At 65.9% G+C, this 98,416-nt stretch carries 83 protein-coding genes, 1 tRNA gene, 1 pseudogene and 2 riboswitches (1 of these 87 running past the window's edge); of the genes and pseudogenes, 35 read left to right on the top strand and 50 right to left on the bottom strand.

Annotated features, from left to right (window positions below):
- The 4 genes from BLP88_RS04920 to BLP88_RS04905 all read right to left on the bottom strand — a co-directional run.
- On the bottom strand, positions 1 to 1,079 hold a 1,079-nt coding region (locus BLP88_RS04920), incomplete at its 3' end, for a YncE family protein (protein ID WP_175453494.1).
- A gap of 54 nt (positions 1,080 to 1,133) precedes the next feature.
- Positions 1,134 to 2,078, bottom strand: coding sequence for a GGDEF domain-containing response regulator (locus BLP88_RS04915; RefSeq protein WP_074587403.1), 945 nt, complete (start codon positions 2,076 to 2,078; stop codon positions 1,134 to 1,136).
- Positions 2,075 to 5,455: a hybrid sensor histidine kinase/response regulator gene (locus BLP88_RS04910; protein WP_175453493.1), complete on the bottom strand. Its 3,381-nt coding sequence runs from the start codon at positions 5,453 to 5,455 to the stop codon at positions 2,075 to 2,077. The genes BLP88_RS04915 and BLP88_RS04910 overlap by 4 nt, the downstream gene beginning before the upstream one ends.
- The gene (locus tag BLP88_RS04905; protein ID WP_074587400.1) at positions 5,452 to 7,443 is read right to left on the bottom strand and encodes a glycosyltransferase family 2 protein; all 1,992 of its coding nucleotides are present in this window, start codon (positions 7,441 to 7,443) and stop codon (positions 5,452 to 5,454) included. The genes BLP88_RS04910 and BLP88_RS04905 overlap by 4 nt, the downstream gene beginning before the upstream one ends.
- Positions 7,444 to 7,751: 308 nt before the next feature.
- A riboswitch (SAM riboswitch) is annotated at positions 7,752 to 7,866 on the top strand.
- A gap of 10 nt (positions 7,867 to 7,876) precedes the next feature.
- Here BLP88_RS04905 and BLP88_RS04900 point away from each other — a divergent pair.
- From BLP88_RS04900 to BLP88_RS04890, 3 genes are read left to right on the top strand one after another with little or no spacing between them, the layout of a single operon-like run.
- The gene (locus BLP88_RS04900) at positions 7,877 to 8,143 is read left to right on the top strand and encodes a DUF1737 domain-containing protein (RefSeq protein ID WP_074587398.1); all 267 of its coding nucleotides are present in this window, start codon (positions 7,877 to 7,879) and stop codon (positions 8,141 to 8,143) included.
- Positions 8,140 to 8,550, top strand: a complete 411-nt coding sequence (locus BLP88_RS04895) for a rhodanese-like domain-containing protein (RefSeq protein WP_074587396.1) — start codon at positions 8,140 to 8,142, stop codon at positions 8,548 to 8,550. Before BLP88_RS04900 ends, BLP88_RS04895 begins: the two co-directional genes overlap by 4 nt.
- Positions 8,551 to 9,759 (top strand): O-succinylhomoserine sulfhydrylase, encoded by a 1,209-nt coding sequence (locus BLP88_RS04890; RefSeq protein WP_074587394.1) that lies wholly within the window; start codon positions 8,551 to 8,553, stop codon positions 9,757 to 9,759.
- A gap of 9 nt (positions 9,760 to 9,768) precedes the next feature.
- Here BLP88_RS04890 and BLP88_RS04885 read toward each other — a convergent pair whose 3' ends face one another.
- Positions 9,769 to 11,028, bottom strand: a complete 1,260-nt coding sequence (locus tag BLP88_RS04885; RefSeq protein WP_074587392.1) for a glutamate--cysteine ligase 2 — start codon at positions 11,026 to 11,028, stop codon at positions 9,769 to 9,771.
- A gap of 379 nt (positions 11,029 to 11,407) precedes the next feature.
- Here BLP88_RS04885 and BLP88_RS04880 point away from each other — a divergent pair, with 379 nt between their 5' ends.
- Entirely contained in the window at positions 11,408 to 12,289 is an 882-nt protein-coding gene (locus BLP88_RS04880) for an endonuclease domain-containing protein (RefSeq protein WP_074587390.1), read from the top strand.
- An 80-nt stretch (positions 12,290 to 12,369) separates the two neighbouring features.
- Here BLP88_RS04880 and BLP88_RS04875 read toward each other — a convergent pair whose 3' ends face one another.
- Positions 12,370 to 13,893 (bottom strand): UDP-N-acetylglucosamine 1-carboxyvinyltransferase, encoded by a 1,524-nt coding sequence (locus BLP88_RS04875; RefSeq protein ID WP_074587388.1) that lies wholly within the window; start codon positions 13,891 to 13,893, stop codon positions 12,370 to 12,372.
- A gap of 207 nt (positions 13,894 to 14,100) precedes the next feature.
- Here BLP88_RS04875 and BLP88_RS18920 point away from each other — a divergent pair, with 207 nt between their 5' ends.
- From BLP88_RS18920 to BLP88_RS04855, 4 genes are all read left to right on the top strand, one after another.
- Positions 14,101 to 15,045 (top strand): WXG100 family type VII secretion target, encoded by a 945-nt coding sequence (locus BLP88_RS18920; RefSeq protein ID WP_074587386.1) that lies wholly within the window; start codon positions 14,101 to 14,103, stop codon positions 15,043 to 15,045.
- Positions 15,042 to 15,488 (top strand): hypothetical protein, encoded by a 447-nt coding sequence (locus tag BLP88_RS04865; RefSeq protein ID WP_074587385.1) that lies wholly within the window; start codon positions 15,042 to 15,044, stop codon positions 15,486 to 15,488. The genes BLP88_RS18920 and BLP88_RS04865 overlap by 4 nt, the downstream gene beginning before the upstream one ends.
- 111 nt (positions 15,489 to 15,599) lie before the next feature.
- Positions 15,600 to 17,825: a penicillin acylase family protein gene (locus tag BLP88_RS04860; protein ID WP_074587383.1), complete on the top strand. Its 2,226-nt coding sequence runs from the start codon at positions 15,600 to 15,602 to the stop codon at positions 17,823 to 17,825.
- Entirely contained in the window at positions 17,822 to 18,421 is a 600-nt protein-coding gene (locus BLP88_RS04855; RefSeq protein WP_074587381.1) for a GNAT family N-acetyltransferase, read from the top strand. The genes BLP88_RS04860 and BLP88_RS04855 overlap by 4 nt, the downstream gene beginning before the upstream one ends.
- 42 nt (positions 18,422 to 18,463) lie before the next feature.
- On the opposite strand, the gene BLP88_RS04850 is transcribed toward BLP88_RS04855, so the two are convergent.
- The 3 genes from BLP88_RS04850 to BLP88_RS04840 are packed head-to-tail and all read right to left on the bottom strand — an operon-like array spanning position 18,464 to position 21,407.
- On the bottom strand, positions 18,464 to 19,255 hold the full coding sequence (locus BLP88_RS04850; RefSeq protein WP_074587379.1) for an energy-coupling factor transporter transmembrane component T family protein: 792 nt from the start codon (positions 19,253 to 19,255) through the stop codon (positions 18,464 to 18,466).
- Positions 19,252 to 20,787, bottom strand: coding sequence for an ABC transporter ATP-binding protein (locus tag BLP88_RS04845; protein WP_074587378.1), 1,536 nt, complete (start codon positions 20,785 to 20,787; stop codon positions 19,252 to 19,254). Before BLP88_RS04845 ends, BLP88_RS04850 begins: the two co-directional genes overlap by 4 nt.
- Positions 20,787 to 21,407: an ECF transporter S component gene (locus tag BLP88_RS04840; protein WP_074587377.1), complete on the bottom strand. Its 621-nt coding sequence runs from the start codon at positions 21,405 to 21,407 to the stop codon at positions 20,787 to 20,789. Before BLP88_RS04840 ends, BLP88_RS04845 begins: the two co-directional genes overlap by 1 nt.
- 75 nt (positions 21,408 to 21,482) lie before the next feature.
- Positions 21,483 to 21,616: riboswitch (TPP riboswitch) on the bottom strand.
- 294 nt (positions 21,617 to 21,910) lie between these two features.
- Between BLP88_RS04840 and BLP88_RS04835 the strand changes: the two genes are divergently transcribed.
- Positions 21,911 to 22,627: an NUDIX hydrolase gene (locus BLP88_RS04835; RefSeq protein ID WP_074587376.1), complete on the top strand. Its 717-nt coding sequence runs from the start codon at positions 21,911 to 21,913 to the stop codon at positions 22,625 to 22,627.
- A 101-nt stretch (positions 22,628 to 22,728) separates the two neighbouring features.
- The gene (locus BLP88_RS04830; RefSeq protein ID WP_074587375.1) at positions 22,729 to 22,989 is read left to right on the top strand and encodes a DUF4235 domain-containing protein; all 261 of its coding nucleotides are present in this window, start codon (positions 22,729 to 22,731) and stop codon (positions 22,987 to 22,989) included.
- A gap of 51 nt (positions 22,990 to 23,040) precedes the next feature.
- Here the strand turns inward: BLP88_RS04830 and mnhG are convergent.
- The 6 genes and pseudogenes from mnhG to BLP88_RS04800 form a co-directional block, all read right to left on the bottom strand.
- Positions 23,041 to 23,415 (bottom strand): annotated as a pseudogene (gene mnhG / locus BLP88_RS04825) (monovalent cation/H(+) antiporter subunit G); the annotation flags it as partial.
- Positions 23,405 to 23,683: an MrpF/PhaF family protein gene (locus BLP88_RS04820; protein WP_074587374.1), complete on the bottom strand. Its 279-nt coding sequence runs from the start codon at positions 23,681 to 23,683 to the stop codon at positions 23,405 to 23,407. The gene BLP88_RS04820 and the pseudogene mnhG, both read right to left, overlap by 11 nt.
- A complete protein-coding gene (locus BLP88_RS04815) occupies positions 23,680 to 24,249 on the bottom strand; it encodes a Na+/H+ antiporter subunit E (RefSeq protein WP_074587373.1) in 570 nt (189 codons plus the stop codon). Before BLP88_RS04815 ends, BLP88_RS04820 begins: the two co-directional genes overlap by 4 nt.
- On the bottom strand, positions 24,246 to 25,841 hold the full coding sequence (locus BLP88_RS04810; protein WP_074587372.1) for a Na+/H+ antiporter subunit D: 1,596 nt from the start codon (positions 25,839 to 25,841) through the stop codon (positions 24,246 to 24,248). Before BLP88_RS04810 ends, BLP88_RS04815 begins: the two co-directional genes overlap by 4 nt.
- Positions 25,838 to 26,359, bottom strand: coding sequence for a Na(+)/H(+) antiporter subunit C (locus BLP88_RS04805; RefSeq protein WP_074587370.1), 522 nt, complete (start codon positions 26,357 to 26,359; stop codon positions 25,838 to 25,840). Before BLP88_RS04805 ends, BLP88_RS04810 begins: the two co-directional genes overlap by 4 nt.
- A complete protein-coding gene (locus BLP88_RS04800; RefSeq protein ID WP_074587369.1) occupies positions 26,356 to 29,421 on the bottom strand; it encodes a Na+/H+ antiporter subunit A in 3,066 nt (1,021 codons plus the stop codon). The genes BLP88_RS04805 and BLP88_RS04800 overlap by 4 nt, the downstream gene beginning before the upstream one ends.
- Before the next feature lie 137 nt (positions 29,422 to 29,558).
- On the opposite strand from BLP88_RS04800, the gene BLP88_RS04795 reads away from it, so the two are divergent.
- The 6 genes from BLP88_RS04795 to BLP88_RS04770 all read left to right on the top strand — a co-directional run bounded on the left by BLP88_RS04795 (position 29,559) and on the right by BLP88_RS04770 (position 36,563).
- Positions 29,559 to 30,962: an MFS transporter gene (locus BLP88_RS04795; RefSeq protein ID WP_074587367.1), complete on the top strand. Its 1,404-nt coding sequence runs from the start codon at positions 29,559 to 29,561 to the stop codon at positions 30,960 to 30,962.
- A gap of 264 nt (positions 30,963 to 31,226) precedes the next feature.
- Positions 31,227 to 32,405, top strand: coding sequence for an ROK family transcriptional regulator (locus BLP88_RS04790; RefSeq protein ID WP_074587365.1), 1,179 nt, complete (start codon positions 31,227 to 31,229; stop codon positions 32,403 to 32,405).
- Between the two features lie 74 nt (positions 32,406 to 32,479).
- Positions 32,480 to 33,988 (top strand): glycoside hydrolase family 3 protein, encoded by a 1,509-nt coding sequence (locus BLP88_RS04785; protein WP_074587363.1) that lies wholly within the window; start codon positions 32,480 to 32,482, stop codon positions 33,986 to 33,988.
- Positions 33,989 to 34,036: 48 nt separating this feature from the next.
- Complete coding sequence (locus BLP88_RS04780) at positions 34,037 to 34,825, top strand: glucosamine-6-phosphate deaminase (RefSeq protein ID WP_074587361.1); 789 nt, start codon at positions 34,037 to 34,039, stop codon at positions 34,823 to 34,825.
- 65 nt (positions 34,826 to 34,890) lie between these two features.
- A complete protein-coding gene (locus tag BLP88_RS04775) occupies positions 34,891 to 35,373 on the top strand; it encodes a cation:proton antiporter regulatory subunit (RefSeq protein ID WP_074587359.1) in 483 nt (160 codons plus the stop codon).
- Between the two features lie 5 nt (positions 35,374 to 35,378).
- Complete coding sequence (locus BLP88_RS04770; protein ID WP_074587357.1) at positions 35,379 to 36,563, top strand: cation:proton antiporter; 1,185 nt, start codon at positions 35,379 to 35,381, stop codon at positions 36,561 to 36,563.
- A 189-nt stretch (positions 36,564 to 36,752) separates the two neighbouring features.
- Here the strand turns inward: BLP88_RS04770 and BLP88_RS04765 are convergent, their stop codons facing one another.
- The 4 genes from BLP88_RS04765 to dcd all read right to left on the bottom strand — a co-directional run bounded on the left by BLP88_RS04765 (position 36,753) and on the right by dcd (position 39,760).
- Positions 36,753 to 37,613 carry a hypothetical protein gene (locus BLP88_RS04765; protein WP_074587356.1) on the bottom strand — a complete coding sequence of 287 codons (861 nt, stop codon included), beginning with the start codon at positions 37,611 to 37,613 and terminating at the stop codon, positions 36,753 to 36,755.
- Positions 37,614 to 37,625: 12 nt separating this feature from the next.
- Positions 37,626 to 38,195, bottom strand: coding sequence for an RNA polymerase sigma factor (locus tag BLP88_RS04760; RefSeq protein ID WP_084110814.1), 570 nt, complete (start codon positions 38,193 to 38,195; stop codon positions 37,626 to 37,628).
- Between the two features lie 90 nt (positions 38,196 to 38,285).
- Entirely contained in the window at positions 38,286 to 39,182 is an 897-nt protein-coding gene (locus tag BLP88_RS04755) for a homocysteine S-methyltransferase family protein (RefSeq protein WP_217635136.1), read from the bottom strand.
- Between the two features lie 2 nt (positions 39,183 to 39,184).
- A complete protein-coding gene (gene dcd, locus BLP88_RS04750) occupies positions 39,185 to 39,760 on the bottom strand; it encodes a dCTP deaminase (RefSeq protein ID WP_074587353.1) in 576 nt (191 codons plus the stop codon).
- A gap of 118 nt (positions 39,761 to 39,878) precedes the next feature.
- Here dcd and BLP88_RS04745 point away from each other — a divergent pair, with 118 nt between their 5' ends.
- On the top strand, positions 39,879 to 41,714 hold the full coding sequence (locus tag BLP88_RS04745) for a CAP domain-containing protein (RefSeq protein WP_245679769.1): 1,836 nt from the start codon (positions 39,879 to 39,881) through the stop codon (positions 41,712 to 41,714).
- 31 nt (positions 41,715 to 41,745) lie between these two features.
- On the opposite strand, the gene BLP88_RS04740 is transcribed toward BLP88_RS04745, so the two are convergent.
- Entirely contained in the window at positions 41,746 to 42,189 is a 444-nt protein-coding gene (locus tag BLP88_RS04740) for an SRPBCC family protein (protein ID WP_074587352.1), read from the bottom strand.
- Positions 42,190 to 42,372: 183 nt separating this feature from the next.
- On the opposite strand from BLP88_RS04740, the gene BLP88_RS04735 reads away from it, so the two are divergent.
- Both BLP88_RS04735 and BLP88_RS04730 read left to right on the top strand, forming a co-directional pair.
- Entirely contained in the window at positions 42,373 to 43,869 is a 1,497-nt protein-coding gene (locus BLP88_RS04735) for a D-alanyl-D-alanine carboxypeptidase family protein (RefSeq protein ID WP_084110812.1), read from the top strand.
- A gap of 93 nt (positions 43,870 to 43,962) precedes the next feature.
- A tRNA-Gly gene (locus BLP88_RS04730) sits at positions 43,963 to 44,033 on the top strand.
- Positions 44,034 to 44,131: 98 nt separating this feature from the next.
- Here the strand turns inward: BLP88_RS04730 and BLP88_RS04725 are convergent.
- On the bottom strand, positions 44,132 to 44,770 hold the full coding sequence (locus BLP88_RS04725) for a LysE family translocator (protein ID WP_074587351.1): 639 nt from the start codon (positions 44,768 to 44,770) through the stop codon (positions 44,132 to 44,134).
- 78 nt (positions 44,771 to 44,848) lie between these two features.
- Here BLP88_RS04725 and BLP88_RS04720 point away from each other — a divergent pair, with 78 nt between their 5' ends.
- Entirely contained in the window at positions 44,849 to 45,301 is a 453-nt protein-coding gene (locus BLP88_RS04720; protein ID WP_074587350.1) for a MarR family transcriptional regulator, read from the top strand.
- Positions 45,302 to 45,384: 83 nt separating this feature from the next.
- Here the strand turns inward: BLP88_RS04720 and BLP88_RS04715 are convergent, their stop codons facing one another.
- Positions 45,385 to 46,776 carry an MFS transporter gene (locus tag BLP88_RS04715; RefSeq protein WP_074587349.1) on the bottom strand — a complete coding sequence of 464 codons (1,392 nt, stop codon included), beginning with the start codon at positions 46,774 to 46,776 and terminating at the stop codon, positions 45,385 to 45,387.
- A gap of 181 nt (positions 46,777 to 46,957) precedes the next feature.
- Here BLP88_RS04715 and BLP88_RS04710 point away from each other — a divergent pair, with 181 nt between their 5' ends.
- The 4 genes from BLP88_RS04710 to BLP88_RS04695 all read left to right on the top strand — a co-directional run bounded on the left by BLP88_RS04710 (position 46,958) and on the right by BLP88_RS04695 (position 49,922).
- Entirely contained in the window at positions 46,958 to 47,812 is an 855-nt protein-coding gene (locus BLP88_RS04710; RefSeq protein WP_074587672.1) for a LysR substrate-binding domain-containing protein, read from the top strand.
- Between the two features lie 251 nt (positions 47,813 to 48,063).
- The gene (locus tag BLP88_RS04705; protein WP_074587347.1) at positions 48,064 to 48,360 is read left to right on the top strand and encodes a putative antibiotic biosynthesis monooxygenase; all 297 of its coding nucleotides are present in this window, start codon (positions 48,064 to 48,066) and stop codon (positions 48,358 to 48,360) included.
- A gap of 48 nt (positions 48,361 to 48,408) precedes the next feature.
- Positions 48,409 to 48,837 carry an aspartate 1-decarboxylase gene (gene panD / locus BLP88_RS04700; protein WP_175453492.1) on the top strand — a complete coding sequence of 143 codons (429 nt, stop codon included), beginning with the start codon at positions 48,409 to 48,411 and terminating at the stop codon, positions 48,835 to 48,837.
- 149 nt (positions 48,838 to 48,986) lie between these two features.
- Positions 48,987 to 49,922 carry an AEC family transporter gene (locus BLP88_RS04695; RefSeq protein WP_074587345.1) on the top strand — a complete coding sequence of 312 codons (936 nt, stop codon included), beginning with the start codon at positions 48,987 to 48,989 and terminating at the stop codon, positions 49,920 to 49,922.
- Positions 49,923 to 49,947: 25 nt separating this feature from the next.
- On the opposite strand, the gene BLP88_RS04690 is transcribed toward BLP88_RS04695, so the two are convergent.
- The gene (locus BLP88_RS04690; RefSeq protein ID WP_074587343.1) at positions 49,948 to 52,587 is read right to left on the bottom strand and encodes a trehalase-like domain-containing protein; all 2,640 of its coding nucleotides are present in this window, start codon (positions 52,585 to 52,587) and stop codon (positions 49,948 to 49,950) included.
- A gap of 147 nt (positions 52,588 to 52,734) precedes the next feature.
- Positions 52,735 to 54,738 carry an MSCRAMM family protein gene (locus tag BLP88_RS04685; protein ID WP_074587342.1) on the bottom strand — a complete coding sequence of 668 codons (2,004 nt, stop codon included), beginning with the start codon at positions 54,736 to 54,738 and terminating at the stop codon, positions 52,735 to 52,737.
- Positions 54,739 to 55,036: 298 nt separating this feature from the next.
- On the opposite strand from BLP88_RS04685, the gene BLP88_RS04680 reads away from it, so the two are divergent.
- The 4 genes from BLP88_RS04680 (at position 55,037) to BLP88_RS04665 (ending at position 60,742) form a co-directional block, all read left to right on the top strand.
- Complete coding sequence (locus BLP88_RS04680) at positions 55,037 to 56,377, top strand: purine-cytosine permease family protein (protein WP_074587341.1); 1,341 nt, start codon at positions 55,037 to 55,039, stop codon at positions 56,375 to 56,377.
- Positions 56,374 to 57,930 (top strand): hydantoinase/oxoprolinase N-terminal domain-containing protein, encoded by a 1,557-nt coding sequence (locus BLP88_RS04675; protein WP_245679768.1) that lies wholly within the window; start codon positions 56,374 to 56,376, stop codon positions 57,928 to 57,930. Before BLP88_RS04680 ends, BLP88_RS04675 begins: the two co-directional genes overlap by 4 nt.
- A gap of 1 nt (position 57,931) precedes the next feature.
- Positions 57,932 to 59,074, top strand: a complete 1,143-nt coding sequence (locus tag BLP88_RS04670; protein WP_074587340.1) for an S-methyl thiohydantoin desulfurase family protein — start codon at positions 57,932 to 57,934, stop codon at positions 59,072 to 59,074.
- A 144-nt stretch (positions 59,075 to 59,218) separates the two neighbouring features.
- The gene (locus tag BLP88_RS04665) at positions 59,219 to 60,742 is read left to right on the top strand and encodes a PucR family transcriptional regulator (RefSeq protein ID WP_139163310.1); all 1,524 of its coding nucleotides are present in this window, start codon (positions 59,219 to 59,221) and stop codon (positions 60,740 to 60,742) included.
- A 10-nt stretch (positions 60,743 to 60,752) separates the two neighbouring features.
- On the opposite strand, the gene BLP88_RS04660 is transcribed toward BLP88_RS04665, so the two are convergent.
- Positions 60,753 to 61,742 carry an LLM class flavin-dependent oxidoreductase gene (locus BLP88_RS04660; protein WP_074587669.1) on the bottom strand — a complete coding sequence of 330 codons (990 nt, stop codon included), beginning with the start codon at positions 61,740 to 61,742 and terminating at the stop codon, positions 60,753 to 60,755.
- 191 nt (positions 61,743 to 61,933) lie between these two features.
- On the opposite strand from BLP88_RS04660, the gene BLP88_RS04655 reads away from it, so the two are divergent.
- On the top strand, positions 61,934 to 62,353 hold the full coding sequence (locus BLP88_RS04655) for a hypothetical protein (protein WP_074587337.1): 420 nt from the start codon (positions 61,934 to 61,936) through the stop codon (positions 62,351 to 62,353).
- Positions 62,354 to 62,469: 116 nt separating this feature from the next.
- Here the strand turns inward: BLP88_RS04655 and BLP88_RS04650 are convergent, their stop codons facing one another.
- The 6 genes from BLP88_RS04650 to BLP88_RS04635 form a co-directional block, all read right to left on the bottom strand.
- Positions 62,470 to 62,709, bottom strand: coding sequence for a hypothetical protein (locus tag BLP88_RS04650; RefSeq protein ID WP_074587336.1), 240 nt, complete (start codon positions 62,707 to 62,709; stop codon positions 62,470 to 62,472).
- An 18-nt stretch (positions 62,710 to 62,727) separates the two neighbouring features.
- The gene (locus tag BLP88_RS18705) at positions 62,728 to 63,045 is read right to left on the bottom strand and encodes a hypothetical protein (protein ID WP_139163309.1); all 318 of its coding nucleotides are present in this window, start codon (positions 63,043 to 63,045) and stop codon (positions 62,728 to 62,730) included.
- Positions 63,032 to 63,670: a hypothetical protein gene (locus tag BLP88_RS18700; protein WP_139163308.1), complete on the bottom strand. Its 639-nt coding sequence runs from the start codon at positions 63,668 to 63,670 to the stop codon at positions 63,032 to 63,034. The genes BLP88_RS18705 and BLP88_RS18700 overlap by 14 nt, the downstream gene beginning before the upstream one ends.
- A gap of 519 nt (positions 63,671 to 64,189) precedes the next feature.
- A complete protein-coding gene (locus tag BLP88_RS04645) occupies positions 64,190 to 64,729 on the bottom strand; it encodes a hypothetical protein (RefSeq protein WP_074587334.1) in 540 nt (179 codons plus the stop codon).
- Positions 64,726 to 65,001, bottom strand: coding sequence for a hypothetical protein (locus tag BLP88_RS04640; RefSeq protein ID WP_074587333.1), 276 nt, complete (start codon positions 64,999 to 65,001; stop codon positions 64,726 to 64,728). The genes BLP88_RS04645 and BLP88_RS04640 overlap by 4 nt, the downstream gene beginning before the upstream one ends.
- A gap of 119 nt (positions 65,002 to 65,120) precedes the next feature.
- Positions 65,121 to 67,307 carry a PxKF domain-containing protein gene (locus BLP88_RS04635; RefSeq protein WP_074587332.1) on the bottom strand — a complete coding sequence of 729 codons (2,187 nt, stop codon included), beginning with the start codon at positions 67,305 to 67,307 and terminating at the stop codon, positions 65,121 to 65,123.
- 409 nt (positions 67,308 to 67,716) lie between these two features.
- On the opposite strand from BLP88_RS04635, the gene BLP88_RS04630 reads away from it, so the two are divergent.
- Positions 67,717 to 68,709: an ABC transporter substrate-binding protein gene (locus BLP88_RS04630; protein WP_074587331.1), complete on the top strand. Its 993-nt coding sequence runs from the start codon at positions 67,717 to 67,719 to the stop codon at positions 68,707 to 68,709.
- An 85-nt stretch (positions 68,710 to 68,794) separates the two neighbouring features.
- Here BLP88_RS04630 and BLP88_RS04625 read toward each other — a convergent pair whose 3' ends face one another.
- The 4 genes from BLP88_RS04625 to BLP88_RS04610 form a co-directional block, all read right to left on the bottom strand.
- Positions 68,795 to 69,538 (bottom strand): SDR family NAD(P)-dependent oxidoreductase, encoded by a 744-nt coding sequence (locus BLP88_RS04625; protein WP_074587330.1) that lies wholly within the window; start codon positions 69,536 to 69,538, stop codon positions 68,795 to 68,797.
- 24 nt (positions 69,539 to 69,562) lie between these two features.
- Positions 69,563 to 70,312, bottom strand: coding sequence for an SDR family NAD(P)-dependent oxidoreductase (locus tag BLP88_RS04620; protein ID WP_074587328.1), 750 nt, complete (start codon positions 70,310 to 70,312; stop codon positions 69,563 to 69,565).
- Between the two features lie 44 nt (positions 70,313 to 70,356).
- The gene (locus BLP88_RS04615) at positions 70,357 to 71,838 is read right to left on the bottom strand and encodes an APC family permease (RefSeq protein ID WP_084110808.1); all 1,482 of its coding nucleotides are present in this window, start codon (positions 71,836 to 71,838) and stop codon (positions 70,357 to 70,359) included.
- Between the two features lie 171 nt (positions 71,839 to 72,009).
- Positions 72,010 to 72,684, bottom strand: coding sequence for a TetR/AcrR family transcriptional regulator (locus BLP88_RS04610; RefSeq protein ID WP_245679767.1), 675 nt, complete (start codon positions 72,682 to 72,684; stop codon positions 72,010 to 72,012).
- 64 nt (positions 72,685 to 72,748) lie between these two features.
- On the opposite strand from BLP88_RS04610, the gene BLP88_RS18915 reads away from it, so the two are divergent.
- On the top strand, positions 72,749 to 72,904 hold the full coding sequence (locus tag BLP88_RS18915) for a hypothetical protein (RefSeq protein WP_175453491.1): 156 nt from the start codon (positions 72,749 to 72,751) through the stop codon (positions 72,902 to 72,904).
- A gap of 191 nt (positions 72,905 to 73,095) precedes the next feature.
- On the opposite strand, the gene BLP88_RS04600 is transcribed toward BLP88_RS18915, so the two are convergent.
- The 4 genes from BLP88_RS04600 to BLP88_RS04585 form a co-directional block, all read right to left on the bottom strand.
- On the bottom strand, positions 73,096 to 76,041 hold the full coding sequence (locus BLP88_RS04600; protein ID WP_074587324.1) for an FAD-binding and (Fe-S)-binding domain-containing protein: 2,946 nt from the start codon (positions 76,039 to 76,041) through the stop codon (positions 73,096 to 73,098).
- 107 nt (positions 76,042 to 76,148) lie between these two features.
- Positions 76,149 to 77,132, bottom strand: a complete 984-nt coding sequence (locus tag BLP88_RS04595; protein ID WP_074587323.1) for a sugar ABC transporter substrate-binding protein — start codon at positions 77,130 to 77,132, stop codon at positions 76,149 to 76,151.
- Positions 77,133 to 77,201: 69 nt separating this feature from the next.
- On the bottom strand, positions 77,202 to 78,200 hold the full coding sequence (locus BLP88_RS04590; RefSeq protein ID WP_084110806.1) for an ABC transporter permease: 999 nt from the start codon (positions 78,198 to 78,200) through the stop codon (positions 77,202 to 77,204).
- Positions 78,197 to 79,084 carry an ATP-binding cassette domain-containing protein gene (locus tag BLP88_RS04585; protein WP_074587320.1) on the bottom strand — a complete coding sequence of 296 codons (888 nt, stop codon included), beginning with the start codon at positions 79,082 to 79,084 and terminating at the stop codon, positions 78,197 to 78,199. Before BLP88_RS04585 ends, BLP88_RS04590 begins: the two co-directional genes overlap by 4 nt.
- Before the next feature lie 206 nt (positions 79,085 to 79,290).
- On the opposite strand from BLP88_RS04585, the gene BLP88_RS18910 reads away from it, so the two are divergent.
- Positions 79,291 to 79,431: a hypothetical protein gene (locus BLP88_RS18910; RefSeq protein ID WP_175453490.1), complete on the top strand. Its 141-nt coding sequence runs from the start codon at positions 79,291 to 79,293 to the stop codon at positions 79,429 to 79,431.
- Positions 79,432 to 79,559: 128 nt separating this feature from the next.
- Here BLP88_RS18910 and iolG read toward each other — a convergent pair whose 3' ends face one another.
- The 5 genes from iolG to BLP88_RS04560 form a co-directional block, all read right to left on the bottom strand.
- Entirely contained in the window at positions 79,560 to 80,570 is a 1,011-nt protein-coding gene (iolG, locus tag BLP88_RS04580) for an inositol 2-dehydrogenase (RefSeq protein ID WP_074587319.1), read from the bottom strand.
- 44 nt (positions 80,571 to 80,614) lie between these two features.
- Entirely contained in the window at positions 80,615 to 82,078 is a 1,464-nt protein-coding gene (locus BLP88_RS04575; protein WP_074587317.1) for an APC family permease, read from the bottom strand.
- A gap of 143 nt (positions 82,079 to 82,221) precedes the next feature.
- Positions 82,222 to 83,190: a D-2-hydroxyacid dehydrogenase gene (locus BLP88_RS04570; RefSeq protein ID WP_245679766.1), complete on the bottom strand. Its 969-nt coding sequence runs from the start codon at positions 83,188 to 83,190 to the stop codon at positions 82,222 to 82,224.
- 80 nt (positions 83,191 to 83,270) lie between these two features.
- Positions 83,271 to 85,082 carry an IlvD/Edd family dehydratase gene (locus BLP88_RS04565; RefSeq protein ID WP_245679765.1) on the bottom strand — a complete coding sequence of 604 codons (1,812 nt, stop codon included), beginning with the start codon at positions 85,080 to 85,082 and terminating at the stop codon, positions 83,271 to 83,273.
- Positions 85,083 to 85,850 (bottom strand): SDR family NAD(P)-dependent oxidoreductase, encoded by a 768-nt coding sequence (locus tag BLP88_RS04560; RefSeq protein WP_074587313.1) that lies wholly within the window; start codon positions 85,848 to 85,850, stop codon positions 85,083 to 85,085.
- A gap of 189 nt (positions 85,851 to 86,039) precedes the next feature.
- Here BLP88_RS04560 and BLP88_RS04555 point away from each other — a divergent pair, with 189 nt between their 5' ends.
- Positions 86,040 to 87,224: a Gfo/Idh/MocA family protein gene (locus BLP88_RS04555; RefSeq protein ID WP_074587312.1), complete on the top strand. Its 1,185-nt coding sequence runs from the start codon at positions 86,040 to 86,042 to the stop codon at positions 87,222 to 87,224.
- An 86-nt stretch (positions 87,225 to 87,310) separates the two neighbouring features.
- Here BLP88_RS04555 and BLP88_RS04550 read toward each other — a convergent pair whose 3' ends face one another.
- The 4 genes from BLP88_RS04550 to BLP88_RS04535 all read right to left on the bottom strand — a co-directional run bounded on the left by BLP88_RS04550 (position 87,311) and on the right by BLP88_RS04535 (position 93,204).
- Positions 87,311 to 88,825, bottom strand: coding sequence for an APC family permease (locus BLP88_RS04550; protein ID WP_139163306.1), 1,515 nt, complete (start codon positions 88,823 to 88,825; stop codon positions 87,311 to 87,313).
- Positions 88,826 to 88,972: 147 nt separating this feature from the next.
- Entirely contained in the window at positions 88,973 to 90,793 is a 1,821-nt protein-coding gene (locus BLP88_RS04545; RefSeq protein ID WP_074587310.1) for a sigma-54-dependent Fis family transcriptional regulator, read from the bottom strand.
- A gap of 33 nt (positions 90,794 to 90,826) precedes the next feature.
- Complete coding sequence (locus tag BLP88_RS04540; protein ID WP_074587308.1) at positions 90,827 to 92,356, bottom strand: aldehyde dehydrogenase family protein; 1,530 nt, start codon at positions 92,354 to 92,356, stop codon at positions 90,827 to 90,829.
- 107 nt (positions 92,357 to 92,463) lie between these two features.
- Positions 92,464 to 93,204 carry an SDR family NAD(P)-dependent oxidoreductase gene (locus BLP88_RS04535; protein WP_074587306.1) on the bottom strand — a complete coding sequence of 247 codons (741 nt, stop codon included), beginning with the start codon at positions 93,202 to 93,204 and terminating at the stop codon, positions 92,464 to 92,466.
- 137 nt (positions 93,205 to 93,341) lie between these two features.
- On the opposite strand from BLP88_RS04535, the gene BLP88_RS04530 reads away from it, so the two are divergent.
- A complete protein-coding gene (locus BLP88_RS04530; protein WP_217635135.1) occupies positions 93,342 to 94,136 on the top strand; it encodes an SDR family NAD(P)-dependent oxidoreductase in 795 nt (264 codons plus the stop codon).
- Between the two features lie 76 nt (positions 94,137 to 94,212).
- Entirely contained in the window at positions 94,213 to 96,012 is a 1,800-nt protein-coding gene (locus BLP88_RS04525; protein WP_175453489.1) for a flavin-containing monooxygenase, read from the top strand.
- A gap of 67 nt (positions 96,013 to 96,079) precedes the next feature.
- Here the strand turns inward: BLP88_RS04525 and BLP88_RS04520 are convergent, their stop codons facing one another.
- Both BLP88_RS04520 and iolD read right to left on the bottom strand, forming a co-directional pair.
- Positions 96,080 to 97,435 (bottom strand): aldehyde dehydrogenase family protein, encoded by a 1,356-nt coding sequence (locus BLP88_RS04520; RefSeq protein WP_074587297.1) that lies wholly within the window; start codon positions 97,433 to 97,435, stop codon positions 96,080 to 96,082.
- A gap of 100 nt (positions 97,436 to 97,535) precedes the next feature.
- On the bottom strand, positions 97,536 to 98,416 hold the 3' end of the coding sequence (gene iolD / locus BLP88_RS04515) for a 3D-(3,5/4)-trihydroxycyclohexane-1,2-dione acylhydrolase (decyclizing) (RefSeq protein ID WP_074587295.1). The gene runs 1,069 nt beyond the window's last position; 881 of the gene's 1,950 nt are visible here — the last part of the coding sequence; the start codon falls outside the window, past its right edge; its stop codon occupies positions 97,536 to 97,538.

The raw sequence follows: 98,416 nt of genomic DNA, 5'->3' as shown, positions 1-98,416 counted from the left end.
GCAAGCCACCCACCACGGCCATTCCCCGGATACAACCACAACGACCCCGACGAATCCCGCGCCAAGAGGTCTGCGCTGCCGTCACCGTTGAAGTCCTTGGCGCTGTCATCGCCACCCACGGAGGCGCCGCCGGCAGGTTCCTTGAGCATTGAAACCGTGTCGCTGCCGGCGTTGGCGACGTAGGCGGCATGCGTCGCGGGGTTGACGGTGACTCCGATGGGTTGGTACCCCACGGAAACCACTCCGGAGACTGTTGTCCCGCTAATTACGGACACCTGGTTGGCATAGAAGTGGGTGACGTAGATGGTCTGGGTTGTCGGATCGACCGCGAGCTGGTGGGGATTCCGTTCCCCGAACGGGTTTGTGCTGCTTACCTCGGCCCCGTTGATGACGTTCAATTTCAGTGCGGTTGGGTTGACGGCGTAGACGAAGTGGGTGGCGGAATCAACGGCCACACCGGTCACGCCTTCCTGGAGGCCGACCACCCTGGTCACGGCGTTGCCGTTGATGACGGAGAGCGTGCCGTCGTAGAGATTGGTGACGTAGGCCGTGTGGGTCCCGGGATCGACGGCCACGCCGTAGGGCCCGCGGCCGACGGGAACGGTGGTTGTCACCGTATCCCCGTTGATCACGGACACGGAGTTTCCCTGGGAGTTGGTCACGTAGACGGTGTGTGTCCCGGGGTCCACGGCGACCGCGTACGGTGCCTTGCCGACCGGGATGGTGGCGGTCACCGTGGTGCCCTGGATGACGGACACCGAGTTGCTCCAGTAGTTGGCAACGTAGACCTTGTGCGTGCCTGGGTCGACGGCCAGGCCCTCCGGGAGATTTCCGACGGCGATGGTGCTCTTCACCCCGGTCGCGCTCACCGCCGAGACAGTGTCTTCGCCCGCGTTGGTGACGTACAGCGTGCCGCTGGCGGGATCCACGGCGACGAATTCGGGGCCTATCCCCACCGGGATCGTGTCCGCCTCAACGGGCGTCGCGTTCGCGGCAGGAGTGTCCGGTGGAACAACCATGAGGGCCGCCACGAGGGCAAGCGCTCCGACGACCCCGGCAAAAGACCCACGACGCACCACGTTGTTCCCTTCACACCGCATACTGCCAGCCGGCGGAGTTGCCGCTGTGCCGTTCTACTTTCCGCTGTGCACCGCCAGGCCGGCCGTGTGTGGACGCGACACCATCACCCGGTTCCGCCCCGAAGCCTTGGCCCCGTACAGGGCGAGATCGGCTTCGTGCAGGAGCGTGTCGACGCTGACCCGGTGGCTGTTCGTGCAGGCCGCTATCCCGCCGCTCAGGGTGAGGACGCCCGGCGGATTTCCGGTGTGGGCGATGCCCAGCCCGCGCACTGCCTCAAAGGCACGGGTCATGAAGGCCCGGGCTCCGGAGGGCGACTGCCGGGGCAGCACGATCAGGAACTCCTCGCCGCCGAAGCGGTACACGCCGTCGCTCTGCCTCACCTGCGCCGCCAGCGTGTCGGCCACGGCCTGCAGCGCGGCATCCCCGGCCTGGTGGCCGTACAGGTCGTTGTACCGCTTGAAGTAGTCCACGTCGCACAGGACCACGCTGAATTGCTCGCCGGCGTGCTCCGCGGTTTCCCGGAGCTGTTCGAGGTCTTCGGCGAGGGTGAGCCGGTTGCGGAGTTTGGTCAGTGGATCCGTGCGCGCCTGCTCGGCCAGGGCCGCCCGGTAGCGGGCAAGATCGGCGTGCAGCGAGGTGACGCGCTCGGCCACCAGCAGCCGGGTGTGCAGCGTGAACGGGTCCAGGGGCTTGGTCATGTAATCGTCCGCGCCCGCATTCATGCCGGCCACCACGGCGTCCTGCGATCCGTGCGAGGTGACCAGCACCAGGTAGGTGTACGAATCCGTCTCCGCGGCGCGGATGGCACGGCAGAGGGCAAGCCCGTCCATCCCGGGCATCTCCAGATCACTCACCACCACCTGCGGGCGGTAGCGCTGGTACAGCTCCCAGGCGATGGCGCCGTCGGCCGCGGGAATGCATTCGTGGCCGGATTGCTCGACGGCGGCCTGCGCCACCAGCCGGGAGCCAAAGTCGTCGTCGGCAACCAGGACCCTCATGGCGCCGCGAACAAGGCTTCGTCCAGGGCCTCGGCCACGAGCGTCAGCTCCGCCTCCAGAAGCTCAATGGTTTCCAGGCCGGCGCCGGAGGATCCGGATCCCAGGCGTTCCAACTGGAGGCACAGCCCCGCGGCGCGGGTGGCGCCGATGTTGGCCGCCGCGCCCTTCAGCTTGTGCGCCGCCCGGCCAAGTGCCTCCCCGCCGTCGGCCGCGGCCGCCTTGATCTCCTCGAGGGACGGCAGAATCTCGCCCTTGAACGCCTGGGCCGCGGCGGGCAGGAGTCCGCGGCCATCGGCCGGACCGAGCGAGCGCAGGGTGGCCAGCCGTTCCGGATCAAGAACCGGCCCGGCGAGGTCCGGAAGGAAGAGCGCACCGGCGGCGACCGGAACGGCCTCCGGCCCGGAACCGGCTGCCCTAGGAGCGGGCGGCCGGCCGTCCTGCGCTTTGCGGGTGATCCACTGGGCCAGCACGGACCGCAGCTTCCCTTCATCCACCGGCTTGGAAAGGTAGTCGTCCATGCCGGCGGCGAGGCACCGTTCCCGGTCCTCGTCCATGGCTCCGGCCGTCATGGCAATGATCGGAAGCCTGGGCCCGTCGGTGGCCCTCGCCCGGATGATGCGGGTGGCTTCGAAGCCGTCCAGCACCGGCATGTGGCAGTCCATCAGGACGGCGTCGTACTGCTTCGAGGAGGTGGCGGCAACGGCTTCGGCGCCGTCGGACACCACTTCCACCCCGTAGCCGAGCTTCGCGACCATGCTCCGGGCCACGAGCTTGTTGATCTCGTTGTCCTCGACCACCAGCACCAGGCCTTCGCCGCCCCTGTCTTCTCCAGGCTCCGCGGCCGGCGCGGCGGCCGGCGCCGGCACCCTCGGGCCGGCAATGAGGCGGATGAGCCGGTCGTAGAACTCCGAGCTGCGAACGGGCTTGGTGAGCCATTCCCTGATCCCTGCCGCCTGCAGTTCCTGCCGGTCGACCTGCGTGGTGGAGGTGAGCAGGATGAGCTTCATGGCCTTCAGCTCCTCGTCGCCACTCAGCAGCCGGGCCAGCTCCACGCCGTCCATCTCCGGCATGCACATGTCGAGCACGGCGATGTCGTACGGACGGCCCGCCGCGGCTTCCTCGCGGGCCCGCTTCAGCGCATGGCGGCCACCCCCGACGGCGTCGGTTTGCATCTTCCAGCCGGCCAGTTGCGCCTCCAGGATCATCCGGTTGCTCGCGTTGTCGTCGACCACCAGTACGCGCAGCCCTTCGGTCTGGGCGTAGGGAGGCTGGACCGGCAGTGCCTCCGGATCGGCCACCGGCAAAGGAACCGCAATCCAGAACGTGCTGCCGCTGCCGGGAGCGCTTTCGAGACCGATCTTCCCGCCCATGGCTTCGGTGAGCCTGCGGCAGATCGCCAGGCCAAGGCCGGTGCCCCCGTACTTGCGCGTGGTGGATGCATCGGCCTGCAGGAACGGCTCGAACAGGCGCTCACGGTCTTCGGGATCGACGCCGATTCCGGTGTCCCGGACTTCAAAGCGGACCGTGGCTCGGTCAGGGCCCTGTTCCACGACGCCGACCCTGATGGCGACCTCTCCGGCTTCGGTGAACTTCACGGCGTTCGAGGCAAGATTCAGGAGGACCTGCCGGATGCGCCCGGCGTCGCCAAGCAGCGAGACCGGCACCTCCGGACGGCAGTAGGCCATGAGCTCCAGGTCCTTTTCCCGGGCGCCTTCGGCGAGCAGGCCGGCCACCTCTTCCACCAGGAGCCGGGGGTCGAACGGTTCCGGGTCGAGTTCCACCTTTCCGGCCTCGAGCTTGGAAAAGTCCAGGATGTCGTTGATCAGCGACAGCAGCGCGTCCGCCGCGACCCGCACGCCGTTGGCGTACTGGCGCTGCCGTTCGTCAAGCTCGGTGTCGAGCAGCACTCCTGTCAGTCCGATGACGCCGTTCATCGGAGTCCGGATCTCATGGCTCATCGTTGCCAGGAACTCCGACTTCAGGCGGCTGGACTCTTCCGCGGCTTCCCGCGCGGCGACCAGTTCGGCCTCGTTCCGCAGGCGTTCGGTGATGTCCCGGGCGATGGTGGCCACCCCGTGGATCCCGTCGGAACCGCTGATGGGGGAAACGGTCAGGGACACCGGAACCAGCAGGCCGTCGCTGCGTACCCGCTCGGTTTCATAGGTGTGCGTTGTCCCGGTGGCCGCGACATCGGCGAGGAAGGCATTTTCCTGCGCCCGGAGCCGCTGCGGGACGATGAAGTCCGCGTGCTGGCCCACCGCTTCGGCGGCGTGGTAGCCGTAGAGTCGCTCCGCCGCGGGGTTCCAGCTCGTGATGACGCCGTCGGGCGTCTTGCCCACAATCGCGTCAGCGGAGGAGTTCACAATGGCGCCCAAACCCTCAAGCTCCGCGGTGCGCGCGGCGACCTTGGCTTCGAGGTACCTGGTCAGGGTGACGTTCTGGTAGATGATGAAGAACTGCCGGGCCACCACCAGGACGAAAACAGACAGACCGGTAAACAGCAGGACGGGGTCCGCCTGGTCCCTGAGCCTGGTCGGCGCCACCACCACGGCGCCCACCGCGGGCACGTACGGCAGCATTTCGAGGGCCAGCGAGTTCCACAGCGGTTCCTTACGCCCGCTTGCCCAATGTGGAATCAACGGGGAAAGCCCGATCAGGAGGAAGGCACCCATCCAACCGGCCGCAAGCGGTGTCCCGGTGGAACCGGTGAGACCCTCAGCGGACAACCTCACGTAGGCGCTGTCGGTGACCGCCAACGCCACTACCCCGAGCCCGAGGCACGACCACCGCACGCGCTCCCGGCGGGCGCGGCGCATGGTGAGCACGAACACCAGGGAGGCCAGAGCGACGTCGACAATCGGGTATCCCATCAGCGTCAGCCAGGCGACCGGGTCCTGTCCTTCGGTCTTGTAAATCGGTCCCAGGACGGTCACCCAGCTGATGAAAAGCGTGGAGCTGGCGATGACCGCCGCGTCCAGCACGGTGCGCACCGGCGGAGCCGTGGACGTCGCGGGACGGGGAAAGGCGAAGAGCCCGATGGCCGCGGGCACGGCGTACAACAGGAAAAGCGCGTCGGCGGGCGACGGGAAAGGATAGGCATGGTCCAGCGCCAGGCCGTATCCGGTCCACAATGCCATTCCGGCAGACCAGACCAAGGCAGCCGCTGCCATGAGCCACCATGCCTTGGCGTTCTCCGGTTCCCGGCGGGCAGCCAAGGCACAGCTCGCCGCGGCGGCGAGGGCGCAGCACAGGATCACGACATCGCCAAGGGTCTGGGACGCCGAAGTCGCCGGGTTCCACCAGAACAACACCGTCAGGCCCGACACCACGACGGCGGAAATCAACGTCCACCACAGCCAGGGCCTGCGGGCTCTCATGGCGCACCGCGCAGCGCGGCGACGGGGACGCCGTCGGGAAGTCCGGGAACGGCGCCGGGCGGGGTGTGGAACAGCCACAACGCAATCGCGTTGTAGATGGCCCATTCGCCCCGGAGGTCACGGAGGGAAACCGTCCGTCCGCCGTCCGGCGTCGACCATGTCCGCACGATGTGCAGGGTCAGGGGCGCGGCGCCCGGCAAGGTAAGCCGGACCGGGCCGGACTCCGGCAGCTCGCCGGACAGGATGCGAACGGCCGCCCCGCCCATCGAGATATCGACCAGTTCGCCGCGGCACCCTGCCAGCGTCACCGGAACCTGGACGCTGAACCTGTAGGCGTCCCGTCTCGAGGTCGAATACTCGCTCGCCCGGATGCGCAGTGCACCCAGCAGCAGGACCATGCCGGCGACCGCGAGCCAGAGCCCGGAGGCAACGGTCGACCCCGGACCGGACGCCCACGGAACCCAGCCCCAGATACCGGCCGCCGCGTAGAGCAGCGCCAGGATGACCACAGCGATCATCACGTAGATCATGAGGGGCACATGCCCGCGGAGGCGTTCGTTGGACGCGCCCTTCGGGGTGACCTGGAATTCGAGGGTCCTGCGGGTAATCAGCCACCAGGAGCACGCCAGGCCGATCGGGATCCGGAAGATCCGCAGCGCGAAGGCGGTCGGCCAATGGATCTGGTGGCGCAGGAGCCTCTTGGTCCCCCACAGTCGGATCACGAACATGGCGACGAACGCAACGGTGAATTCGACCGGTCCAGCCGTGGTGGTCTGCGCCCCGGAGAAGAGGATGAACAAGGGCACGAAGAACGCCAGCAGGGTGGCCAGTCCCTCCAGCCACCACAGGGTTCCGTTGAGGTACTCGTGGAAGTTGCGCCAGGACAACCAGCTCTTGGCCTTCCAGAGCCTCTCGTAGGCCAGGATCTGCATGGCGCCCATGCCCCAGCGGCGGCGCTGCAGGAGGTATTGTTCCGCGGTGGCGGGAGCCAGGCCGACGGCGAGGGTCTGGTGATGGTAGACGGTTTTCCAGCCGCGGCGGATGAGCTTGAGGGTGGTGTGGAGATCCTCGGTGATGGTCTCCGTGGCCACGCCGCCGACTTCGCGGAGCGCCTTCACCCGGAGCAGCGACGTCGAGCCGCACCAGAAGGGGCCGGCTCCGGCGACGTTGCGGGCCGGCATCAGCACGTTGAAGAAGAGTCCCTGTTCCCCGGCGATGCCGTCGTCGTCGAAGGCGCCGGAGTTGTAGAAGGCCTGCGGCCCCTGGACGAGGGCGATCTCCTCGTCGTTGAACCATCCGAGCGTGGCGGTGAGGAAGTTGGGAAGCGGGACATGGTCGCAGTCCAGGACGGCGATGATGTCGATGGCTTCCCGCCCGGCCGCCTCTTCCCGGGCCATCAGCTCCAGGGCGTGGTTCATGTTGCCGGCTTTGGCATGCTCGTGGATCGGCCGGCGGACATACCTGGCCCCGAAGGAGCGGCACATTTCGGCCACCCAGGGGCGGTCGCCGTCATCAAGTACCCAGGTCTCGTGCGCGGGCTGCAGCGCGCAGGCCGCGGCAACCGTGGGAGAGAGCACCTCCACGGGCTCGTTGTAGGTGGGGATGAGGACCGCGGTCCGCAGCCCGGCACCCTTCTTCGGCGGCTCTGGTGCTGCGCTGTCGATGTTCCAGATGGTGATCGTCTTCAGGACGATCCCGAAGAGGGGCAGGGCTTCGAAGGCCACCAGCACCCAGGCAACGACGACGTTCGCTCCGCCCGTCGGCAGGGTGAAAATGATGCGCCAGGCCAAGTAGAGCACCAGCGCGGCAATCGCGCTGACACCGCCGAGGTGTGCCATGCGGCGGGAGCGCGGCGCCTCCGCCGCCGGCTTGCCGAGCTGCGCGGCCCAGGCCGCTATGCCGGCCTTGGTGTAGGCGGAAGTTTCCCGTGGTGTATCGCGACCTGTCGGGCGTTCGGTACCCGCGCGCAGGTTTTCGATAGCGTGCATGCGATCCCCCAGCTGGATTCGGCATTGCAGACCTGATCTGAAAATTATGACATTGCGCCAGCAAAGGGTACAGGGTCCGCGGGCAGCCCGTCCGGGGGTTAGTGACGGCGTCCCCGGCTCCCGGCCCACGGCGCCCTGCCGCCGCCGGAATCCGCGCCGGAAAGGGAATTTCCCGTGAACTGAAGACGACGCCGGCCGCTGCCCCGGACGGCTTGTATACCTAGCTTGAAGCGAACATTCCGCCCGGTTACGGAACATGACAGCGGCCGGACTGCGGGCCGTCGTCGCCGGTGTTATTTTTCTTAGTGAGTAATGAGCACCAGCGTGAAGCCCTGACTTGCTGGTCGGCAACCCTCTCTTCCGGCGGGGTGCCTCAGGTGACTACTCGGCGTATCGACACTTTTCGAACTGCAAGCGTGACTGAGGAGCACCAATGCCTGAACCAAGTGAAGACCAACTTTCCTACCGCCTCATTACCGGCCCGGATACCCGCGAGTTCTGCGAACGGATTTCCACCGCCCTCGCCGAAGGCTACGTGCTGCACGGCGGCCCGGCGGCGACCTTCAACGGCACCAACGTGATCGTGGCGCAGGCCGTGATCCTGCCTGCCGCGGTCGCGAGCGCGGACGCGGCAGTGGCCACCGCCGTCGACCAGCTCGAAGGCTACGACGACGAGGAAGCATACGAGGGGCACGCATGAGCTACGCCGGAGACCTGAGCCCCCAGGACGCCTGGGCGAAGCTCGAACAGGGCGCCATCCTGGTGGACGTGCGCACCGAAGCCGAATGGGCACACATCGGCATCCCGGACACCAAGGCCACGGAGAACGATCCGCTGTTCATCCAGTGGAACTTCGCCGGCGGAATCCCCAACGGCAACTTCGTCGAGGAACTCAAGCAGCAGGCCCCGGAGGACAACGCCGTCGAGCTCGTCTTCATCTGCCGCTCCGGCCAGCGCTCCATCTCGGCCGCCGTCGCCGCAACGCAGGCCGGCTTCACCGCGTACAACGTCCTGGAGGGCTTCGAAGGGGAGCCCGACCGTTACGGCGAACGCACCGTGAACGGCTGGAAGAACCGCGGTCTGCCTACGAACCTGGGGAACATCTAAGTGACTTTCAATCCCGACGCCGCCACCTGGAGCCCCGACACCCAGGCCGTCCGCGGTGGTCTTGACCGCACCAACTTCCAGGAAACATCCGAGGCCGTCTTCCTGAACTCCGGCTTCGTCTACGAGTCCGCGGCCGCCGCCGAACGCGCCTTCACCGGCGAGGACGAGCGCTTTGTCTACTCCCGCTACGGCAACCCCTCCGTGGCCACCTTCCAGGAACGCCTCCGCCTGCTCGAAGGCACCGAAGCGTGCTTCGCGACGGCGTCGGGCATGTCCGCCGTGTTCACCGCGCTCGGCGCCCTGCTGGCCGCCGGCGACCGCGTGGTTGCCGCCCGCTCGCTGTTCGGCTCCTGCTTCGTGATCCTCAACGAGATCCTGCCGCGCTGGGGCGTGGAGACGGTGTTCGTGGACGGACCGGACCTGGAGCAGTGGCGTGCCGCGCTCTCCGAGCCCACCACCGCCGTCTTCTTCGAATCGCCGTCGAACCCCATGCAGGAGATCGTGGATATCGCCGCGGTCAGCGAGCTGGCGCACGCGGCCGGCGCGACCGTCGTCGTCGACAACGTCTTCGCCACACCCCTGCTGCAGCGCTGCGGCGAACTCGGCGCGGACGTGATCGTCTACTCCGGCACCAAGCACATCGACGGCCAGGGCCGTGTGCTGGGCGGGGCGATCCTGGGCACCAAGGAATTCATCGACGGCCCGGTCAAACAGCTCATGCGGCACACGGGGCCCTCGCTCTCGGCGTTCAACGCCTGGGTGCTGACCAAGGGCCTGGAAACCATCGGGCTGCGCGTGAATCACTCCTCGTCCTCTGCCTTGAAGATCGCGGAGTGGCTCGAGGAGCAGCCTGCCATTAACTGGGTCAAGTACCCGCTGCTGAAATCGCATCCGCAGTACGAGCTCGCCGCGAAGCAGATGAAGGCCGGCGGCACCGTGCTGACCTTCGAGCTCCTGCCCTCCGGCGGGCGTTCGGCGAAGGACGCCGCGTTTGCGCTGCTGGACGGCCTCTCCGTGATTGACATTTCGAACAACCTGGGCGACTCCAAGTCCCTCATCACCCACCCGGCCACCACCACGCACCGCGCCATGGGACCGGAGGGCCGTGCGGCCATCGGCCTGAGCGACGGCGTGGTGCGGCTTTCCGTGGGCCTTGAGGACGTAGACGACCTCATCCGCGACCTGGAACAGGCACTCAAGCAGGTCTAGGTATCGGGCTTAGATATCGGCGCCGCGCCAGTCCTGCCGCACCCAGGTGAGCACCGGCATGGACTTGGTGTCGGACGGTGGTGCCGCTTCCGGCATCGTCTCCCGGACAGCATGGCGCACGACGGCGGCCAGCGCGGCAGGGTCCGGCTGGCCGCCGTCGTTTCCGCTGTATTCATGCGCGATCCCGCGCTGTTCGGTGGCACCGTTCCCGCGCTGCAGGATCTCGGCCACACCGGTTTGCGCGAGTTCAAGCTCGCCCTGCTCGGCAAGCACCGGTTCAAGGTACTCCACCAGGGACCAGACGACGTCCGCCGCCGGTGCGGGCCGGAACGTTGTGAAGTCCAGGAGATCGTTGCGCAGCGCAAAGTTGCTGGCCTGCCAGGACGCCAGGCGCAGCAGGGCCGTGGGCACTGACGACGGTTCGATACCCGCCGCGGACTCCCGGACCGCCGTCTCAACGAGGGCCCGCACCAGCACCGCGATCAGCGCGGCATCCTCGGAACGCAGGCAGACGTCAGCCACCCGGACTTCCACCGTGGGGTTGTTCCGCGACAGCCTGGCATCGAAGTAGATCATGCCTTCGTCCAGGAGGACCCCGGTCTCAATCAGGCGGCGCACCACCCGGCGGTAACTCGCCAAGGAACCGAACACCGCGGACGGGCCCGAGGACGGCCAGCGGTTCCAGGCCTGGGTGCGGTAGCTCTCGAAGCCGGTGGCCAGGCCCCGCCAGTACGGGGAGTTGGCGCTGATTGCGGTGAGCACTGCCACCTTGTCCCGGATGCGGTCCAGCACCAGCACGCCTTCCTCCGGGGATGCAATGGATGTGTGCACATGGAAGCCGCACGTCAGTTGCTCGTGGGCGGTGATGCCGAAGCGCTCCAGCATCATGGCATAGCGGGGGTCCGGGGTGGTGTGCGTGGCCGAATCGACCGGCGAGGTAGCCAGCGCGGCGATCCGGGCGCCGTGGCTGCGGGCGGCGTCGCTGGCCATGGTCCGGCCGCGGCGGATCTGGCGGAGGAGCTCGGCATGGCTGCGGCAGGGGCGGGTCTGGGTTTCGATCTGCTCGAGCTTGAGTTCGTGGCTGAGGCCGGTGCGGGGCCCAAGGACTGCCGACGCGTCGTCTGCATCAGTGTCCTCGGCATCGTCCGCATCCGCGGTTCCGGTGCCGGCCGCACCGATCCCGGCGAGGAGGGCATCGGCAAGGGCAAGCGGCTCGCCGCTCGCTGGATCGACGATCAGCAGTTCCTCTTCGACACCGAATGTGCGCACAGAACAATTGTGCGCTACGGCGCGGTAGGCGGGAACAGCAGGGTTTGCGCGGCGAGCCGCGGGGCCTGGGCGGCGGCGCGCCTGCGGCCTCGGGCGGCGGGGGCGCGCCTGCGGCCTCGGGCGGCGGGGCGCGCCTGCGGCCTCGGGCGGCGGGGCGCGCCTGCGGCCGGGGGCGGCGGGGCGCGCCTGCGGCCGGGGGCGGCGGGGCGCGCCTGCGGCACATTCTGCTGGATAACCCCGGCCGTGGGTGAGGCCAGGCCCCTGGATCCGGGCGTGGCCGCAGCGCGACCAAGGGTGATCCAGCAGAATCTCAACGGTTTCGTCCACATACGGCATTTTCCGGGTCCGGTCGGCAGTCAACCCATGGCTAGCTGGAGCCATGGATGCCTTCGAATACCTGGTTTCGCTCGGTGGAGTTGCCCGGGTCGGCCTGCTTCGTGCCAACGGACACTCCCCTGCAGCCATCCGCAAACTGGCTGCGGCAGGAGCCAGCCAACCAAGAAAAGGGGTTTGGGCGCTTCCGACAGCCGACCCCGAATATCTCAAAGCTGTCCTCACCAATGGCCAAATCACCTGTGCGAGTGCTGCCCTGCGCTACGGGCTGTGGATCAAGGACAAACCTGCGCGCCTCCATTTGGCCACACGTCATTGCCGCGGCAAGGGGTTCATCCGGCACGGCTACACGCGCTTCCCGCCACCGGAAGCCGTGCCCCTTGCAGCCGTCGAGGACACCGTTATCCACGCCCTCACATGCCTGCCCGAGGTGGACGCGATCGCCGTGGCGCAGTCAGCGATGCGAAACTTCGGCGTCCCGCGGAGACTCTTGGAGAGCGAGTTGTCCGCCGACTACTACGGAAGCGCCCGAAGACGCCTCGCCAAGGCCGACGGCATCTCCGAATCGGTGCCGGAGATCAGCGCACGCCTGTTGTTCGAATCGGCGGGCCTGGAGTTCCGGCGCCAGGTCGAAATCGAGGGCGTTGGCCGGGTGGACTTCCTGATCGACGGATGGCTCATTGTGGAGGTCAATGGCTATGCGTTCCACAGTTCCCGTGAGGACTGGCGGAAAGATATGGCCCGACTGAACGCAGCACAGGTCCTCGGTTACGGAACGCTGAGCTACGCCCCGGAGCAGATATGGAACACCCCGGGCCGCGTTGTGGCGGAAATTTGCAGGATGCTGCAGCGTGGCCGAGGCATGGACCAGGTCCGCGGACACATTCTGCTGGATCACACCCAGACCCGGCGGCGCATGGTCGCATGACTCCGGGGCGAAGACGAGGTAGTCCCTGGTGATCCAGCAGAATGTGCAGCACCCAACCCACCGCAGCGGGGTGCGCCCGACTAGTCCTGGAAATACTCGATCTTGGCGCCAATGGTGTTCAGCCGCTCGGCGAGGTCTTCGTAACCGCGCTCGATGACATAGATGTTGCGCAGTTCGGAAGTGCCGCGGGCGGCGAGCATGGCCAGCAGCAGGCAGGCCGCGGGGCGGAGGGCCGGCGGGCAGCCAATCTCGGCGGCGCGCCACTTAGTGGGGCCGTTGACGTAGATCCGGTGCGGGTCCAGCAACTGCACCTGGGCGCCGAGCCGGTTGAGCTCGGTCAGGTAGATTGCCCGGTTCTCGTAGACCCAGTCGTGGATCATCGTCTGGCCCTCGGCGTTGCCCGCGATCACCGCGAAGAAGGGCAGATTGTCGATGTTCAGGCCCGGGAACGGCATCGGGTGGATCTTGTCTTCGGGTGCCCGCAGCGTGGACGGCTTGGTGGTCACGTCAACCAGGCGGGTGCGGCCGTTGCGCGCAAAATATTCTCCGGAGACGTCCAGCTGCTGGCCCATCTGCTCCAGCGTGGCCAGTTCGATTTCCATGAACTCGATCGGCACCCGGCGGATGGTCACCTCGGAGTTGGTCACGATCCCGGCGGTGATGAGGCTCATCGCCTCGATGGGGTCTTCGGAGGGGAAGTATTCGATGTCCACGTCGATCCCCGGCCGGCCGGTGATCCGCAGGGTGGTGGTGCCGACGCCCTCGATCTCCACGCCCAGGCCCTGCAGGTAGAAGCAGAGGTCCTGGACCATGTAGTTGGGGCTGGCGTTGCGGATCACGGTGGTACCGCGGCGGTGCGCGGCGGCCATGATGGCGTTCTCGGTGACGGTGTCGCCGCGTTCGGTGAGGACGAAAGAGCGGTCGCGGTCGTCCTCGGGCGGTGCCTGGACCACGTAGAAGCCGGAGGTCGCCTCCACCGAGAGGCCGAACTGGCGCAACGCCTGCATGTGCGGTTCCACGGTGCGGGTACCCAGGTCGCAGCCGCCGGCGTAGGGCAGCTTGTATTCGGACGCCTCGTCCAGCAGCGGGCCAAGCAACATGATGACGCTGCGGGTGCGGCGGGCGGCGTCCACGTCCATGGATGCGAGGTCCAGTGCCTCGGGACGGCGGATCCGCAGATCGTTGCCGTTCAGCCAGGTGCATTCCACACCAATGGACGTCAGGACCTCGACGATCCGGTTAACTTCCTCGATTCGCGCGAGGCGGCGCAGCGTGGTGGTGCCGCGGTTGATGAGGCTGGCGCACAGGAGCGCGACGCCGGCGTTCTTGCTGCTGTTGACGTCGACGGCTCCGGCCAGGGTGCGTCCGCCCTCCACCCTCAGGTGGGTCATCTGCGGCTTGCCCACCTTGACGATGCTGCGGCCGAAGATCGCCTCGAGCCGTTCGATCATCTTCAGGCTGAGGTTCTGCTTGCCCTGTTCCATGCGGGCAACGGCGCTCTGGCTGGTGCCCAGCTCGGCTGCGAGCTGGCCTTGGGTCCACCCTTTTTCCGCGCGGGCGTCGCGGAGCAGGAGGCCAACATTTTCTGCGGTCGGCTGAGTCATACCCAGAAAATATCACAGATGATCTATCTCAGCGCGCATCCCACCAATACTGGCGGGTACTGCGTGTCGATAGTCACCTAGTGCGATATGCGACGACGGCGAACGCCCGCTTTGCGCCCCACCCTACCGCCGGGACGGGGAACTTCTCCCCATTGCCGCGCCGACCGGGCCACCACGAGGATGGGAGCAACGATACGGGGGAACACCATGGCCTTCTATGGCGCAGACATCGAACAGCTTAAGCACCTGTCCAAATCCCTTGCCGGCGGATCGGAGAAGCTCTCGGGCAACGCACGCGAGATCGACGCCCTGATCTCCAAGGGCTCGTTCTGGCACGGACAGGATGCCAAGCAGTTCTCCGCGGACTGGCACAGCCGCTTCCGTCCGCTGCTCGAGAAGGCCTCCCAGGGCCTGGCTGACGCATCGAAGTCGGCCCTGAGAAACGCCGATGAACAGGAAAAGGGTTCCGGAGCCTCCGGCGGCGGCATCGGCACGGCGGCAGCAGTCGGCGCCGCCGGTCCCGGGCTGCAGGGCCCCGGCGGTGGGCCAACACCCGAGGAAATCCTGGAAAAGTACCAGGTCAGCGATGCCGAAACCACGGAATGGCCCGGCGACTGGGATCCTCTACGGTTGGTGGTGGATCAGAGGACCGTCACCGAAAAGGAGGCCGAGTTGCTCAACGGCCTCGGCCCCATCGAGCTGAACGACTTCAAGGGGATCCACGACGACGCATTCAGCGAAGCCGACTCCCGTTTCCCGAGCTCGGACCGGAACGATGACCACAACGACGCCTTCCGGCACGCCTACTGGAATGCCCTGATGACCAGGGAATTCGGGGTGGACTGGGCCGAGGACTACGCCACCGCCCACGAGCAGCTCCCCGGCAACCCCGGACCGCGGGAGGCCATGGATCTGTACAACAACGAGGTGGGGCGCAACATCGCCGCCGCACACCCGGATGCCAGCCCGGAGGAACTGGCCGACCTGGTAGAGGAAGCGGTCCGCAACGGCGATACCGTCGTCGTCGGCGGGGACCTGCTGCCGCATCCTTCGAACGAAATCCGCCCGGAGCAAACCGGCGACGCCGGGAACGCGCCACCGGCGGACGGCCACGATCCGGAGTTCAACGACGAGTCGAGGACCACTTCATGACCATCCGCCCCGCCATGACCCGCCGGCTGGCCCTGCTCATGCTCGGAACCGCTTTGGCCTGCGCCCTGGGCGCCTGCTCACCAGGAGGAACCATGCCCGAATCCAACGACAAGCTGGACAGGAGCGTGCTCGACGCCGCCAGGAACGGCACCGAACTGCGCCTCTCTGATGCCACCGACTTCGAGTGGGACCAGGCCGGCTTCATCACCGAAGGCACCCCGGCCACCGAAATCGAGTCCGCCTTCGGCGAAGCGATCACCCGGGAAAAGCGCTACACCGCCTCCCCCGCGCTCTTCGTCTTCCTGAAGGACGGCAAAGTCGCCAAAGCCATCCGGATCACGCCGGACGCCTTCTCGGGAAGCGACGCGAAGAAGAAATACGGCCGGGATGTTGCGCTGGTGCCGGTCGAGGGCCGCAGCGGGTACCTCGCCTGGCGCGAGTAGCACGGAGCCTTCAGTCTGCCCCAAAACTTCACGAACCGGCCCGGTTTGGAAAAGGCGTCCGGCACCGCCTATCTTGAGTTTAGGTAAGGCTAAGCTAAGAAATCGGGTTCCATGACTTCTCCACGTCCTGCCGGCGGGCCCGCGGTTTTCCGCGATGCCTGGGGCATTCCGCACCTCTGGGCCGGCTCGGCTGGCGAGCTCGCGTTCCTGCAGGGCCGCAACGCCGCCATCGACCGTTCCTGGCAGATCGAGTTGGAGCGTCGGCGCTCCGAGGGGCGCACCGCCGAAATCCTCGGCCCTGATGGCCTGCACTGGGACCGCTTCGCACGGCAGGCCCAGTTGGATGACACGGCGCGGCGCTGCTTCGACGCGCTCGACGACGGCACCCGACTGTGGTGCCAAAGCTACGTGGACGGCATCAACAGTGCGCTGGACGACGGCCTGCGCGGCGGGCCGGAGTTCGACGCCGCCGCCGCAAGCCCCGAACCCTGGAACCCGTGGACCCCCATGGGCGTCTTCCTGGTCCAGCACATCTTGTTCTCGACCTTCCCGAACAAGCTGTTCCGCGCGCACGTAGCGGCCACGCTCGGCCCCGACGCCGTGGAGTTCTTCAGCATCGAAGCGCCCGTGTGGTCCGGCAGCAACGCCTGGGCCGTGCACGGTTCTCGGACGGTATCCGGCGCTCCCCTCATCGCGGGCGACCCGCACCGGCTCCTCGAACTGCCCGGCGTGTACCAGCAGGTGCGGCTCGCGTGCCCGGAGTTCGACGCCGTCGGCCTCGCCTTCCCGGGGGTGCCCGGCCTGCCGCACTTCGGCCAGAACAGCAAGGCGGCCTGGGCGATCACCAACGCCATGGCGGACTACCAGGACCTGTATGTCGAGGAGCTCCGACGGGACGCAGGCGTCGGCACAGTCGAGGCCCGCGGGCCGCTTGGCTGGGAGCCTGTGGCGGTGCGCCGCGAAACGATCGGGGTCCGCGGCGGTGTTGCCGAGGAGATCGAAGTCCTGGAAACCGCGCGCGGCCCGGTCATCGCGGGGGTGCCGGACACTGAAACCCAGCGTACTCCCGACGACGGCGGCTTCGAGCGGGTGCTCAGCCTGCGCATCCCGGCGCGTGCCGAAGCCCGGCTCGGCTTCGAAGCCCTCCTGCCCCTACTGCGAAGCCGGAGCGTCGACGACGTGGAGACTGCATTGGCAGCCTGGGTGGAACCGGTGAACAGCGTGATCGCCGCGGACTCGGCGGGTTCCGTGCGGCACTTCCTGGCCGGCGTCGTGCCCCGCCGGAACCCGGAGAACCGCAAACTGCCGGTTCCCGCTTGGTCCGCCGGGCACCAATGGGACGGCCGCGTAGACTTGCCCCGCCGCGAGGTCCCCGGCCTCGCCGTCAGCGCGAACGACCGCGCCGCGGCCGGCGGCGCGGCAGGCGACGGGAACGGCGTTGGCATGGAGTTCGCCCCGCCGCACCGGGCCCGCAGGATCACCGAACTGTTGGAGGTCGGGCGGGCGCTCGGCGTTGGCGACATGCTGGCAATCCACACGGACACCCTGCTGGGTTCGCTGCCGCCGTTCCGTGCGCTGCTGGACTCGCTGAACCCCGACGACGTCGGGCCGGGTTCCGCTGCGTTGTCCGCCGAAGCTGCCCGCTTGCGGGAGCGGCTCCTCGCCTGGGACGGCCGCATGGACGCGCGCAGCCGGGACGCCGGCCTCTTCGCCGCCTGGCGCGGCGCGTTCGTCCGCCGACTTGCCACGCATCCGGTCCTGGCACCGCTGGCTGCACCGCACGGCTACTCGCCGCTGTTCGGGCCGTGGCTGTCCGTCGTCTCCCGGGCGGGTTTCGCCGTCGAGACCCTGCTGGCGCGGGGCAGTGAACTCGGGATCGACTTGAAAACCGAGGCCGCCGCCGCGCTCGAGGACGCGTCGCGGCTTCCGGAGACTGACTGGGGAACGAAACACACCCTGCTGCCGATCCACGCACTGCCAGGGAACCTGGAGACGGAGCTGTCCGGCGCGGCCATGTCCGGGGTTGAGCTGTCCGGGATTGAATTGTCCGGGGACACGAACTGCGTGCTGTCCATGGAAAGCCTTCCCGGCGTCGAGGACCGCAGCTTCCGCGGCTCCGTGGCCCGCTACGTCTGGGACCTGGCGGATCGGCGGAACAGCCGCTGGATTGTGCCCTTCGGAGCCTCCGGACGGCCCGGCAGCCGGCATTTCGCCGACCAGCTCCCGCTGTGGGCCGCCGGGGAACTGGCGCAAATCGAGACCGACTGGGACACACTCGTCCCCGAAGAATTCACCACCGGACCCGTAACCACCGAAGCACCGGGAAGGACCTCATGAACACCACCACCGCGGCCACCGGCCCTGACTTCGGCCTCCGCGAAGCCGTCCACAGCGAGGTGCACGCCTGGGGTGCGGTGCGGATCGTCCCGCTGCGCCCCGAGGAGGACATCGAGCTGGTTCATGGCTGGGTCCGCGAGGAGCGTGCGCGTTTCTGGGGGATGCTGGACCACAGCCGCGAACAGGTCCTGGAGATCTACCAGTTCCTGGATTCCCTGGACACCCACCACGCGTTTCTGGCTCTGCTGGACGAACAGCCCGTGGCGTTGTTCCAGACCTATCAGCCGTTGCATGATCCGGTCAGCGAGGCCTACCCCGCCAGGGCCGAGGACGCCGGCATGCACCTGCTCCTCGCCCCGCCCACCCAGCCGGTTCCGCATTTCACGCCGCGGCTGGTGAGCGTCCTGCTGCGCTACATGTTCGCCGATCCCGCGATCGACCGGGTCATCGTGGAGCCCGATGCCCGCAACGACAAAGCCATTCGCAGGCTCCGGACCACCTGCTTCGAACTCGGGCCGAAGATCCAACTGGCCGAGAAAGAGGCGCAGCTGGCCTTCCTCACCCGGGATCGGTTCGAGAACGCGCCGACGGTGTAACGCGCTGGTGGTTTAAGGCACCGGCGCCGTGACGGCAAAAGCTTAGAACACGAAGTTCCAGGCCCCACCGGCAACGGCTGCAAGCACGGCCGCGGCTGCGATCAGCAGCCCGCCCAGCAGTACCCAGACGTCCAGCAGCGAGTACGTCGACTCCCGGGCCCACGTCCGTGCGGAGCCGCCGAAGCCCCGCGCCTCCATGGTCACCGCAAGCCTCGAGGCGCGGCGCACCGCCTGGACCAGCAGGCCGAAGCTCTGTCCCAGCGTGGCGCGCAGCCGCTGCACGGGGCTGCCGTGCGAGCCCACGCCGCGGGCGCGCCGTGCCATGCCGATGGTCTGCCATTCCTCGGCCATGAGGCCCACGAGCCGCATCGCCGCCAGCGTCCCCAGCACAAAGCGGTGCGGCAGTTTTGCCTTCTGCGCCAGGGCGTCGGCCAGGTCGGTGGGATCGGTGCAGCTCATCAGCAGGATCGCCGGCAGGGCGATCGCCAGGCCGCGCAGCATGAACCCCAGCCCCAGCTCGAGCGAGCCTTCGCTGATGGACCAGATGCCGACGTCGAGCAGTGTCCTTCCGCTGTCCGCCGACAGGATCGCCGTGCTCCAGCCGCCCAGCGCCGCCGCGATGATGAGCGGCCAGGCCCGCTGCCAGAGCAGCCGCAGGGTCAGCCCGGCCAGCGGGAACAGGGCGAAGTCGGCCAGCAGGGCGGTGGAGGCTGAGACCCAGTCGATGGACAACGCCAGCACCAGGGTGATCGCGAAGACCGCGGTGAACTTGGCCAGCGGGTTGGCGCGGGTGAGCAGGGCCCGGTTGCCGTGCAGGCTCAGGACTTCCCTCATGCCGCATCCGCCTCCGCATAGGCCCGGGACTCGAGCCGCATCTCGGTGCCGCCGAGGACCGCGCTGAATTCCTGGTCGTGGGTCACCGAGACCACGGCGGTTCCGGCGTCGAGCAGTTCGGAGAGGAAGGACGCGAGCTCGGCCCAGGTGTTGGCGTCCTGGCCGAAGGTCGGCTCATCCAGCACCAGCACCTGCGGGTGTGCCGCGAGCACCGTGGCCACGGACAGCCGGCGCTTCTCGCCGCCGGAGAGCGTGTACGGGTTGGCGTCCACCAGGTGGGTCAGGCGCAGGCGCTCAAGCAGCTCGTCCACGCGTTCCTCGCCGTGCCCCAGGTGCCGCGGCCCGAACATGAGCTCGTCCAGCACCCGGCCGGTGACGAACTGGTGCTCGGGTTCCTGGAACACCGTCCCGATCCGGGAAATCAGCTGCTGCGCCTTCCACGTGTAGGGATCGTTTCCGGCTCCATCCGCGAGCCCGACGCCGGCGCTCACCTTCCCGGACACCGGCGCCAGGAGCCCGGCGAGAGTCAGCGCGAAGGTGGACTTGCCTGCGCCGTTGGGGCCGGTGATGGTCAGGGCCCGCCCGGCGATGACCTCGGCACTAAGGCCTTCCTGTGCCGGGACGGGCAGGATGGTCTTGAAGCCGCGGCGTCGCGGCCGCTCCCGGGAGACGGCGAGGTCCTGCGCGGTCAGGAGGAGTTCGCTGTTGGGGGTTCCGGTCCGCTCGCGGGTGGCCGGCACATACCCGGGAACCCACACCCCGGCTGCGGCCAGCATGTCGCGGGCCTGCTCCAGCACGGCATCCGGCGGGCCATCCAGCAGCACCGCAGGCTCCGAGGAGTTGCCCGGCTGCAGCACCACGATCCGGTCCACCAGGTCCTTCCACACGGACACCCGGTGCTCGACCACCACCAGCGTGGCGCCGGTCTTGTCCAGGCAGCGTTCGACGGCGTCCCGCACCTCCAGCACGCCGGCCGGATCGAGGTTCGCGGTCGGTTCGTCCAGCAGGAGCAGGCCCGGACGCATGGCCAGGATGCCGGCAAGCGCGAGGCGCTGCTTCTGCCCGCCGGACAGGGCCGACGTCGGGTGGTCCAGCGGGAAGCCGGCCAGCCCGACGTCGTCGAGGGCCTCATGCACGCGGGACCAGATACGCTCGCGCGGCACGGCAAGGTTCTCGGCGCCGAAGGCGACATCGTCACCCAGGCGCGACAGAACCACCTGGGTCTCCGGGTCCTGCTGCATCAGCCCCGCCCGGCCACGGCTGTCCCGGGGCACGGCACCGTCGATCAGCAGCGAACCGGTCTCGTCGGCGTCGTCGTCCTCTTCGCCGAGCACCCCCGCCAGGGCGTGCAGCAGCGTGGACTTCCCGGCCCCGGACGGCCCGAGGAGCAGCACGCGCTCACCGGGCCGGATCTCCAGGTCGAGGCCGTGCACGGCCGCGGTGCTGCGGCCCGCATGCCGCCAGCCCCACCCGTGGGCGGAGACGGCGGCAGGGCGGACGGTTTCGGGGCGGACCGTTTCGGGGCCTGGCATCAGGAGAAGACAGGCTCGCTGGCGGCCTTGCGGGAGGCGAACGAGCTCAGGACACCGGTCTTGGCCAGGCCGCGGGTGGCGATCCAGGACAGGGCACCCGCGATCACGGCACCGGAGATGGCGCAGAAGATGATGTAGGCGAGCTTGTCACCGGCGGTGTAGGCAATGTTCCAGCCCCACGGAGCGAAGGAGTCGTTCAGGCCGCAGAACAGCCCCGAGCCGGCGCCGGCCAGCAGCGCGACGGGAAGGTTGAACTTCTTGTAGGCGAAGGCGGCGAACACAAGCTCGGCGCCGAGGCCCTGGAGCACGCCGGAGATGAGCACGGTGGTGCCGTACTGGGAACCCATGATGAGCTCGCCGGTGGCGGCCACGGTTTCGCAGAAAAGGGCAGCGCCGGGCTTGCGGATGATGAGCATGCCGAGCACGGCGGGGATCATCCAGCCGCCGGCGATCAGGCCGGTGAGGGGCGGGTAGGCCGCGTTCATCGGGGCCGAGACGAGCGCGGCGCCCTGGGACCAGGCCCAGAAGATCACGCCGCCGGCGATCGCGATCAGTGCGGCCACCACGATGTCCACCACGCGCCAGGTGTAGCCGGACTTCTTCAGGTTTGCTGTAGTCATTTGTGTCCTCCTGAGGAACAGGAGGGGAAAGTGTTGCCCGGCCCTAACAACCGCCGCTGCGGTCCGTTCACCGGTCACTCTGAGAACTCGACTCCCTTGCGCCGGTACTAACCGGATCAGGTTCGAGGGTCTGCGGTGTTCCGCACTCTCAGCGCCCTTCCTTCGGTCTGCTCCAACAGCCCGACGGCGGCGCTCCCCTGTCGTTATCAATTGCCCTTTTGGGCGTGCTCCAGTTTACACCTCGCTGCCCCGGCGGGCCCCTTCCGTGGCGGGGCGGGCGGTCACATTGGCGCGGGGTGGGTCGGGGCGGGTTGGTACCGAGTCCGACACTACGGTGCCCATACCGGGGACTTCCCGAATCCGATGGGCCCGATGCCATGCACATTCTGCTGGATCACCCCCGTACCCGCCAGACCATGGCCCGCCGTAGCGCGGGTACGGTGGAGTGACTGCGGGTGTGATCCAGCAGAATCGTCGCGCGGAGCACGAGCAAAGGAGCGTTCATGGCGGAAAGCAGCGGGCCCGGAGAGGTCCCCGGCAATGGGCCTGCCAACGTGCCAGACGCCCGGCTGGCTGCCAGCGTCATCCTGCTGCGGGACGGCGCGGACGGCCCGGAGGTCTTCGTCCAGCACCGGGTGTCCTCCATGGATTTCGCCGCCGGAATGGTGGTGTTCCCCGGCGGCCGGGTGGACGCGGTGGACGGCAGCGGCTGGAGTTTCCCGGACGACGTCGCGCGGCAGCATGCCCAGGCATGGCACCGCTGCACCATCGCGGCCGAGGACGCCGGCACCGCAGGCCACAATGCGGGACGGGTCCTCGCGGCGGCACTGCGCGAGGTCGAGGAAGAGGCAGGGCTGGTGCTCGACGCCGGCCAGCTGCGGCCGTGGGCCAACTGGGTCACCCCCGAGGACCAGCCCAAGCGTTTCGACACCTACTTCTACCTCGCGCTGCCCGGGGCCGAGGCTGAGGCCCGGCACCAGACCACCGAGGCCTGGCAGTCCTTGTGGATGCCGGTGCGCGGGATCCTGGAGGCCGAAGCATCCGGCGCACTGAAATTGATGCCGCCCACCCTGGTGCTGCTGGAGGAACTCCTTCGCCTCGGGGACGCCGGAACCGCCCTGGCCGTTGAGCGGGACATCGTTCCGGTCCGTCCGGAGCCCGGCGCCCTGAAAGCCTTCTTCGAGCGCCGCCGCCAAAAACCGCCGTCGACTGCTCCATAGCTGTCGTTTTGGGCGCCCAAAACGACACTTGCTAAGCAGTCGATGGAAGGAACCGGGTTAGGCTGGGGCTGGTCCTGTTTCCTCCCGCAAGGAGCTCCGGAATGAACATCTTTTTCAAACTGCTTGGCGCCGGCGTCGGCATGGGCGCAGGATTCGTGGCCACCAAACTGGTCAACGGCGTCTGGGAAAAGGCCACCGGGAACAAACCGCCCAAGGGCCACGACGACATGGAAACCAGCCTGCGCTCAGCCCTTGCCTTCGCCCTGGTCTCCTCGGCCGTCACCGCGATCATCCAGGTTCTGACCAGCCGCGCCACGCAGCGCGCCATCACCCGCTTCGCCAAGACCCAGGACATCGTCTAGTTCCGGATCCTCAGCCGGACCGGCCGCAGAAGCCGGGCCGGTTCCCGATCCTTCCTGTTCCGCGGCCGAGCGCCGCACCACGGCCTCAAGCTCATCCACGCTGAGCAGTTCCGGGTGCAGGTGCTTGGTGCGGTAGCCGGCGCGGCCCACCATGTGGGCGGACACGGGCACGGTGAGCAGCTGGAAGATCCAGGCCACCACCAGTACCGGCCACACCCACCACTGCCGCATCTGCAGGCCGATCGCCGCGAGCAGCAGGAACAGGCCCAGCACCTGGGGTTTGGTGGCGGCGTGCATGCGGCTCATCAGGTCCGGGAAGCGCAGCAGTCCGATGGTCGCGGTGAGCGACATCAGCGCCCCGAGCACCAGGAACACGGCCGTCACGGCATCGATCACGGCGTCTACGCCGCCAGCCTCAGGAGTCATTGGCCTGCCCCCTCCGGTCGGACACGAAGCGGGCCACCGTCACCGATCCGATGAAGCCGATCAGCGTCAGCGCCACCAGCAGAAACAGGTTGTTCAGGTGCCGGTTGACGGCCATGTCGATGGCGAGCGCGGCGCCCACGATCCCCAGCAGCACGTCCGAGGCCAGCACCCGGTCCAGCAGGGACGGCCCGACGGCGATCCGCACGATCGCCCCCGCGGCGGCCAGGGTGAGGACCACCGCCGTGATGATCAGCACTGCGTCCTTCATGGCGTTGCTCCTTTCCTGCTTGCAGTTGCCGTTTCGGCTTCCAGGGCTTCCAGTTCGGCCTTGGTGCCCATGATCCGGATCAGCCCGGCCTCGGTGTCCTGGACTTCCTTGCGAAGCCTGGCGGCGTCGGCCTCGTCCCGGATGTCCAGGCCGTGGATGTAGAGCGTGGATGTTGAGCGGTCCACCTCCACCACAAGCGAGCCCGGGATCAGGGACAGCACGTGCCCGGTGGCGGTCACCATGAGGTCCGAATGGCTCCTCAGCGGGACCTCGACGACGGCGTTGACCACCTTGGGTCCTTTGACCACCGCAAGGTAGATGACCTGGAAGCTCGCTGCCACCACTTTGGCGAGGAACACCAGGGCGAAGGGGACGGCGCGCAGCACGTTGAACCGGCCGCTCAGCTCCACCGGCGGCAGGTAGAAGATCCTGGCCACCACCAGCGCGATCAGGGCGCCGAACAGGAGGTTGCCGGGGCTGAAGTCCCGCCACAGGGCACCCCACACGATGACGAGCCAGATCAGCAGGGGCAGTTCGGTGCGCAGGGAAATCGGTTTGCGGCTCATTTCGCGCCTCCCTGCAGGCTCGGGCCAGTGCCGCCACCCGGCGCCGCGATCCCCGGAACCGTGGCGTCCGCCCCCAGCACGGAGTGGATGTAGGCGGTGCGGTCCAGCATCTGCTCCGCCGAGTTCCCGGCGAGCTGGAACAGCGGCCCGGCGAACACCGTGAGCGCCACGCCGAACACCACCAGGGCCGCCGTCGAGCCCACCATCGTCCGGGGAAGCAGCCCCACAGCGGCGGTGTCCTTCAGCACGGGATCCGGGTACTCGGCGTCGTCCGGTTTGCGCCAGAAGGCGCGGTTCCAGACGCGGGCGATCGCCAGCAGGGTGAGCAGGCTGGTCAGCACGCCGCCCGCCACGAGGGTGATGGCCAGCGGCGTGCCCAGTTCCATGCCGGCCTGCAGCAGCCCCACCTTGCCGAGGAAGCCGGAGAACGGCGGGATGCCGGCCAGGTTCATCGCCGGCACGAAGAAGAGCAGCGCGAGCATCGGGGACAGCTTGGCCAGGCCGCCCAGACGGTCCATGGAGGAACTGCCGCCGCGCCGTTCGATCAGGCCCGTGACCAGGAATAGGCTGGTCTGCACGGTGATGTGGTGGGCCACGTAGAACACGGCGGCGGCCAGCCCGGTCACGGACGACATGGCCAGGCCGAACACCATGTAGCCGATGTGGCTGACCAGTGTGAAGGACAGCAGACGTTTGATGTCGCTCTGGGCCAGGGCACCCAGGATCCCCACCACCATGGTCAGCAGCGCCACCACCATCAGCGGAGTGTTGAGGGTGTCGCCCGGGAACAGCAGCGTCTCGGTGCGGACCATGGCGTAGACGCCCACCTTCGTGAGCAGGCCGGCGAACACGGCCGTGACCGGCGCCGGCGCCGTCGGGTAGGAGTCCGGCAGCCAGAAGGACAGCGGGAACACGGCGGCCTTGATGCCGAAGGCCACCAGCAGCATCACGTGCAGCAGGTTCCGGGTGGCGGGGTCCAGTTCGGCCAGCTTCACGGCGAGGTCGGCCATGGTGATGGTCCCGGTGGCCCCGTAGATCATGGCGATCGCGATCAGGAACAGCACGGAGGACACCACGGACACCACCACGTAGGTGACGCCGGCCCGGATGCGCGGACCCGTGCCGCCGAGGGTCATCAACACGTAGCTTGCGGTCAGCAGAATCTCGAAGCCCACGTAGAGATTGAAGAGGTCCCCGGTCAGGAAGGCGTTGGACACCCCGGCCACCAGGATCAGGTACGTGGGGTGGAAGATCGAGACGGGCGCTTCCTGGTCGCCGTCGGCCATGCCCTGCCCGGTGGCGTAAACGAGCACGGCGAGGCTGACCACGGAGGACACCACCAGCATCAGCGAGGAGAACTGGTCCACCACCATCACCACGCCGAACGGCGGCAGCCAGCCGCCCAGCGTCACGGAGGAGGTGCCCGTGGTCCAGACGGCGGCCAGGAGCCAGCATTCCAGCAGCAGGGTCAGGGCCAGCAGGCCGATGCTGACCGTCCGCTGGGCCACCGGATTGCGGTTGAGCGCGAAGGTGAGGGCGGCACCGAGGATGGGAAGGACGACGGCGAGCGGCGCCAGGCTTGCTGCGTTCATCGCGGTCCTCCTCCTTCGTCGTCGTTCAGTGGTGTGCTTCCCGGTAGTCCGGGATGGTCAGCCGCCGCCGGATGGTCGGGCGTGTGGCCGGCGGCGACCGCCGCGAGCGGGAACTCCGAGGTTTCCTGGGGCACTTCGGCGTCGTCCTCGGCGTCGAAGCTCGGGGTCTTGGCCACGCGGCGGTCCTCGGCGTCGTCCTGGATGTCGTCCTGCCGGGCGAGCGCCCAGGTGCGGTAGATGATGCCGAGCATGAACGCGGTGACGGCGAAGGAGATCACGATCGACGTCAGGATCAGGGCCTGCGGCAGGGGGTCGTTGTAATCCCCGGCGTCGGTGCCCTTGCTGAAGAACGGCGCCAGGCCCGCGTAGCCGCCCGTGGCCAGGATCAGCAGGTTGGTGGCGTTGGCCAGCAGGACCAGCCCGAGCAGCACCCGGGTGAGGCTGCGTTCCAGGATCAGGTAGATCCCGCAGGCGTACAGCACGCCCATGACCAGCAAAAGGGTCAGATTGACGCTCATGCGTTGTCCCTTTCGCTTCCGGTGGCCAGGACGGTTTCTTCCTGCGGGGCTTCTTCTTGTGGTGCCCCTGCTTGTTCGGCTTCTCCTGGGGCGGCACCGGCCGGGCCGGACGCTTCGTCGAAGTATTCGTCGATCTCGGCGCCCAGGCTGCGCAGCACGTCCAGCGCCAGGCCGACCACCACGAGGTACACGCCGATGTCGAAGAGCGTGGAGGTGACGAACTTGATGTCCCCGAAGACCGGCAGCCAGAACTCGATGATGGCGCTTTGGAACACCTGGCCGCCGAGGAACAGCGGGACCAGGCCGGTGAGCGCCGCCAGGGCCAGGCCGGAGCCGAGCAGCATGCCGGCGCTGATCGGGGCGGCCTCGCGCAGTTCGAAGCGGCCCCCGGCAAGGTAGCGGACGGTCAGGGCGAGCCCGGCCATGAGTCCGCCCGCGAAGCCGCCGCCGGGGAGGTTGTGCCCGGCGAGCAGCAGGTACACGGAGAAGATGATCATCGAGTGGAAGATCAGCCGGGTGACCACTTCGAAGATGATGGATCGCCGCTCGGGTGCCAGGGTGCGGCCGGCCACCAGCCAGGGGTCCCCGGCCTTGCCGGCGAAGCGGCGTGCCACGTGCAGGGAGGCGTGCTCCTTGGAGTCGTTCCCGACGGCGGTGCGGCGCCCCACGGTGCCTTCCGGCATGACGGCGGCGCGGTTGATCCGTTCGCCGCGGCTGCGGATGAAGATCAGGCTGGCCACGCCGGTGGCGGCCACGGCCAGCACCGAGATCTCGCCGAAGGTGTCCCAGGCGCGGATGTCCACGAGGGTCACGTTGACCACGTTGAGCCCGCCGCCGCCTTCGTAGGCCAGCTGCGGGAAAGCCAGGGACACCGGTTCCGCCACCCGGGCTCCCATGGCGTAGATCGCCACGAAGATCATGGTCACCCCGAATGCGGCGCCGATGATGATGCGGACCACGCGGAGCCTGCCGCCCGTGCGGTCCCGCAGTTCGGCGGGCAGGCTGCGCATGGCCAGGACGAAGGCCACCAGGATGATGGTTTCCACGAGCATCTGGGTCAGGGCGAGGTCGGGGGCGCCCTGCAGCGCGAACATCAGGGCGATGCCGTACCCGGTCACCGAGACCATCAGGACCGCAAGGAAGCGCTTGTTGGCGCGCACCGCGGCCAGGGCCCCCGCGATGATGCCCGCGGCCGCGACCAGTTGCAGCGGCGAATTCGGGTCCACAATGTAGAGCCCGCCGGGCAGCGGCTTGTTGGAAACCAGCAGCACGCTCAGCGGCACCGCGAAGGCGACGGTGAGGATCACGGCCAGGTAGAAGTACAGTGAACCGCGCTGGGTGCGTCCCGTGACCCACACGGCCACGTCGTCCAGGGCTCCGATGGTGCGCTGGTAGGCGCGGTCGCCGTCCACCCAGTCCGGCACCCGGCTTTGGGCCCGGGAGACAGCGTTGCGCCAGTAGAACATGGCGAGGCCGGCCGCGAAGGTGACGGCGGTCAGGCCCAGCGCCGGCGTGAGGCCGTGCCACAGCGCAAGGTGCCCCGCACCGGCGTCGGGGGCACCGGCGTCGTGCCCTGGCTCGGCGAAGAGCGCAGCGTACGGCTGGATCCAGGCGTCGGCCGGGACCGGCCACAGGCCGTACGCCACGCTGAGCACGCTCAGGATGGCGGGCGCGGCCAGGAAGGACAGCCGGATCGCCTTGAACGGGGTCCGCTCCAGGCCCGGCTTGCTGGCGAAGGCACCCCACATGAAACGGGCGCTGTAGGCAAAGGTCAGCACGGACCCGAGCACCAGGCCGATGAGCAGCACCAGGCCCCAGCCCCCGGAGGCGGGATCGTCGCTGTAATGCACGAACGCCTCGAACACGGATTCCTTCGCCACGAATCCGGCCAGCGGGGGCACTCCCGCCATGGAGGCGGCGGCCAGGCCGGCGGTGACGGCGAGCGCCCGCGAGGATTTGTAGACGCCGGAGAGCTTGCGGATGTCGCGGGTGCCGGACTGGTGGTCGATGATGCCCACCACCAGGAACAACGCGGCCTTGAACAGGCCATGCGCGAGCAGCAGGGCGAGGCCGGCCAGGGCGGCGTCGGGACGGCCGAGGCCCACCACCATGGTGAGGAAGCCGAGCTGGCTGACCGTGCCGTAGGCCAGGATGAGCTTGATGTCGGTCTGCCGCAGCGCACGGTATCCGCCCAGCAGCATGGTGCCCAGGCCGAGGCCCAGCACCAGGGGCAGCCAGGCCGGGCTCTCGCTGAAGCCCGGCGCCATGCGGGCCACGATGTAGATGCCGGCCTTCACCATGGCGGCGGCGTGCAGGTAGGCGCTGACCGGCGTCGGGGCCGCCATGGCGCCGGGGAGCCAGAAATGGAAGGGCAGCAGCGCGGACTTCGTGACGGCGCCGGCCAGGATCAGGACGACGGCGGCGTTCACGGCGCCCTGGGCGGGCCCGGCAAAGAGTTCTTCCGTGCCTGCGAGGATCGCGGACATGCGGTAGGTCTCCGCGGACTGGCCGAGGATGATGAGGCCGATCAGCATGGCCAGGCCGCCGGCGGTGGTGACGACCAGGGCCTGCAGGGCGGAGCGCCGCGCGGAGAGGCGGGTGCGGGCGTAGCCGATCAGCAGGTAGGACAGGACAGTGGTGAGTTCCCAGAAGATGAACATCATCAGCAGGTCGTCCGCGGTGACCAGGCCGAACATGGCGCCGGCGAAGGCCAGAAGCTGGGCACCGAAGCCGCCGAGGTTGTCGTCCTTGTCCTTGAAGTACCGGGCGCAGTAGACCAGCACGAGGGTGCCGACGCCGAGGACCAGCAGGGACATCACCCAGGACAGCACGTCCATGCGGAAGGCGAATTCGAGCTTGAGCTCGGGAATCCACGGGAGGCTTTCCTCGATGAAGCCGCCGGTGCTTCCTTCCCCGTACACGGCGCCGTACTGCGCGATCAGCCACACAAGCGAAGCCGCGGGAACCGCCGCCAGCACATAGAAGGCACTCCGCCCGATTTTCCGGAAGATCCAGGGCGCCACAGCAGCCGCTGCAAAGGTCACGGCAAGGACTGTGATCACTGTTATCTCCGCTAAATCAGGATGAAAGTTGTCAAAGAGTTGGAGCCGGCGGTCATACTTTGGGTTCGGTCCCCACAGTTTATCAATCGGGTGTGACAACCACGTTTCCGTAGCGGCCTGCCGATAGCATTCACACCATGGACACCACAGCGGTTCCCGACACTCCCCATCCCGCTTCGGAGCTGGCGGCCGGCACCACCGCCTCCACCAAGGGCCGGATCCTCGCCTGGGCCTCCTGGGACTGGGGTTCGGCGGCGTTCAACGCCGTCATGACCACCTTCGTCTTCACCGTCTATCTCACGTCCAATGCCTTCGGCGGCGAGGATGCGGCGTCGGCGGCCCTGGGCGCAGCGCTGGCGATCGCGGGCGCGGCGATCGCGCTGCTCGCCCCGGTCACGGGCCAGCGTTCCGACGCCGGCGGGCGGCGCAAGCTGTGGCTGGGGGTCAACACGGCGCTGGTCGCGCTGCTGACCGGACTGTGCTTCTTCGTCTTCCCCCGGCCGGAGTTCCTGCTGCTGGGCGTCACCCTGATTGCGCTCGGCAACGTGTTCTTCGAGTTCGCCGGGGTCAACTACAACGCGATGCTCGCGCAGATCTCGACGCCGGCCAACATCGGCAAGGTGAGCGGCTTCGGCTGGGGCATGGGGTACCTCGGCGGAATCGTGGCCCTGCTGGCCGTACTGCAGCTGTTCGTACAGCCATCCTTCGACTGGTTCGGAGCACAGACCACCGACGGGCTGAACATCCGCCTGGTGGCCGTGTTCTCGGCCCTGTGGTTCTTCATCTTCGCGCTGCCCGTCCTGTTCGCCGTGCCCGAACTGCCCGTCCGGCAGGCACAGGCGCGGCTCGGCTTCCTGGCGTCCTACCGGCTGTTGTTCCGCAGGATCGGCGCCATCTACAAGACCAGCCCGCACACCATCTATTTCCTCCTCGCCAGCGCCATCTTCCGCGACGGGCTGGCCGCCGTCTTCACCTTCGGCGGAGTCATCGCGGCCGGCACGTTCGGCTTCGAACTCAGGGAAGTCATCTTCTTCGCGATCTTCGGCAACATCGTGGCAGCCGTGGGCGCCATCATCGGCGGGCTCCTCGATGACCGGATCGGACCCAAGGCCGTCATTGTCATAGCGCTGATCGGGCTGCTCGTTGCCGGCACCGCGATCCTCGCCCTCGGCAACGGCAGCTATTCCTTCTTCGGCGCTGCCTGGAGCGGCGGCAGCACCTTCTGGACGTTCGGCCTGCTGCTGTGCCTGTTCGTGGGCCCGGCCCAGGCCTCGTCCCGCGCCTACCTGGCCCGGCTGGCACCCGACGGCGAATCCGGCGAACTCTTCGGCCTCTACGCCACCACCGGCCGGGCGGTCAGCTTCCTCGCACCCACCCTGTTCACGCTCTGCATCACCATCGCCACCCCTCTCGTGGCGGCCGGGGAAGCGCAGCGCTGGGGAATCCTCGGGATCATGGTGGTGCTGCTGGCCGGGCTCCTCGTGATCCTCCCGGTGAAGGCGCCCGCGGACACGGCCATCGCCGTCGTACCTGAGCGGTAGCTGAGGCGGGGCTTTGGGGGCGGCAGGTGCGTGCCTGGTCGGTAGGAGCAACCCCGGCAGCGACTCCGGCCCTGAAGACTTTCGCCCGCCGAAATGAGGGATACCCGCTCAAATTTGGGCGGGCGTCCCACATTTGAAGGGGTAAAACCGCAGGTACATCCCGACGGCGGGCCGTACCCGCCGAGCACGCGCCCAGCGCCGACACAATCGCAACTCCTCACCGACCCCTTGACCTTTGATTGTTAGTAGAGTTAACTAACTCTCATGACGAGCGTACGAGACCGGGGTCACAGCAAACGGACCGGCGCCGCAACCCTCCCCTCGGACGGCCGCGCGAACAACCTTTCGCTGGTCCGCCGCACCCTCCACGCCGACGGCGCCATGAGCCGCGCCGACCTCTCCCGCACCTTGGGCCTCACCCGCGTCACCGTCTCGGACTTGGTCTCGGACCTCATGGACCGCGGCCATGTGGTCGAGCTCGGCCAGTCCGGCGAAGTCCGCCCCGGCAAGCCCGCCATCCTCGTGGACATCAACCGCCAGGGCCTGCAGGTGATCGGCGTGGACCTCTCCGGCGAAACCGCCCTCCGCGCCGCCGTCCTGGACCTGGACGGCAACATCCTCGAAAGCATCGAACGGCCGCTCGGCGCCGGAACCGGCACCGCCACCGGGCAAGCCGCCACCGGCCAGGCCGTCGTCGAACAGGTCCTGGAACTCGTTGCCGATACCGCCGCCAAGGCCACCGCACCGCTGCTGGGTATCGGCGTCGGCACCCCGGGCATCGTCAGCGCGGACGGGGTGGTCCTCACCGCACCCAACCTCGGCTGGAATAGCGTTCCCTTGCGCGAACTGTTGGAAGAGCACACCGGCCTGCCCACCCTGGTCTCCAACGACGCCGACGCAGCCGTCCACGCGGACCACACCTTCGGCGGCGGCTGCGACGACGAAATCCTCGTCAAAATCGGCCGCGGCGTCGGCTCCGGCGTGATTGTCGGCGGGCGGCGTGCCCGCGGCGCCCACTCGGCGGCCGGCGAAATCGGCCACGTCACGGTCGGAACGGACCCCGGGGCGCTCTGCGTCTGTGGCCGCACCGGCTGCCTCGAAACCTGGATGTCGGTCCCCAGCCTGGAACGCGCCCTGGCCGACGCTGCGGCGGGCGACAGCCCGGAGGCCGCCACCGCCGTCGTCTACCAGGAAGCGGGCGAACGGCTCGCCATCGCCCTCGCCCCCGTGGTGGGCGTCCTCGATCTGGCGGAAGTGGTCCTCGCCGGGCCCCGCCACCTGCTGGGAGGTCCGCTGCTCGACGCCGTGCAGCAGACCCTGCTTGCCCGGCTGCTGCACCAGGATCCGGCGCCGGTCACCGTCCGGCTGGCCGCGGACCCGCAGGACATCGTCCTCCGCGGGGCCGCCGTCATGGTCCTGTGGAACCAACTGGGAGTGGCGTGAACCCCGCCCCCGCACCCACGGGCTCCGGCCCGCACCAAACTGCCCCGCACACAGTCGTCCGAAGGAGCCAAGCCATGGGCACCTCGAAATCCGCCACCCTCGCCGCACCGGAACATAGCACCGAACACATCCGCCGGCTCGCCGCCGGCACCCTCATGCCCGGATTCTCCGGGATCGCCGTGCCCGTCTGGATCCTGGACGCGTACGACGCCGGACTGGCGGCGGTGTGCCTTTACGGCACCAACGTGGCGTCCCCCGTGCAGCTGCGCGACCTGTGCGCGGGGCTGCGCGCCCACTCCCCCCATACGCTGATCGCCGTCGACGAGGAAGGCGGGGACGTCACCCGGCTGCACTACCTCACCGGCTCCCCGCAGCCCGGCAACGCCGTGCTCGGCCGCCTGGACGACGTCACGCTGACCGCCACGAGCGCCGCGACCATCGGCCAGGAACTCGCGAGCCTTGGCATCAACCTGAACCTGGCCCCGGACGCGGACGTGAACTCGGAGGCGGACAACCCCGTGATCGGCGTCCGCAGCTTCGGCGCCGAACCGGACCTCGTCGCCCGGCACACGGCGGCGTGGATCCGCGGCCTGGAGGACTCCGGCGTGGCCTCCTGCGCCAAGCACTTCCCGGGCCACGGCAGCACCACCTCCGATTCCCACCACGAGCTTCCCCGCGTCTCCGCCGACGCCGCCACACTGGAAGCCCGCGAGCTGGTGCCATTCCGGGCCCTCGTGGAGGCCAAGGGCGCCACTGTAATGACCAGCCACATCCTGGTGGACGCCCTGGACCCGGAGAACCCGGCCACCTTCTCCTCCCGGATCCTGCAGGGGCTGCTGCGCGAGGAACTCGGCTTCGACGGCGTCATCCTCACCGACGCGCTCGACATGGCCGGCGCCTCCGCGGACACCGGTGTGCCGGAGGCCGCCGTGCGGGCGCTGCAGGCAGGCGCCGACCTGCTGTGCGTTGGCTCGGACACCGGCCCGGAGCTCTACGAACAGACGCTCGCGGCGATCACCGAAGCCGTGGCCGAAGGACGGCTCAGCCTCGAACGGCTGGCCGACGCCGCCGCACGCGTGGCCGGACTGTCCGCACGCTTCCCGGCCGCGGGCGCCGCCGAAATCCACCAGGCCACGCCCCGCGGGATCTCCAGCAAGCCCGGCCGCCCCGCCCTGGATTCCGCGGAGGCCGACGCGACACTCGACGCCGGCCGCATCCGCGAGGCCTTCGAAGTCTCCGCCGCCGCCGAAAACTGGCTGGCCCGCGAAGAACCCGTGGCGATAGTGCAGGTGGACACCGGCGCGAACTTCGCCGTCGGGCAGGTGCCGTGGGGTCCCGCGGCGGCCACGGACGCCGTCGTCGGCGAAGGCGAGGTTCCGGACGGCGCGAAGGTCGCCGTCGTCGGGCGCGGGCTCGACGGCGACCACCCGCTCTGGACGGTCTTCTCCCGCCTGCGGGCGGAAGGCCACGCCGTGATCGCCGTCGAATGCGGCTGGCCGCGCGGCGGCGCAGACATCGTCACCTACGGCGCATCCCTTGGGGTGTCGCAGGCGCTCTGCGGGCTCCTGCTCGGCAGCCACTAGCTTTCCCCGGACCACAGATCCCCAGAGACCACATCAAGGAACCACTCGATGGAAATCATTGTCGCCCCCACCCCCGAATCCGCGGCGTCCGTTGCCGCCCAGGCCGTCCTCGCCGGGCTGCCTGCCGGCAAGGATCCCGTCCTAGGGCTCGCCACGGGTTCCTCCCCGCTGGGCCTGTACGCCGAGCTCGCCGCAGCCGTTGCGGACGGCCGGGCGGACTTCTCGGCGGCCAAGGGCTTCGCGCTGGACGAGTATGTGGGCTTGCCCGCCACGCACCCCGAGTCCTACCGCCAGGTGCTGGTCCGCGAGGTCTGCGAGGTGATCGGCCTGCCCGTGGACGGGCTCAACGTGCCGGACGGCACCGGGGCCACCCTGGCCGAACTGGAGGCCGGCGCCGCCGCTTATGATGCCGCGATCGCCGCCGCCGGGGGCATCGACGTGCAGATCCTGGGCATCGGCGCCAACGGCCACGTGGGTTTCAACGAACCGGCGTCCTCGCTCTCCTCCCGCACCCGGGTCAAGCGCCTGGCCGCCCGCACACGGCGCGACAACGCCCGCTTCTTCGCCTCCGAGTCCGAGGTCCCCACCCACTGCATCACCCAGGGCCTCGGCACCGTCATGGACGCCCGGCGCCTGGTGCTGATCGCAACCGGCGAGGCCAAGGCCAATGCCGTGGGGGCCGCCGTCGAGGGTCCGCTCTCGGCCTCCTGCCCGGCGTCGATCCTGCAGTGGCACGCCAACGCGATCGTCGTGCTCGACGAGGCGGCCGCCGCCTCCCTGCAGAACCGCGAATACTACGACGACGCTGCCCGCGGACTGCCGCTGAACGCCGTGTAAGGGCGCGCTGCCGGCCGCCGCGCGGTACCGTTCCGCAGCCCCCGCAAGAGGACTAGGGTGGATCCATGAACGTGGATGAGACTGAACTCCCCGGCCTGGGCGTCCGCAAGGACTTCATCACGGCTTCCGGGCGCCGGATCGGCGTGGTGGAACTGCGCGAAGGCGAAACCGAGCTCTTCATTTCGACCTGGGACGATCCCGATACCTGCCAGGCCTCCATCCCGTTGACCGCTGACGAAGCAGCCGCCCTGGGCAATCTCCTGGGCGGCCAGCACATCGCCATGCGCCTAGCCGAAGCCCACAAGGAAATTCCCGGCATCGTCACGCGCCAGTTCTCCATTGCCGCCGACTCCCCCTTCCACGACCAGCCCATGGGCAAGGCCCAGATCCGTACCCGAAGTGGTGTCTCGATCGTGGCGATCATGCGCGAAGGCGAGGTCGTCCCCTCGCCGGCGCCCGACGTCGTGCTCCACACGGGTGATTTGCTGGTTGCTGTCGGCACGCAGGAAGGCCTGGACTCTGCGGCTGCCATTTTGCGCAACGGCTGACGGCCATGGACCCTTTGGCCCTGGCCCTGATCGAACTTGGCGCAGTCGTCTTCGCCCTCGGCCTGCTGGCACGTCTTGCCGAACGCATCGGAATGTCCCCCATTCCCCTGTATCTCCTGGGCGGGCTGGGCTTCGGCGCGGGCGGGATCGTCAAACTGGACGGCATGCACGAGTTCGCGCACCTGTCCGGCGAGATCGGCGTCATCCTGCTGCTGCTTATGCTCGGATTGGAATACACCGCCGCAGAACTCGTGACCGGGCTGCGGCGTTCCTGGCAGGCCGGCGTGATGGACCTCGTGCTGAACTTCGCGCCCGGTGCCGGGGTGGCGCTGCTGCTGGGCTGGGGCCTGGTGGGGGCCATCGTGATGGGCGGCGTCACGTACATTTCCTCCTCGGGGATCGCCGCGAAGGTCATCACGGACCTCGGCCGGATCGGTAACCGTGAAACGCCCGTGGTGCTGGCCATCCTGGTGTTCGAAGACCTCACCATGGCCGTCTACCTGCCGATCCTGACCGCCATCCTGGCCGGCGTCGGATTCCTGGGCGGGCTGCAGACCGTAGGCATCGCCCTTGCCGTCGTGACGGTCGTCCTGCTTGTGGCACTCAAGCACGGGCACCGTGTGTCCCAGGCCGTGCACAGCGAGAATTCCGAGGTCTTCCTGCTCAACGTGCTGGGGCTGGCCCTTCTGGTTGCCGGCCTGGCCTCGGCGTTGCAGGTCTCCGCCGCCGTCGGCGCGTTCATGCTGGGCATCGCGATCTCCGGCGCCACGGCCCACAACGCCACCCGGATCCTGGAACCGCTGCGGGACCTCTTTGCGGCGATCTTCTTCGTGGCGTTCGGCCTCAACACGGACCCCTCCACCATTCCGCCGGTGCTGCTCTTCGCCCTGCTGCTGGCACTCCTGACGGCGGCCACCAAGATGCTCACCGGCATCTGGGCCGCGAAACAGGCCGGGATCGCAATGCCCGGCCGTTTCCGTGCCGGGGCGGCGTTGATTGCCCGCGGCGAGTTCTCGATCGTCATCGCCGGGCTCGCGGTCACCTCGGGCGCCGTGCCGCGCGAACTGGCGGCCCTGGCCACGGCCTATGTGCTGCTGATGGCGGTCATCGGCCCGCTGGCTGCCCGGTTCGTGGAACCGGTGGTGAAGGTCATCCGGAAGCCGCGCCCAGCCTTGGCGGGAGCGCGCTGATTCGGGCTAGGCTCCGTATGCCCGCCGGTGCACGCCGATTTCGCCCGTGCACGCCGAAATCGCCCGTGCACGCCGAAATCGCCGCTGTACGCCGAAATCGCCGGAATGCTGCGGGGTCGCCGGAACGCTCCAGCGACCCCGCAGCATTCCCGCGACCCGGGCGTCGCGAGGGCTTAGCGAAGGATGCAGCTAAGGCAGCCTGACAACCTTGCCGAGGTTCTCCCATTTCTTGGTTTCGTTGTTCAGGGCCATGGTCCCGGCCCCGGTCCCCCTGACTTCCCTGAGCCCGAACTGAAGCCCATCAATGAGGTACTCGCGGTGTTTTCCGTCCTTGGAAGACTGCGGCTGAAGGAGCACGATGTACTCCTTGCCGGCTTCGATATCGATGTCGTCCATGAGCTTGTCCTGGACATACTTGCTGTGGGCCGGGATTTTGCCGCCATTGAGATGGAGCCTTTTATCCCGCTGGGCCTGATTCAAGCTTTTCCAGTAGTCATCGAAAGTCACGATTCCACCGAGCCGCGAATAGTTGATTTGAGTGCCCGGCGTGATGCCGCCCTTATAAACCTCGAGCACGGTCATCTTCCCCACCGTCTGCGGGAAAACGTACTGCTCGGAGATCGGGCTGAAAGTCCGCCCGCCGTCGATCGAGTCGATATGGACGCGAGCCACGACGGGCAGCTTGTCGTAGCCGTAGTACGGGTTCCGGGCATCCCACAGAATGTCGTCATTCACCCCGCCCGGAAGGCGCTCGATGTCGTGTTCCGGGATGCTCGCGTACGCGTCGTACAGCGGCGCCGTTCCTCGGGATCCGGGCTGCCGGCCCGGCTCCTGGGCAACAGGCTCAGGAAGCACTGCCGCTGGCGGCGCACCCAAAGCAAGAACACCCGCCGTCGCGCCGCCGAGAAGCACGGCTGCGGCAGCGATCCCCGCTGCGATCCGACGCCGACGCCGGACTGCGGCACGGTGCCCGAGCACACCCAGGAGGTGCGACCTGTTCCTGGCAAGGTCTGCGGCGGTCGGCACCGCGGGGTCCGGAAGGGTGTTCATGTCCCTGTCCTTTCAATTTCCGCCGAACAGGCGGCGGATACCGGCGCGCAGCCTGGAGAGGCGGTTGCGGAGTGCGGACGGAGTTATGCCGAGCTGCTGTGCCGCGGCGCTGTAGCTGAGGTCTTCGTGGATGCACAGCCGGTAGATCTGGCGGTCCAGTTCGCTGAGCCCCGCCACGTGCTTCTCGATGGCATCGAGCAGTTGGCGCTGCAGGGCCTCGTCCTCAACGTTTCCGCCGGCCTGCTCGGGCACCGTCGCCTCATGATGGTGCCGGCTCTCTTTTCGCAGGACCGCCTTGCAGTGCATCCGGCAGGTTCCCATGAGCCAAGGCAGCAACGAATCCCCGAGGTCGATGCGATCCGCTTTGTCCCAGAGCGTGAGGAACGTTGCCTGGAGGACATCGTCAACAAAGTGGGCAGGGACCAGGGAATGGGCCAGCCAGGCTACGGGCCGGCTTTGCCTGTCGTAGATTTCGCCAAGCGCCCCTTGGTTCCGGACGATGACCCGTTCCAGCAATGCTGCATCGGAAACAACACCGCGCAGAGACAAAGAGGCATCTGGACCCGTCCGCTGGATATCCATGGCGCCCCCGTCTGTGTGGTTACACCTGTATATGTTCCGCGGACGGCATTTCGTCTCAACCCGGGAAGGGAAATTAGCCGAGCTCCCTGCTCAGCCCAGTTCCCTGCTCAGCGCCGCGATGTGCTCCGGGCCGATGCCGCAGCAGCCGCCGATGATATCCGCGCCCTGCTCCCGCCAGGCCGCGGCCCACTGCAGGTAACCGGCGGGGTCCAGGTCTTCGCGCAGTTCGTCCAGGCCGTCGTTGGCGGTGGCATCCTCGGGCTGCGGCGGGAAGGCGTTGGCGTAGACCCCCAGCGTCAAGGCAGCGCCCAACCTTTCAACAACCGAACGGGCTGCTGCAAGCGCGGCACCCATCACTTCGGGGCGGCTGCAGTTGAACAGCAGCGCTTCCGCGCCCATCCCGACGGCGGCCTCCGCGGCGTCCGCCACCGTCTCGCCGGAGCGCAGCACGGCGGGGCCATCCACGGAATCGTCACGCAGGGTGAGGGAGAGCCAGAAGGGCTTGCCGTCGTCGGGCAGGCCGGCGCGGATGGCACGCGCTTCGGCGATGGAACTCTGGGTCTCGGCCAGCCACAGATCCACATGCGGGGCGAGCCCGGAAACCAGCGGAGCCAGCACCTCAGCCGCGCGGCCGGCGTCGAACAGGTCCGGGCGGTAGGAGCCGAACAGCGGCGGCAGCGAACCGGCCACGCGCACGCCGGACGCAGCAGAGGCCGCGGCACGGGCCAGGCGGCCGGCCCGGGAAGCCAGGCCGCGGGCGTCCGCGGCGAAGCGTTCCTCGCCGATGTGGAACGGTACCAGGGCGTAGCTGTTGCTGGTGATGACGCGGGCGCCGCCGGCGATGAAGTCCTCATGGACGGCCTGCACCTGCTCGGGGGCTTCCATGAGCGCGAGCGCGGACCATTCGGGCTGCCGGAACGGCGCCCCGCGGCGTGCGAGTTCGCGGCCCATGCCGCCGTCGAGCACGGTCAAAGGGATGGCGGACAAGTTCAGATGTCCGTCCGGTGGAAGTTCAGGAAGCTGCGGCTGGCAGTCGGCCCGCGCTGGCCCTGGTACCGGTTGCCATATTCGCCCGAACCGTAGGGGTGCTCGGCCGCGGAGCTGAGGCGGAAGAAGCACAGCTGGCCGATCTTCATGCCGGGCCAGAGCTTAATGGGCAGGGTGGCGACGTTGGACAGCTCAAGCGTCACGTGGCCGGAGAAGCCCGGGTCGATGAAACCCGCGGTGGAGTGGGTGAGCAGGCCCAGGCGGCCCAGGGAGGACTTGCCTTCGAGACGGGCCGCGATGTCGTCCGGCAGGCTCACGGTTTCGAAGGTGGAGCCGAGCACGAATTCGCCCGGGTGCAGGATGAACGGTTCCTCGCCGTCGACCTCCACCAGCCGGGTCAGTTCGGGCTGCTCCTCGGCGGGGTCGATGTGGGCGTACTTGTGGTTGTCGAACAGCCGGAAGAAACGGTCGATCCGCACGTCCACGGATGAGGGCTGGACCATGGCGGGGTCGTACGGTTCCAGGACGATGCGTTGGGAATCGATTTCGGCACGAATGTCACGGTCAGAGATCAGCACAGCATCAAAAATACAGTAGGTTCCGGGCAGGCATGGCGTCCGCGGAAGTCTGCGACTATAGTCCGAGGACCATAATCCGCCGCTGCCTGCTGGGTGGCACGACGCGAGCTGGTGAATTGTGAATCGAACTGCGGCAGCTGGGGCCGCCCTTCTGGCATGCCTGATCGCCACCACCGTGCTGGCAGGCTCGTCTCCGGCGGGGTTCCTGCAGGGCCCGACGACGGCGGCCACCGCGACCGCGTCCCCGGAACCTTCCGAAGTGGCGGACTCCGCCGCAACGCCTTCGGGTTCCCCCTCACCTTCGGCCTCAGCCGTGGCTCCTGCAGCTTCTGCCTCGCCATCCGCGTCAGCCGCCCCCTCGGCAACGACGGCCACCGCCACGCCCGGCCCGACCACCACCCAGGCCCCCACGCCCACCCCTGAAAGACCTGCCCCTGCAGCAACCACCCCCGCCGGGGTGCCGCCGGAAGTCCCGAGCATCCCGCCGCTCTGGGGACCGGACCCGCTCCCCGCCGCCAAGACGACCGCGCCCAAGGCGGCCGCCCCCAGGGACACCGCCAAGGACACCGCCGTCAGGACGGCATCCGCTAGGACGGCATCCGCAAGGACAGCCTCCGGCGAGGGACCGACGGAAGCCTTCACGGCAGTTCGTGCCGCGGAGGTCACCCAGCTCGCGCCGCAGGCCCTGGTGAAGGACGACAACTCCGCCGCGGTGCTGGCCGTCTTCAATGCGATCAACAGCTACCGGGCATCCCTCAAGCTGGCCCCGGTGAAGTACCACGCCACGGTGGCGTCGCTGGCGCAGGACTGGTCGGACAACATCGCCACCCGTGAGGTGATCGAGCACCGGGCCAACTTCTGGACCGACCCGCGCGCCCTCAATCCGGACCGCGGCGCGGGCGAGGTGATCGCCGTACGCTGGGACCGCGACGCCGCGAAACTGGTCGACTGGTGGAAGAGCTCACCCGCGCACGACGCCATGCTGCGGGACCCGCGCTTCAACGTGATCGGCGTCGGGATCACCTTCACGGACGGGAACTGGCAGACCACCCCGAACCGCTACACCATGTGGGGCGTGGTAAACCTCTTCGGTTACAGCACGCTGCCCGCCGGCACTGTGAACAGCCCGGGCGGCGCCGTGACACCGCCGCAGCCGCCGGCAACTGACGTGTGCACGCCGCTGGTCAAGCACCAGCCGCCCACCTGGGACCTCACGAACGCCGCGATCCGCGGCCCGGGCGACCTGGTGTCGGTGGACCCCTACGGCAACCTGCGGGACTACCCCGCGCTCGGCAACGGTACTTTCGGACCGGTGCGCGCCGTGGGCAAGGGCTTCACCGGCGCCAAGGAACTCTTCGTGACGGACTGGGACCGGGATGGCGTGTTCGATGTGCTCTCCCAGCAGCTTGACGGCCGGCTCCTGCTCTACCCGGGCCTGGTGGCCGGTGGCTTCGCGGCCCCGGTGCAGCTGGGCGGCAGCGGCTGGCAGACGATGACCGTGGCGGTGGGCACCTGGTGCGGCAACAACCGGATGCCGCAAATCCTGGCCACCAACTCCAAGGGCCAGCTCTACCTCTACCCGAACCGCGGACTGGCAGCCGTGGGCATCGCCAGCAGCCTGGGCGTGACCGTTCCGGGACAGCGGCTGGCCATGGTCGACTATGACGCCGACGGCCTACAGGATCTGCTCGCGGTGGAAAGCACCGGCAACCTGCGCCTCTACCGCGGCAGCGGCATGCCCGCGCCGAAGACCGAAACCCGGCCCGTGGTCGGCACCGGCTGGACCGACTACAGCGGGCTGCGTTCCCTGCGGAATGTCACCGGCCTGAACACCACGGGCATCGCGGGGCTGACCGCGGACGGCACGATCGAATACTGGGACCTCAGCAGCGGAAAGTTCGCCGGGGTCACCACGGTCGCCAGCGGCTGGGGCGGCTTCACGCTGGCGCAGTAAATCAAGCCGGCGCAGTGGCCGGAGTCTCGAACTACGCCGCGTTCTCCTCCTCAAGGACGCTCTTGAGCTTGTCCAGTTGGAGCACCTCGGCCTCCATGGTCTTCTGGATCATCCCGCCCATGAGCTTCTGCAGGCCCTTCGGGTGGAATTCGAGCGCGAAGCGCAGCCGGGTGTTGGGCCCTTCGGTGCTCAGGTAGTAGCCGCCCAGGGGCCGGGCCGGGCCGGCGACAACCTCGAAACGCACCTCGGCGCCGGGCCGTGCCTCGGTGATCTGGAAGTCGGCGGCGAGGGGCCGTCCGCCCGGGCCGAGCAGGGTCTGCTGGTACACGGCGCCCTTCGCGCCGGCCTTGCCGGAACGGAGGGAAATGCTGCGGATGCCGTCGCGCCACAACGGGTTGTTCAGCCCGTCCACGAGGAAAAGGTACACACTCATGGCGTCGCGGCCGATCAGTACTTCGTGCTCTGCGAATGCCATGGGGTCCCCTTCAAGGTGCGACAAAACGATGTAGCCCGGTTCCCCATGACGCACAGCTAACCGTTTCAGGATAGGCAGGGGCCGCCGCGCGGGACACCGTTGGGGCGTGCCTTAACCGAATCTTTATTACATCGGAACCCGTGTTGCGGTAGAGTTCCCGGGCCGCAACCGAAGGGACTGTTCATGGCTGCCTCCCATCACACGAGCCCGTTTCGCGTACGACGACGGCGGGCCGGCGCCCGCGTGCCGCTTGCGGTTTCGCTGTGCGCGGCTTTGCTGCTGGGCACCCCGGTGACGGCCCCCGCGGCAGGCGGCACCGCCGTCGCACACGCCGCTCGGACGGCCGGCCCGGCACCGGCGACCGTCAATCCGCTGCCCAGCCTGCCACCGGTATTCACCGCCGGCAGCACCGCGGTGCTGGTCAACAAATCCCATCCCCTCAATCCGCTGCGCTACGCCCCCGCCGACCTCGTCAACGCCCGCAGCAGCGGCTCCTACCTGCGCTCCGAAGCGGCGGGCGCCCTGAATTCGCTCTTCAATGCGGCGGCGAATGCCGGGCACGGACTGGCAGTGGTGAGCGGCTACCGCTCCTACGACACCCAGGCGGCCCTGTACGACTACTACGTGCGCACCTACGGGCAGGCCTACGCGGACACCATCTCAGCCAAGCCCGGGTACAGCGAACACCAGACCGGCCTGGCGGTGGACATCGGCAACGCGGGCGGCTCCTGCGGCCTGTCCACCTGCTTCGGCGAGACCCCGGCCGGCCGCTGGGTGGCGGCGAACGCGTACCGCTACGGCTTCATCGTCCGCTACCCCAACGGGTATTCGGGCACCACGGGCTACAGCTACGAGCCGTGGCACCTGCGCTACATCGGCCCGACCATCGCCGCGGACATGCGCGCCCGCAGCTACCCCACGCTCGAGCACTATTTCGCGGGCAACCCGGCGGCCGGAGCCACCATCAAGAGCGGTTCGGACCTGGTTGCCGTGAACTCGGCCGGGCAGTTGCTGCGCTATGCGGCAGGATCCGGAAAATACCTGCCGCCGACTGTGATCGGCGGCGGCTGGTCGAACCTCAAGCAGGGCTTCGTGGTGGATTGGAACGCGGACGGCGTGTACGACCTCCTCGCCCAATGGAAGGACGGGAAGCTCGGCTACTACCGCGGCCGGGCCGCCGGCGGATTTGAGGCGCAACGGGCAGTGGGCTGGGGATGGGGTGACATGACCATCACCGTGGGAAAGATGAACCGCAGCCACAAATATCCCGGAGTGCTCGGGTTTAAGCCCGACGGCGCGCTGCGGTACTACCCGAACACCAGCGGCGGAGCATTGAGCACCTTCGCCATTGTCGGCTGGGGCTGGGGCGGCCGGACCATCACGCTGGCCGACTGGAACAATGACGGCAACAACGACATCCTCTCCCAGGCGCCGGGTGGTGCGCTCCTGTACTACCGGGGCAACGGGACCGGAGGAGTGGCAGCATCCACGGCGATCGGCTGGGGCTGGCACACCATGAACGTGCTGGCACCCAGCTTCGGATTTTCCGGCATCGGAACACGTGGCCTGACGGCGCGGAAGAACGACGGGACGCTGTATTACTACGGCTTCGGCAACGGCAGTTGGGCTCCTGCCCGGGTTGTCGGCAACGGCTGGGGCCCGATGCAGGTCTTCAAGTAGGCAGCCTGCGGCGGGTCTGTCCGGGAACGCCTGTGATCTGCGCTAAGCTGGGACCTGCTCCGGCTGAGTTTTCGAGAACACAGGCCGGGCAATGCGGGCGTAGCTCAATGGTAGAGCGCTAGCTTCCCAAGCTCGATACGCGGGTTCGATTCCCGTCGCCCGCTCCGCACAGGACACCCCGGTCTTCGGACCGGGGTGTTTTCTGCATCCGGAGCTGCATGCAGTCGAACCGGCGCCAGGGGCTACCCGGGATCGGTCTGATTTACGTGGTCGCGGTCCCGACGAGTTCGGCCGCATATATCCCGGTCAGGACGAGCCCGAGGATGCCGAGCACGAGCGTCGCCGAGCGCATCGTCGCCGAGTACGCCCGCGGAGTGAAACGGTGGCGGAAGCGCGCGAGCAGAAGCGCAACGACCACCTTCGCCCCGATCAAGGCCAGGTAAAACGCGGCAACCAGGGAATACGCGCCAGCCGGACCCGAATGCCACTCACGCACGAACAGCGGTCCAAGCACGGCCGCCCAGGTGATCCAGGGGTGGGGGCTGAGCAAGTTCACCAGGGCTCCCTGCAGGAGCGCACGCCACCCTTCCGTCCGCGCCGAAGCGGCATCGGACACGACGTGGTCGACCGCCGCCCCTTTGCGCCACTGCAGGCCGGCGGAGACGGCCAGGTACACACCTCCGAGCAACCCGATCGCCGAGAGCGTCCAATGCGGCAGCCGGTCGAGGGCGAGGACTACCAACACGATGACCAGCGCGTCCGAAAGCATCGGCGCCACGGCCGTCGCGGTTCCGCCACGCCAGCCGTGGCGCAGCGTCTGCATCACGACGAGCACGAGCAGCGGCCCCGGACTGACACCCGCGGTGGCGCCAAGCGATAAACCGATCAGCACAGCATCCATCGTTCCTCCCTTGGACCAGAGCCACATACCGCGACTATGATGGCAGCATAATTATGTACGCACAACTAAGGGTAAACGATGAAGACAGAAGCGGTGGACGATCTCGGCATGCTGGCTGACTTGCTGCTCGACGTCGCGCGGCTCATCCGGATGGCCGAGCCACACGGTGACATGCCGGCGCTGACCGAAACCGAGCGGATGGTCATGCGCATTGTCGACCTCGCGCCAGGGTTGACGCCGAGCGAAATCGCCGACCGGTCCGTCCTGCAACGGCCGAATGTCAGCGTGGCGCTCCGCAGCCTTGAGGCGAAGGGACTCGTCGACCGCACCGAACGGGTCGGACGGAACGTCGTCGTCCGGCCCACAGAGGCTGCGGCGAGCTCGCTCGAGCGGCTTCGGACAGCACTGCGCAAGGTGATGGAAGAGGCAATGGAGGGAACCGACACCTCGACACTACTGGCGCTCAGCGCTCCGCTGCGCGAACTGGAGCAGAAGCTCTTCGCTCTGCGCCGCCCGACAGGGACTCCCTGACGGCCAGTTGGACATGTCCGGGCTGCGCGGCGGCTCAACGAGCCGTGTAGTTATCGCAGGACTTTCAAAACAGCGATCCCACCTCATGCCGCCCGCGGCACAATCCGCACCAGGCGGCGCCGGTTCTTCAGGTCCACCCTCAGCTGCAGCGCCGACTTCCGGGCCAGCACGACGGCGACCGTCACCGCCGCGAGCGCCGGCACCCCGCCTGCCACCAGGATCGCCAGGTGCGGATTGAAGTGTTCGGCCAGCCAGCCCATCATGGGGCCACCGATGGCCTGGCCGCCGATCAGCACCACGAGGTACAGGCTCATGACCCGGCCGCGGATGGCCATGTTCGCGCTGGTTTGCACCAGCTGGTTCGCGGCGGTGAGGAACATCAGGCACCAGAATCCCGAAAGCACCATGGCCGCACCGAACCACGCCATGGACGGCGCCGCCGCGGAAAGGCACAGCATCAGCCCGTACATTCCCGCGCACAGCACCACCGAACGCAGCCGCAGCTGCCGGCGTCGGGCGGAAGCGATGGCCCCGCACATCGCGCCGAGCGCAACCAGGGCGTTGAGCAGGCCGTAGCCGCCGGCACCGGCGTCGTACACGTGGTCCGCGAAGGCGGCCAGCAGCACCGGCAGGCTCATCGCGAACACCGCCACGAACCCGGCCATGAGCCACGGCCAATAGATAGTGGGCTTGCGGAGCGCGTACCGCAGGCCCTCCGCGAGCATGCCCTTGCGCCGGGGAGCGGGTTTGCTGACGTGCAGTTCGTTCTTGCGGAGCAGCAGCAGGGTGGTGATGGTGGAGCAGCAGGCCAGGGCGTTGCCGGCGAAGGCCCAGCCAGGCCCGACGGCGTTCAGCAGCACGCCCGCCAGCGCCGGCCCGATCAGCCCGCCCAACTGGAAGGTGGTGGAGTTGACGCTGATCGCGTTGCGCAGGTAGGTGGGCCCGACGAGTTCGTTGACGAAGACCTGGCGGGCGGGCTGGTCGAGCACGGTGACCAGGCCAAGGATGAATGCGATGACGTAGACGTGCCACACCTGGACCACGCCGGTCAGGGACAGGACGGCCAGGCTTGCGGCGAGGGCGGCGGCCACGCCTTGGCAGAGCATGAGGATGCGGCGTTTGGCGAAGCGGTCGGCGATCATCCCGCCCCACGGGCCGAGCACCAGGGAGGGCATGAACTGCAGGGCGACGGTGATGCCGACGGCGGTGACCGAGCCGGAGAGCTGCAGCACCATCCAGTCCTGGGCGATGCGCTGCATCCACAGCGCGATGACCGCCACGAAATGGCCGATCGCGAAGACACGGAAGTTGTGGACACGCAGGGAGATGAAGGTGTGCCGCCAGGGCAGGCGTTCGCTCACGACGGCGATCGGCTGGGTGACGGTGTCCGGGTCGCGGCCGGCGCGGGCCGCGGCGCTCACGGACTCGATGGCGGAATGGCTGACGGTTGCTTCGGAGGGTGGAGGGGGTGCCAAGGGAGTGTCCTCATCAAACGTTTGGTTCAGGCAGGATTCGGTTCAGGTGGTTTCACTGGAATGCCTTTAACGCTAGGGTTGGCCCCGATAATCATGGAAGCGTATTGGCCTTATAACTCTCATTGCATTCCGCAATGAGGCGGGCCGTGGTCCGTTGAGGAGTCCCTTGTCCGAGGCAACACTGTTCGATCCGGTGCAGCTGCGTTCCTTCCTTGCCGTGGCGGAGACCCTGAGCTTCACCAAGGCCGCCGAGAAGCTGGGCCTCGCGCAGCCGACCGTGAGCCAGCACGTGCGGAAACTGGAGGCCGCGGCCAAGCGTTCGCTCGTGGCGCGGGACACCCGGGACGTCCGGCTGACCGACAACGGGGACGCGATGGCCGGTTTCGCGCGGAGCATCCTGGCAGCCCACGACGACGCCGCGCGCTACTTTTCGGGGTCGGCGATGCGCGGCCGGCTGCGCTTCGGCACCGCGGACGACCTTGCCATCACGGGCCTGCCGCGGATCCTGCGCGAGTTCCGGCAGCTGTATCCGCAAGTGAACCTGGAGCTCACGGTCAGCCAGAGCGACCAGTTGTACCGGCGGCTCAATGCGGGCCAACTGGACCTCGTGTTCGTGAAGTGGGTGGGCGAGGCCAAGGACGGAACGGTGGTCCGGAAGGACAGCTTCGACTGGGTGGGCCTGGAGCAGACGGTGCTTGATCCGGGGAGCCCGGTCCCGCTCATCTGCTATCCCGCGCCGAGCATCAGCCGCAAGCTTGCCATCGACGCCCTCGAAGCGCGGGGCCGCACGTGGCGCGTGACGTGCTCCACCAAGCAGATCGCGGGAGTCCTCGCGGCGGTCCGGGCGGGCATCGGCGTTGCGGTCATGCCGTCGTCGCTGGTTCCGGAGGACCTGAAGGTCATCACGAACCGCTTCGACCTCCCGCCCGTCGGCGGCGTGGACTTCACCCTGATCCGCAACCCCCTGGCCAACGCCGAGGCGGTGGATGCCCTGACGCAGGCGATCATCGGCAGGACGCTGCGGAAGCAGGCGTAGGGGTTGGGTCGCGAGGGGGGCGGGGCGTGGGGCGTCACGCCCCGCAGGTTTCGCGCTTCTCCATTGGCCGCCCACCCTGGATTTCCGCGGCGCAGCGCCCCCGGTTAGCCTGAAAACGTGCATGGCGTGACGGCACCGGACGGAACCCACCGCCAGCGCGCACCGCGCCAACTGGCACCGGGAAGAAACCGCGGGCCGCGCATGTTGATTTGCTTGAGTTACCTGCGTATACCTGCCTATAAGGAGTACCCATGAGCCCTTCCCCAGCCCAGCAAGCAGCAGCCCAGAACGGCCCGGCGGCCGCCCCGCCCCTGCCTTCCATCCACGTCCGCGCCTTCATCACCTGGCTGGCGATCTTCCCTCTGGTGGCTGTCGGTTTGGTGGCTTTCGGCCCGTTGATGGAAAGCTGGCACCCCGTGCTCCGCGCGTTCTTCCTGACTGTGCTGATAGTTCCAGCCGCGGTGTACTTCGTGGTGCCCAAGCTCTTCGCCATGTACGGCATGTTCGCGAAGCGCCGGGCGCAGAGCACCGCCCGGAAACAGGCGTAACCCACATCACAGAGCGCCGGGCGCAGCCCACGCTAAACTTGTCCCGTTATGAACCGCACAATGTTTAAGTCCAAGATCCACCGCGCCACGGTCACCCATGCCGACCTGCACTACGTCGGCTCCGTCACCGTGGACCTCGATCTGCTGGACGCTGCGGACATCCTGCCCGGCGAGCTCGTGTCGATTGTCGATGTCACCAACGGCGCCCGGCTGGAAACCTACACCATCGCCGGCGAGCGCGGTTCCGGCGTCATCGGCATCAACGGGGCCGCCGCGCACCTGGTGCACGTGGGCGACGTCGTCATCCTCATCACTTACGCGGAGATGACCACTGAAGAAGCCCTGGCCTACGAGCCCAAGGTGGTCCACGTGGATGGAGACAACAAGATCCTCCAACTCGGCAACGATCCCGCCGAGTGCCACACGCCCGGGCTGATGCGCCCGCCGCACGCCCTCAGCAACGCCCGCCAGCACTAAGCGGCGCCGGCCGCCGGCACGTCCACACCGGCCACCCGCGTCCACATAACGGGAATCGGCCCCCGCCGCACCTCTCCGGCGAATAAATCTGATTACGCTGGGATCGTGAACCTCCCCGGCACTCCACCAAGCACGTCCGGAACCCTGCTGTGATCGAGGTACTGTCGGGCTTCTTCGTGGTGTGGGCGATCATCGGCGTGGGCTGGTTCGTCGGCAAGCGCGAGATCCTCGGCGCGAATGCCGGGCAGACGCTCAGCCGGCTCGCCTTCTTCGTGGCGAGCCCTGCGCTCCTCTTCGAAACGTTGTCCAAGGCCAGGCTCGAGGATGTCCTGGGCCCGCAGCTCGCCGCCGCGGCGATCAGCGGAACGGTGGTGGGCATCATCTATGTGCTGCTCAGCAAGTTCGCGCTGAAACGGAAGATGCCCGAGGCCCTCATCGGCGCCATGAGCGCCAGCCAGGCCAACAGCGCCAACCTCGGCATTCCGATCGCGGTCTATGTGCTGGGCGACGCGAGCTACGTGGCACCCCTGCTGATCTTCCAACTGGCCTTCTACAACCCGGTCTACCTGATGGCGCTGGATGCCACCCACGGCTCCCGCAGCGCGAAACAGAATCCGCTGCTGAAGTTCCTGCTGATCATCCTGCGGAATCCGGTGATCGTGGCCTCAGCGCTGGCGCTGCTGTTCTCCGCCCTCCACCTGCAACTGCCGGACCCCGCCCTCCAGCCGATCCACTTCATCGGCGGCGCCGCGGTGCCGGCCATGCTGATGTCCTTCGGCATGTCGCTCAACGGGAACCGGCCCTTCTCGGCAGCCAGCGGACGCCGGACGGACATCGTGATCGCGTCGGCCTTCAAGCTCATCCTGCACCCGGCCCTGGCGTTCCTGGTGGCCCACTTCGTCCTCGGGCTCAACGGCCACGCCCTGTTCGCGGCCACCATCGCCGGCGCCCTCCCCACGGCGCAGAACGTATTCGTGGCCGCCACCCGCTACCAGCAGGGCATCACCATCGCGAAAGACACGGTGCTGATCACCACCGTGATCGCGGTGCCCGCGATGCTCGTCATCGCCGCGTTCCTGCACTGAGCCTTCCCCCCGACCGCCGGAGCGCCTACTCCTCCTCCACTGTGGAAAGGTAACGGTCCAGCAGCTGCGCGCAGCGGATGAAGCCCAGGTGTGAGTACGCCTGCGGATGGTTGCCCAGGTGGGTTTCCGTGCCCGGGTCGTACTCCTCGGGCAGCAATCCCGTCGGCCCGAACAGCGCCACGAGCTGGTTGAACAGCTCCAGCGCATCGTCCATCCGGCCCACGGCGAGGTAGGCCTCGATCAGCCAGGTGGTGCAGATGTGGAACCCGCCCTCCAAACCCGGCAGGCCGTCGTCGTACCGGTACCGGAAGACGGTCGGCCCCACCCGCAGTTCGCGTTCGACGGCGGCGACGGTGTCCAGGAAACGCTGATCTCGGACATCCAGCAGGCCGGAAAGTCCGATGTGCAGCACCGCGGCGTCCAGGTCCGGGCTGTCGTACGCCACGGTGTAGGAGCACGCTGAATCGTCCCAGCCTTCGCGGAGCACCTCCTCCCGGATAGTGTTCGCAGTTTCTTCCCACCCGGGGCCGACGGGCCTGCGGAAACGGACGGCGGTGCGCATGGCCCGGTCCAGCGTCACCCAGCACATCACCTTGGTGTAGGTGTGGTGGCGCGGGGCACGGCGGGCTTCCCAGATGCCATGGTCCGGTTCATGCCAGCGCGCCAGCACGGCCGATGCCATCTGCTCCATGAGCCGCCAGTGCCCGTCAGGCAGGGTCCCCCGGCGGTTGCCGAGGCCGTGGATGAGCTCAGCAATCGGGCCGAACACGTCCAGCTGCACCTGGTGGTCTGCCGCGTTCCCGATCCGCACGGGCCGCGAGCCGGCGTACCCGGGGAGTGTCTCGATGATGGCCTCGGTGGAAAGCGGCGCACCGGTCACCGAGTACAGCGGGTGCAGCCATTCGGGCCCCGGAGCGTTCTCCAGGATGCGGTCCAGCCAACGCAGGAAACCGTCGGCCTCCGCCGTGGAACCGAGGTCCACCAGGGCGTTCACCGTCATGGATCCGTCCCGCAGCCAGCAGTAGCGGTAGTCCCAGTTTCGGGTTCCGCCGATTCCTTCCGGCAGCGAGGTGGTGGGCGCGGCGAGGACCGCCCCGGTGGGCTCGTGCACCAGGGATTTCAGCACCAGCGCGGAGCGCCGCACCAGCGAGGGTTTCATGCCGGGCAGCTCCAGCTCCCGGACCCACTGCCGGGATTCCTGCGCGACGGCGGCCCGCCGGTCGGGCTCTCCGGCGGGGTCCGCCGTCGCCGGCTCTGTGTCCCCGCACCTCAGGTTCAGGACGACGGGACCGTGGGCGAGGCTGACCTCCGCGGTGGCGGTGGCGTGTTTGCCGTCGCCGGTGACCGTGAAGGCGACGCCTGGCGCGACGAGGACGATGGGGTCCGAGGTTCCCACAACGTGCAGCTCATGGCCGCGGACCTCCATGCTGAACGAGGCGTTCGCGTAGTCCGGGCGCGGCGCGAACACGATGCGGGCGCTGCCCGTCCCGCTCAGCACGCGGACGAGGCTGGTGATGCCCTCGGGCGCGGGTTCGAGGTAGTCCGTGACCATGACGTCGGCCCAGCGGGTCTCCACGATCATGGTGTTGTCCACATAGCGCTGGCCCAGCACCTGCGAAGCCTTGACCGGCTCTACGCTGAAGTGACCGGCGGGATCGCCGCCCAGGATGTGCGCGAACAGGGAGCCGGAATCGGGAAGGGGGTGGCTCATCCAGCAGATCTTGCCTTCCGGAGTGAGCAGCGCCGTGGACGCTCCGTTGCCGATCATCGAATGCCGTTCCAGGCCCACGGCGTCCTCGCCGAACAGCCACGCGCGGCGCAGTTCGAACAGGATGGCCAGGACCTTGGCGAAGGCTTCGGGGTCCGGTAGCCGGTGGTCGGCTGCGGTATCGCCGGGTCCCACGCGCAGGCCGAGGTCAGGGCCGCGGAGAGTTGCCAGGGCAAGTTCGTCGCTGTCGGCGTCGCCGGCGAACAGGGCGGCACTGGCGCCGAGCTTTTGCCGCAACTGTTCCAGGGCTGCGTCCTTGGAAGGCTCCACCACCGAAAGGTCCAGCACCGAGCCGTCCACGATGAAGGACAGGCCCAATTCCTGCGCGATCTCCCGTGCGCGCTCTGTAACCCTGGCGACCACGTCCGGCGTCGCCATGCGGGTACGGACCCCGACGGCGGCCGGTTTGCGTTCGATGCTGATGCCCTTCTCGAAGCCGAGGGATTCGTGCAGGGCCGTGGCGGTTTGCTGCAGGAGGGCTTCGGTGGCCATGGACACCCCGTAGGCGTACGCCATGTCGAATTCGACGCCGTGCGAACCCACCAGGTGGACTTCCGCGGGGAGGCGCGAGACGGCGGCCAGGTCCCTCAGGGCCCGGCCGGACACGACGGCGGCGTGCGTGTTGGGCAGGGCGGCGAGCGCCCGGAGCGCGACGGCGGCGCTGCCCAGAGGAAGGGTTTCGGTGGACACGCCCTCGGCCACGCACAGGGTCCCGCCGTAATTGCAGGCCACGAGCAAACCCGGGGTGCGGGCAAGGACCCGCAGTTCGGCGAGCAGTTCCGGGGTGATGCCGTCGTCGGCCCCGTCAGACTGGACAAAAGTGCGCAGTAGTCCCAGTGGGAGCGACTTGGTCAGCAGGGCGGAATCGGCCACGGACTGGTTGAGCGGAGTAGGCATGGGCGGCATCCTTCCGGGTGGATCCGTCCAGTGTCCGCCCGCCCGGTTTCGCCTGCGTGGCCCCGCTGTTGCCGGGGCGTAACGGCTGCGGGGGGTAGTTCGAGGGCCCGGGAACCATTCGGTTCCGGGCCCTCGGACTGTTAGCGGTTAGCGGCGGGCCCGGAACCGGGCGGTCAGGAAGATCGCGACGCCGGCAGCGCCGAGCACTCCAAGGGCCAGGCCCAGCGGGGCGAGGTTCGCCGGCGCGCTGGCTTCGGCGAGGTCACCTGCGGCGGCCGGCGTGCCCGTTGTGGCCGGGCTACCGGTGTCCGCCGCCTCGCCCGTCGGGGCCAGGTCGCCAACCTTGGCCTCGTCACCAGCCTTAACCGGAGCAGCGCCGGTGGCGGAGGCCCGCTGCACGCCGGCGGTGTTCGCGGCGGCCTGCGGGGTGGTTGCCGTTCCTGCAGGCTCCACGGTGGTGGCCGCAGCGGCAACTTCGGCAGGTTCCTGCGACGGTTCCGCGTCCGCAGGTTTCTGCGCCGACGTGGCGGAACCCGCCGGCTTCTGCGGCGGCACGGTTTCAGTGGGCTTCCGCGGCGGGGCAGGCTTCTTCACGACGTCGCTGTCGATGCCGGTCACTGTCTGCCCTGCTGCCACGGTCACCGTTGCCGCGCTGGCGAGGGTCTTACCGCCGTACCAAGAGGTCATGCTGCCGTCGTCCGTGGACGCCTGGAATTCGACCGTGTAGGAACCGGCGGGCAGACCAAAGACCTCGTAACTGCCATCCTCGGCCGGGAGGGCATCGCCCGCCTCGTTGCCGGCTTCGTTCAGGACCCTGACAGTCGTCCGGTCAGGAGGGAACGGGGACTTGACCTGCCCCGCAATCACGGCTTCCGGAACCGCCGTGAAATTGATCCCCGAGGTTGTCTGTCCTTCGGTCACGTTCAGGACAGTGGTGGTGCGGATGTCGCCGCCGTACCATTCATTGGCGTAGCCGCCGATCTCCCCGAAAAGCCGTACCTTCACCTGACCGGTGGGTAGGCCGCTCACGGTGTAGCTGCCGTCCGGGTTAACCATGGTGTAGCCGAGGGGCGGGCCATATCGCGGGTGATTGGAAAGCGGATAGACCTGCACCATCAGGGGTGCTTCCCCGTCGTAGCCTGCCACGGTGCCGCTGAGGCTCGCCGCGGCTGGCAAAGTGAAGTCGATACCTGTGACTGCGGCACTGGCGGCGACCTCGATCGGGGTAGCCGTGGCCTGATCCGTGCCGCCGTACCAAACAGGATCGCTACCGATCGGGCTCGGGTGAATGGACACCTTGTAGAGCCCAGCGGCAAGGCTGGACAGCGTATAGGTGCCGTCGGCTGCGGCGTTCGTTTCAGTTATCGGCATGCCGGACAGGTCTCTGACCTCCACCAAGGTTCCTTCGACTCCGCCGCCGCCGAGCCGGACCACGGTTCCGGAGATGCTGCCCGCACCGGGGTCGACGGTGATCGTGACATCCTCGCCGGTAATCGCGGATCCCTCGGCCACCACAATGGCCGGTGCGGTCTCCGGGCTCAGGCTGTTGCCGTTCCACACCGATGCTGCGCTGCCCATGAAGTTGAGTTTGTAGGAACCCGGTGCAAGGTTTTCCAGGATGTACTGGCCGTCCGGGTCGGTCGCCGTCGCCGTAACGGGGAAGTCATAGGAACCGTCCAGGAAGGCAGACACCACTACCTGTTCCGGATCCGCGCCCGCGGCGAAGCTCACCGTGCCGGCAATGGACCCCGCCAGCGCAAGGGTGGCGTCCGCGCCCGTCACCGACTGGCCCTCGGCCAGTTCGATCCACGGCGCGGTCTCTTCGGTGGACGCGCCGCCGTTCCACACGACCGTGGTTGCCGGGTGGGCGAACACGATCTTGTACCGCCCCGGCCAAATTTCCGCGAAGGTGTAGGCGCCGGTGGCGTCGGGCGTAATTTCCGCATCCGGCATGGTGTAGCCCTCGGGCGTCTCCACCAGGAGCAGGACCACCGTCTGGGTGACGTCCGCCCCCGCGGGGACGGTCACGGTGCCGGAGATGCTGGCCGTGCCCGCGGCGTGGGCCGGCACAACGCCGGCGAAAACCATGCCGGTCAGCAGGGTCAATAAGAGAACAAGGCGCAGCCGCGCCTTGGAGATGGCGCGCGCCATGTAGCCCCCAATTATTCACGAAATGATGCGAAGGATCGGCGCCGTAGCGCCGAGTGATGAGGAGAACTCTATGGCCCCGCCGAGCCGCGACTCAAGCCGGGCCGCGTAAAAGTCCGGCGGTATGCTTTGCGGCCTCAAAAGCCCCCTTCTTCGTCTCCGCTGATAGCAAGTCAGCCGGAGCGCCAAGTCAATCCGTGCAATGTGCATACGAATGGAGGCCAAGCACTGCACATTGCCCAATGACCGCCGAGCTACCCGTCGATACTGTGAAGTGAATCACTCGAAAGGAATGCATGTCATGTCCACATCCGGAACAGGGCACGATGACTACCCCATCACCAGGGTTCCCGCAACGAAGCGGAAACACTGGTTCGGCATCGCGGTCCAGCGCTTTGGTCAAACCTCTGACCTGAGCCAGTTTCTTCTCGGCGCAACGTTTGGCTTCGGAATGACCTTCTGGGACGCTTTCTGGGCGTTTACCGTCGGCGCGTTGATAGTCGAAGCACTCATGATTTTCGTCGGCATCGCCGGCATGCGCCAAGGCCTCACAACATCGATGCTCGCCCGCTGGACCGGCTTTGGCCGCGGCGGCGCATCGGTCCTCGGCCTCGCCATCTGCATCAGCCTCATCGGCTGGTTCGGGATCCAATCAGGGATTTCCGGAGCCGGGCTGAACCAGATCGTCCCCGAAATCCCCACTTGGGCCTGGTCGCTGGCCTTTGGCCTGGTGGTCACGCTGATCGTGGTACGCGGCTTTGAGTCCATGCAGTGGCTGGCCAACATCACCGTACCGCTGTTCATGGTCCTCATCGCCTGGGCGGCATGGGCAGAACTCAGCAACCACTCCATCAGCCAGCTCATCAACGATGCCCCTCCCGGCCCCCAGCTGGATTTCGTCACCGCTACCACCATCGTCGCTGGAAGCGCCGTCCTCGGGGCGGTCATCACGGCCGACATGACCCGCTACAACCGGAGCGCCGGCGACGTCGTCAAACAAACCGTCGTCGGCATGACCCTCGGCAACTACACCATCGGCATGATCGGCGTGCTGCTGGCCCACGCCATGAAATCCGCCGACGTCACTCAGATCATCTTCTCCTCGGTGGGCTGGATCGGCATCCTGATCATCGTCCTGGGCACGTCCAAGATCAACGACTGGAACCTCTACAGTGCCGGTCTCGGCGTAGTGTCCTTCTTCAACAGCGCCATGAACAAACGACTGAACCGCGGACACGTCACGCTGCTGCTCGGCGTCGTCGGAACCGTCCTGGCCGCGGCCGGGATCCTGGACAAGTTCATCGACATCCTCATGCTGCTGGGCGTCGTCTTCCCGCCCGTGGCCGGCATCATCATGGCCGAATACTTCGTCATCAGGAAGTGGCGGCCCCTCCTCGAGGCCACCAGGGACTCGGGACTTCCGCCAGCCGAATCGCCCAACTGGATTCCCGCTACCTTCATCATCTGGGCGATCTCAGCGGTCCTGGGCTACTTCGTCACCTTCGGGCTCCCGGCCTTCAACTCGCTCGCCGCGGCGTTCCTCCTCTACATCATCGCCGGCAAGCTGAACCTCCTGAAGTCTTACGGCGACAACCACCCAACAGAAACCACCACCAAGGAAGAACCGGTAACTGCACCATGAGCAGCCTGAGAATCGGCATTGACGTCGGCGGCACCAACACGGACGCTGTGCTGCTGGACGGCGGGCAGGTGCTCGCCTCCACCAAAGTCCCCACCACCCGGGACGTCACCAGCGGCATCACCCAGGTCCTCACCGCGCTGAAGGAGCTGAACGGCTTCAGCCCGGACCGCATCCGCGGCGTGATGATCGGGACCACGCATTTCATCAACGCCCTCATCGAGGCACGGGACCTCTGCCCAACGGCGGCGATCCGGCTTGGACTTCCCGCCACGGCGTCGCTGCCCCCGTTCACGGACTGGCCCGGCGCCCTCACCAGCGCGGTCAAGGGCCGGGCCTACCTGGCCCATGGCGGACACGAGTTCGACGGCCGCGCCATCAGCCCCTTCGACCCCGACGAGATCCGGCGGCACGCGGCGGACCTTGCGGCGCACGGCATCCGTTCCGTGGCGGTGTCCAGCGTCTTCTCGCCCGTCAACGATGAATTCGAGCAGCGGACCCTGTCCATTCTTCACGAGGAACTGGGTCCGGAGTTCCCCGTCACCTTGTCCCACGAGATCGGCCGGGTGGGGCTTCTGGAGCGGGAAAACGCGACCATCGTCAACGCCTCCCTCGCCGAAATGGCGAACCGGATTGTCGACGGACTCGCCAAGGCTGTCCTCGAGCAAGGCATCACCGCCCCGCTGTACGTCAGCCAGAACGACGGCACCCTGATGGACATCGAATACACCCGGCGCTACCCCGTGGCCACGTTCGCCTCCGGACCCACCAACTCGATGCGCGGAGCGGCGGCGCTCTCCGGATTTTCCGACTGCCTGATCGTGGACATCGGTGGCACGACCACCGACGTCGGCGTCCTGGTCAACGGTTTCCCGCGTGAGTCCAGCACCCACGTGCGACTCGCAGGCCTGCGCACCAACTTCCGCATGCCCGACGTGCTCTCGGCGGGCCTCGGCGGCGGGTCCCGGGTGCGGACCGATCAAGGAACCGTTGGTCCGGATTCCGTGGGCTACCGGCTGACCGACGAGTCGCTCGTCTTCGGCGGGTCTGTCCTGACAGCTACGGACATCGCCGTCCGCAGCGGAAGGGCCGACGTCGGTGATGCGTCTTTGGTGGCCCATATCAGTGACGCCGTGGTGCGGTCAGCTCTTGAACAGATCGACAGGGCCGTTGCGGACGTTGCCGACCGCATCCGGACCTCGTCCGCACCTTTGCCAGTGGTCGCAGTCGGCGGTGGATCCGTCCTGCTGGCGGAACAACTGGACGGCCTTGGCACCATCTACCGGCCTGAAAATTTTGACGTCGCCAACGCCTACGGTGCCGCCATCGCCCAGATCAGCGGCGAGGTGGATCGCGTGTCCTACATTGCGGACGGCGACCAGAAGCGCGCCATGGAATCCGCGCGGCAGGAGGCCGTGGACCGAGCAGTTGCCGCCGGGGCCAGCCCGGAAACAGTGACGATCGTTGAGCAGGAAGCCATTCCAATCCCCTACCTTCCCGGAAACGCAATGCGCGTCCGGGTCAAGGCCGCCGGCAACCTCACGTTAGGAAGATGAAATGACCCTGGAAGCGACACACGGCCGCAGGCTGAAGAGGATCACTGTTGAAGACATTGATTCCCTGGCGCGCGGAGCGGCAATCCTCGGCACGGGCGGCGGCGGCGATCCCTATGTTGGTGCCCTGCTGGCGAAACAGGCAATCGAAGAGTTCGGGCCCGTGGAACTTGTCTCCGTCGACGAACTGCCAGATGATGCGTTCATCGTCCCCATTGCGGCGATCGGCGCGCCCACGGTGTCCGTGGAGAAGCTCGACACCGTGGAGAAGCTGCATCTGACCATCGAGAAGCTCGCGGCATCGGTGAACCGGACTGCCACCCACACGGCCTGCCTGGAGATCGGAGGGTCAAACTCCATGCTGCCCATTGTGGCGGCCGCGCAGTTGGGGATTCCTTTGATCGACGGCGACCTGATCGGACGGGCCTTTCCCGAGATACAGATGGGCATGGCGCCGCTGTACGGAATCCAGGCCACACCCATGGCCTTGGCCGATGAGAAGGGGAATACGCTCGTCATCGAAGCCATCGACTCTTTCTGGGCCGAGCGCTTTGCCCGGCAGGCGTCCATCGAGATGGGATGCAACGCATTCAACAGCACGTATGCCATGACCGGCGCGCAGGCCCGTGAGAGCTTCGTAGCCGGCTCGATGTCCTTCGCCATTGCCATCGGCGATGCCGTTGCCAACGCTCAGCACAACAATCTGAACCCCTGTGGTGTGCTGGCGGAAACGCTCGGCGGCCGCGTGGTCCATCTCGGCAAGGTCTCTGATTTGCAGCGGCAGACCACGGGCGGCTTTGCCAAGGGCCAGGCCATGATCGAGGGTATGGGCCCCGATACGGGTTCCGTCCTTTCCCTGCATTTCCAGAACGAGCATCTATTGGCCACCAGGGATGGCACGGTGGTCACCACGACGCCGGACCTGATCATTGTGGTGGACGCGGAATCCGCGGAGCCGGTCACCACCGAAAACCTGCGGTACGGGCAGCGCGTCTGCGTCCTGACCGCACCCAGCGACCCCCGCTGGCACACCATCGAGGGCCTCGATCTGGCCGGGCCGGGATACTTCGGCTACGGCGTCCCGTCGCACCGATGGGACGGGACGCCGGAGGAGCACCCCGAGCCGATCGGGCGCTACCGCGCCTGACCGCCGTCGAACGCCTGCCGCGCTCCCACTAAGCGGGGGCGCGGCAGTGGCATTATGGGACAGCAGCCTCCTGCGCAGCAGCGCGCCGGACATCGAGGAGAACCGGAGCAGCCCATGATTCCGCCGGTCCCGCTGGGGTCAATCATGAATCACGCCGCGGCCGGCTGCATCGGCAGTGCAGGTGAACCGGGGGCCAGGACGGCGTCCTCGCTGGCTGCCCTGACCGGCGACCTGACCGAGGTCAATCGCCACATCCGCGAGCTGCGGAACGCTGAAGGCGATCCGCTAACGCTCAAGGATTCCGTCCTCCTTGTGCTGGAACCCTTGCCTGCCGGCGTCTCCTGGGACGTCGAGGCCCTGCTCGCGCTTGCGTCCGCCGCCGGCGTCGCCGCCCTGGCCGTAAAGCCGCCGAGCAACGACGGCACCTTCCCGCCCAACGTCCAACGGCTGGCCGGACGCCTCGGGCTGGTGGTGCTGGCCGTCCATAACACCTGGCAATTCGGTGTCGCGGCGCAGGAGCTCCTGTCGGGGGCAGCGCACCTGCAAGGCCTGCTGCTTTCCCGCGTGGCGGCCGAATGCGAGTTGCCCCATGACAGCCTCAGCCATCTGCTGTCCCGGCTGGGCGTTGTCCTAGGCCATCAAGTGACGCTCGTCGATTCGTCAGGAAACCTCATCTCCGCTGACGACGCGCCAGCCGAGGCCGAGCCGAACCCCGCGGGCCCGGAAACGCCCCGTACGGAGATTTTCAGTCCCGTGCACCGGCATGTGGACGCCGGGCCCCGGCTGCGGGTGGTCCTCGGCCCCGCCCTGGGCCAGGAGCAGGCTGCCATCCGTGCGGCGCTGGGTCTGGCGGCCCTTGCGGTCTCGGAGCTGTTGTCCCGGCAGCGCCTGCAGGCCGAACGCGATGCCAGGCACCGGGTGGCCCTGCTCGGAGAACTGATCGACCATGCGGGTGACATCAGTCCATCGTTCAGGGCCAAGGCCTGGGAACTGGGCTGGGCGCTGGATGGTTACCATGTGGCGTTCAGGGTCATCACGCGCGAGCCCGTGGACCTGGTGGCCAAAAAGCCGGAGCTGGATCGGGCGCTGCTGCGCGAGAACATCGAGGCGTCAACCGTCGAACAGTCGGACGGCTGGGCGGGATGGATCAGCTTCCCCTCGAAACCCGGGCCGGCCGAGGTCAGCAAGATCAGCAGTGCGTTGCGCCGCGCACAACACGAACTCGGCGCGACAGTCCCCACTCAATTCGGCGTCGGCCGCCTGCAGGCCCAGCACGAAGGGATCGTCCGCTCGCTCGAGGAAGCCGGCGACGCAGCACGGATCGCCGCCGCCAGGGAAAACTCCGGCTACTTCGTCCACGTCGACCGCTTGGACATGGCCCAGCTGCTGCTGATCTGGACCCGCACGGACACCTTCCGGCCCGCAGCCCGGGAGCTGCTCGCCCCACTCCTCGCGGCAGGTCCCGAGCTCCTGCTGACGCTAAACACCTTCCTGGACAACGAATCGTCACTCACGGAGACCGCGGCCATCCTCGACGTCCACCGGAACACTGTGAGTGACCGCATCAGGCGCATCCAGTCGCTCATCGCCATCAACCTCGCGGATCCGGAGGCCCGCCTTGCCCTGCAGCTGGCGTGCCGGAGCGTCCTGATGGACCAGGAAAAGTAGCCGCGAAACCTTATGCCCGCACCAGTCCCACGGCCTGCGCGGTGAGTTCCACGGAGCGCAGGCGGCTCTCGGTGCCGGTGCTTTGGTGGGCCACGATGAGTTCGTCCGCGTCCGCGTGCCGGGCAAATTCATCCAGGTATTCCCGCACGGTTTCCGGGGTGCCGATCGCGGAGTACTTCATCATCTGGGCCACGTGCTGGCCCTGCGCAGAGTCGAGGATGAGATCGGCTTCGTCGTCGGTGAAGGTGCGGCCGTTGCCGAAGAACGTGGAGATGCGCGCCCGCTTCACGTCGAGGTGCATCTGCTGCGCTTCCTGTGCCGATTCCGCGGCCACCACATTCACGCCGGCGATCACGTGAGGTTCGGCGAGCTGTTCCGAGGGTTTGAAGTCGCGGCGATAAAGGGCGACGGCGTCCTGCAGCGCGGCGGGCGCGAAGTGCGAGGCGAAGGCGTACGGGAGTCCGAGCTGGGCGGCAAGCCGCGCTCCGAAGAGCGAGGATCCGAGGATGTAGAGCGGCACGTTCGTGCCGCGTCCCGGCGTCGCTTCCACGCCTTGGATCCGGCTGGGACCGCTCAAGTAGCCCTGCAGTTCCAGGACGTCCTGCGGGAAGGTGTCTGCCGCCGTCGGGTCCCTGCGCAGGGCGCGCATGGTGTTCTGGTCGCTGCCGGGGGCGCGGCCGAGGCCGAGGTCGATCCGGCCCGGGTGCAGGGTTTCGAGGGTGCCGAACTGCTCGGCGATGGTGAGCGGCGAGTGGTTGGGAAGCATGATCCCGCCGGCGCCCAGCCGGATGCTTTCGGTGTGGGCGGCGACGTGCGCGATCAGCACGCTCGTGGCGGAGGAGGCGATGGAGCTCATGTTGTGGTGCTCGGCGTACCAGATCCGCCGGTAGCCAAGCCGCTCGGCGAGCTGCGCCATGGCGACACTGCCCGCGAAGCTCTCCGCCGCCGTCTGGCCTTTGCCGATGATTGCCAGGTCGAGGATGGAGAGGGGAACAGTCACGTCGGTGCCGGCCTTTCGATTGCGTTCAGGCGGCCGCGTATCCGGCCGCATTTGGGACAACGACGGCGGGTGGCCGGTAAATTCCTCACCTCAAGGGTGTGGCGGGTCACCTGCTTTCTTCCCACCGGCTCGTGGGGCCTTGAACGGCCCACCTCGGCGGTGCATCCTGAATCCGACAGAGGAGAGCAACCATGGACCCTCATGACAGCCGCGACCAAGGAACCGCCGGCGTCCTCGCCGCGCTCGCGTTCATAGACAACGTCGGCTTCCACGGCATCGCCACCAACCTCACCGGCCCGGCGCCGAAGATCGACCGCAACTGGGCCGCGCTGATCGGCAACGCACGGATCGCGGTCGCCGCCACCCGGTGGCCGGATCGGCTCAACCCGCAGGTCCAGGCGTTCCTCACGGCTGCCGAGAAACTCGTTTCGGCCCTCGAACTACGGGATACCGACGCGACCAAGGGCCCGGCGGGTGAACTGCACATCAGCTACCACGCCCTCAGCGACGCCGGATGGCAGCACCTCGCCGAGGCCGCCGGCATCGCGGCCGGAGCCCATGATGCGGAAGGCCATGCACACGGGGCGGAAGGGCACGGGCACCACCACTAGTGGGTTTTCGGGCGCGCCTAACGCCTTCCCCCAAATGCCTCTCCGGCCCGGCTGTTTGGAACACCCGGGCCAGAGACAACAGTCAGATCATCTGCGCGCTACCGTGGCCGGTTGTATCAACGGGGATGGTCGGCTTGGTGCGCCTTCAGCGCATCATCCCGGACCCATTTTCTGGTCAGAGTTATGTCCAAGACGCAGGACGCGGCGAACGCTGCCCAGAAAATCCATTGAGGAATGATCCCAACAAAGACCAATACCATCAACGCGACAACCACGGCACCGGATACATAACCGATGGCGCGGCGCTGCGGGTTGACTTCGAGCGCTTGTTGCCGCTCGCGAAAATAGTTCAGCACTTTAACTCTTCCCAAAATCTAGCGGCAATATCCGCCAGTATATCGGAACGCCATGGCTCCAATCGGCGCTGGTGCGAGCTGGATGCATTCCCCTCTGGAGTTGGCAATGACGGCCTGAATTGCGATCTGCACTGCTGAAATTCCGCATGCTGCAAGGCCGACTGGCAAACCCCGGGCGATCTTGCCACAAACCTTCAGTACACCGATGGCAGTTGTGGAAGCTGCCGTTTCTGCCCGATTGAATTTCACCACAGGGAACCATCCCGCCCAGCCGAACTGCGGATCGGCAACGACCGGGTATGCAATCCCTGCAGCTTGATGCTCAACGAACTGCACCAGCTTTCCGGAATCGATCTCGTATCGAGTGGCGACATCCCTTCCCTCTGCGTCTTTCGCCCAAGGAGACATGAACGCCCCCGATAGTTGATCCATCTGCGCCAACAACGTAAACGGCTCCAGCCGCGGCCTGAGCATCCCCAGTCTGCGGCATATCCTTCGCCGGGACGAGTTTCGCTCCTTCAGGCAAATTGATGTCATGCACAATCTCGGTGGATGCACCTGCATCTTCGATGACGGAATGAATGCGGAACCCCTCAAGAGTCGGTTGCACGGTGTGCGATGTGCCGCCCGGAGCAAGATAAACAACAGTTCCATCCGCCGCCAGAACGCCACTGAGATCGTCTGAAGCGTCGCCAATGCCCACGCTGATCTCGACTTCGCCTTCCGAAGTGGCAAGAGTAGAGGAAACGGGTTCGGTCGCGTCGACCGGAATCCTGGTTTCGACGGGGCCCGACTCGGCAGTCAAACCGCTCGGCGTCGCGATGGCTGACACGTCGAGCGTTGAGAGTTCGGGGGAGGTGGCGGCGTCAACGGCCGCCGCCAGGCTATCCACCGACTCCGTCGCGGTCTGGGTACTTTCCTGTGTGCTGGACGAATCTTCGGTGGTGTTCTCGGAGGCCACGGCGGTATTAGCCGGGCCCAAAAGTGACATGGTGACTGCCCCAACAGTAACCAAGGTAAACAACGCTCTAACTTTCAGACGTTAGGCTAACGAACTAAAATTGAATCACGGCAACCTTTGATAGCCTTTTCCGCTCCGTTTTCCGCCAAATATTACGCACCACAATCTCGAGCCATCCGGACCAATGCGGCCTGACGCACGATCACGAAGGACCGTTGCGCAAGGAGCCACGTCATGTAAGAGTGCACGAATGGTGACGGTGATTGCACCGAAAACCCTGCCCAACTGACGTTCGGGGGAATCACTGAAAATTCGGAAGTCAGCGATCCGAATTTGTGCGGCAGCGGCATTGGTAGGTACATCGGAATGCCCCCGCAGTGGATAGCGAAAGGGGTCCGTCGGGAGTTTCCATGTCGAAGGGTGTGCCCGTGTATAGGGAATCCAGTTGTACGGCCAGGGCTGTCAGCTCCCGCAGACACCGCCGCCGGGCGAGCCGTCGCTCAATGAATCCTCGAAGACTCACGGCGCCTGCTCTTGGGCCGTCGTGCGCTCCTGCAGCCGTGCGTCGAGGATGATCCGCCCGCGGTTGAAAACTTCCTTGATCAGGCGCTTCTCCGATTTCTTGAAATGCGGAGCGTAGTGCTCTCCGGGCGCGGTGTAGATCTTCAAGTTCATGCCGGCGAAAAGCTTTTCGTAGCAGCGGTCCTTGTCGGCACCGCGGTCATCCAGGCTGGCGCCGACGCTCCGGGCGACGTCGCCCAGGAGGTTCCAGGCGTTGATTAGCTGGTTGCAGATGTCGTCCGAAATCGGCAGCGCAAGCAGCTTCTCCGATCCGTCCAGATTCACCAGCTCGGACGGTACGTCTTCTTCGAGCGTAACTCCGTATTGCTCCGCCAGCTCCGTCAGTTCGCGGGGCGTCCGCGCCCAAACGATCCGGCCGCCGTCGTCGACCAGCACACCGTCGGTATCGCCTTTCGCCGGCGTCTCATCGTCCGACTGCCACACAAGACCGCGGCGCACGCCGCGGAACTCGATCCACTGGGCGACGGAATACCTCATTCCCGCACTTTAGCGCCCGACGATCCCTTTGACAGTGCCCCTGCGATCGGTGCCAGCGCGGCACCCAACTTCTGCTTCCTGGCGGGGCTGATGTCGACGCCCCAGTCGCGGGCCATCGTGCCCACGGTCCAGGCAGCGACTTCCTCCGGGGACACGCCGCCGGCGAGCAGAGACAGCGCCCGGTCCGCTTCGGCGTCGTACTCATCCTCGGGGAACCAGTCCCCGCCCGTTCCGAGCCCCGCGACGTCGCTTTCCAGGAAAGCGCGACGCACGGCCTCCCGGATTTGTTTATGTTCCTGCCTCACCGTCTCCTCCGATCCGTCGCAAGTATCCCCCAAGCCACGTACGAAGGCCCGGGACTAAGCCCCGGGCCTTCGTGCGTGCAGGTCGGCTACTTCATCTTGAAGTTCGCAAAGATGCTGGAGCCGTCTGCCGTCTTCATCGTCAACCTGTAGCAGGATCCCGGTGTGGTTGGGGTCTTCCAGTTGTAGATGAACTGTCCGCTGACCGAGTCGTACCGGAGGGAGGTGTTCCCCGTGGCGGTCAGCTCGATGTCGTCCACCGTGCTCAGAGTGCAGGTGATCTTCGTGGCGCTCATCGTCACGACGTTGGTGTCCGTCAGTTCCGTGCTGCCGGCGAAGACTTCAAACTTCGCCGGGACGGTGCTGCCGCCCTTGACCGTGTTCAGCACGCCGTTCATGTCCACCGGCTGGTAGAAGCCCTTGAGCGTCCAGGCCATCACGGTGTAGCTGTGCTGGGTGGTGGAGGTGCGGCCGGCGTTGTCGGTGGCCGTTGCGGTTAGGGTGTGGGTACCCACCTGGGTGGAGTACCCGGTGACCACGCAGCCCGCCGGGCCGGACACGTCGTCCGAGGCCGTGCAGCTGGGGGCCGCCGCCACGGAGCCGAAGTACGCGTTGCCCACCAGCGAGTCGAAGGTGGCCGTCGGGTTCGTCTTGTCGACCTTGAAGCTGCGGCTGTCCGCGCCCGCTGCCGTCACGTTGCCGGCCTCGTCGGAGAACGCCGGGCTGGCAACCGCGACGTCGGAGCCCTCACCGGTGGAGGTGGCCGTCTGGGTGGCCGACGCCGGACCGGACGTGGCGTCCGTTCCCGTGAAGGTGGCGGTGACGTCCGAGGTGTACCAGCCGTTGTCGCCAAGGGTTCCGCTCGCGCTGGTGTAGGCCACCGAGGGTGCCGTCTTGTCGATCTTGAAGCTGTGGCTGGCTGCACCTGCGGCCGTCACGTTGCCGGCGTTGTCCGAGAAGGCCGGGCTCTCCACCACAACGGCGGAGCCTTCACCGCTGCTCGCGGCGGTCTGCGTGGCCGACGCCGGACCGGACGTGGCGTCCGTCCCCGTGAACGTAGCGGTGACGTCCGAGGTGTACCAGCCGTTGTTGCCTTCGGTGCCGGTGGCGCTGGTGTACTCGACGCCGGGCGCCGTCTTGTCGACCTTGAAGCTGTGGCTGGCCGCGCCCGCCGCCGTTTCGTTGCCGGCGTTGTCCGTGAACGCGGGGCTCTGGACGACGACGTCGGATCCCTCGCCGCTGCTGGTGGCCGTCTGCGTGGCCGACGCCGGACCGGACGTTGCGTCCGTCCCCGTGAAGGTGGCGGTGACGTCCGAGGTGTACCAGCCGTTGTTGCCTTCGGTGCCGCTGGCGCTGGTGTACTCGACGCCGGGGGCGGTGCCGTCCTTCTTGATGGACACGGTCTGCTGGGCGGCGCTGCCGCCGCTGCTGCTTGCCGCGCAGCTGTAGTCCGCGGAGACCTGGTCAACGCTGACGAGCTGGTCCGTGCAGCCGGTCAGGGCCAGGGTGCTGGGCGAATCGCCTTCGGTGACCGTCCAGTCCAGGTACACCTCGCTGCGGTACCAACCATTGAGCCCGTCGGGAGCCACGGGGCTGAGGGTGTAGCTGATTCCGGGGGCGGTCGCGTCAACGATGTTGTAGCTCAGGGATGCAGCGGCGTGAAGGCCGCCGTCGTCCGTGTAGTCGCAGCTTGCCGTCTGGCTTCCGACGCCGGTCGCTGCGTCTGGTCCGGTGACAGCTCCCAGCGTGGCCGGGAAAGTGCTGGGACCGTCTTCGGTGTCCGTCACGTTGCAGACTGCTGCGGGTACCGCGCCCTTGGAGTAGGACGAGCCGGCCGAGACGCCGGTGATCCCCAGGGTGGGTGCGGTGTTGGTGGGCGCGGGAGGGGCGACGTTCACCTGGAAGGTGGCCGGGGCGAGGTTGAAGGTTCCGCCCGTGTTGTTGCTGGTGACGGCCGCGCTCACGATGGTGGAACCCTGGCTCAGGGGGGTCACCGTGACCTGCTTGGTGTCACCGCAGGCGGTGAAGGTGACGCTGGACGGGCTCACCGTGGCCACCGAGGGCTGGCTCGAGGTCAGGCTGAGCGTCAGGGTCGTCGCAGCTGTCAGGTTGCAACCTGGCTTACCATCGCCACCCGTGGGCTGCACTGCGAGCACGGTCACACCGTTGGCTCCGCCAGCGTTCAAGGGCATGACTTCGGCAACCGAATCAACGCTGCCGTCGAGGTTGTTGTAGATGTTGTCGGCCCGGGCGATTCCGGCCGCGCCCAGGAGCAAAGCCCCAGTGGCCAGCGCCGCCGCCGCTCTCCGTCCTGTTCTTCGTAAGGTTCCCGGCCTTCCGGGCGCGTTTTGACAGGCAGCTGATAGTTCCATGGTGATTGCCTCCCCAGACTTTTGCAGCCCCCGCGGCCGCAGCGTTGTCCCACGGTAGGTCTGGGCCCATGCAGGGCACACGCGTAATGCCCACTCGTCTTTCCCCGCCGGGTACCTGTCTTTTGCGGTGTTTATTTCGCCGCACTACTTGGTTTCCGTGTGAGGGGCGGTGGCGAATGTGACCTTTCCGGACCTGCTGTTAAGCCCGGTTTCGCCCTGTATCCAAGGGTTTCACACGGCTTTGACCGGTAGTTTTGGCTGCCGGATAGTTGCACCGACAAGCATCCGTTCAGCAGAAACTCAGAGGTATCCCATGGCTATTTCGGCCTTCACCAAGGGCTCCGCCCTGGTCCTTACGGCAGCAGCAGCACTCGGACTCGCGGCCTGCTCCGACCCCGGCGCCGCGGCACAGGGAGCGGGGGCGGCAGCGCCGTCGTCGTCCGCTGCGACCATTGGCGGCAAGACCTTCAACCTCAGCCCCCAGCAGGACCGCTTCCCGGTCTCCGCGGATGCTGCGGCAGCAGCGCTGGTTCCGGAGGCCGTCAAGGCGGACGGCAAGCTGACCGTGGTCACCACGGGCGGCACCGCGCCGCTGAGCCTGTTCGCCACGGACAACAAAACGCTCATCGGCAACGAAGTGGACCTGGCGTATGCGGTGGGCGAGACCCTGGGCCTCAAGGTCGAGGTGCTGCCGGTCGCGTGGGCGGACTGGCCGCTGGGCATCGAGTCCTCCAAGTACGAGGCCGTGCTCTCCAACGTCACGGTCACCGAGGCGCGCAAGGAGAAGTTCGACTTCGCCACCTACCGCACCGACCTCCTGGGCTTCTACGCGAAGAGCGACTCGCCGATTGGCTCCGTGAAGGAAGCGAAGGATGTGGCGGGCAAGCGGGTGATCGTGGGCTCGGGCACCAACCAGGAGGCGATCCTGGTGCGCTGGGACGAGGAGAACCGGGCGGCGGGTTTGCCGCCGGTCGAGTTCCAGTATTACGACGACGACTCCGCCTCATCGCTGGCGATCCAGTCGGGCCGTGCGGACCTGACCTTCGGCCCGAACGCGGGGGCTGCGTACAAGGCGGCGAAGGACGGCAAGACCAAGCAGGTGGGCACCGTCAACGGCGGTTGGCCGCTGAAGGCCGACATCGCGTTTACGACGAAGAAGGGCAACGGGTTGGCGGTGGCGGCGCAGGCCGCCCTGAATTCGCTCATTAAGAACGGGACCTACGGAAAGATCCTGGACCGCTGGGGCTTGTCTTCGGAGGCGATCGCTAAGTCTGAGCTGAACCCGCCGGGGCTGCCTAAGAAGTAGTTTTTTGGGGTGCGGAAGCAGCCCCGGCAACGCGGGATTTCCCGTGTTGCCGGGGCTGCTTTTTGTGTCGCCCGGGGCCCGCAGACTACGCGGCGGTATATGCCCCGTCGACTACGACCTCACTGCCGCTCATGTAGGACGCTTCGTCTGAAGCGAGGAATAGCACAGCGGACGCTATCTCCTCAGGGCGGGCCCACCGTCCAAAGGGGAAGCTCTCCGGCGGCAACGCAGTTCCAGGTTCAGAACTGTTGAGCAGCATCGGTGTTTCCGTCTCACCGGGGCAAACAGCGTTGACGCGGATGCCGTCCGCCGCCAACTCGAGTGCAGCCGCCTTCGTCATTCCCCGCACCGCCCACTTCGAAGCCACATAGGCAAAGTTGTCTTCGAAGGCCACAAGGCCGGACGTGGAACAGATGTTGATGATGGAGCCCCCGCCTGCATACCGCATCGCCGGGATGACAGCTCGCATTCCGAGAAACGGCCCCACTTGGTTGACCTCGATGACCGTCCGATAGTCCCGTTCACTGACGCTCTCAACGCGGGTCGATCGAAAGATTCCCGCGTTGTTGACCAGAACATTCGGTGCCCCGTGCGTGATCTCGCATTCACGGACAACGTCAGCCCAGTCTGACGCCGAGGTGACCGTCCGTTGAGCGAGAAAATGGAACCGGTCTGCGCCAAGCTCATCAACCAGCGCGGGCCCCTCCCCGACGGCAACGTCAAAGCCCACTACCCGTGCGCCCTCCCGAACGAGTGCTCGCACATGTTCGAGGCCCATGCCGCTTCCGGCACCGCTCACGATCGCGATCTTGTCCTTAACTCGATCCACTTGATTGACCTTTCTGCCCAAGGACTACTGGGCGGTGTAGGCGCCATCGATGACAAGTTCGCCGCCACTCATGTAGGACGATTCATCCGAGGCGAGGAAAACGACGGCGGCACTGATCTCTTCAGGCTGCGCCCATCTCTTGAAGGGCAGGTCGTCGGTGGGTGGCAGCGCACCTGACGGAGTGTCAGCAATCGCGCGAATCATCGGGGTGTCTGTGTCTCCCGGGCAAATCGCGTTCACGCGGACGCCGTCCCTGGCCAGTTCCAGTGCAGCGGCTTTCGTCATCCCCCGCACCGCCCATTTCGATGCAACATAGGGAAACAAGTCGGCAAAGGCCACCAGCGCGGCAGTCGAGGCGATGTTGATAACCGATCCACCACCAGCCTCGCGCAAGGATGGAACCAGAGCGCGCATTCCCAGGAAAGTGCCGACCTGGTTGATATCAATCACCCGGCGGTAGTCCTCCTCGGAAACTTTTTCCAGTGATTGCAAAGGTGAGATCCCGGCGTTGTTGATCAGCACGTTCGGGATGCCGAAGCGCTGGCGGCCGGCGGCCACTACGCGCTCCCAGTCCTCGGCTTTCCTCACGTCTCCGCGAAGGAAGAGCAATTTGTCTTCGCCCAGTTCGTCAACGAGGTCGGGCCCCGCACCCTCATTGAGGTCGAACGAGATGACCCGGGCCCCTTCGCGAATCAATCGGCGCGTGTGGGTGACGCCCATGCCGCTTGCTCCACCGCTGAGAACTGCAATCTTGCCGGCGAGGCGATGTGTCATGTTTTTCCTTCTGAGTTGTTATGTGTGGATTCCTCACGGAGCGATTATTGGCGCCCGATTTTTTCGTAGACAGCAGGCTTCGACTTCTTCAACCAGCGTGCGTAGGCGATGCCGCCCACCCAGACCAGCGGGATGAAGAGCGTGAACGACAAAGAAGCGAGGAACCCGGCGCCGATGAGTGCATCAACGTTTACGAAGCTGAGAATGAGTACTGCGCCCAAACTTGCCAGGGCAATTCCCGGGGCTATTGTTGTCTTCCAGACGCCCCGGCCGGGCACTTTGTGGACTTTGAAGTAAGCGAGTACGGCCGCGGAAACCAGGACCAGGAGCGCGACGACAACGATGGCGCCGAGTCCGTTGAGCCGGATATAGACGGTGAACGCGTCAGTGCCGGCTGAATCAAGTGCTGTAGCCGCAGCGATGATCACCACGGCCGCAACTTCGAGGGCGCTGACAATGAGTGAGGCAACGAACGGTGAGTGGTGCCTGGCATGCGCAACTCCGAGTGTGCGCGGCAGCACCCCGTCCTTTCCAAGCGAGTAGGCGTATCGTGCCACGGCATTGTGCTGGGCAAGCAGGCAAGCAAACGTCGAGGAGATCACCAGGACGTTGATGATGCCCGGTACGACGTTTCCGACGTATGCGGCGGCAAGGTCGCCAAACATCGAAGCGACGGCGCCCCCGGCCCGCGCATCCGCGACTCCTTCTGAGCCGAGTGCGGTCAGCATGGCCCAGGCCGCCACAAGGTAGAAGACGCCAATGAGGACAACGGCAACATATGTGGCCCTAGGTATCGTCTTGTTGGGGTCCTTGGCCTCCTCGCGATAGATGGCCGATGATTCGAAGCCACCAAAGCACAGCATCGCGAATAACAGGACCAGACCAAAGTTCCCGGTACTCGCGCCGTCCCAGGACAGGGCTTTCAGCGGCGGTCCGTCCGGTCCGCCGTCGAAAAAGACCCTCAAGTTGAAGACGAGAACGAGCACAACCTCGAGGATCAGGGCAACACCAAGGGTCTTGGCGGAAAACTCGATCTTTCGGTAGGCAGCCACGCCTGCCAGACCCGCCCCGGCGATGCCATAGAGATACCAAGGCAAGTCCGGGCCGTGGAAGGTGTCAACAACGAGTTGCCGGCCGTACACCCCGAAGGCGGCCCACGTGGACAGCAGAAGCACAAGGTATCCCGACATGGCCAGGAAGGCTCCGCCGAGGCCCACGTCCTTCCCGAGTCCGGCCGTGATGTAAGCGTAAAAGGCCCCCGGGCGTTCTACGTATCTCGTGACGGCCGCATAACCCACCGAGAACAGGAGCAATATGACTGTCGAAACGGCAAGGGCAGCGATTATGCCGCTCCCCCCGAAAGCAATCATCGACGGCATGAGGCCCACAACGACGAGCAGAGGGGCCGCCCATGCGACCACGGAGAAAAGGATGCTTCCTACCCCGAGTTGACCACGAAGCTCGGTGGTCGATTTGGTGCTTGGAGGTGCCGACTCATCGCGTTCGGCACTTATGTGTTGGCTCATTTTCGGTTCCTATCGAACTACGTCAGGGAATTGGGTAGGTCGAGATTTCCTGCAGGCACATCAACGGACCTAGCGAAGACATTAGGCTAACGAGCGTTAGTTAGGCAATAGTTGCCGTGCAAATTTCGGGTCGCACAAATTTCGGACTGCACGGAGTGATTCGGCGAAGGGTTAGGCCAGAGTCCGGCTGCCGCTGCCGACTTCGAGAATTGAGCGCGTCAGTGCAACCGTGTGGTCCAGCAGCTCAGCGAGATCATCGTCGCTGCCGCTCCAGCCGGCCCATCGCCCGGCGCCGTCCAAAAGCGTGAAAATCACCTTGGTGGTTCGGACAGGAAGCTCGTAGCCCATTTCTTCGGCAGCCGCAGCGTACATGTCCGCGTGCAGGCCCATCCACAGTCCGACTTCATCGCGGACCTCGTCAGCGAGAAAGCGCGCCACCTTGTCCGTAGCAACGAGGAGGTCCCAGAGGTCGGCTTCCGGCCGTTGGAGCTGCTGGGCCAAATGAAAACGAACAAGCGCAGCCCAGTACTCCTCCGGCGATTTGGCCTCTTCGGCGCCAGCCAGGAGGTCGCGGGCAAAGGTGTGGGTAAACCAACGGAGAGACTCGGCGACAATCTCGTCTTTGCCTTGAGGGAAGCTTGAGTAGATGCTCGGTGCCTTCATATCCAGTTCGCGGCCCAACGTCCGCATGGTCACCGAATCGAAACCCCGCGTGGTGGCGAGCTGCAGAAACGCTGCCAGGATGCGACGACGCGCCGGGGTCTGGGCGGACCAGTCGCGACTCGACAGGAACTCCCTGACAGCGGCATTTGCACGCTCGCGAGGCGACAGGTTCATTTCATCCATTCAACTGACCGGTGGGGGCTATGCCAATTGTAACTAACGATCGTTAGGACAAAAGTAGCGGACCGTGACGCTTGGACTCAGTGCCCCGTCCAAGCGCCACGGCCCGCAGTTCAGGAGTTATGAGCCCGGATACGGCCAGGGCGTGGCGTCACTGAAGTCCCGGCCCTCCGCCATGTCCTGGCGGAGGCGGTGGACCACCTTGCCGGAGCGCTTCGACTGATAGTCAGTCCGCTCGCCAAGGTCCGTCTCGTTACAGTGTGCCGATGCCCGCAACCATTCAACGTGGCGTCCTTGTGCGAGCTTCCTGTTCATCATCGAGATCACTCTCAAGAAGTAGTCGGGCTATTGGGTACTTCCAGCATGTGTCCCTGAGATGGGCGCCGACCGTGTCATTTTGAGACACCGCCGGTCTCAGGCGCCGCAGGTGCTCTCCGGGTCCAAAGCGATGGCCAAATGCTGGCTCTCGCGCTGGGCGTCGACCTGGGAAACCTGCATTGCGCAACTGAATCCGTCGGTGAGCACCAAGGCCTCCCTGCCTCCCCCGCCAAGGGCAGGAATGATGGAGTGTTCAGCCACCTTCATCGACACGTCGAAGTGCTCTGCCTCGAAACCAAAGTTTCCCGCCACCCCGCAGCATGAAGACGATTCCACAATGGTCGGGACGCCCCACGCTTCCAGCACCCGCTTCTGGGCGCCGGAGCCGAAAACAGCATGTTCGTGGCAGTGCGTCTGAAGCACGGCGGCCTGGGGCGGGACCGTTTTCGGCTTCCATCCGCGGTTGATGGCTTCATCCACAGCGACTGAGAAAGAACGCACCCTCGCTGCTACTCTGGCCGCTGCCGTGCCGCCAACCAGCTTTGGTCCTTCGTCGCGGATGGTCGCCGCGCAACTGGGCTCGAGGACGACGATGTCCCGGTCCGTACCGTCGTCGAGCCTTGTGATCAGCCGCGAGAGCCGGCGCCGGGCACCTTCACGTTGTCCCGTGGATATCCAGGTCAACCCGCAGCAAGCGTCCGGTGTGCATCCCACCGAGCGGCCGGCGTCGCGGAGCACCCGGGCCGCCGCCGGGACAACCTCCGGCCTGAAAGCGCGGGTGAAACTGTCAATGAAGAGAAGCACCTGCGCGCCGTCGGTAAGTCCAGCTTCACGGATGCTCCGGCGGATCCTGCGGGACCGGGCAAAGTCCGGAAGCCGCCGTCGGGCACTGACCCCAAGCAGCTCCCCCATGAACCGGAAGGGACGGATGCGCGTGCCGACGTTGGCAATCGGTGCGACCTTGGTCAGCAGCGGCAGCCATCGGGGCAGCCATCCGATTGAGTAATGGGTGAAGGGACGGATGCGCCCGCGGTAGTACTCATCGACAAGCTGCGATTTGGCCTCTGCGATGTCGACGCCCGTGGGGCAGTCGGCCGAGCAGGCCTTGCACGAAAGGCAGAGGTCCAAGGCTTCCCGCACCTCCGGGGTTGACCAGCCATCCCGGCCGCTCCCTTGGACCCGCGTAAGTTCCTGGAGGACCCTCGCCCTGCCGCGCGTCGAGTCTTTCTCATCCTTGGTTGCCCGGTAGCTCGGGCACATGAATCCACCGGCCGTAGCCCGGCAGCGCCCCACGCCGATGCAGGCGTGCGTGTTGCCAACAAACGGGCTCACCGTTGGGAGCAGGGTCCTGTCCTCAGCGGAAGGCACGACGGCGGCAGCCAAGAGCGCGGCCTGCTCGCCGTGGCTTGGTCCCGGCCTGGCGACATCCTCCAGGGCGAGCGATGCGGCAAACGGCTCGGGATCCACGATGATCCCGGGGTTGAGCACGCCCGCCGGGTCCCACACACGTTTGAATTGTTTGAATAGCGCCACCACCTCTGCGGAGTACATCACGTCCAGAAGTTCACTCCGGGCCCGCCCGTCACCGTGTTCTCCGGATAGGGAGCCGCCATGGGCCACTACCAGCTTCGCGGCCTCCCGCGTAAAGTCCTCGAACTTCCTGCGTCCCGATTCACTGCGCAGGTCATAGTCCAGCCGCATGTGAACACACCCTGCACCGAAGTGGCCGTACATGAAGGCGCTGTAGCCGTACTGCCGCACGAGGGGGAGCAACTCGGCCAGGTAATCAGCCAAACGCTCCGGGGCGACCGCGGAATCTTCCCAACCCGGCCAGGTCTGAACACCGTCGATTCGCCGGGACGACAGCCCGGCTCCGTCTTCCCGGACCCGCCAAAGCTTCGCCCGTTCCAGTGGCTCTGTGACTATCGAGTGGTCAATCACCCGTCCGTCGGCACGCAGCTTCTCAAGCAACCGTTCGCAGTCATCGCTTGCCTCCGTAATGGTGTCACCGGAGAATTCGACCATCAGGAACGCGTTGCCCTGCGGAAGGGAATCTACGCTGGCTGCTCCCCTGCGGTGGCGCATGATGTCCACGATCGCTGCGTCCAGGCCTTCGGCTGCGCTTGGTTTCGCCCCCAGGATTGTCATAACGTCCCGGGCCGACTCGATGGTGTCTTCGTAGCCGAGGCACAGCAAGGCTGTTGTCTTTGGCTTCCGGACGAGGCCCACTTTGGCCCGCACGACGACTGCGCAGGTCCCCTCGCTGCCTGCCAGTGCGCCGGCGACGTCGAAGCCGTGCTCGGGAAGCAGATGTCCGAGGTGGTAACCGGAGACCTGGCGGGGAATGGTCTGCAACTCGACGCGGATAGGCGCGAGATTGGCCTGTACCAGTGACCTGAGTTCCAACAGGATTTCCTCGGCCCGGCCAACCGAGTGGGCGTCCGTTTCATCGACAGCGCGCAGGAATTCCCGGCCAGCCCTGAGGTAGGCGCCGTCGGCCGTTACGAGTTCCAATTCCTGCACGTGGTGGGTCATGCGTCCGTACGCCACGGAGTGGTTTCCGCACGCATCGTTTCCAATGGACCCGCCGATGGTGGCCCGTGTCTGGGATGAAGGATCGGGGGCAAATGTCAGCTCGCCTTGCGTGGCCCTTTCAACGTGGGCACGCAGCTCACCCAGGACGACCCCTGCGTCGACCCAAACCGCACGGTGACCGGCGTCGAGCGTCCCTACCGCTGTCATCCACCGTGAAGTATCGATTACCAGGCCCTCGCCTATCGCGTTTCCGGCCATCGAAGTTCCGCCGCCGCGGGCAGTGGTCGGAACCCCGGAAGCCGAGCATGCGCGCATCACGGTCCGCACGTCGTCGACGTTCCTGGGGAACGCCACGGCAGCGGGTCGCACGCGATAGTTGGATGCGTCGTACGAGTACTCGGAGCGCCTTCGCGGAGAGTCATCCACGTCGATTCCCGATGTCCGGAGCCGTTCCAACAACGTGGCCATCACTGCGTCGTCGCTCTTGGGCATGCCTGCGTTCTCCATTTCGTTGATCCCACGTGACTGTAGGCAGGCGGGACAGCTGCCACAGTGTGCCAAAAAGGAACGGGCACGGCGGATTGATCCGCCGTGCCCGTCGCCCTGGATGCTTATTACTTCAGGAAATCGGACAGGTTGTCCTTCGTGATGAGCGTGAAGGGCAGCGTGTAGCGGTTCTCAACGTTCCCGCCCTTGAGGAAGTCGGTGACGACCTCGACTGCCTTTACGCCTTGCCCTGCCGAATCCTGGCGCACCGTTGCGGTCATCGTGCCGGCCTTGATGTCTTTCAGTGCGGGGTCGGTGCCGTCGACGCCAACCACTGCCTTGAACTCGGCCGTGCGGCCCGCGTCCGAAATGGCGGAAGCTGCGCCGATGGCCATTTCGTCGTTGTTTGCGACCACTGCGTCAATCTTCCCGGACGGGAAGCGCTGGAGCGTGTCCTCCATGTTGCGCTTGGCTTCGTCCCGGCTGCCCTTCGCCTGGAACTCCGCCACAATCTTGAAGTTCTTATTGATTGTCTTGTCGAAGCCGGATTTGCGGCGGTCGGTCCATGACGCGCCATAGATGCCGGCCGCGAAGACGATGTTGCCGCCATTGGGAAGCAGCTTGTTGAGGTACTCGGCCTGCATCTCGCCGGCAACCGTGTCATCCACGCCGATGTAGCTCTTGTAGCCGACGTTCGAACCCTCTGCGAATTCAGTCGACAGAATGAAGAGCGGAATGTTGGCGGCAATGACGCGCTTTGCCGCGTTTTGGCTGGCTTCGCCGTCCAAAGGCTGCATGATCACGGCGTCAACCTGGCGGGTGAGCAGATCTTCCACCTGGTTGAGTTCGCTGCCGACGTCCTTCTTGGAATCGGTGATGTTGAGCTTCACGCCCTTTTCGTCGGCCGTCTTCTTCATGGCATCGGTCATGTGGGCAAGGTCCGGGTCCTGCAGGTCGAGAACTACAACGCCAATGTTGTAGGTCTTGCTTGCCGCCCCGGAGGTGCCTGCGGTACTGCCGTCGGCGTTGCTGCCGCCGGCACACCCGGTCAGGGTAAGTGCACCCGCAGCCAGCATTGCGGTGGCAGCAGCGAGCTTGTGTCGCATTCCCATGGTTGTTCCTTTCAATGGTTTGTCTGTGCGCGAGGAGATTGGTTGGTTTGTGGTTGGGTCAGCCGGAGGTCAGTCGGACTTCCAGCGGTTCAGCAGGACGGCGAGCACGAGGATGATGCCCTGGACGCCTTGCTGGTAGTAGGAGGAGACGCCCATCAGGTTCATGCCATTCATCACGACGCCCAGCAGGAGCACCCCGATGACCGTTCCCCGGATGGTGCCGACGCCGCCGAAGAGGCTCGTCCCACCAATTACGACTGCCGCGATCACCTGCAACTCGTAGCCGGTGCCTGCTACCGGGGCCGCACCATCCAGGCGGGCAGTCAGAACGAGACCTCCCAGCGCGGCGGTAACCCCGCCGATGAGGTAGACCATGAAAAGCACCCGGCCAGTGGAGATACCCACTTTCTTGGCGGACTCTTCGTTGCCACCCACGGCATAGACGTGCGAACCGAACTTGGTGCGGCTCAACACAAACTCACACAGTAAGGCGGCCAGGAGGAAGATGATGACCGGCACAGGAATGGGACCGATGAACCCCGAGCCGAGCCATTCAGCTGGGCCACTCAGTCCGGAGACCACCTGCCCGTCTGTGATCACCAGCGCCGCCGTGCGGGCGATGGCCATCGTCGCCAGTGTTGCGAGGAAGGGCAGGATGCCTCCCCACACCACCATTGCCGCGCTGAGGAAACCCACCAGCAGGCCAACGCCGAGGCCGACTATCAGCGGCAGCCAGAAAGCACCTCCGCTGGCCGGGGCGAGCAAGGCGAAGGTCATGCCCGCCAGACCCACCACGGACCCGACCGAGAGATCGATGCCGGCCGTGATCATGATGAACGTCATGCCCAAGGCAATTAGTCCGATGATGGATGACTGCCGGACGACGTTGACCAAGTTGTTCAGGGTCAGGAAGTTGGGTGCAGCAACAGCCAGAAAGATGACGATGAGTGCGAAGAAGATGAGAATTCCATAGTCGCCCACGAATCGCTTGACCTTGGTCGCCGCGGATCCTTGCTTCAGGTCAGCCGGCCCCAGCAGTGCCTTGATGTTCTGTGTCATGAGGCTCATGAGTCGCTCCCGTCCGTCGTATTACCGCGTGTGGCCATTGCGTCGACGACGTCCATGGATGATGTGCTCCCGATCTTGCGGCGCTCCGCGGGGATGCCGTCCCCATAGTCGACGTAGTCGTCCAAGGTGCCGTGTGAGATGAGGTGTGCCACCTGGGCTTCGGTTACGTCTCCCACGTGGAAGCGGCCGACCACCTGGCCCTGGCGCATCACTGCGAAACGGTCGGCGACCGCAAAAGCCTCGTCCAGCCTGTGCGTGATGATGATGACCGCGATGCCCAGGTCCTTGAGCCGCTGGGTCACCTCGATGAGCTTGTCCACCTTCGCGACCGACAGGTTGGCCGTGGGCTCGTCCATGATGATCAGGCGTGCATCAAAGGCGAGCGCACGGCCGATCGCGACAGCCTGCCGCTGACCACCTGACAAGCGCTTGACCTTGAGCCGGGGGTTGATCGGGATATCCAATCGCTCCAGCACCCGCTTGGTTTCGGCTTCCATCTTCTTTCGGTCGATGATCCTCAGGAACGGGCCGAGGATGTTCTTTTGCGGTTCGCGCCCCAGGAAGACGTTGGTCCGGACATCGAGGTTGTCTGCCAGGGCAAAGTCCTGATAGACCATCTCGACGCCCTGGTCGCGTGAAGCCGACGGCGTGGGGAACTCCGTCCGCTTTCCGTCCAGCTCGATTGATCCGCGATCAGGTTGGTAAACACCCGTCAGTACTTTCATGAGTGTTGATTTGCCCGCGGCGTTGTCTCCCAGAAGGGCGAAGGTTTCGCCGGGCTGGACATCGATGCTGACGCCGCGCAGTGCGGACACCGCCCCGAATGTCTTATGTATATCCTTGAGTGCGACCAGTGGAGGGGTCGCCGGTGGTGCGTCGGTCATCTCATCCTCGTTTGATAGGGCCATGCAAATGAACCGGTGAAACGCCCTTGGCTGTGGTCAATCAAACGACGCTGTTTGACTCTGCAGATTCCAGGAGAACCCGAAGGGGCCCTAAGACTCCGCGTGACCCCGGCCACACTGTTTCACTTAGTAGAAACTTTGACCCACATCACATTGGGTTATCTGTGCCAATATGGAACACGGGCATGAAACGTTTCATCATCTGCGGAAAGAACAGTTTTGTCGGCCAACTCAACTGCAATTCTTTTGAAGAATTCCGCCTGATCCCGGTGGTCACCAGCAAACGTTTTCCGGGCACGGCGAGACTTTATCCGCCGCCCTTATGAAATTGGCGAACTTCCCCGATCGCCTCCACCTGGACGATCCAGTACATGCCGTATGTCGGCAACGCCTGGCCTGGGCCGTGGACTGTTGCGAGGAGTCACACAGCCCAGGCAGGCATCATCCGGCCCCCTTAGGAGGCCAGGTCTACGGCGACCGCAGCGCCGGTCCGGGCCGACATCCCCGCGGCGTCCGCCAGGATGAGAGCCGCCCTTCCATCCTCAAAACCCGGACTCCGCGAAGGCAGGCCACGAACTGCGCGGAGGAATTCGGCTACCTCGAGACGGTATGCCTCCGCATATCGTTCCAAAAAGAAGTTCTGGTAGGGACCGATCGCTTCAACGGCCCTGGCGCTCCAGTGCCGGACGAGGGTGTCGTTCTTGTTGCCCACATGAAGCAACCCTGTGGAGCCGAAGGCTTCAACACGCTGATCGTAGCCATAGGCGGCATGGCGCGAATTTACAATCGTCACGAGCTCATCGTTGGCTCCGCGGAGCGTGACGACGGCCGAGTCAAAGTCATCAGCCTGCCGGACGTTTTCGCTGAAGACATTCGCGCCGCGCGCCGATACCTCGACGATATCGGGAATGAAGTAGCGTGCCAGATCAAGATCGTGGATGGTCATGTCACGGAAAATCCCGCCCGATTCAGCGAGATACGAAGCCGGCGGCTCGCCGGGGTCCCGGCTGATGATAACCAATTGCTCCAGGGCACCTATCTCGCCGGCTGCCACCCGCCGCTTCAACTCCACAAAGTGCCTGTCAAAGCGCTTGTTGAATCCCAGCGCGATCGGCACATCCGACTCCGCTGCCTTCGCCCGGAGCGCGTCGACGCGAGCAATATCCAGGTCAATAGGCTTCTCACAGAGCACCGGAACATTGGAATCAATGGCCATCTCAACGAGTCCTACATGGGTTGCCGTAGGCGAAGCGACGATGACTGCATCGACTTCCCCTGAGGCGAATACTTCCTCGGGATCGGCACTCACCCGGCCGCCGTACTCGGCAGCCGTCCGCTTTGCACCCTCAATGAATGGGTCACATACCCAGGAAAGCGTCGCTTCGTCCAGGGTCGCCAGACTCATGGCGTGCACCTGACCGATCCGGCCGGTTCCGAACAGGCCGATTCTGATCTGTTGCGTCATTGCAGATCTCCAGATCTCGAAGTTTTGATTTGAAGAAGGGACCGTTAGTCGATCTCTTGCCGACCCAGACGCGCATACACATCGGGGCGCTTCGACCGCAGGAAGTACGCATAAACAATCCCGCCGAAGAACAAAGCAAAAGTGAAGGTCATGAAAATAGCCGTCATAACTGAGGAACCGCCGATGAGTTCCGGATAGTTGGTGATTGCCAAGTACGTGATAACGCCAAGGAAGACTACGCTGACGATCGGCGCCACTATGGTCTTCCACATGGACTCCGGGGCGAAGCTGCGGCGGCGGACAAAGTAGACCAGCACGGCAAAACTGGTGATGAACATCAGAAGCAGGACAGAGAAGGTGCCGCTGCCGCTGGCGATGGGGTACAGGGCCTCCGGGGCAACCCCGGCCACGGTGAAGACCACCGTGGCCGCGGCCCACGAAAGGCCGACGGCAAGTGTCGACACATAGGGAGACTTGTGTCGGGGGTGTACGCGGCCCAGCACCTTGGGCAGAGCCCCATCGGCCGCCAGCGAGAAGCTGTACCGGGCAGCGATGTTCTGGATCGAAAGCATCGAGGCCAGGATCGATGTGATGAGCAGGACCACTCCAACGTCCGCAAAGATCTTGCCGACCAGTGCCGTGGCACCGTCATTGAAGAGGTTCACCGTGTTGGCCTCGGCCGCGGCCTGAACGTTGCCGGCTCCCAGAAAGGCCATGTAGGCCCACGCCGCAACCGCATAGAAGAGGCCAATGCCAACAACCGCCATGTAGGTCGCCCGGGGAATGGTACGGTCGGGGTTCTTGACCTCGTCCCGGTAAATAACCGTCGCCTCGAACCCGAAGAAGTTTCCGACGGCGAACAGCAACGCCAAGCCCAACCCGGCGTCGGTAATCCAAGGCATCGAGAACCCGATGCCTTGCACCATTTCGTCCGAACCGGTGGCGAAGGCCGCAATGTCGAAAACCACAACAACTGCGGACTCCAGCAACATGACCGTCGTCAGCACCTTCGCCGAGAGATCAATCCGGTTGTACGCCAGGACAGTGGTGACCACGATGAGCCCCAGCCCGTACCAGTACCAGGGCACATCCGGCCCGTTCAGGGTGTTGACCACAAAGCTTTGCAGCGTCAGGGCGAAGAGCGAGGGAGCGAAGAATCCGATGAACACATATCCGAAGAGCGCAAGGAGCGCCCCACCGAGACCAGCCGGCTTGCCGAGGCCCGCCGTAACGAAGGAGTAGAAGCCTCCGGGAGCTTCAACGCTCCGGCTCATCTTCACGAAACCGACTGAAAAGATGAGCAGCATCAAAGTCACCAGGATGTAGATGCCAGGGGCGGTTTGGCCGCTGAACAGCAGCATCACAGGCAGAGTGCCTGCAACGGTCGTCAGCGGGGAGGAGAAAGCGAGCACGTTCATTACGAGCTCACCCACGCCCATGTTGCCGCTGAGCTTGGTTTCCTGGGTCTCGGCCGGCGTTTTCGTCGTACCTCTTGTTGTGCTTGACATATAATCCTCGTCGCGAAATCTTGAGTGCTGAATCACACTATCGACGCGGATCGTGCGAGCACTGTACCAGCCTGGGACACCTGATTCCCACGGGTTATGCCGGGCGATTCCTGCCGCCCGGCATAACCCTGGAAGAACGGAAATCAGGGTTTCTCAGGCACCAGGATCGGAGCCGTCACCCCCAGCTTCTTGAGGTCCACCACGTCATGGAGGGGCTCGTTGGCCTTCCACCGGCCCAGGTTCCGGGCGAATGAGTCCACAACGCGTCCCCGCCAGCCGATCAAGTCACCTGATGCATGAGGTGAGACCAGGATGTTGTTCCGGCTCCACAAAGGGTTTTCCGCCGCCAAGGGTTCGTGTTCAAAAACATCCAGGGCGGCCGCACCAAGATGCCCTGCGTCGATGGAGTCGATGAGATCCTGCTCCACCACCACCGCACCACGGCCTACGTTGACGAGCCGCGCACCCGGACACATCTTGTCGAACCGCGCCGCATTGAACAAGCCGCGGGTCTCCTCCGTGAGGGGGAGCGTGAGCACCACGTCGTCAGCTTCACCGAGAAGCACATCCAGATCACCGAAGGGTGCGATGGCCCCAAGCTGCGCATCTTCCCGGGCGGTCCTCCCTACCACGGTCACATCCATACCCGCGGCACGCAGGAGGAGAACCGTCTCGCGGCCCACCGGTCCGGGACCGACCACCAAGACCTTCCGGCCCAGCAGCGGCTCTGTCTCGCGGTGTTGCCATGTACGCGCCCGCTGCAACTCAATTGTGCGGCGCAGATCCTTGGTGAACATCAGCAGCACTCCGAGGACCCATTCAGCAATGGGCCGCTCACACACGCCGCGCGAATTGCTGACCACAATGTCGCTGTTGACGATTTCTTCAGTCAGCAGGGTGTCGACCCCGATGCTGGACGTGTGGATCCAGCGCAAACCGCCCGGGCCTACCTCCCGAAGGAGCTTGGTCCGGAAGTCGTTCAGGAACAGGATTTCGGCACCGGGCTGTGCAGCCCGGAACTCGTCGGCCGTCCGAACAACAACGACATCAGCTTCGGCCTCCAGCCGCTCAACCGGAGGAACCGGGCGGCCTTCCTGGACAATCGCAATCACTTTTGGTCGTGACACATCTCTTCCTTCCGAGGCCGCCCTTGGGATGGCCCCTCACATCTCATGGTTACGGGGACTGCCGTTTACCAGCCGCCCTGCCAACCGCTCATTAGTCCATAAGGCAGCCGCTGTGGTTCCTCATCCGGCAAGCCCTTGAGGAAGTCGAAGTCGCAACCCTCATGGGCCTGGTTCACGTGGTCGATGAACAAGCGACCGTACCCGCGACGGTATTTCGGTTCTGGCAGTTTGAGCTCGGCGAGCCGGCTCTCGATTTCCTCGGCCGGGATATCCAGGTCAAGCCGCTGGTTCTCGACATCCAACACGATCGGATCGCCGTCACGCACGATTGCGAGCGGTCCGCCCACCGCTGCCTCGGGAGAAACATGCAAGACCGTTGTCCCGAAAGCCGTGCCGCTCATGCGGGCATCCGAAATCCGGACGACGTCGCGGATGCCCCGGCGCAGGAGCTTCTCGGGAATGGGAAGCATCCCCCATTCCGGCATGCCGGGCGCACCGACCGGTCCGCTGTTGCGCAGCACCAGCACCGAGTCCTCGGTGACATCCAGATCGGGGTCATCGATCCTGCGGCCCAGATCATAGATATCCTCAAACACGATCGCGGAGCCCTTGTGCTGCAACAGATCCTTGGACGCTGCGCTGCGCTTGATTACTGCGCCGTTCGGCGCGAGGGAACCGCGGACGACGGCGATTCCACCGGAGGCGTCAAATGGCTCGTCGAGCGTACTCACGACGACGCCGTCCGGCTCGGGTGCCGAGATGAAGCCCTTTTCGAGTGATTCGCCGGTGACTGTGACTGCATCCTTGTGCAGCAGGGGCGCAAGTGCTTTCAGGACGGTGGGCACACCACCGGCCTCAAACAGCTGTTTCACCAGGTACTCCCCGGACGGCCTGACGTTGACGATTCGGGGCGTGCGCTGGGAGATCTCGTGGAAACGATCCAGCTGCAGTTCGTAACCGACCCGACGGGCCAGAGCCAGGAGATGTACCACGGCGTTGGTCGAACCACCGACCGCCATCAGCAGCGTGATCGCGTTGTCAAAGGCTTCCTTGGTCAGCACTTCACTGGGCTTTGGCCCCTGGGACAATGCCATCTCCACCGCACGGCGACCCGTCGCTTCGGCCGCGGCACCGCGCCGCGAGTCGACCGCCGGAATCGATGCGCTGCCGGGCAGGCACATTCCGAGAGCCTCAACAAGGGAGGTCATAGTGGATGCCGTGCCCATCTCGCTGCAGTGACCGGCCGAAGGCTTCGCTGCCGACTCGAGCTCATCGAAGTCAGCCTCGGTGATCCTGCCTGCCCGCAGTTCGTCCGCGTACTTCCACGTATCCGTGCCGACCCCAAGCTGCTTGCCACGGAAATGGGCTGGCTCCTGCGGGCCACCCGTGAGCATGATTGTGGGGATGTCGGCACTGGCCGCACCCATGAGCTGAGCGGGAACGGTCTTGTCACAGCCCCCGAGCAGAACGATTGCGTCCAGTGGGTACGCCCGGATTGATTCCTCCACGTCCATGGCCATGAGGTTGCGGAACTGCATGGCGGAGGGCTTCATCAGGCTCTCGCCAAGGGAGATGGTGGGGAATTCAAGCGGCAGACCGCCAGCCATCAAAACGCCGCGCTTCACAGCATCCGCGAGGAGCTTGAAGTGGATGTTGCAGTTGACAAGTTCGGACCAGGAATTGGCGATGCCAATCACCGGCCGGTCCTTGATGGCAAAGCGCGAGAAGCCCTCTGCCTGGATGGCGGTGCGGTGCACGAATCCGGTCAGGTCGTGCGGGGCGAACCACCGTGCGCTCCGGAGATCGTTGTAATTCGACTCTTGCATATCCTTCAAAAGCTCCTTGGGCTCGTGTCTTGACAGGTATTGGGGAGGCATTCAGGCAGCTGTTGTGCCGCCGTCGAACGCCATGCTGGTTCCGGTGGCAAATGTCCCGTCAACCGCCAGGAAGTAAATGGCCGCTGCCACTTCGCGGGGATCGGCGAGCCTGTTCAGCGGCACGGTGCTCTCTTTGAGCCGCAACGCCTCAAGCGGGTCATCCTCGGCGGCCAAACCTGCCCGCAGCATTGGCGTGTCGATCGGCCCCGGGCAGACTACGTTGACGCGGACATCGGGAGCCAGCTCCAAGGCAAGGGCCCGGGTGAGTCCGACGACGCCTGCCTTCGAAGCGCAGTAAGGCGCAAGCCCCGGCACGCCCATCGAGGCGAGGTCGGAAGCCACGTTGACAATTGCTCCCCCGCCCGAGCTGCGCATGTGCAGACCGGCTTCGCGGGAAACATAGAACGTGCCTGAGAGGTTCGTGTCCAGCACCTCGCGCCAACGGTGCTCGTTGATTTCCTCGAGGACCGCAAATCCAGCGACGCCTGCCGCGTTCACCGCTACATCGATGCCGCCCAACATGTGGATTGCCGCCCGCACGCCGTTGACCGCGGATTCTGCATCGGCGACGTCGGCAACCACGGTGTGCGCGCCGCCGTCGATCTCCTCAGCGACGCGCCGCAGTTCCTCGGGGCGTCGTCCCAGCAGCGCCACTTTGGCGCCCCTGCCCGCGAACAGCTTCGCCGTGGCCTCTCCGACGCCGGAGGTGGCCCCCGTGACAAGGACTCTCGTTTGCTCCCGGGGGATCGTGTGAATGCGGTCCATCATCGTCGACGGGGCTCCTTCTTACTCTCGTGGCGGGCTGTCAGGCTCCACTAGACCAGTGCTGTGGGGCTTTCGGATGTCTCAGATTGAGACACAGCGCACACCGCCTGCGTTCCTAGGCTGATCAATAGATGCCGCCGTCCCTTCCGCGGCACGACACCGCCGGAGAGCGGTAGAGACTAAGGAGCCCTCTTGGAACACCAAAACCGCATTGGCGTAGGCCTTATCTCGGTCGGGTGGATGGGGAGGCTGCATTCGCGCGCCTACCTCGCCACCAAGCAGTTCTTCCCGGAACTGCCACGGCACCCGGAGCTGGTGATCGCCGCAGATCCTGACGACGCCGGACGCCACCACGCAGAAGACGCGCTCGGCTACAAGGAAACCGCCACCGACTACCGCAAAGTCCTGGAAAACCCGGACGTCGACGTCGTCTCCATCTGTTCCCCCAACTTCCTCCACCACGAAATTGCCCTGGCCACCATCGAAGCCGGCAAGCACTTCTGGATCGAGAAGCCCATGGGACGCAGCGCCCGGGAATCCCGTGAGATCGCACAGGGCGCTGAAGCCGCCGGACTGATTACCTCGGTGGGTTTCAACTACCGCCACGCTCCCGCCATCGCCGAGGCCCGCCGCCTCATCCGTTCCGGAGCACTTGGCCGCATCACGAACGTACAGATCCGCCTGCTGACCAGCTACGCCTCGGACCCGAACCAGGTCTTCACGTGGCGCTATGAGCAGGCGCGCGCAGGATCAGGTGTCCTCGGGGACATCCTCAGCCACGGGTTCGACCTCGCACAGTTCCTGGTGGGCCGTATCGCCTCGGTCAATGCCGTCACCGAAACCTTCATCAAGGACCGGCCTCTCCCCGCGGGCAACTCGTCGAACTCCTTCAACACGGGTGAGGCATCCGATGTGACCCGCGAAGTGGAGAACGAAGACTACACAGCCATGCTCGCCCGCTTCGAGGGCGGCGCGATCGGCATGTTCGAAACAACCCGCGTTGCCATCGGCCCGCACGCCGAATACATCGTGGAGGTCTACGGCAGCGAGGGATCCCTGCGCTGGAACTTCGAACGCATGAACCAACTCGAAGTCGCCACGGACCGCAGCGGCTACCGCACCATCATGACTCCCCCGTCGTTCGGGGAGTTCGGACGCTTCCAGCCCGGGCCCGGTCCCGGCATCGGTTTCAACGACCTCAAGACGATCGAGGCAGCATTGTTCCTCCGATCGGTTGCCGAAGGAAGGCAACTCGGGCCCTCGGTGGCGGACGGCTGGTCTGCCTCCGAACTGGTGGATGCCGCCCTGCGCAGTGCCGACTCCTGCGCTTGGGTGGAGATCCCTGAGGTTTCGGGCACGACGACTTACCAGGCGTAGTCGCGGCGGCATCACCGCCAACACATAAAGAAGGAGGCCGGATCGCGAGATCCGGCCTCCTTCTTGCAACTCAGTCGACGGCCATCTCAGTCGACGGCGCGGCCGATGCGCCCATAGGTGTCGGCATTCCGGCGCCGAAGCACCAGCGCCGTCACGATCCCGGCCACGATCGATGCGTACGGGATGAGAATCAGCACCGTGAGCAGGAGCGGGTCACCGACCACGAGCAGGCCCATGTTCAATGATGCCGTTAGCAGTGCGAAACCGATCCCGACGAGAGCGATGATGGGGGCGACGAGGGTCCGCCAGAAGGACATGCCGGTCTTGTTCCGACGGAAGTAGACGATGACGGCCACCGCCGTCAGGCATAGCAGAAGCAGCATTCCGTAGAACGCGACGCCGGCAGCAGCTGCGTACAGCGCGTTTTCCTCGCCGCCGGAGAGGACGAGCACGACCAGCACCAGAAGAAGAACCGCGCCCACAGTCACCGCCGCACGGTGGGGCGAACCATGCTTCGAATGGACCTTTGCAATCGCGCGCGGGAAGATCCCGTCCACTGCCAGTGAATGTGTGTACCGGGACAGGATGTTCTGGAGTGAGAGCCCCGAGGCGAAAAAGCTGGTTACCAACAGGATGGCGATGACCTGGTTCGCGAAAGCGCCGAAATACCGCAGGAGCGCATCCGGCATCATGGCTGTCGGATCGGCCTGTGCCACAGCCACGGCATTCGATGTTCCCGCCGACAGGATCAGGGCAAAGGCAGAGATCGCGTAGAAGATCCCAAGGAAGGCAACCGCGAGGAAGGTCGCTCGAGGGATGGTGATGCTCGGCTTCTTGACTTCGTCGCGATAGATGGCAGTCGCTTCGAAACCGTTGAAGACCCCAATGCTGAACAGCAGTAGGACACCGATGGTTGGAGTGAAGAGGTTCGCAGGGTTCCAGGGTTCGAATGAGGGACCTTCAGGACCTCCGTTAGCAATGATCACGGCGTCAAAGATCGCCACGGACAGGACTTCGACGGCGAGGATGACGGAGAGAACTTTGGCGGACAACTCCACATTGAAGTAGCTGAGCACCCAGGCAATGGCGAACATCACCGTGCTCCAAAGCCACCACGGAGTGGTGACCTCCGGAAGGAAGGCCCCCAGCAGGTTGTTCACGGCAATGCCCGATACGACGATGCAGGAGGTGACGTTGAACCCGTAGGTGACCAGGGCGAGGAATGAACCGCCGAGGCCGACCGGACGGCCCAGACCTTCCCTGATATAGGTGTAGAACGCGCCCGGGCGCGGGATTGCTTTCGTCATTCCCGTGAACCCCATCGCGAAGAGAGCCATCAGAATGGCAACAGCCACGAAGGCGATCGGCACGCCGATTCCAAACGAAATGTTCACGGAGACAAAGCCGAAGACGACGCCCAATGGAGCGGTGAAAGCCAGCACCGTGAAGAGCAGACCCGTGGTCCCCATCCGGCCTCTCAGTTGGTAGCTGGACGGACGGGGTTCATTGTCTTCGAAGTCTTCCGCGACGGGGCGCTGGATGTGGAGTTCTTGCTTCAATGTAGTTCTCCTCGGAAAAGTAACGTCTTCATTGACGGTCACTGTGTCGGGTGGATCCGGGCCGGGTGGCCGCACTGCGCGGGAGCCGGAATTGCTTGCCTCGACCCGACTTTCCCGTCAGTTTCTTGATTTTCGTATCGGCCACTCACCGGAACTGTGCCAACCTGATGCACATCTCGCCCTGAGAGCTCATCCAAGTTCCAGGTTGAACCCTTTTGCTTCGTAGGCTTCGATCTTTCGATACAGCGTGGACCGCCCGATGCCGAGAAGCGTTGCAGCTCGAACGCGGTTCCACCCCGCCTCCGCCAGGGCGGCCCGGATTTGTTGAAGTTCTGCTTCTTCGAGGCGCGTGAGCTGGACGGTGCCGAGTCCGCGGAGCTGGGCAGCAGTGAGATCAACAAGGTGCAGCTCACCGCTGAGGGATTTTGATGCGGCAGTTTCAACGAGTTCGCGGAGCTGCCGGACGTTACCGGGCCAGTCCGCGCCGATAAGCGCGTCACGCAGCTTCGGTGATAGCCGAACGTCCCGTCCCAGGGTGTTCTTGAGAATGTGCGATGCCAATGCAATAACGTCTTCGCGTCTGTCGCGCAGAGGAGGCATTACCGCTTCGATGCCGCGAAGCGCTGAAAGGACCGGCAGAAGATCATCGCTGATGCCCCGGGCCGTCAATATGAGCTGGGGCTGCTCCAAGACGTGCAGGAGTGCCGCGAGATCGTCTTTGAGGTCCGGGCTGGAGCGATCGATACGATGCAGAACGACTGCCGCTCCCTGCTCAAGGGCTGAGTCGATGTCCTCGACGGTGGGCTCATGGCCGGACCGCTGAGAGAAGTCAAAGAGTCTCGTCGCATCAGATAGCCGTGCGGCCATGGCCTCGGCCAGCGTTCGCTTTCCGCTACCTCTTTCGCCAACGATGTACGCCGGCATTCGACGACTCACGGCGGCGCCTGCCGCGTCTAGCGCACGCCTGAGTGACCGGCTCGTTCCGACGATGCCTTCAAACTGGGCCGCGGCATCACGGTCTCCCGAGGCCCGTCCATATCCCTTGGGCTCGGACTGAACTTGAACACGCATGACGGCTGCTCCGGCACTGCGGTCCATCGAACGAACATGCAGGCGTACCTCACGGCCTGCGCTAACGCTGAGGCGGTGCTGACTTGATCCGCTTCCCTGGCCGACTTCACGGGCAAAGGCAGCGAGAACCGCAAAGTCACTCTGGTCGAGCATGCTCAAGGCGCTTCGGCTTGCGATCGTGGTGCGGTCATCCATTGCGACCACCGCGTCTGCGCCGCGTTTTCGCACCTCCCGCAGATACTCCGCCATGAGTGCCTGCTCCCGCGCAGCGAGCCGTTCCGCCAGTCTCCTGGTGATATCGGCTGCCGCGCCGTTCACGGTTAACAACACCGATCGAGGATCCGTGTCCCGCGCAAGCCGCTCCGGAAGCATTAGCCCCAGGACACCGCGCACCGACCTCCGGATCGGATCCCGGATGGGCACCGACGTGCAGTAGCTGCTCTGGAGCGCCTCGTTGAAGTGCTCGGCGCCCCAGACTTGTACAGCTTCCCCTTCTTCGAGCACAGTTCCGTCGGAGTTGGTGCCGATGAGGTCCTCCCCCATCCGCGCCCCAAGGAGCGGAAATGCCCTTTCCGCCTTGCGCCGCTCCACCGTGTTCCCCCGGAACACGGTAAGCGTGCCTTCTGCGTCCGTAAGGACGACGGTTCCGCCCGCTTCGCTGCAGAGCCGTTCAAGCTCCGTGAGGACAGGTTCGGCGGCGATCAGCAGTTGCTCGTCGGCCCGTGCTTCCGAGGTCTGGAGAAAGCTGGCGGCAGTGGTGACGTTGCAGGCGAGACTTCGCTGCCATGACCTGGAGATCACTGGGCGCAGGCTGCTCAGGTCGGTCATCTCCGGGGCGGCCAGGAACCGTTCCCTGAGTGACTGGATCTCTGAGTTCGGTCTCTCCCCCACCCGAGGCACTTGACCATGGGTGAAAGGCAGGGCATCGGTAGAAGACATCACACAGCCTACTTTCTGGATCTCGAGGGCCTGCTAGAACCGCAGCAGGTGTTCCAGTTCGGCCGGAAGCTTCCGTGCCTGTTGCCGTCCGAACAGCTGGAAGTACCACTTCCCCAGCGTTTGCTTGCCTGTTGTGCCGCTGGCTTTCCATCCACCGAAGGTCTGGGGACCGGGCCACCAACCTGTGGTCGCATGGCCCGGGACGTTTACATCCACACAGCCGGCCTCGACACGCTCAAGGAACTCCCGCGCCTCTTCGACGTCCCCTGTGTAGATTCCAGCCGTCAGGCCCATGTCAGTGTCGTTCGCCGCCCTGAGTGCAGCTTCAAACGTCGGCACTTCACTGATCGTCAGGAACGGCAGGAAATGTTCCGACGTTGCCAGCTGGTGTTCTGCGGGCACACCGGAAATGACCGCAGCCGGCACGAAGTAGCCGCCCTCTTGGGCCCTTCCGGTTTCAATCTGGAAGCCTGCCGTCTTCGCCGCGGAAATCAGCGACGCGTAACGCGCCACTGCATCGGCCGAGACGACAGGCCCGGCGAAGACCCCGGCGTCTGTAGGGTCACCGGACTTCAAAGCCTTCACCCGCTCCTCCACGAGTTCAACCAACCGGTCGTGCGCTCCTGGTGTGACCAGCACGCGGGAGAGCGCGCTGCATTTCTGCCCACCGAGGTCGAAGGCGGAGAACACGATCCCGTCAGCAGCCTGCTCAAGATCAGCTGTGTCCGTCACGATGACCGGGTTTTTTCCGCCCATCTCGGCTATCACTGGCCGGGGGTATGGTCCCGTAGCAAAATCGCGGACGATGGACTTGCCGACGGCCACGGAACCGGTGAAGGCCACGCCGTCGATCTTGGATGCGACAAGGGCACGGCCGGGCTCGTCGGCGCCGTGGATCACGTTGACCAGTCCCGCCGGGAGTCCCATTGCCTCGCAGAGTTCATAGACCGCGTGGCCGGACCAAGGTCCATCATGGGCAGTCTTCACAACCACGCCGTTGCCCGCGATCAGCGCAGCGATGGTCGGGCCCGCCGCTTGGACGATCGGGTAGTTGAAGGGCGTAATGACGCCGAAGACACCATACGGCCGAAGAACGGAATCGTTGGCCAGTCCAGCCGGATCCTCTGTTCGTTCATCGTCGAACGCGCCCGGAGCCGAAGCGTAGTCGGTGTAATGACGGACAATTTCAAGCACCTCGGCGCTCTCTGCCAAGGCGCCGGCGTAAGGCTTGCCGATCTCGAGTGCAACGCGGACAGCCCATTCGTCGAGGTGCTCTTCGATGAACGGAATTGCACGGCGCACTCGTTCGATGCGCTCAGTGAGGGGAACGCGCGACCATTCGCGCTGGGCCTCCCGGCTCGCCGCCACGGCCTGCTCGACCAGATCCGCCGGCGCATCGTGGCATGCGCTGACGATCAGATTCGGGTTGCTGGGATCCTCCCGCTGGATAGCCTGCCCGTCGAAGTACGTCCTGCCAGCGATGACATGGGGAACGGTTGTGTGGGGTGTCCGCCTTTGCTCTGTCACCCGGGCCGCGAAAGCTTGCTGCGCGTCAATGGCCATCGCCAAGAAACTCCTTTGTAGATCAATTTCCGCCACGTCCGGCGGTAGGTTCTGTCGAGGCTACGCACCGCCCGTGCCCGCGACTGTCCCAGGGTGGGACATCTGCCTCAGATCGCCGTATAGCCGGCGTCCACCACCACAGCGGACCCGGTCATCTTGCGCGAGTCATCGGAGACGAGGAAAACCGCGACGTCGGCCACTTCCTCCGGGACGATCAGGCCAAGCGGCTGGTAGGCGCGCTGCGCCTGCTCGTCATTGAGGAAATTGTCGTCAAAGAAAGCCTCGACCATCGGAGTGCGCACACCTCCCGGGCAGAGACAGTTCGCCCTGATGTTGTCCTTGGCGTATTCCACGGCGACGGACTTCGTGATCATCAAGACCGCGCCTTTCGACGCCGAGTACGCCGCAATGTCCGGTTCAGCAACCATGGAGTTCACAGACCCCCAGTTGACGATCGATCCGCCGCCTGCCCTCTGCAAGGCCGGGATGACGTACTTGCAGCCGTAGAAGACGCCCTTCAAATTGATGTCGACGATCCGATCCAGCATGTCCTCGGTCGTCTCCAGCACAGAGGCGGCGCGAAGGAAACCGGCGCAATTGAGCATCGCGTGGACCGCCCCGAACTGCTGCTCCGCTGCGTCTACGAGCCGCTCGACATCTGCCGGCTTGCTGACATCGCAGCGCTGGATCGCAATGCGATCGTTTTCCCTCGCCAGGTCTTCGAGGCCGGCATCGTCGATATCCGCGGCCATGACGTTGGCGCCGTGTCTCACAAGCGCCCGCACGGTTGCCAGCCCTTGCCCCGATGCCGCCCCAGTGACGATTGCCGTCTTTCCTTCGAGCCTCATATCCAGACCGTTCCCTTTCGACTACACGCAACCCGGTGCCGCGCGTTGTCCGCCCATGGTGGTCTGCAACAAGGGGCCAAAAATGTACCTTTCTGGCACAAATCCGGCGGAATGCGCTCAGTAGCCTCTTCCAAAGCGTGAGACGCATTCAGCAGCAACCCAAGATCACTAAGGAGAAAATCATGGGCCGTGTGCAGGGCAAGGTAACGATCATCACCGGCGGCGCGAGGGGGCAAGGCGAGTCGCACGCGCGGCTTTTCGCTCAAGAAGGCGCGTCGGTGCTGGTCACCGACATGCTCGATGAAAGCGGCGAAGCCGTAGCCCGGGATCTGCGGCACTCCGGCTTTGACGTGCACTACATGCACTTGAATGTCGCTTCAGAGGGTGATTGGGAGACCGTGATCTCGGCCGCCGAACAGCGCTGGGGACGCGTCAACATCCTGATCAACAACGCCGGCATCGTCGGGACGATGAAGTCCGTCGCGGAAGAGGGCCTGGATGGCTGGTCAAAGACGACCGCGATCAATCAACAGGGTGTTTTCCTCGGCCTCAAGTACGGCGCCCCCGCAATTGAGCGAAGCGGAGGGGGCGCGATCGTCAACACGTGCTCGATCAACGGAACCGTCGGAAACCCTGGCGGGTTCTCCTACCAGGCATCGAAGGGCGCAGTGAAAATGATGACGCGCGCCGCCGCGATGGAATACGCACACCGCGGAGTCAGGGTCAATTCAGTCTCTCCCGGACTTGTGATGACCCCCATGGCGCTTGAGGAAGGCGAAGATTCCAACCGCGAGTTCAGCCATGCGACGCCCATGAAGCGTGCCGCCCAGCCCATCGAAGTGAGCTACGGCGTCCTGTATTTGGCAAGCGACGAAGCCAGCTACGTCACCGGCGCAGACCTCCTTATCGACGGCGGCTATACCGCCCAATAGAGCAGCGGCGACGCAGTCAATGCTCCCCCACCCCGAAGGAACCATTTCAATGACTGACACAAAGGAACCACTTCAGATGACTGATGTAGCCGTACCAGCTGCCGCGAACGCGTTCGCTTCGATCAAAGCGCCCGAGGAAATCGTGCATGAATGGGCCGTCGCGCTCCGATCCGCGATGGCGTCGCGAAACGCAACCAATGTGGCGGACTTTTTCCAACGGGACGGAGTCGCTCGCGACCTCCTGGCCTTGGCCTGGGAATTCCGCAACGCCGTTGGACGCGAGGAAATCGCAGGGCTCCTGACCGCACCCGGCTCGACACCGCCGATTTCGCTTGAGGTCCGTGCCGGCAACTCCGCCACTTTCGCTGAGGAAGGGGGCCAGGTGTCCCTAACGTCGTTTCTCCAGTTTCGGACAGGACATGGAGGAGGCCTCGGCCATGTGAAGCTCGTTCGGGAGGAAGACGGTGCTTGGCGTGCGGCCAATTTCGTTCTCGCGCTCGACTCGATCGACACCCATCCGGAGCGGCACCTCGATGCCCGTCCCGCCGGGAAGACCCACGGCCCGGTTCAGGACCGCCTGAGTTGGAGCGAAGGGCTCGACCGGGACTTCGAGTCACATGATCCGGCAGTCCTCATTTTGGGCGCCGGCCACAATGGGCTCATGCTGGCAGCTCGACTGAGGGCGCTTGGTGTCCCCGCGCTGGTCGTGGAGCAGAACGAGCGGGTGGGCGACAACTGGCGCAAGCGCTACAGCTCGCTTGCGCTGCACACTCCACTCGCATCCGATCATTTGCCCTACCTACCGTTTCCATCCACCTGGCCGCGTTTCACACCGAAAGACAAGCTAGGCGATTTCCTGGAGAGCTACGCAACGCTCTTGGATCTCCCGGTCTGGGCTGGAACCAACGTGGAGGCCACGGAGTTCGATGCGGCTGCGGGACGTTGGAATGTGGATGTCAGGCGGGCCGATGGATCTGCCCGCCGGGTGAGTCCGAGGCATCTCGTGTTCGCGACAGGGATGAATGCGGCGCCGAATCTTCCGTGCCTTCCCGGGCAGGACGAATTCCGGGGAATGGTGATTCACGCGGTTGACTACCGTGGCCACGCCGAGTGGCGCGGAAAGCGGGCCGTGGTTGTCGGGTCCGGCGTGAGCGGACACGACATCGCCCAAGATCTGGCGGAGCACGGCGTCGATGTCACCATGATTCAGCGTTCGGGAACATTCGTCATGAATACCTCGACGTTCCATGCGGTTATGCACGCCAACCACGTCGGTGGCACGTACAGCACTGAGGAGGCGGATCTGGTCAATGCCGCCACGCCATTCGGGGCACTCCCTGCACACGGTCCGAAGCATGTGGAACTGGTCAAGGCAATGGACCGGGAGCTCCTGGATGGCCTTGTCGAAGCAGGTTTCGAGCTAAGTGACGGACCGAGCGGGCAGGGAGTCCTCGGACTGATCTTTGGCCAGAACGCGACTGGCTATTACTACAACGCCGGGGCGTCCGAATTGATCATCGACGGCACCATTAAGCTCCGTCACGGTAGCGTCGAGGGCCTCACCGCCACCGGGGTCGTGCTCGACGGCGGCCAGTCCATCGAGGCTGATCTCGTCGTCTTTGCAACTGGCTACCGCGGCGCCCCGACGGTGGTGCGCGAGGTGCTCGGCGACAACATCGCCGATCGGGTGGGGGAATTCGCGATGGTTGGTGAGGACCGCGAATACGGGCGGCTCTGGCGCCGCAGCGGAGTCGACCAGTTGTGGTTCATGGTTTCGCTCGCGATCGGCGACGGCAGGTTCTACTCGAAGCTGCTCGCGCTGCAGCTTGCGGCAATGGAAGCGGGCACCATGCCGCTTACAGACCCGAACGGCTGAGCGGCTACGTCAAGAAGTGAAAAAGGAGGCCGGATCGCGAGATCCGGCCTCCTTTCAGCGAAGCGGTCTACTTCGCGAAACGAAACAACTTCTTGTTCGCGAACTCCAGCATGCCGACCTTGCCCAGTTCCCGCCCGTAACCGGACTTCTTCACGCCGCCAAACGGAACGTCGGCGCCGCTGAGGTCATAGGCGCCGACGAAGACCATGCCGACGTCGAGCTGGTTGCCGACGCGCTCGGCGCGCTCAAGATCGTCGCAGATAATCACGGAACCAAGGCCGTACGGCGAAGAGTTCGCGAGCTTGATCGCTTCCTCGTCGCTGCCTACCTTGTAAAGCTGCGCCACCGGCCCGAAGAGTTCCTCGCTGTAGACATCCATCGAGGGGGTGATATTGGTGATCACCGTCGGAGTGAAGACGTTGCCCTGGGGCTCGTTGTTGCCCACCAGGATTTCAGCACCCTGCTCAAGGGCGCCCCGCACCTGCGCGGTCAGGAACCTGGTGGCCGAATCCGAAGAGAGCGGCCCGAAGTCACCGTTCTCGTAGGACTGGCCGGCAATCGCTGCCTTGAACTTCGCCGAGAACTCGTCGAAGTACTCGTCCAGCACGACGATCCTCTTTGAGCCGTTGCAGGACTGCCCGGTGTTGCCCATGCGGCCCATCACGGCCTTCTTCACCGCGAGGTCAATGTCGTCAGTGTCGAGCACCAGGAACACGTCAGCACCGCCGAGTTCCAGCACACATTTCTTCAGCGCGCGTCCGGCCTGCTCAGCCACGATGGCGCCAACCTGCTCCGAGCCTGTCAGCGAAACGCCCTGCACCCGGTCATCGGCAATGATGTCGGAGATTTGCTGGTGGGTGGCGAAAAGGTTGACGTAGGCGCCCTCGGGGAAACCTGCATCGCGGAAGAGTTCCTCCAGCGCAAGCGCCGACTCCGGGCACTGGCTGGCGTGGCGGACAATGACGGTGTTGCCCAGGATGATGTTGGGGATCGCGAAGCGGGCCACCTGGTAGTAGGGGTAGTTCCAGGGCATGATGCCGAGGATCACCCCAACGCCCTGGTACCGGAAGAAGCTCCTCAGGCCGTCAGCGACCTCGAGTTCCTCGTCGGCAAGCCATTCCTCGGCGTGCTCTGCAAACGCTGCCGCGATGGAACCGGAAAACTCGGCCTCCCCAACGGCTTGGTGGAGGGGTTTGCCCATCTCCCGGTTGATGATGGCTGCGAGCTTGTCCTTGCGCTCAACAAAGAGGTCAGCCAGGCGTTGGGCCAGCGCAGCCCGCTCAGCCACGGTGGTGGTGCGTGCCCATTCCTGGTAGGTCTTCTGCGCAGCGCTGAGACCTGCCTCGACCTCTGCATCGGTGGCCGCGGGGTACTCAGCGTGAGTCGCGCCCGTGGCCGGGTCAATAACGGCAAATGCTCCCATTATGCGGTGCTCCTTTTGTCTTTGGTTCGGTTGTCCTGGGGTCCGGTGAGCTGATAGCAAGGCGGGCGGGACCGTCCTCCGACGGTCCCGCCCTGCCTGCTCAACCTGCTTCGGGAGCGGTGGTCGCTGCGTAGTAACGCTGGCGGGCACGGCCCTCAAGGTGCTTGGCGGTCCCCTCCTGGCTCCCGGGCCGCTGGGAGGTCATCGGAACTCCGACGTCCCAGAAGGAGCCGTTGCCGGAGAGGTAGCGCCAGGGCTCCACCTTCGCGACGATGACGGCCGGTCCTTCGACCTTCCGCGCCTCGGTGAGGGCGGCAGAGAACTCCTCGATCGTCGTCGTGGACCACGCGGCGCAACCCATGCTGGCCGCATTGGCGGCGATATCGAATTCAAGGACCGCCCCGTCCAGCCGGCCGGACGTGTTGCCGCGTTCGCGGTACTGGGTGCCGAACTCACGTCCAGGTCCACCCTTGGAGACCTGGAGCGGCCAGATGCACTGGTGTCCGCGGTTGTCGATCACGACGGTGATGATCTTCTTGCGTTCCTGCACCGCGGTGACGAGTTCGGTCGGCTGCATGAGGTACGTGCCATCGCCGATCAGCACGAATACTTCGCCGGGGGCATCCGGGCGGGCTAGCCTGTATCCGAGACCTGCAGGGATTTCGTGCCCCATGCAGGAGTTGGCGTATTCAAAGTGGATTTCAGTGCCGTTGGACGGGTCCCAGGCCTTGTGGATACCTTCGACGACGCCGCCGGAACCCAGGATCAGGGCATCTTCGCTGGTCGCCTGCTTGTTGAGCACCTCGATGACCTGAGCCTGGCTCATCTTCTCGCCGGGGAAAGCCTGGAGGTCGTGCTTGCGAACTTCGCGAGTGGCCTTCTGGGCATCCGCAACGTCGCTGCGGAAGGCTTCCGAGGTACCGTAGCCCGCCGCGGCGAGCCATTCCCGCAGCGCAGACAGGGACAGCCTGGCATCGCCCA

It is taken from the genome of Arthrobacter cupressi (assembly GCF_900099975.1).
Taxonomy (GTDB): Bacteria; Actinomycetota; Actinomycetes; order Actinomycetales; family Micrococcaceae; genus Arthrobacter; species Arthrobacter cupressi.
Note: the sequence above shows the minus strand (reverse complement) of the source record. Positions and strands in the feature narration are given on the sequence as shown.

Bases quoted from the DNA above. Each gene is read 5' to 3' on its own strand.
- BLP88_RS04915 (WP_074587403.1), bottom strand. From the start codon at position 2,078: ATGAGGGTCCTGGTTGCCGACGACGACTTTGGCTCCCGGCTGGTGGCG.
- BLP88_RS04910 (WP_175453493.1), bottom strand. From the start codon at position 5,455: ATGAGAGCCCGCAGGCCCTGGCTGTGGTGGACGTTGATTTCCGCCGTC.
- BLP88_RS04905 (WP_074587400.1), bottom strand. From the start codon at position 7,443: ATGCACGCTATCGAAAACCTGCGCGCGGGTACCGAACGCCCGACAGGT.
- BLP88_RS04900 (WP_074587398.1), top strand. From the start codon at position 7,877: ATGCCTGAACCAAGTGAAGACCAACTTTCCTACCGCCTCATTACCGGC.
- BLP88_RS04895 (WP_074587396.1), top strand. From the start codon at position 8,140: ATGAGCTACGCCGGAGACCTGAGCCCCCAGGACGCCTGGGCGAAGCTC.
- BLP88_RS04880 (WP_074587390.1), top strand. From the start codon at position 11,408: ATGGATGCCTTCGAATACCTGGTTTCGCTCGGTGGAGTTGCCCGGGTC.
- BLP88_RS04875 (WP_074587388.1), bottom strand. From the start codon at position 13,893: ATGACTCAGCCGACCGCAGAAAATGTTGGCCTCCTGCTCCGCGACGCC.
- BLP88_RS18920 (WP_074587386.1), top strand. From the start codon at position 14,101: ATGGCCTTCTATGGCGCAGACATCGAACAGCTTAAGCACCTGTCCAAA.
- BLP88_RS04865 (WP_074587385.1), top strand. From the start codon at position 15,042: ATGACCATCCGCCCCGCCATGACCCGCCGGCTGGCCCTGCTCATGCTC.
- BLP88_RS04860 (WP_074587383.1), top strand. From the start codon at position 15,600: ATGACTTCTCCACGTCCTGCCGGCGGGCCCGCGGTTTTCCGCGATGCC.
- BLP88_RS04855 (WP_074587381.1), top strand. From the start codon at position 17,822: ATGAACACCACCACCGCGGCCACCGGCCCTGACTTCGGCCTCCGCGAA.
- BLP88_RS04850 (WP_074587379.1), bottom strand. From the start codon at position 19,255: ATGAGGGAAGTCCTGAGCCTGCACGGCAACCGGGCCCTGCTCACCCGC.
- BLP88_RS04845 (WP_074587378.1), bottom strand. From the start codon at position 20,787: ATGCCAGGCCCCGAAACGGTCCGCCCCGAAACCGTCCGCCCTGCCGCC.
- BLP88_RS04840 (WP_074587377.1), bottom strand. From the start codon at position 21,407: ATGACTACAGCAAACCTGAAGAAGTCCGGCTACACCTGGCGCGTGGTG.
- BLP88_RS04835 (WP_074587376.1), top strand. From the start codon at position 21,911: ATGGCGGAAAGCAGCGGGCCCGGAGAGGTCCCCGGCAATGGGCCTGCC.
- BLP88_RS04830 (WP_074587375.1), top strand. From the start codon at position 22,729: ATGAACATCTTTTTCAAACTGCTTGGCGCCGGCGTCGGCATGGGCGCA.
- BLP88_RS04820 (WP_074587374.1), bottom strand. From the start codon at position 23,683: ATGAAGGACGCAGTGCTGATCATCACGGCGGTGGTCCTCACCCTGGCC.
- BLP88_RS04815 (WP_074587373.1), bottom strand. From the start codon at position 24,249: ATGAGCCGCAAACCGATTTCCCTGCGCACCGAACTGCCCCTGCTGATC.
- BLP88_RS04810 (WP_074587372.1), bottom strand. From the start codon at position 25,841: ATGAACGCAGCAAGCCTGGCGCCGCTCGCCGTCGTCCTTCCCATCCTC.
- BLP88_RS04805 (WP_074587370.1), bottom strand. From the start codon at position 26,359: ATGAGCGTCAATCTGACCCTTTTGCTGGTCATGGGCGTGCTGTACGCC.
- BLP88_RS04795 (WP_074587367.1), top strand. From the start codon at position 29,559: ATGGACACCACAGCGGTTCCCGACACTCCCCATCCCGCTTCGGAGCTG.
- BLP88_RS04790 (WP_074587365.1), top strand. From the start codon at position 31,227: ATGACGAGCGTACGAGACCGGGGTCACAGCAAACGGACCGGCGCCGCA.
- BLP88_RS04785 (WP_074587363.1), top strand. From the start codon at position 32,480: ATGGGCACCTCGAAATCCGCCACCCTCGCCGCACCGGAACATAGCACC.
- BLP88_RS04780 (WP_074587361.1), top strand. From the start codon at position 34,037: ATGGAAATCATTGTCGCCCCCACCCCCGAATCCGCGGCGTCCGTTGCC.
- BLP88_RS04775 (WP_074587359.1), top strand. From the start codon at position 34,891: ATGAACGTGGATGAGACTGAACTCCCCGGCCTGGGCGTCCGCAAGGAC.
- BLP88_RS04770 (WP_074587357.1), top strand. From the start codon at position 35,379: ATGGACCCTTTGGCCCTGGCCCTGATCGAACTTGGCGCAGTCGTCTTC.
- BLP88_RS04765 (WP_074587356.1), bottom strand. From the start codon at position 37,613: ATGAACACCCTTCCGGACCCCGCGGTGCCGACCGCCGCAGACCTTGCC.
- BLP88_RS04760 (WP_084110814.1), bottom strand. From the start codon at position 38,195: ATGGATATCCAGCGGACGGGTCCAGATGCCTCTTTGTCTCTGCGCGGT.
- BLP88_RS04740 (WP_074587352.1), bottom strand. From the start codon at position 42,189: ATGGCATTCGCAGAGCACGAAGTACTGATCGGCCGCGACGCCATGAGT.
- BLP88_RS04735 (WP_084110812.1), top strand. From the start codon at position 42,373: ATGGCTGCCTCCCATCACACGAGCCCGTTTCGCGTACGACGACGGCGG.
- BLP88_RS04725 (WP_074587351.1), bottom strand. From the start codon at position 44,770: ATGGATGCTGTGCTGATCGGTTTATCGCTTGGCGCCACCGCGGGTGTC.
- BLP88_RS04720 (WP_074587350.1), top strand. From the start codon at position 44,849: ATGAAGACAGAAGCGGTGGACGATCTCGGCATGCTGGCTGACTTGCTG.
- BLP88_RS04705 (WP_074587347.1), top strand. From the start codon at position 48,064: ATGAGCCCTTCCCCAGCCCAGCAAGCAGCAGCCCAGAACGGCCCGGCG.
- panD (WP_175453492.1), top strand. From the start codon at position 48,409: ATGAACCGCACAATGTTTAAGTCCAAGATCCACCGCGCCACGGTCACC.
- BLP88_RS04690 (WP_074587343.1), bottom strand. From the start codon at position 52,587: ATGCCTACTCCGCTCAACCAGTCCGTGGCCGATTCCGCCCTGCTGACC.
- BLP88_RS04685 (WP_074587342.1), bottom strand. From the start codon at position 54,738: ATGGCGCGCGCCATCTCCAAGGCGCGGCTGCGCCTTGTTCTCTTATTG.
- BLP88_RS04680 (WP_074587341.1), top strand. From the start codon at position 55,037: ATGTCCACATCCGGAACAGGGCACGATGACTACCCCATCACCAGGGTT.
- BLP88_RS04675 (WP_245679768.1), top strand. From the start codon at position 56,374: ATGAGCAGCCTGAGAATCGGCATTGACGTCGGCGGCACCAACACGGAC.
- BLP88_RS04670 (WP_074587340.1), top strand. From the start codon at position 57,932: ATGACCCTGGAAGCGACACACGGCCGCAGGCTGAAGAGGATCACTGTT.
- BLP88_RS04665 (WP_139163310.1), top strand. From the start codon at position 59,219: ATGAATCACGCCGCGGCCGGCTGCATCGGCAGTGCAGGTGAACCGGGG.
- BLP88_RS04655 (WP_074587337.1), top strand. From the start codon at position 61,934: ATGGACCCTCATGACAGCCGCGACCAAGGAACCGCCGGCGTCCTCGCC.
- BLP88_RS04645 (WP_074587334.1), bottom strand. From the start codon at position 64,729: ATGAGGTATTCCGTCGCCCAGTGGATCGAGTTCCGCGGCGTGCGCCGC.
- BLP88_RS04630 (WP_074587331.1), top strand. From the start codon at position 67,717: ATGGCTATTTCGGCCTTCACCAAGGGCTCCGCCCTGGTCCTTACGGCA.
- BLP88_RS04620 (WP_074587328.1), bottom strand. From the start codon at position 70,312: ATGACACATCGCCTCGCCGGCAAGATTGCAGTTCTCAGCGGTGGAGCA.
- BLP88_RS04615 (WP_084110808.1), bottom strand. From the start codon at position 71,838: ATGAGCCAACACATAAGTGCCGAACGCGATGAGTCGGCACCTCCAAGC.
- BLP88_RS04610 (WP_245679767.1), bottom strand. From the start codon at position 72,684: ATGGATGAAATGAACCTGTCGCCTCGCGAGCGTGCAAATGCCGCTGTC.
- BLP88_RS04600 (WP_074587324.1), bottom strand. From the start codon at position 76,041: ATGGAGAACGCAGGCATGCCCAAGAGCGACGACGCAGTGATGGCCACG.
- BLP88_RS04595 (WP_074587323.1), bottom strand. From the start codon at position 77,132: ATGGGAATGCGACACAAGCTCGCTGCTGCCACCGCAATGCTGGCTGCG.
- BLP88_RS04590 (WP_084110806.1), bottom strand. From the start codon at position 78,200: ATGAGCCTCATGACACAGAACATCAAGGCACTGCTGGGGCCGGCTGAC.
- BLP88_RS04585 (WP_074587320.1), bottom strand. From the start codon at position 79,084: ATGACCGACGCACCACCGGCGACCCCTCCACTGGTCGCACTCAAGGAT.
- BLP88_RS18910 (WP_175453490.1), top strand. From the start codon at position 79,291: ATGAAACGTTTCATCATCTGCGGAAAGAACAGTTTTGTCGGCCAACTC.
- iolG (WP_074587319.1), bottom strand. From the start codon at position 80,570: ATGACGCAACAGATCAGAATCGGCCTGTTCGGAACCGGCCGGATCGGT.
- BLP88_RS04575 (WP_074587317.1), bottom strand. From the start codon at position 82,078: ATGTCAAGCACAACAAGAGGTACGACGAAAACGCCGGCCGAGACCCAG.
- BLP88_RS04565 (WP_245679765.1), bottom strand. From the start codon at position 85,082: ATGCCTCCCCAATACCTGTCAAGACACGAGCCCAAGGAGCTTTTGAAG.
- BLP88_RS04560 (WP_074587313.1), bottom strand. From the start codon at position 85,850: ATGATGGACCGCATTCACACGATCCCCCGGGAGCAAACGAGAGTCCTT.
- BLP88_RS04545 (WP_074587310.1), bottom strand. From the start codon at position 90,793: ATGTCTTCTACCGATGCCCTGCCTTTCACCCATGGTCAAGTGCCTCGG.
- BLP88_RS04540 (WP_074587308.1), bottom strand. From the start codon at position 92,356: ATGGCCATTGACGCGCAGCAAGCTTTCGCGGCCCGGGTGACAGAGCAA.
- BLP88_RS04535 (WP_074587306.1), bottom strand. From the start codon at position 93,204: ATGAGGCTCGAAGGAAAGACGGCAATCGTCACTGGGGCGGCATCGGGG.
- BLP88_RS04525 (WP_175453489.1), top strand. From the start codon at position 94,213: ATGACTGATGTAGCCGTACCAGCTGCCGCGAACGCGTTCGCTTCGATC.
- BLP88_RS04520 (WP_074587297.1), bottom strand. From the start codon at position 97,435: ATGGGAGCATTTGCCGTTATTGACCCGGCCACGGGCGCGACTCACGCT.